This window comes from Neptunicoccus cionae (assembly GCF_002860325.1).
In the GTDB taxonomy this organism is placed as follows: Bacteria; Pseudomonadota; Alphaproteobacteria; order Rhodobacterales; family Rhodobacteraceae; genus Amylibacter; species Amylibacter lutimaris.
The window spans coordinates 111,596-226,938 of record NZ_PKOJ01000008.1 but is presented as its reverse complement, the minus strand read 5'-3'; the positions used below and the strand labels follow the sequence as shown (position 1 = coordinate 226,938).

General features: G+C 57.0%; 89 protein-coding genes (2 of these 89 running past the window's edge). 47 read left to right on the top strand and 42 right to left on the bottom strand.

Annotated elements, in window-relative coordinates:
* Both C0U40_RS17510 and C0U40_RS17505 read left to right on the top strand, forming a co-directional pair.
* Positions 1-11,620: the 3' portion of a beta strand repeat-containing protein gene (locus C0U40_RS17510; protein WP_101657094.1), read on the top strand. Its footprint begins 6,179 nt before the window's first position; the window shows 11,620 of its 17,799 coding nt (coding positions 6,180-17,799); its start codon lies off the left edge, out of view; its stop codon occupies positions 11,618-11,620.
* Positions 11,621-13,369: 1,749 nt separating this feature from the next.
* Positions 13,370-18,406: a beta strand repeat-containing protein gene (locus tag C0U40_RS17505; protein WP_101657093.1), complete on the top strand. Its 5,037-nt coding sequence runs from the start codon at positions 13,370-13,372 to the stop codon at positions 18,404-18,406.
* Between the two features lie 108 nt (positions 18,407-18,514).
* Here C0U40_RS17505 and C0U40_RS17500 read toward each other — a convergent pair whose 3' ends face one another.
* From C0U40_RS17500 to C0U40_RS17465, 8 genes are all read right to left on the bottom strand, one after another.
* Positions 18,515-19,618 carry an NAD(P)/FAD-dependent oxidoreductase gene (locus C0U40_RS17500; protein ID WP_101657092.1) on the bottom strand — a complete coding sequence of 368 codons (1,104 nt, stop codon included), beginning with the start codon at positions 19,616-19,618 and terminating at the stop codon, positions 18,515-18,517.
* Positions 19,615-20,637, bottom strand: a complete 1,023-nt coding sequence (locus C0U40_RS17495; protein ID WP_101657091.1) for a histone deacetylase family protein — start codon at positions 20,635-20,637, stop codon at positions 19,615-19,617. The genes C0U40_RS17500 and C0U40_RS17495 overlap by 4 nt, the downstream gene beginning before the upstream one ends.
* Complete coding sequence (locus C0U40_RS17490) at positions 20,634-21,125, bottom strand: GNAT family N-acetyltransferase (protein WP_101657090.1); 492 nt, start codon at positions 21,123-21,125, stop codon at positions 20,634-20,636. Before C0U40_RS17490 ends, C0U40_RS17495 begins: the two co-directional genes overlap by 4 nt.
* A gap of 45 nt (positions 21,126-21,170) precedes the next feature.
* Positions 21,171-22,499: an aminotransferase family protein gene (locus tag C0U40_RS17485; RefSeq protein WP_101657089.1), complete on the bottom strand. Its 1,329-nt coding sequence runs from the start codon at positions 22,497-22,499 to the stop codon at positions 21,171-21,173.
* A 1-nt stretch (position 22,500) separates the two neighbouring features.
* Positions 22,501-23,577 (bottom strand): ABC transporter ATP-binding protein, encoded by a 1,077-nt coding sequence (locus tag C0U40_RS17480; protein ID WP_101657088.1) that lies wholly within the window; start codon positions 23,575-23,577, stop codon positions 22,501-22,503.
* Positions 23,578-23,669: 92 nt separating this feature from the next.
* Positions 23,670-24,836: an ABC transporter substrate-binding protein gene (locus C0U40_RS17475; RefSeq protein ID WP_101657087.1), complete on the bottom strand. Its 1,167-nt coding sequence runs from the start codon at positions 24,834-24,836 to the stop codon at positions 23,670-23,672.
* 38 nt (positions 24,837-24,874) lie between these two features.
* Positions 24,875-25,666 (bottom strand): ABC transporter permease, encoded by a 792-nt coding sequence (locus tag C0U40_RS17470; protein ID WP_101657086.1) that lies wholly within the window; start codon positions 25,664-25,666, stop codon positions 24,875-24,877.
* Position 25,667: 1 nt separating this feature from the next.
* Complete coding sequence (locus C0U40_RS17465) at positions 25,668-26,540, bottom strand: ABC transporter permease (RefSeq protein ID WP_101657085.1); 873 nt, start codon at positions 26,538-26,540, stop codon at positions 25,668-25,670.
* 139 nt (positions 26,541-26,679) lie between these two features.
* Between C0U40_RS17465 and C0U40_RS17460 the strand changes: the two genes are divergently transcribed.
* The 9 genes from C0U40_RS17460 (at position 26,680) to C0U40_RS17420 (ending at position 39,908) form a co-directional block, all read left to right on the top strand.
* Positions 26,680-27,645 (top strand): LysR family transcriptional regulator, encoded by a 966-nt coding sequence (locus tag C0U40_RS17460; RefSeq protein WP_101657084.1) that lies wholly within the window; start codon positions 26,680-26,682, stop codon positions 27,643-27,645.
* 342 nt (positions 27,646-27,987) lie between these two features.
* Positions 27,988-28,935: a TAXI family TRAP transporter solute-binding subunit gene (locus tag C0U40_RS17455; protein WP_435673802.1), complete on the top strand. Its 948-nt coding sequence runs from the start codon at positions 27,988-27,990 to the stop codon at positions 28,933-28,935.
* Positions 28,936-29,062: 127 nt separating this feature from the next.
* The gene (locus tag C0U40_RS17450) at positions 29,063-31,837 is read left to right on the top strand and encodes a TRAP transporter permease (RefSeq protein WP_180957738.1); all 2,775 of its coding nucleotides are present in this window, start codon (positions 29,063-29,065) and stop codon (positions 31,835-31,837) included.
* Between the two features lie 10 nt (positions 31,838-31,847).
* Entirely contained in the window at positions 31,848-32,279 is a 432-nt protein-coding gene (locus tag C0U40_RS17445) for a universal stress protein (RefSeq protein WP_101657082.1), read from the top strand.
* Positions 32,280-32,347: 68 nt separating this feature from the next.
* Complete coding sequence (locus tag C0U40_RS17440; protein WP_101657081.1) at positions 32,348-33,322, top strand: carbon-nitrogen hydrolase family protein; 975 nt, start codon at positions 32,348-32,350, stop codon at positions 33,320-33,322.
* 60 nt (positions 33,323-33,382) lie between these two features.
* Positions 33,383-36,124: an aminotransferase class I/II-fold pyridoxal phosphate-dependent enzyme gene (locus tag C0U40_RS17435; RefSeq protein ID WP_101657080.1), complete on the top strand. Its 2,742-nt coding sequence runs from the start codon at positions 33,383-33,385 to the stop codon at positions 36,122-36,124.
* A gap of 14 nt (positions 36,125-36,138) precedes the next feature.
* Entirely contained in the window at positions 36,139-37,596 is a 1,458-nt protein-coding gene (locus tag C0U40_RS17430; protein WP_101657079.1) for a biotin carboxylase, read from the top strand.
* An 8-nt stretch (positions 37,597-37,604) separates the two neighbouring features.
* Positions 37,605-38,576 carry a C45 family autoproteolytic acyltransferase/hydolase gene (locus C0U40_RS17425; RefSeq protein WP_101657078.1) on the top strand — a complete coding sequence of 324 codons (972 nt, stop codon included), beginning with the start codon at positions 37,605-37,607 and terminating at the stop codon, positions 38,574-38,576.
* A gap of 9 nt (positions 38,577-38,585) precedes the next feature.
* Positions 38,586-39,908 carry an aspartate aminotransferase family protein gene (locus C0U40_RS17420; RefSeq protein ID WP_101657077.1) on the top strand — a complete coding sequence of 441 codons (1,323 nt, stop codon included), beginning with the start codon at positions 38,586-38,588 and terminating at the stop codon, positions 39,906-39,908.
* Positions 39,909-39,994: 86 nt separating this feature from the next.
* Here the strand turns inward: C0U40_RS17420 and C0U40_RS17415 are convergent, their stop codons facing one another.
* Complete coding sequence (locus C0U40_RS17415; protein ID WP_101657076.1) at positions 39,995-40,183, bottom strand: hypothetical protein; 189 nt, start codon at positions 40,181-40,183, stop codon at positions 39,995-39,997.
* A 160-nt stretch (positions 40,184-40,343) separates the two neighbouring features.
* On the opposite strand from C0U40_RS17415, the gene C0U40_RS17410 reads away from it, so the two are divergent.
* Both C0U40_RS17410 and C0U40_RS17405 read left to right on the top strand, forming a co-directional pair.
* Positions 40,344-41,738, top strand: coding sequence for an amidase family protein (locus C0U40_RS17410; RefSeq protein WP_101657075.1), 1,395 nt, complete (start codon positions 40,344-40,346; stop codon positions 41,736-41,738).
* Positions 41,739-41,832: 94 nt separating this feature from the next.
* Complete coding sequence (locus C0U40_RS17405; protein WP_101657074.1) at positions 41,833-42,870, top strand: NADP-dependent oxidoreductase; 1,038 nt, start codon at positions 41,833-41,835, stop codon at positions 42,868-42,870.
* Between the two features lie 79 nt (positions 42,871-42,949).
* Here C0U40_RS17405 and C0U40_RS17400 read toward each other — a convergent pair whose 3' ends face one another.
* Together C0U40_RS17400 and C0U40_RS17395 are read right to left on the bottom strand one after the other, a co-directional pair.
* Positions 42,950-43,951: an NADP-dependent oxidoreductase gene (locus C0U40_RS17400; RefSeq protein WP_101657073.1), complete on the bottom strand. Its 1,002-nt coding sequence runs from the start codon at positions 43,949-43,951 to the stop codon at positions 42,950-42,952.
* A 41-nt stretch (positions 43,952-43,992) separates the two neighbouring features.
* Complete coding sequence (locus C0U40_RS17395; protein ID WP_101657072.1) at positions 43,993-44,889, bottom strand: haloalkane dehalogenase; 897 nt, start codon at positions 44,887-44,889, stop codon at positions 43,993-43,995.
* 128 nt (positions 44,890-45,017) lie between these two features.
* Between C0U40_RS17395 and C0U40_RS17390 the strand changes: the two genes are divergently transcribed.
* A complete protein-coding gene (locus C0U40_RS17390; RefSeq protein WP_101657071.1) occupies positions 45,018-45,677 on the top strand; it encodes a histidine phosphatase family protein in 660 nt (219 codons plus the stop codon).
* A gap of 163 nt (positions 45,678-45,840) precedes the next feature.
* On the opposite strand, the gene C0U40_RS17385 is transcribed toward C0U40_RS17390, so the two are convergent.
* A complete protein-coding gene (locus C0U40_RS17385) occupies positions 45,841-46,836 on the bottom strand; it encodes an NADPH:quinone oxidoreductase family protein (protein WP_101657070.1) in 996 nt (331 codons plus the stop codon).
* A gap of 128 nt (positions 46,837-46,964) precedes the next feature.
* Between C0U40_RS17385 and C0U40_RS17380 the strand changes: the two genes are divergently transcribed.
* The 9 genes from C0U40_RS17380 to C0U40_RS17340 all read left to right on the top strand — a co-directional run bounded on the left by C0U40_RS17380 (position 46,965) and on the right by C0U40_RS17340 (position 55,399).
* The gene (locus tag C0U40_RS17380; protein WP_286135076.1) at positions 46,965-48,137 is read left to right on the top strand and encodes an acyl-CoA dehydrogenase family protein; all 1,173 of its coding nucleotides are present in this window, start codon (positions 46,965-46,967) and stop codon (positions 48,135-48,137) included.
* A 6-nt stretch (positions 48,138-48,143) separates the two neighbouring features.
* On the top strand, positions 48,144-49,271 hold the full coding sequence (locus tag C0U40_RS17375; RefSeq protein ID WP_286135075.1) for an acyl-CoA dehydrogenase family protein: 1,128 nt from the start codon (positions 48,144-48,146) through the stop codon (positions 49,269-49,271).
* 2 nt (positions 49,272-49,273) lie between these two features.
* Positions 49,274-50,197: an SDR family NAD(P)-dependent oxidoreductase gene (locus C0U40_RS17370; protein WP_101657068.1), complete on the top strand. Its 924-nt coding sequence runs from the start codon at positions 49,274-49,276 to the stop codon at positions 50,195-50,197.
* Between the two features lie 12 nt (positions 50,198-50,209).
* Positions 50,210-51,406, top strand: coding sequence for an acetyl-CoA C-acyltransferase (locus C0U40_RS17365; RefSeq protein WP_101657067.1), 1,197 nt, complete (start codon positions 50,210-50,212; stop codon positions 51,404-51,406).
* Positions 51,407-51,494: 88 nt separating this feature from the next.
* Positions 51,495-52,505: an NAD(P)H-dependent flavin oxidoreductase gene (locus tag C0U40_RS17360; RefSeq protein WP_101657066.1), complete on the top strand. Its 1,011-nt coding sequence runs from the start codon at positions 51,495-51,497 to the stop codon at positions 52,503-52,505.
* Positions 52,506-52,510: 5 nt separating this feature from the next.
* Positions 52,511-53,158, top strand: a complete 648-nt coding sequence (locus C0U40_RS17355) for a histidine phosphatase family protein (protein ID WP_101657065.1) — start codon at positions 52,511-52,513, stop codon at positions 53,156-53,158.
* A gap of 8 nt (positions 53,159-53,166) precedes the next feature.
* Entirely contained in the window at positions 53,167-54,195 is a 1,029-nt protein-coding gene (locus C0U40_RS17350) for a phosphotransferase family protein (RefSeq protein WP_101657064.1), read from the top strand.
* Positions 54,196-54,200: 5 nt separating this feature from the next.
* A complete protein-coding gene (locus C0U40_RS17345; RefSeq protein WP_101657063.1) occupies positions 54,201-54,998 on the top strand; it encodes an IclR family transcriptional regulator in 798 nt (265 codons plus the stop codon).
* Complete coding sequence (locus tag C0U40_RS17340; RefSeq protein WP_101657062.1) at positions 54,995-55,399, top strand: PaaI family thioesterase; 405 nt, start codon at positions 54,995-54,997, stop codon at positions 55,397-55,399. Before C0U40_RS17345 ends, C0U40_RS17340 begins: the two co-directional genes overlap by 4 nt.
* 2 nt (positions 55,400-55,401) lie before the next feature.
* Here C0U40_RS17340 and C0U40_RS17335 read toward each other — a convergent pair whose 3' ends face one another.
* The gene (locus C0U40_RS17335; protein ID WP_101657061.1) at positions 55,402-56,901 is read right to left on the bottom strand and encodes a class I adenylate-forming enzyme family protein; all 1,500 of its coding nucleotides are present in this window, start codon (positions 56,899-56,901) and stop codon (positions 55,402-55,404) included.
* 228 nt (positions 56,902-57,129) lie between these two features.
* On the opposite strand from C0U40_RS17335, the gene C0U40_RS17330 reads away from it, so the two are divergent.
* The 5 genes from C0U40_RS17330 (at position 57,130) to C0U40_RS17310 (ending at position 62,173) form a co-directional block, all read left to right on the top strand.
* The gene (locus C0U40_RS17330) at positions 57,130-58,374 is read left to right on the top strand and encodes a branched-chain amino acid ABC transporter substrate-binding protein (RefSeq protein WP_101657060.1); all 1,245 of its coding nucleotides are present in this window, start codon (positions 57,130-57,132) and stop codon (positions 58,372-58,374) included.
* Positions 58,375-58,457: 83 nt separating this feature from the next.
* Positions 58,458-59,414 (top strand): branched-chain amino acid ABC transporter permease, encoded by a 957-nt coding sequence (locus C0U40_RS17325; protein WP_101657059.1) that lies wholly within the window; start codon positions 58,458-58,460, stop codon positions 59,412-59,414.
* Positions 59,411-60,715: a branched-chain amino acid ABC transporter permease gene (locus tag C0U40_RS17320; protein ID WP_101657058.1), complete on the top strand. Its 1,305-nt coding sequence runs from the start codon at positions 59,411-59,413 to the stop codon at positions 60,713-60,715. Before C0U40_RS17325 ends, C0U40_RS17320 begins: the two co-directional genes overlap by 4 nt.
* Positions 60,712-61,470, top strand: coding sequence for an ABC transporter ATP-binding protein (locus C0U40_RS17315; RefSeq protein WP_101657057.1), 759 nt, complete (start codon positions 60,712-60,714; stop codon positions 61,468-61,470). The genes C0U40_RS17320 and C0U40_RS17315 overlap by 4 nt, the downstream gene beginning before the upstream one ends.
* A 1-nt stretch (position 61,471) precedes the next feature.
* Positions 61,472-62,173, top strand: a complete 702-nt coding sequence (locus C0U40_RS17310) for an ABC transporter ATP-binding protein (RefSeq protein ID WP_101657056.1) — start codon at positions 61,472-61,474, stop codon at positions 62,171-62,173.
* Positions 62,174-62,246: 73 nt separating this feature from the next.
* Here the strand turns inward: C0U40_RS17310 and C0U40_RS17305 are convergent, their stop codons facing one another.
* Positions 62,247-62,849, bottom strand: coding sequence for a 2-hydroxychromene-2-carboxylate isomerase (locus C0U40_RS17305; RefSeq protein ID WP_101657055.1), 603 nt, complete (start codon positions 62,847-62,849; stop codon positions 62,247-62,249).
* 199 nt (positions 62,850-63,048) lie between these two features.
* Here C0U40_RS17305 and C0U40_RS17300 point away from each other — a divergent pair, with 199 nt between their 5' ends.
* From C0U40_RS17300 to C0U40_RS17285, 4 genes are all read left to right on the top strand, one after another.
* Positions 63,049-64,677, top strand: coding sequence for a long-chain fatty acid--CoA ligase (locus C0U40_RS17300; protein ID WP_101657054.1), 1,629 nt, complete (start codon positions 63,049-63,051; stop codon positions 64,675-64,677).
* A 212-nt stretch (positions 64,678-64,889) separates the two neighbouring features.
* Positions 64,890-66,131, top strand: a complete 1,242-nt coding sequence (locus tag C0U40_RS17295) for a serine hydrolase domain-containing protein (protein WP_286135074.1) — start codon at positions 64,890-64,892, stop codon at positions 66,129-66,131.
* Entirely contained in the window at positions 66,128-68,098 is a 1,971-nt protein-coding gene (locus tag C0U40_RS17290) for an acetoacetate--CoA ligase (RefSeq protein WP_101657053.1), read from the top strand. Before C0U40_RS17295 ends, C0U40_RS17290 begins: the two co-directional genes overlap by 4 nt.
* Positions 68,095-68,967 (top strand): acyl-CoA thioesterase, encoded by an 873-nt coding sequence (locus C0U40_RS17285; protein ID WP_101657052.1) that lies wholly within the window; start codon positions 68,095-68,097, stop codon positions 68,965-68,967. The genes C0U40_RS17290 and C0U40_RS17285 overlap by 4 nt, the downstream gene beginning before the upstream one ends.
* 85 nt (positions 68,968-69,052) lie before the next feature.
* Here the strand turns inward: C0U40_RS17285 and C0U40_RS17280 are convergent, their stop codons facing one another.
* From C0U40_RS17280 to C0U40_RS17255, 6 genes are read right to left on the bottom strand one after another with little or no spacing between them, the layout of a single operon-like run.
* Positions 69,053-69,823 (bottom strand): SDR family oxidoreductase, encoded by a 771-nt coding sequence (locus C0U40_RS17280; protein ID WP_101657051.1) that lies wholly within the window; start codon positions 69,821-69,823, stop codon positions 69,053-69,055.
* A 9-nt stretch (positions 69,824-69,832) separates the two neighbouring features.
* Entirely contained in the window at positions 69,833-70,606 is a 774-nt protein-coding gene (locus tag C0U40_RS17275) for an SDR family NAD(P)-dependent oxidoreductase (protein WP_101657050.1), read from the bottom strand.
* Between the two features lie 2 nt (positions 70,607-70,608).
* Positions 70,609-71,910, bottom strand: a complete 1,302-nt coding sequence (locus C0U40_RS17270) for an acyl-CoA dehydrogenase family protein (protein ID WP_286135073.1) — start codon at positions 71,908-71,910, stop codon at positions 70,609-70,611.
* Between the two features lie 20 nt (positions 71,911-71,930).
* Positions 71,931-72,707, bottom strand: a complete 777-nt coding sequence (locus C0U40_RS17265) for an enoyl-CoA hydratase-related protein (protein WP_101657049.1) — start codon at positions 72,705-72,707, stop codon at positions 71,931-71,933.
* Between the two features lies 1 nt (position 72,708).
* Positions 72,709-74,007, bottom strand: coding sequence for a 3-hydroxyacyl-CoA dehydrogenase (locus C0U40_RS17260; protein WP_101657048.1), 1,299 nt, complete (start codon positions 74,005-74,007; stop codon positions 72,709-72,711).
* A 5-nt stretch (positions 74,008-74,012) separates the two neighbouring features.
* A complete protein-coding gene (locus C0U40_RS17255; protein ID WP_101657047.1) occupies positions 74,013-75,704 on the bottom strand; it encodes a class I adenylate-forming enzyme family protein in 1,692 nt (563 codons plus the stop codon).
* Positions 75,705-76,136: 432 nt separating this feature from the next.
* Here C0U40_RS17255 and C0U40_RS17250 point away from each other — a divergent pair, with 432 nt between their 5' ends.
* Genes C0U40_RS17250 through C0U40_RS17235 form a run of 4 tightly spaced genes read left to right on the top strand, consistent with a single transcriptional unit; the run spans position 76,137 to position 79,959 of the window.
* Positions 76,137-76,997 carry an FAD binding domain-containing protein gene (locus C0U40_RS17250; protein WP_101657141.1) on the top strand — a complete coding sequence of 287 codons (861 nt, stop codon included), beginning with the start codon at positions 76,137-76,139 and terminating at the stop codon, positions 76,995-76,997.
* The gene (locus tag C0U40_RS17245; RefSeq protein ID WP_101657046.1) at positions 76,994-77,467 is read left to right on the top strand and encodes a (2Fe-2S)-binding protein; all 474 of its coding nucleotides are present in this window, start codon (positions 76,994-76,996) and stop codon (positions 77,465-77,467) included. The genes C0U40_RS17250 and C0U40_RS17245 overlap by 4 nt, the downstream gene beginning before the upstream one ends.
* A 1-nt stretch (position 77,468) precedes the next feature.
* Positions 77,469-79,721 (top strand): xanthine dehydrogenase family protein molybdopterin-binding subunit, encoded by a 2,253-nt coding sequence (locus C0U40_RS17240; protein WP_101657045.1) that lies wholly within the window; start codon positions 77,469-77,471, stop codon positions 79,719-79,721.
* Positions 79,714-79,959, top strand: a complete 246-nt coding sequence (locus tag C0U40_RS17235) for a MoaD/ThiS family protein (RefSeq protein ID WP_101657044.1) — start codon at positions 79,714-79,716, stop codon at positions 79,957-79,959. The genes C0U40_RS17240 and C0U40_RS17235 overlap by 8 nt, the downstream gene beginning before the upstream one ends.
* Before the next feature lie 113 nt (positions 79,960-80,072).
* Here C0U40_RS17235 and C0U40_RS17230 read toward each other — a convergent pair whose 3' ends face one another.
* The 5 genes from C0U40_RS17230 to xylF all read right to left on the bottom strand — a co-directional run bounded on the left by C0U40_RS17230 (position 80,073) and on the right by xylF (position 85,259).
* The gene (locus C0U40_RS17230; RefSeq protein WP_286135072.1) at positions 80,073-80,969 is read right to left on the bottom strand and encodes an alpha/beta fold hydrolase; all 897 of its coding nucleotides are present in this window, start codon (positions 80,967-80,969) and stop codon (positions 80,073-80,075) included.
* A 32-nt stretch (positions 80,970-81,001) separates the two neighbouring features.
* On the bottom strand, positions 81,002-81,946 hold the full coding sequence (locus tag C0U40_RS17225; RefSeq protein ID WP_101657042.1) for a glucokinase: 945 nt from the start codon (positions 81,944-81,946) through the stop codon (positions 81,002-81,004).
* Position 81,947: 1 nt separating this feature from the next.
* Positions 81,948-82,718: an ATP-binding cassette domain-containing protein gene (locus tag C0U40_RS17220; RefSeq protein ID WP_101657041.1), complete on the bottom strand. Its 771-nt coding sequence runs from the start codon at positions 82,716-82,718 to the stop codon at positions 81,948-81,950.
* A 12-nt stretch (positions 82,719-82,730) separates the two neighbouring features.
* Positions 82,731-84,059, bottom strand: coding sequence for a sugar ABC transporter permease (locus C0U40_RS17215; protein ID WP_101657040.1), 1,329 nt, complete (start codon positions 84,057-84,059; stop codon positions 82,731-82,733).
* Between the two features lie 174 nt (positions 84,060-84,233).
* Positions 84,234-85,259, bottom strand: a complete 1,026-nt coding sequence (gene xylF / locus C0U40_RS17210; RefSeq protein ID WP_101657039.1) for a D-xylose ABC transporter substrate-binding protein — start codon at positions 85,257-85,259, stop codon at positions 84,234-84,236.
* A gap of 176 nt (positions 85,260-85,435) precedes the next feature.
* Here xylF and C0U40_RS17205 point away from each other — a divergent pair, with 176 nt between their 5' ends.
* Positions 85,436-86,644: an ROK family transcriptional regulator gene (locus tag C0U40_RS17205; RefSeq protein WP_101657038.1), complete on the top strand. Its 1,209-nt coding sequence runs from the start codon at positions 85,436-85,438 to the stop codon at positions 86,642-86,644.
* A complete protein-coding gene (locus tag C0U40_RS17200; protein WP_353616051.1) occupies positions 86,634-88,181 on the top strand; it encodes a CRTAC1 family protein in 1,548 nt (515 codons plus the stop codon). Before C0U40_RS17205 ends, C0U40_RS17200 begins: the two co-directional genes overlap by 11 nt.
* A 6-nt stretch (positions 88,182-88,187) precedes the next feature.
* Here C0U40_RS17200 and C0U40_RS17195 read toward each other — a convergent pair whose 3' ends face one another.
* From C0U40_RS17195 to xylB, 4 genes are read right to left on the bottom strand one after another with little or no spacing between them, the layout of a single operon-like run.
* A complete protein-coding gene (locus C0U40_RS17195; protein WP_101657036.1) occupies positions 88,188-89,501 on the bottom strand; it encodes a cytochrome-c peroxidase in 1,314 nt (437 codons plus the stop codon).
* A complete protein-coding gene (locus C0U40_RS17190) occupies positions 89,498-90,469 on the bottom strand; it encodes an aldose epimerase family protein (RefSeq protein WP_101657035.1) in 972 nt (323 codons plus the stop codon). Before C0U40_RS17190 ends, C0U40_RS17195 begins: the two co-directional genes overlap by 4 nt.
* 7 nt (positions 90,470-90,476) lie before the next feature.
* Complete coding sequence (gene xylA, locus C0U40_RS17185; protein ID WP_101657034.1) at positions 90,477-91,784, bottom strand: xylose isomerase; 1,308 nt, start codon at positions 91,782-91,784, stop codon at positions 90,477-90,479.
* A gap of 1 nt (position 91,785) precedes the next feature.
* Positions 91,786-93,240 carry a xylulokinase gene (gene xylB, locus C0U40_RS17180; protein ID WP_101657033.1) on the bottom strand — a complete coding sequence of 485 codons (1,455 nt, stop codon included), beginning with the start codon at positions 93,238-93,240 and terminating at the stop codon, positions 91,786-91,788.
* Positions 93,241-93,372: 132 nt separating this feature from the next.
* Here xylB and C0U40_RS17175 point away from each other — a divergent pair, with 132 nt between their 5' ends.
* On the top strand, positions 93,373-94,122 hold the full coding sequence (locus C0U40_RS17175) for a sulfite exporter TauE/SafE family protein (RefSeq protein WP_101657032.1): 750 nt from the start codon (positions 93,373-93,375) through the stop codon (positions 94,120-94,122).
* A gap of 49 nt (positions 94,123-94,171) precedes the next feature.
* On the opposite strand, the gene C0U40_RS17170 is transcribed toward C0U40_RS17175, so the two are convergent.
* Positions 94,172-95,809, bottom strand: coding sequence for a sulfatase-like hydrolase/transferase (locus C0U40_RS17170; protein WP_101657031.1), 1,638 nt, complete (start codon positions 95,807-95,809; stop codon positions 94,172-94,174).
* Positions 95,810-95,931: 122 nt separating this feature from the next.
* Here C0U40_RS17170 and C0U40_RS17165 point away from each other — a divergent pair, with 122 nt between their 5' ends.
* Entirely contained in the window at positions 95,932-97,185 is a 1,254-nt protein-coding gene (locus C0U40_RS17165; protein ID WP_219619814.1) for an FAD-dependent monooxygenase, read from the top strand.
* Between the two features lie 230 nt (positions 97,186-97,415).
* Positions 97,416-102,482: an Ig-like domain-containing protein gene (locus tag C0U40_RS17160; protein ID WP_145991955.1), complete on the top strand. Its 5,067-nt coding sequence runs from the start codon at positions 97,416-97,418 to the stop codon at positions 102,480-102,482.
* A gap of 60 nt (positions 102,483-102,542) precedes the next feature.
* Here C0U40_RS17160 and C0U40_RS17155 read toward each other — a convergent pair whose 3' ends face one another.
* Positions 102,543-103,037, bottom strand: a complete 495-nt coding sequence (locus C0U40_RS17155; RefSeq protein WP_180957737.1) for a MarR family winged helix-turn-helix transcriptional regulator — start codon at positions 103,035-103,037, stop codon at positions 102,543-102,545.
* A gap of 164 nt (positions 103,038-103,201) precedes the next feature.
* Here C0U40_RS17155 and C0U40_RS17150 point away from each other — a divergent pair, with 164 nt between their 5' ends.
* The 5 genes from C0U40_RS17150 to C0U40_RS17130 all read left to right on the top strand — a co-directional run bounded on the left by C0U40_RS17150 (position 103,202) and on the right by C0U40_RS17130 (position 107,117).
* The gene (locus C0U40_RS17150; RefSeq protein ID WP_353616050.1) at positions 103,202-103,894 is read left to right on the top strand and encodes a GntR family transcriptional regulator; all 693 of its coding nucleotides are present in this window, start codon (positions 103,202-103,204) and stop codon (positions 103,892-103,894) included.
* Between the two features lie 36 nt (positions 103,895-103,930).
* Complete coding sequence (locus tag C0U40_RS17145; protein WP_180957736.1) at positions 103,931-104,953, top strand: ABC transporter substrate-binding protein; 1,023 nt, start codon at positions 103,931-103,933, stop codon at positions 104,951-104,953.
* An 80-nt stretch (positions 104,954-105,033) separates the two neighbouring features.
* Complete coding sequence (locus C0U40_RS17140; RefSeq protein WP_101657027.1) at positions 105,034-105,801, top strand: ABC transporter ATP-binding protein; 768 nt, start codon at positions 105,034-105,036, stop codon at positions 105,799-105,801.
* Positions 105,794-106,612 carry an ABC transporter permease gene (locus tag C0U40_RS17135; RefSeq protein ID WP_101657026.1) on the top strand — a complete coding sequence of 273 codons (819 nt, stop codon included), beginning with the start codon at positions 105,794-105,796 and terminating at the stop codon, positions 106,610-106,612. The genes C0U40_RS17140 and C0U40_RS17135 overlap by 8 nt, the downstream gene beginning before the upstream one ends.
* Before the next feature lie 187 nt (positions 106,613-106,799).
* Positions 106,800-107,117 carry a hypothetical protein gene (locus C0U40_RS17130; RefSeq protein WP_101657025.1) on the top strand — a complete coding sequence of 106 codons (318 nt, stop codon included), beginning with the start codon at positions 106,800-106,802 and terminating at the stop codon, positions 107,115-107,117.
* Positions 107,118-107,183: 66 nt separating this feature from the next.
* Here the strand turns inward: C0U40_RS17130 and C0U40_RS17125 are convergent, their stop codons facing one another.
* Positions 107,184-107,393 carry a cold-shock protein gene (locus C0U40_RS17125; protein WP_101657024.1) on the bottom strand — a complete coding sequence of 70 codons (210 nt, stop codon included), beginning with the start codon at positions 107,391-107,393 and terminating at the stop codon, positions 107,184-107,186.
* A gap of 238 nt (positions 107,394-107,631) precedes the next feature.
* Between C0U40_RS17125 and C0U40_RS17120 the strand changes: the two genes are divergently transcribed.
* Positions 107,632-107,955 carry an arsenate reductase family protein gene (locus tag C0U40_RS17120; protein ID WP_101657138.1) on the top strand — a complete coding sequence of 108 codons (324 nt, stop codon included), beginning with the start codon at positions 107,632-107,634 and terminating at the stop codon, positions 107,953-107,955.
* On the opposite strand, the gene C0U40_RS17115 is transcribed toward C0U40_RS17120, so the two are convergent.
* The 10 genes from C0U40_RS17115 to cysG form a co-directional block, all read right to left on the bottom strand.
* Positions 107,912-108,505: a DoxX family protein gene (locus tag C0U40_RS17115; RefSeq protein ID WP_101657023.1), complete on the bottom strand. Its 594-nt coding sequence runs from the start codon at positions 108,503-108,505 to the stop codon at positions 107,912-107,914. The genes C0U40_RS17120 and C0U40_RS17115 overlap by 44 nt on opposite strands.
* Before the next feature lie 10 nt (positions 108,506-108,515).
* Positions 108,516-109,262: an HvfC/BufC N-terminal domain-containing protein gene (locus C0U40_RS17110; protein WP_353616049.1), complete on the bottom strand. Its 747-nt coding sequence runs from the start codon at positions 109,260-109,262 to the stop codon at positions 108,516-108,518.
* A complete protein-coding gene (bufB, locus tag C0U40_RS17105) occupies positions 109,262-110,134 on the bottom strand; it encodes an MNIO family bufferin maturase (protein WP_101657021.1) in 873 nt (290 codons plus the stop codon). Before bufB ends, C0U40_RS17110 begins: the two co-directional genes overlap by 1 nt.
* An 84-nt stretch (positions 110,135-110,218) precedes the next feature.
* On the bottom strand, positions 110,219-110,521 hold the full coding sequence (locus C0U40_RS17100; protein WP_101657020.1) for a BufA1 family periplasmic bufferin-type metallophore: 303 nt from the start codon (positions 110,519-110,521) through the stop codon (positions 110,219-110,221).
* 400 nt (positions 110,522-110,921) lie between these two features.
* On the bottom strand, positions 110,922-111,758 hold the full coding sequence (locus tag C0U40_RS17095; RefSeq protein WP_101657019.1) for a ferredoxin--NADP reductase: 837 nt from the start codon (positions 111,756-111,758) through the stop codon (positions 110,922-110,924).
* Between the two features lie 43 nt (positions 111,759-111,801).
* On the bottom strand, positions 111,802-112,239 hold the full coding sequence (locus C0U40_RS17090; RefSeq protein ID WP_101657018.1) for a DUF934 domain-containing protein: 438 nt from the start codon (positions 112,237-112,239) through the stop codon (positions 111,802-111,804).
* A gap of 3 nt (positions 112,240-112,242) precedes the next feature.
* On the bottom strand, positions 112,243-112,980 hold the full coding sequence (locus tag C0U40_RS17085; RefSeq protein ID WP_101657017.1) for a phosphoadenylyl-sulfate reductase: 738 nt from the start codon (positions 112,978-112,980) through the stop codon (positions 112,243-112,245).
* Between the two features lie 12 nt (positions 112,981-112,992).
* A complete protein-coding gene (locus C0U40_RS17080; protein ID WP_101657016.1) occupies positions 112,993-114,660 on the bottom strand; it encodes a nitrite/sulfite reductase in 1,668 nt (555 codons plus the stop codon).
* 3 nt (positions 114,661-114,663) lie between these two features.
* Positions 114,664-114,966 carry a DUF2849 domain-containing protein gene (locus C0U40_RS17075; RefSeq protein ID WP_101657015.1) on the bottom strand — a complete coding sequence of 101 codons (303 nt, stop codon included), beginning with the start codon at positions 114,964-114,966 and terminating at the stop codon, positions 114,664-114,666.
* On the bottom strand, positions 114,966-115,343 hold the final stretch of the coding sequence (gene cysG / locus C0U40_RS17070) for a siroheme synthase CysG (RefSeq protein ID WP_101657137.1). 1,026 nt of this gene lie beyond the right edge of the window; only the last 378 of its 1,404 coding nucleotides appear in the window; its start codon lies off the right edge, out of view — the gene reads right to left on this strand; the stop codon is at positions 114,966-114,968. The genes C0U40_RS17075 and cysG overlap by 1 nt, the downstream gene beginning before the upstream one ends.

Below are 115,343 nucleotides of genomic sequence, written 5' to 3'. Positions count from 1 at the left end.
GGCTCTGGAAGCTGCAGGCGTGGACGTAATCGACTCTGACACTGACGAGATCACACTGACCATCCAGCAATACCAGTCGCTTGGCGCAGTGGAACTGACACAGCTTGACAATGTAACGCTGGCAGACAGCAACGAAAACATTGCACTGCTGTCCGCTCTCGCAATCGAAGGGCTTGCTGCAGATGGCATTGATGTTCTGAAATCGACCGATCCGGTACTGTCCCTGACTGTTGCGCAGTACGAAGCATTGGGAACAGTGGAACTGGTTGACGCCGATTATGTCGAACTGGACGACACAAGCGCAAATCTCGAAGCGATGAGCGATACGCTGATTGCTGGCCTGACGGCCAAGGGCATTGACGGTATCCGGGCGGATGACGCCACTCTCAACTTCAGTGTGGCCCAGGCAACCGCTCTGAACGCGGTCTCCATTCTCGGCACCGCAGTTGTAAGTGTTGTTGACAGTGGTGCTGCCATTGGAGCGATGACAGCCACAGAAATCACTGCGCTTACCGGTGCCGGTTTTGACGCGATTGATGCTGATAACGATATTCTGACACTTGATCTCGCGCAGTTCGATGCGCTCGGTTCTGTAACCCTTACGGGTGGTGATGCGGTTACGCTGAAAGATACCAATGCCAATATTGGAGCTCTGTCCGACGGTCAGATAAACGGGCTTTCCGCAGCGGGTATCGACTTCCTTGAATCCTCGGAGGCTGATCTTACACTCAGCCTTGGCCAGTACTTCTCTCTTGGCACGGTCGAACTGGTGGCCGGGGATAACGTCATTATCGCTGACAGCTCTGCGAACCTGCAAAGTCTGAACACCACCCAGATTTCGGAACTGTCCGGTAATCTGGTGGACGAATTGCGCGCGCTTGACGGACAACTTTTCCTGCTGGTGGATCAGGTAAATGCGCTTGGTACGGTAACCATCAGCGCGGCCAGCAACGCTGTGCTGCGCGATACAGGTGCAGAGATTGGTGGCATGCTGGTTGCCGAGCTTGAAGCGCTTGAAGGTGCCGGTATTCAGACGATTGAAGTTACTGATACCAACCTGACCTTCGACGCGGCGCAAGTTGTTGCTTTGGGTACTGTAACCATCGATACGAATGCCGTCGTAACGCTGGCAGATACAGGAACTGCAATCAGCGCTTTGGATGCAACAGCTCTGGCAGGACTCGCTGCGACCGGTGTTGATACAATTGACGCAACTTCGGGCGTGATCTCGTTCACGAAAGCCCAGTTGTTCGCTCTGGGAACTGTGTCCCTGACACCCGCAGACGACGTTACACTGTTGGATACCGCTGCGAATATTGAAGCCATGACTGTTGGCGAATTCAGCGCTCTGGCGGGGCTGGGCGTCGATGACATCAGCGCCGGCGGTAATGCTGTCTCGATTTCGGTCGATCAGGTCGATGCTCTGGGCGTACCATTCAATCCGGCAGATACTGTGAGCGTTGCAGATACAGCTGCAAATATCGCTGCTATGAGCCAGTCTCTGGTCAGCAAGCTCGCTATGGTCGGTGTTGACCACGTTGAACCTACTGACGCGGTTCTGAACGTAGGTGTTGCATTCGCGACCAGTCTCGGGACTGTTACTATCGTTTCCCTGAACGATGTAATCCTTACAGATACCGTAAGCGCACTGTCTGCAATGACCGTTGCAGAGATCGGCGATCTGGCAGGGTCGGGCTTCTCGCATATCGACTCTACCAATGATGTCCTGAGCCTTGATCTGTCACAGTTTGCTGCATTGGGGACAGTTGTCCCTGTAGATGGCGATACAGTCACTATTTATGATACAAGTGCTAACCTTTCAGCGCTCTTGCCGTCCGAGATTGCTGACCTGAACACCGCAGGAGTTGATATCCTTGAGGCTTCCGAGGGTACGCTGGCGCTCAATGTGGCTCAGGCGTTGCAACTCGGTTCAATCGTCCTCGAGATGGACAACACGAATACGCTTGCCGACCTGGCTTCCAATATCCAAGCATTAACGGCCAGCCAAATCGCGGGACTTGCGGGGCATGGGTTTGACATTATCAATGCTACAGACGGCGCGCTAAATCTGAGTGTCGGCCAATACCGGGCGCTTGGAACGGTAAGCCTGACCGGTTCGAACAACGTGACTCTGGTTGATACAGAAGCGAACCTTGACGGGTTGACCCTGACCGAATTCGGGAACCTGTCCAGCAACGGTGTGGACTTCCTTGACTCCAGCAACAACTCACTTCTGCTGACAGTCGCAGAGTTCAATGCTCTTGGATCCGTTCAGTTGACAGCGGGGGACGTTGTAACCCTGCGCGATACCGGTGCAGCAATTGCAGCCATGACCAGCGGACAGATCGGAGCGCTGAAAGCGGCCAATGTGGACGTGCTTGATGCCACCGACAACGTGCTGTCGCTCAACTATGCGCAATTCAGCGCTCTTGGAGGTGTAAATCTTACCAATGCAGATGTCGTCACCCTGCGTGACACTGCAGCGAACCTGGGTTCCCTGACGCCGACACAGTTGGGCTCGCTCATCGGTGTTGATATTGTGGACAGTTCCGACGGGATCCTATCCCTGAACATTGAACAGGCGCTGTCTCTCGACGGGCTGGTTATCGCGGGCACAACTGTTGCTACCCTTGCGGATACAGCCGCAAATCTTCAGGCACTGACACCCGCGCAGCTTGCGACGTTGAACGGGATCGGAATGGACCTGATCGATACAGATGGCGACATTCTCACCTTGAGTGTGGCTCAGGCTGTGGCTCTTGATGGTATATCTGTTGTTTCTGAAGATGCTGTGACACTTTCTGACACTGCTATCAATATTCAGGGAATGACGGATGCGCAAATCGGGGCGCTGGCCGCCAGCGGGATCGATACCATCGATTCAACAGACGATACGCTGACCCTGACAGCAGCACAAGCGGCTGCTTTGGGTGCGGTTACACTGCATGCAAGCGATTTCGCGCTGCTTGAGGACACTGGCGCAAACATTGCGATGCTTGCTCCAACAACGATTGCGGCATTGAATGTGTCGGGTCTGGACCGGATCGCAGCATCCGACACCGGTCTGAACCTGACAGTAGCCCAGTTCGAGGCCCTTGGCAGTATTGCGCTTACGGATGCGAACACAGTTGTTCTGGTGGATTCCGGTGCAAACCTGGGTGCGATGACGGCAGCAGAGATTGCCGGTCTGGAAGGTCTGGCTGTTGATGCTCTTGATGCCAGCGACAACGTTCTTGTTCTGAATGTCGCGCAATATAACAGCCTCGGCGCTGTCGAACTTGCGCTGGATGATATGATCACGCTCAGAGACACCGAAGCGAACCTCGACACTTTGGGCCTTGTCGGTATTGCGGCTCTGGCTGGTGACGGCATCGATGTGATTGACTCACTTGATGATGCGCTGTCCTTGACAGTGGCAGAGTATCAGGCACTGGGGACCACATCACTGACAGTTGAAGATACAGTTACGCTCGAAGATGTGGCTGCGAATATCCAAGCCCTTCTGGCGGGTGAGATCGGCGCACTGGCGGGTAAAGGTATCGACATCATAGACGCTACGGATACGGCTCTCTCCCTGCGGGTAGATCAGTTGGAGGCGCTGGGAACAGTGGCCCTGACAGCGGCTGATACTGTAACTCTGAGTGATACCGCAGCCAATCTTCTGGCGATTGCCGACCTGAGTGCTTTGGCTGCGCTTGAAGTTGATGCGCTCTATGCAACTGACGGTAATCTGAACCTGACCTTTGCCCAGATTGAGGCTCTGGGAACGGTTACAGCGGATTCCATCGCAGAAGTCGTCCTTGCGGATGGCTCCATGACAATCCAGAATCTGTCTCTGGTACAGCTTGGTGCGCTGGCTGCGGCCGGTGTCGACCGGATTGATGCGACAGACAATCTGACCTATCTGACAAAAGCACAGGTTGATGCTCTTGGAGCCGTGGCTCTTACGGCGGATGACACCAATTTCCTTAAAGACACAGCTCTGAATATCGGAATGCTTACACCGTCCGAGATTGTCGCCCTGCAGGGCAAAGGAATCGACACCATTGCATCTGCTGACATCGGTGCAGCGTTCTCGGTTTCCATAGCGCAATATGATGCGCTTGGTACTATTACACTGAACGCTTCTGATACTGTAACCTTGGTGGATACAGGAGCCGCACTGGCCGCGTTGACTGAAACGCAGCTTTCCGGTCTGGCAGGCAATGAGATAGACGCCATTGATGCAAGCGATAACGTTCTGTCACTTACAGTGGCCAAGCTGAACGCCCTCGGAGCCGTATCCCTGACTGGCGATGACGTGGTTACATTGCTGGATACAGCTGCAAATATCGCTGCCCTGGCTGTGGGTGAGATTGCAGCTCTCGAAGGTCTTGGCGTGGACATCATTGATGTCAGCGATGGGGCGTTGGCTTTGACTTATGCGCAATTCGACGCGCTGGGTGCTGTGGCTCTTACCGATGCGGATACTGTTACGCTGGTTGATACCGGCAGCAACCTGACAGCACTTAATGCGACCCAGATCGGTGCGCTGGAGGGGGCCGGTATTGATGCACTCGATTCCACCACCGATGCGATGGCCATAACCCTCGAAGAATTCAATGCTTTGGGTGCTGTTACCCTTGAGACCACTGACGAGGTCACACTGACAGCAACCGGCAGCGCACTTGGCGGCCTTACATCTACGTTTATCGGAGGCCTTGCTGCGGCTGGTATCGATATTCTTGATGCAGAGGACGACGTTCTTACACTGGACCTGTCGCAATATAACGCCCTTGGTGGTGTGGAGCTGACCGAAGCCGACGAGGTGACACTGGCTGATACCGGTGCAGCACTTGGCGGGTTGACTGAAACGGAAATCGCGGCGCTTGGCACTAGCGGTGTCGATATCATTGATGCGACGGATAACTCCCTGACGCTTAGCGTGGCACAATATCTTGCATTGGGAACAACCGCTCTATCCGAAGATGATACCGTCACAATCTCCGATACTGCGACGAATATTCAGTCCATGACAGTGACGCAACTGGCCGGCCTGGCAGGCGCAGGAGTATCCTTCATCACGACCGGAGGTGCGCAACTTACTCTAAGTATTGCTCAAGCCGGTGCTTTGGGCACAGTCTCTGTCGCGATTGGCGATCTCGCAGTAGTCTCTGACACTTCTTCCTCGTTGTCTGCTCTTACAACAGTTGAGATTGCGGCTTTGGGTGTAAGTGGTATCGACCGCTTGGATGCAACAGACGATATGGTGTCCTTCAATGTGGCTCAGGCGGCAGCATTAATGAATGCAGGGATTTCCATTGATTACACTGATACAGCGACGCTGGTCGATCTTGGCGCGAATATCCAAGCTCTGTCTCCGACCGACTTTACCGAACTGCGGGAGACAACCGGTATTGATGTAATTGACGCTTCTGATGATATTCTTGAGCTAACCCTAGCACAGTTCAATGCGATCACTGGCGCATGGGGAATGGCACTCCCGAACGCGGAACACATCGTACTTCCGGCGCCGGAAGACATGTCTTTGACGCAGGCGGATGTCATCACGCTCAAGGACAGCAGTGTCGCGCTGGCCGGGTTGAGCGGAATACAGATCGAGGCGCTGGCAGATGCTGGTATCGATCACATCGACGTAATCGAAAATGCCTTGACCTGGACACTCGAACAGGCAAACGCGCTTGGGACAGTAACTTTTGCATCCGATGACGTTGTGACTGTTGTAGGCGCGGAGGCTGATTTCTCGGCCCTGTCGGTATCGCAGATTGCGGCGTTGGAAGCCGCGGGGGTAGATGTTTTTGACGCAAGTGATGATCTTCAAACGCTTAGTGTTGCACAGTATCGGGCTCTGGGAACAATTTCCTTTGGTACGGGTGACGTCGTTACGATCGCAGATACGGGTGCCGCACTTGCCACGCTCACTACGGGCGAAATATCGTTGCTTTCAGCAGCGGGTGTTTCCGAGCTTGACGCGACTGACGGTGCTTTGGACCTGAGTGTCTTGCAGGCCACCGCTCTTGGTAGTGTAGTTGTAGATAGTGAAGATACAGTGACCGTTGTTGACAACTCGGCAGCTCTAGGGTCATTGACCGCCGCGCAAATCGCAGGCTTGGGATCAAGTGGCATAGACACTCTTGATGCGACCGATGGAAGTGTGTCCTTCAGTGTTGATGCAGCCTTGGCTTTGGCCGAAGCAGATATAACCATCGAAGCTGCAGATACGGCAACCATTCTGGATTTGGGCGCACTTATAAGCGGTTTGCCGGTAACGCATCTGACCAATCTTGTAGCTGTGGGCTTTGACAAGCTGGATGCAATTGACAACACGCTTAGCTTGAACGTGGAGCAGTACAATTACATCACAGGTGACGGCGGCCTGACGCTTTCGCAGATGGATGAAGTGACCCTGGCGGACACAGCTGCTGCATTCGCCATGCTGGATGCAACGGCGATTGGCGGACTGGAAGCGGCAGGTATCGATAGGCTGGATGTGACAGAAAACATCCTGACGCTTGATGTGCTGAAAGCCAAATCTCTCGGAGCAGTCGTGTTTGCAGCGAACGATGTTGTCACGATATCCGATGCAGGGTACGTATTTGCAGAGCTTACCCCGACCGAAATCGCAGCCTTTGGTACAGCTGGAATTGATACATTCGATGCGAGCGACAATTCGCTCGTACTGAACGTTGCGCAATATCTCGCACTCGGGTCGTTGTCTCTTTCTTCTGATGATGATGTTACGATTTACGACGTGGCGGCCAATATCCAGAACATGACCGTCGCGCAGATTGCAGGCTTGGAAGCCGCTGGTGTTTCCACCGTCACATCGAACGGTCAGGACATCTATCTGAGCGTGGATCAAGCGACTGCACTCGGGGCTGTGACCGTTGGTGACGGGGTAACGGCAATTGTAGCGGATACCTCCGCTGCCTTGTCAGCCCTTACGACGACACAGATCGCGGGCCTTGGAACCAGTGGATTGGAACGGATTGACGCTAGCGAAAATGCCGTTTCGTTCAGCGTGGCGCAGGGGACAGCTCTCTTTGCTGCGGGGCTCGTTATTGACGGCGGGGATGTTGCAACGCTTCTCGATCTGGGTGTGAATCTGGCAGATATGTCAATTTCCGAAATCCAGGACCTGAAACAGGCCGGCTTTGACATTGTCGACGCATCGGATGACGAACTGAGCCTGAGCATCAATCAGTATCAAGCGATTACCGGATACAGTGGAGCGATGGTGTCCGCCAAATCCGACGCGATGGCCCTGCCTTCGGGAATGTCCCTGACGCAGACAGATACCGTCACTCTGGCGGATACTGGCGCGGCATTGGGAATGCTCGGTTCCATGGACATTAGTGGCCTCGAAGCTGCCGGTGTCGACATTATAGATGCCATAGATGATGTTCTGTCTCTCTCCGTTGCCCAATATCAGGCACTCGGGGCGGTTGAACTGACGGCGGATGATGTTGTCACACTGGCCGACAGCGGTTCGCAGTTGGCCGGTTTGTCCGTGACACAGATTTCGGCGCTGGGCGGGGATCATATCGATGTCCTGGACGCAACGGACGACGTGCTGGCGCTTTCGATCGAGCAGTTCAACGCTCTTGGTTCTGTCACCCTGACCGGCGGAGATACCGTAACGCTCGTTGACACCGGTGCAAATCTGGCAGCCTTGACTGTGTCGGCCATCTCGGCACTGCAAGCCGCCGGAGTTGATGCTCTGGATGCAAGCGACGATGTTCTTGTCCTGTCGCTCGATCAGTACAATGCCCTTGGTACGGTTGCCCTGACCGGAGACGATACCGTCACACTGGCAGATACCGGCGCAACGCTGGCTGCTTTGACGGCCACCGAGATCGGTGGTCTGGAAGCTGCCGGAATTGATGCTCTGGATGTCAGCGACGGTGTCATCAGTCTTACGGTCGCACAGGCAACAGCCCTTGGTGCAGTGACTGTTGCGGGTGATGATGACGTTACTGTTTCGGATACAGGTGCCGCCATCGCAGCGATGACATCTACCCAGATTGCGGCTCTTGCAGCCGCCGGCGTAGACAAGATCAATGCGACCGACGGTGCCCTTTCCCTTACAGTCGCACAATATCTGGCCTTGGGAAGCGTCGCGTTGACCGGTGCCAACACGGTCACGCTCGCAGACACCGGCGCCAACCTTGCAGCCCTCAGCGTCGCACAGATTGGTGCGCTGGAGGCTGCCGGTATTGACGGACTGGATGCGACAGATGACGTATTGAGCCTGTCGCTGGCCCAGTTCGGTGCGCTCGCAAGTGTTACCCTTGCAGCAGGCGACGATGTTTCCATCGTTGATACCGGTGCTGCACTGGCGGCCCTGACAGTGTCCGAACTAACTTCTCTTGGTGCTGCCGGTGTGGACGTTCTTGATGCTACAGATGACGAGATCAACCTTTCTGTAATTCAGGTTCTGGCACTGGATACGCTGGTTGTGGCAGACGGTGATACCGCGACGCTGGTGGATCGTGGTGAGGATATCGCTGCATTGTCCGTGGCACAGCTTGCGGCGCTGGAGACCTATAACATCGATGCAATTGACGCCGATGATGACAGCCTGTCTCTGACCGTTGCGCAACTGGAGGCACTTGGATCGGTTGTTCTTTCAGCAAGCGATACGGTTACGCTGGTCGATACAGGGAGCAATCTGGCCGCGATGAGCGTTTCCCAGATCGGAGCCCTGGCAGCATCAGGCGTGAGTGAAATTGATGCCTCAGACAATTCTCTGGCGCTATCAGTTGCACAGTTCCAGGCGCTCGGAACCGTTCAGTTGAGTGCGGGGGATCTGGTTACGCTGGAAGATACGGGCGCAAGCATCTCTGCCATGACCGTCGCAGAGGTGGCGGCACTGTCTGCCGGAAACGTGGATACGATCGATGCAACCGATGATCTGGTTGAATTGACCGCAGCACAAACGATTGCTCTGGGATCCGTATCCATTGCACCTGCAGATATGGGGGTTCTGGTAGATACGGGGGCCAACATCGGTGCAATGACGGCGGTACAAATCGGTGCCTTGTCCGGGTTCGGCATTGACAGGATTGATGCTTCGGATGACGTATTGGCGCTGTCCGTCGCGCAATTGAACTCCCTTGGACCGGTCGCTCTGACAAGTGGCGATACAGTAACATTGCAGGACACGGGAGCGGCACTGTCTGCAATGACAGCCGGTGAAATCGCGGCGCTTGCAGGACTTGGCGTAGATGTGTTGGATGCCACTGACGGCGAGTTAACGTTGACGCTGGCACAGTTCAATTCTCTCGGCGCGGTCGCACTGAGCGAAGCGGACGTCGTCACTTTGCGTGACACAGGGGCGACGCTGTCAGCGATGACTGTCAGCGAACTGGCTGCATTGGAAGGAGCGGGTGTGGATGCACTGGATGCTTCGGACGATGCACTGACGTTTACTCTGGCACAGATTGATGCCTTGGGTGCTGTTTCTCTGACTGCCGGTGATACTGTTACTATCGCGGATACTGGTGCCGGTCTTTCTGCACTGAGTGCAACAGAGATTTCCGCACTGGCTACGCTGGGTGTGGATGTGTTTGACGCAACGGATGACCAGATCACACTGAGCGCTGCACAGGCTGTAGCCTTGGGAGCAATCCTGATCGCTACGGGGGACGATGCAACAGTGTCCGATACCGCTGCGAATATTCAGGCGCTTACTGCGGCCCAGCTCGCTGCATTCGTCGGTGGTGGCATTGATGGTCTAGACGCCAGCGACGATGCGCTTGTGTTTAGCTTCGATCAATATGCCGCGACCAGCGGCATGGAGTTTGACGCCACAGACAGCCTGACGGTAGAGGGCACATCTGGCGATGACGTCTTCAGCAGCGCCAATGTTGCGGTAAGTTTCAAAGGCCTGGAGGGCAACGACGAACTGAACGGTAGCGCACTGGGAGATACTCTGAATGGTGGTGCCGGAGCAGATACGCTGAACGGTGGTGACGGTAATGATATCGCCGATTACTCCGACAGTTCTGCCGGTGTCACGGTGCGCTTGTGGAACGGAACCGGTACGGGCGGCGACGCTGAAGGGGACATTCTCAGCAGTATCGAGGGTATCACAGGGGCTGTGCATAACGATGTACTTATCGGTGCGACGAACTCAGCAGATTTTTTGGATGGTGGAGCCGGTAATGACTACATGAATGGTCTCTCCGGTAACGACACTCTCATAGGTGGAGATGGCGATGACATTCTGGTCGGCGGTGCCGGTGCGGATGTCCTCGACGGTGGTGCCGGTTTCGACATTGCAGATTACGCTGGAAGCGCGCTTGGTGTGACAGTCAAACTGTGGAACGGTACAGGAGCCGGAGGTGACGCCGAGGGTGATACACTCACCGGAATAGAGGGTGTCGTCGGTTCTTCCATGCGGGATGTTTTTGTCGGCGCCGTTGGCGTGAACAACAAGCTCGAAGGTCGGGGCGGCAATGACTTCATCAACGGGTTGTCAGGAGACGATACCCTATACGGGGGAGCCGATAACGACACACTGATCGGTGGAGCAGGTGCTGACAGTCTCGACGGTGGTGCCGGATCTGACGCGGTCGAGTATCTGGCCAGCACAAGTGGTGTCACAGTGCGCTTGTGGAACGGAACAGGCTCGGGAGGGGATGCCGAAGGCGATACCCTGACAGGCATCGAAACCGTGACAGGTTCCAACTTCAACGACTCTCTGGTCGGGGCTGCAAGTGTGGCAGACTATCTGAAAGGGGCTGCCGGCCGCGATTATCTGCTCGGCTTGTCCGGCGATGATACGCTGGATGGCGGTGACGGGGATGACGTCCTGTATGGCGGCGCCGGCGCAGACTACCTGATTGGTGGTTCAGGTATCGACCGCGCAGACTACTCGACAAGTACAGCTGGGGGAGTGACAATCCGGTTGTGGAACGGCACAGGAACCGGCGGCGACGCACAAGGAGACACCTTGGGTGGGATCGAAGACGTAACCGGGACCAGTTTCAATGACGTGATTATCGGCTCTAACAACGTTGCCAACCGGCTCGTTGGTGGTGCGGGTAATGACTACATCGATGCGCTTTCCGGTGACGATATTTTGGTCGGCGGCGCTGGTGCCGATTCACTATACGGTGGCACCGGTAACGATACGGTCGAATACATCCAAAGTACCGCGGGCGTTACAATTCGCTTGTGGAACGGCACCGGTGTTGGCGGTGATGCGCAGGGCGATGTCCTAGGCGGGATCGAGAATGTCAGAGGGTCCGCCTTTAATGACTTCCTGATCGGGTCGACGAACCAGGCGAACTTCTTGCGCGGGGAGGGCGGTAACGACTACCTGAACGGCCTCTCCGGTGCGGATCGTCTTGACGGTGGTGTCGGATCTGACACGCTCATAGGTGGCGCAGGCAATGACGTGTTTGTCTTTGGTACTGGTTATGAAGGGGATATTGTTCAGGAGTTTGAAGACGGTGCTGATACAGTAGATCTGATTGGTGGCTTGACCTATGCAGATCTGACAGTCACCTCGATCTCTGGTGGCGTAAGAGCGACCATTACAGCATCTCCGACCGATTACATCGATTTGATGGGAGTTGCGATAGGTGACATCGATAGCTTCGACTTCATCTAAGCGTGTTCGCCTGGTTGGTAAAACTGCCCGGCGCCGCTCATAAAACAGAAAAGCCCGCTCGGTTAATCCGGGCGGGCTTTTTACATCTGTGTGAAGATTTCTTCAATCTCGTTATAGGAGCAGCCAGTTTAGTAAATTGTAAGCAGCGTTTAACTTTGGTTAAAAATTTACCATCAGGTAAAAATACCGCGAAATTACACTCGAATCATCATTTTCTGTTTACAGCCGGAAAGCCGGATTTCGCGCAAATTTACGTATATATCCCAGTCTACTATTGAAGATTCTCCATAAAATGGCGGATCATTTGTGGGCTAACAATCATGATTTTTGGCCTCGCGATGCCCAAATTGTGGCGTTGTGTCGCCCCTGCCAGGTGGGTTTGCCCTAATTGGGACAGAAACTTGGCACCATTTGGCTGATAGGTTGTTAAGAGGCCAGAAACAGGCGATCTGGCAGGCCTGATCTCGAAATTCGGGCGCAGAATGTGGCAAAACTTGGACAATCAAACTCCTGCAACACCTGCAAACAGAACCGGTTCCTGTTTCGGTGCCTCCCTATCCGTTTGGGCCGATTCGAGTTCTTACGAATAGGGTGGATATGCCTATGCACGTACTGACGGGGGCCAGATTTTCTGCTATTTTTGGTAATACCCCCACGAATTGGTATGTCGTAAGTCGTTTTGCCGAGAACCGCATACTCTCCGGGCTCCTACGAAAGGGGAGGGGCGGCCCGAACACAGAGCATTTCGAATGTGGCTTTCGTAAGAATATGTTCGAATTAAGCAGATTTTTTGATCTGTAGAATTTTACAAAAACCTGCGTTGCATTTTTGCAATAAGGAGGATGTAAAATTCTATCTTAAAATTGAACGAATTTTTCTTGTCGCGCGTAAACTTTTTCGACAGTTTTTAACGCAATTGGAGTGATCGCTCATTACGGGTGCGCATGAATATCGACGTTCGGAATGGTTTTATGGAAAAAGCGTAATAAACCTAATGGGTTGGCGGGTGTCTCGATTTCTCCTTTAGGTTGCTTTTTGCTTTGGATAAGGCCCCTTTTGAGCACTTAAAATCATCCCAAAATGTCACGATAAATCTACTGTTAGTTGCATCAGTTTTTTCAGATTTGCGCCTGTGAATTGTCCTCAGTTAAGACCCAATCCCACCGGAGTAATCCTCAATTATTACCTAAACGTGCACAGTGACGGGCTGTCGTTTGGCGTGTTTATGCTAAGTTTTCATCAGACAGCAAGGCGAAAGCGATGGGTTGAGCAGTTGTCCGGAACCTGAGGGAAGAAGGTTCGCTGAAGAGCGTAGTTCTACCCTGACGTGTTTGGATGTCAGCCTTCGTGCAACAGGTTCGCGCAACTATAGCGGGTCAGTCTGCTGCAGTAGAGTTGGTAAGTTTGAAAGGGGCGAAACTGTATGTTTACGAAACCGACAATTGAAAAGATGGGGGTGGCTTCACTCGGCCATGAAACCGCAGGTCACACAGAGCTATGCGTTGTGAGCAGTCTACAATCGTTAGGCGCCGGCGTTAGCTTGTACAGGACTGGAGGTTCGGCACGGATTAACGTGCCAGCAAACACGCTGCCTAGGTCCGTGAATTAAACGGGCCCGGTCCCAGAAGGCCCTTAAGGCAATCTCGGGGGACCGATGGCAGATCAAACAGTTTCTTTAACCGGCGTGTGCTTTCAAACATTTTAAATCTCAATGTTCAAACACGCTGATCAAATTCAGATGGTGATGAAATGAATACTAAATCGACAAACAATACTTCGCTTGAAACAAATATCCTTGGGAGCGCCCCGGGGGAGAACGTCAATCTCATCGGTGACGTGCTCGACATTTTGACAGTCACTGTGAGTGACATTTTAAACTTGGGGCCGTTTGTACTGGGACTGACAGAAAGCGATTTTGTCGTGGTGTCCGACACCTCCACTGCGATCCAGAACATGACGACTGCGCAGATCGCTTCGCTCGCTGGAAACCTGGTTGACCAAATTGATGCAACGGATGACGTATTGTCGCTCAATGTTGCGCAAGTGAGCGCACTTGGCACAGTGACTCTGGCAGAGAACGATCTGGTTTCAGTGTCGGATACCAGCGCAAATATCGCAGCCCTGAACCTTGTTGAGATTGCCGCTCTGGCTAATGCAAACGTGGATATTCTGGACGCAACGGATGGCGTTCTGTCACTTACTGTTGCTCAGTTGAGCGCACTTGGTACGGTGACACTGGCGGAAGACAATCTGGTCTCGATTTCAGATACCAGCGCAAATATTTCTGCCTTGGGTCTCGTGGAGATTGCCGCGTTGGCTGACGCAAACGTGGATATTCTGGATGCAACTGATGGAAGCCTGAGTCTTAATCTTGCGCAGGCACAGGCTTTGGGGACCGTACAGCTTAAAGCTGCGAACCTGAATGTTCTCGTCGATCTTGCCGCAAACATCCAAGCTCTAAGCGCACTGGAAATTCAGGCGCTGGCAAGTTTGGGTTTCGATTCAATCTCGTCGACCGATGGCGTACTTGCTTTAACGGTCGAACAGTACAGGGCACTAGGAACGGTTCTTCTGGATGGCACAGATATTATTTCTTTAGTGGACACTGAGGCTAACCTGGATACGCTTACTCTTGCCGAGATTTCAGGTCTGGCCGGAAAGGGGGTCGATTACATCGACTCAACGGATGATACGCTTTCGCTCGGCGTAGCAGAATACAATGCCCTCTCGACAGTCCAACTGACAGACGCGGACACAATCACGCTGCTGGATACCGGAGCCAATCTGGGCGCCATGACAGCGGTTCAAATTGCAGGGCTGGCGGGTGATGGCATCGACGTGATTGATGCAACGGATGATGTGTTGGCCTTGTCTGTTGCGCAATACAACGCTTTGGGAACTGTTGCGCTGACAGAAGGGGACAGTGTTTCCCTGACTGATACTGCTGCGGCGATCGAGGCCCTGACTGCGGCTGAACTCGCTGCACTGGAAGGTGTTGATATCATCGACAGCTCGGACAGTGCGCTGACATTCTCGCCTGATCAGGCGCTAGCTTTGACGGGTATGACGATCGCTCCGGATGTTGTTGCGACAGTTGCAGGTACGGCAGTTGAAGTTGCCGCACTCAGCGCCGCTGATTATGCTGCATTGGCAACTGCAGGAATTGATTTTCTGGATAGTGACGGAACGGTGCTTTCAATCGACGTTGCCAAGGCAATTGCACTCGGCACCATGAAGATCAACGCCGATCTGGAGGTTACTCTGGTTGACACAGTTGCAAACATCGAGGCTTTGACGCCGGCACAGTTTGCAGCCCTCGCGACAGCCGGAATTGACATGCTGGACGCTACGGATGGTACGTTGAACCTGTCGGCAGAACAAGCTGCGGCGCTTGGGACGATAACCCTGGCACCTGGCAATGAAATTTCGATGCAAGACAGCGGCGCAGATATCGCTAGCCTTACACCGGAGCAGATTGCAGCCCTTGCAGCTTCGGGTGTAGCGTCCATTGACGTCTCTGACGATGTGCTTGACCTGACTGTGGCGCAATTCGAGGCTCTTGGCTCTATCGAGTTGAACACAGAGGATACCATTACTCTCGCTGACACCGGCGCGAACCTGTCCGCTTTGACCGCAGCAGAAATAGAAGCTCTTGCAGCCAAAGGTATCGATGCGATTGATGCGGAAGATGATGCTCTTGAACTGACGCTGGCGCAATACAATGCGCTGGGAACAGTTGCTCTGGCCGACGGGGACACTGTTACAATTTCAGATACTGCGGGCAATCTGTCCAGCCTCACTGCGGCTCAAATTGCGGCGTTGGCTTCCAGTGGTGTCGATATCATCGACTCTTCCGATGACAGCCTGACACTCAGCGCCGCACAGGTTGCAGCTTTGGGGGATATAACCCTCGCCGGAGGGGATGTCGCCACGCTGGCGGATACGGCTGAAAACATAGAAGCTTTGCTAGCCGGTGATCCAAGCGCGCTAAGTGGCGCCGGTATTGATGTTATTGATGCGACTGACGATACGCTTGCTTTGACCGTAGCCCAGATGACGGCGCTCGGTTCGGTTGCGCTGGCTGACGGAGATGTTGTTACGCTCGAAGACACGGGTGCCAATCTGTCCGGTCTGACGTCTGCCCAGATTACCGCCTTGGCAGTTGCCGGCATCGACCGGATTGACGCCACAGACGACGCGCTTACCCTGACGTTTGACGCATATAATGCTCTTGGCACCATTGCGCTGAGTGATGGAGATGATGTCACACTGAGCGCGACGGGCGATCAGATTGAAGCAATGACACCGGCTGCGATTACTGCTCTGGAAAGCGCCAGCGTGGATAATGTGGACCTGAGCGACGATGCCGCCACACTTTCTGTTGCGCAGGCAAAAGCGCTTGGCAATCTGACCTTTGCATCCAATGATGCGGTGACGGTCTCTGACATCGGTGCCAGCCTTTCCGCGCTGACAACTGCCGAGATACAGGCGTTTGAAACTGCGGGTATTGATGTTCTTGACGCTTCAGACGATCAGCTTACGCTTTCGGTTGAACAGGCCGAAGCCCTGGGGGCGATTGCGCTGTCTGCGGAGGACGAAGTTACTCTGGCCGATACAGGTGCAAATCTGGAGGCTCTGGACGCTACTGCGATTACAGCGCTGGCGGCTAAAGGTATCGACAGCTTTGATGCAACAGATGACCGGATCAACCTTAGTGCTGCACAGGCCGTTGGTTTGGGAACGATTTCTCTGGCCTCCGGTGATGAAGTAGCCCTTGAGGACCTTGGTAGCAATCTCGCAGCTATGACGGTGGCAGAGCTTATGGCAGCCAAAACGGCCGGTGTAGACAGCATTAACGCTACTGATGATGCGATGACCCTTGAACTGGGCCAATACGACGCGGTTTATGGTTTGGATTATGACTCCAATGACAGCCTTGCAGTTGTTGGCACACCGAACGCTGATGTTTTCCGCAAGCCGGATATTGCAGTTACGTTTAACGGGTTGGGCGGTGACGACGAACTCAACGGAAGCGACTTCAATGATACGCTGATTGGCGGTGCCGGAGCAGATATTCTGAACGGCGGAGCGGGCACAGACACAGCTGATTACTCGACAAGTTCCGCTTCGGTTACAGTGCGTCTGTGGAATGGCACAGGTGTAGGCGGGGATGCAGAAGGAGACGTGCTTACCGCTATTGAAGCGGTCGTCGGTTCTACTCTGGACGACACCCTGGTGGGGGCTACCGACAGGGCTGATATGCTGAACGGCAATGACGGTGATGACTATATTGCCGGCCTTTCAGGCAATGATACTCTGGATGGAGGTCAGGGGAATGACACTCTGGCAGGTGGAGCCGGTGAAGATGTTCTGCTGGGCGGCGCAGGCGTTGATCTCGCCGATTACTCTGCCAGTGCAGAGGCAGTGACAGTCAAGCTTTGGAACGGTTCCGGCCAAGGCGGGGATGCTGAAGGGGATAGTCTGACAGCTATCGAAAACCTGCGGGGATCGGATCTTGATGACACACTTATCGGCAGCGTCAGAGAACAAAACACGCTCTTCGGGGGAGCGGGAGATGACTATCTCGACGGTCTGTCAGGCGACGACAAACTCTACGGAGGTGCCGGGAACGACCGTCTGGATGGCAGTGAAGGTGCAGATGAAATCTACGGTGGTACAGGCCTTGACGCTGTTTACTACACCGAAAGTGATACCGGCGTGGTTGTCCGTTTGTGGAACGGTGTCGGTACCGGTGGCTCTGCAGAGGGTGACCGTTTGACCAGCATCGAAATCCTTGGCGGATCCAATTTCGGCGACACGCTCGTTGGATCGAAACGTACCGGTGAAGACCTCAGGGGGATGGATGGTAATGACTATCTGATCGGGCAGGGCGGCGATGACATCCTGCGCGGCGGCGCCGGCGATGATGTGTTCTACGGCGGCTCGGGAGAGGACATTATGCTGGGGGGGGAAGGGCTTGACAGGGTCGATTATTCCGATAACTCCGAAGCCGTTGTCGCGCGCCTGTGGAACGGGACCGCCTATGGTGGCGAGGCCGAAGGTGACATGATGGGCAGTATCGAGAACCTCACAGGTTCCATCTTTGATGACACTCTCGTCGGATCAATGGCACAAGCCAATACCATCAAAGGCGGAGACGGCTCCGATTACATCTCGGGCCTTTCGGGAGATGACGTCCTCTACGGTGGGTCTGGCGATGACCGTATCGAAGGAGGTTTCAACAGCGACCGCCTTATCGGTGGCGCCGGAGCAGATACGCTGGACGGTGGTGAAGGGTCGGATACTGTAGAATACCGGTACAGTGCCGAAGCAGTGACTATCCGTTTGTGGAATGGAAGTGGTGTTGGTGGCGATGCCGAAGGCGATATCCTGAGCAATATCGAACATGTGTTCGGTTCTGGTCATGACGACACGCTGATTGGTGCCGAAAGAGAGGGCAATGTGTTGCGGGGCGGCGAAGGGGACGACTACATCAACGGCCTCTCAGGTAACGACCGTATTGATGGGGGTGCTGGCAACGACATTCTTGTCGGAGGTGCCGGGGAAGATGTTTTTGTCTTTGGTACAGGTTATGGCGAAGATACCGTTACCGCCTTTGAGGACGGCGTAGACGTTGTGAACCTGCTAAACGATCTGACCTTTGAAGATTTGACAATTACCGCCATTACGGGTGGGGTGCGGGCGCAAATCACCGCCGATGCAAGCACCCGTATTGATCTTATGGGGGTGGATGTCAAAGACGTCGACAGTTTCGACTTCGTTTAACGGTCCCTTCAGTTACTCACTATACCGCGTAAAACATAATAAAACCGGCCCGCTTTTGTCGAAAGGCGGGCCGGTTGTTTTCAAGATTACAAGAGAATGCGGACCGCATCACCTCCGCGTGAAACGGGCGGGGGACAGCTCTGCCACTGTCGCAGCGTTTAAATCCGGTGCCTTACCGATGCACAAGGCAGCGCAAAGTGTGGCGAGTGCCGGGGCCGTTTGCACGCCGTAGCCACCTTGACCGGCCAGCCAGAAAAACCCTTCTTGCACGGGATCGAACCCCACCACCGGCGTGCGATCAGGGGTAAAGCTGCGCAGTCCGGCCCAACTGTGGGAAGGGCGTGTTACAGCGACTGTCACCGCCTGTTCATACCGGTAAAGACCTTCGGCCAGCACCATATCATCGGGCCATGCGTCATGGGGGTGGGTCGGGTCTTCATCTGCCGGTGAGACGAGCAACCGGCCTGCATCCGGTTTGGCATACCAGCTTTCGGTGACAGAGGCGAAGAGGGGCCAGTGATCTATGTTGTACCCCTGCGGCGCATCCAGCAGCACCGCAGAGCGGCGCATGGGGGTCAATCCGACGGGGGATGCACCTGCCATCTGCGCGATCTGGTCTGCCCAAGCGCCGCCTGCGTTCACGATCACAGGGGCGGAAAATTCTGTTTCTTTAGTTGTGACCCGCCACAGACCATTGTCGCGCGTCAGACCACAGACGCGGCTGTTCGGAACCGTCTTTCCGCCTCGCCCCCGCAGCAGCCGCAGATAGCCCTGCAACATCCGGTCTACATCTATGTCCTGCGCGTCCGGTTCCAGTATGGCTGCCGCAATTCGTTCCGGTCGCAGGATGGGCACCAGTTCCAACGCCTGTTCAGGGCTGAGATGTTCCAGTCCGGTGGCCTCGCGTGCATAGTTTTCCAGTTCCGTGATGTCTTCCTCGCCGGCGATCAGCAATTCCCCACGTGGCGAAAGCAGGCCACTGTCGCAAATGCCCTCTCCGCTTTGTAGCACAGGGGCCGCAGCATTGTTCAGGGCGCGCAGAACGGCGTTGCCATAGTTGCGGATGAAGATCGCGGCCGAACGGCCGGTGGAGTGATAGCCGAACTGGGGTTCGGCCTCTAGCAGCAGGACATTCGCATGTTCTGCCAGATGGGCGGCAGCACTGGTGCCGGCAATGCCGCCGCCGATCACGATGATGTCCGGCTGGGTCATGCCCCTTGAAACCCGTTCAGGACACTGGTCAGGTTTTCCCCCAGTTCATCGCAAAGATAACCGCCTTCCTGCACCAACAGGGTCGGCAGTTTCAACCCCGCTATGGCCGCCCCGATCCGCCCGAAACCTTCGGTGGTGACGGCCAGTCCCTTGAAGGGATCGTCAATAAAGGCATCAAGACCCAGAGCAATCACAACTGCATCCGCGCCAAAGGCTCTAACGCGGGCAAGGGCACTGTCGAGGGACTTGAGGAAATCCGCGTCGTTTGTTCCACGGGCCAGCGGCAGGTTGAGGTTATACCCAAGCCCTGCGCCTGCACCCCGTTCATGGGCATGGCCCCAGAAGAACGGATAAAACCGCTCCGGATCAGCGTGGTTCGAGACTGTCAGCACATCGTCGCGATTGTAAAAGATGCCCTGCGTGCCGTTACCGTGATGCACATCCACATCCAGAATGGCAGGCCGCAACCCTTTGGCCCGCAGGCGTTCGGCGGCAATGGCCGAATTGTTCAGAAAGCAGAAGCCGCCTGCCAGATCCCCGAAGGCGTGATGACCGGGGGGGCGGGACAGCACATAGGCCGATTGTCCGCCGTCAATCAGGCTGTCAGCCCCTGAAATTGCGGATTGGGCCGACCAATAGGCCGCTTCCCAAGTGCCTTCTGCGATGGGGCAGGCGGTGTCGGCCTGATGATAGCCTGCCTGCCCGACGGCAGAGCGGGGGTAGCTGTCGCTGCGGCTGGCGGGGTGGATGTTGGGGATGACCTCTGCACCGGCGCCGTCGATATACTGCCAGCGTTTGTAGATGTTCTGCAGGAAGGTTAGATATTCGGGCGAATGGATCGCGGCAATCGGGCCAAGCCCTGCATCCTGTGGCGGCTCGAAACGGCACCCTGCGGCCTCTGCACCGGAGCGCAGCATTTCGATCCGCGCGGGTTGCTCGGGGTTGGGCTGGAGCGCACCGCTCGCCATGAAATGCTTGGGGTCGTGGTTCCACTGACGATCGTCAAAAAACGCTTTCATTTGCATCCTTTCAGGGTCTTGAACCCGTTGTTGTCCAGAAACATGGTGGTCTCGCCGTTCTTTGGCACAAAACCGAGCCTGTCGTAAAACCGGCGCGACTGTACCGATTGGTCATATACCACCAGCTTGATGTAGCCTGCCCCCCATTGCGCAGAGGACCACCGTGCCGCAGCCTCCAGTAAGCGCCGCCCGAGCCCGCTGCCCCGCGTGCTTTCCGCCACCCAGAGATCGGAAACAAAGGTTCCCGTGCTGGCTATAGAGGTAGAGGTTACAGGGGAAAACATGATTGCGCCTTCCAAAGCATCCGGTCCGCTTTGGGCAATCAGCGCGTAATAGGCAGGCAGGGGGCCAAATCCCGCCTGTTCCAGAAACTCCGGAGTGGCCGGATGGGGGTCGCCCAGTTCTGTTGAAAGGGCCGCCAGCGCGGTGTTTAACAGGGGCAGGTCGGATTTTTCCACCAGCCGGATGGTTTGGGGTGTCGATAGCATTGTTCTGTCCTGTCGCGGGCAGGCCCGCTCGTTGTTAGTGCAGTGTCACAGGGTTGGGATTTCGGCCATGAATTGGGCCATGGAACGGTCCAGTATCTCCGCGATTTCATCCAGTTGCGGTTCGCTCACGCTCATCGGCGGGCAGACCAGAAAGTGGTCTCCGGACAGGCCGCCACGGGTGCGGCGGGAATAGATGATCAACCCGTTTTCATAGGCAATATCCACCAGCCGTGCATGTGCGTTCAGTTCTGTTGGCAACGGGGCCTTGGTGTTGCGGTCCGCCATTAGTTCAAAGGCCAGCAGCAGCCCCTTGCCCCGTACATCCCCGATCACAGGGTAGCGATGCATCAGCGAATGCAGCCGATCCGTCAGCGCTTGCCCCATGGTTGCGGCATTGCCCACAAGATCCTGTCGTTCGATTTCATCAAGTACGGCCAATCCGGCAGCACAGGCCAGCGGATTTCCCGCATAAGTGTAGCCGTGGATAAACCCGCCCGCGTCCAGCACCGCTTCAACCATATCATTGCGCGCAATCATCGCGCCGAGGGGGACGTATCCCGCCCCGAACCCTTTGGACAGGGCGATCAGATCGGGTGTCACCTCCCAATGTTCCGCGCCGAAGAATTTTCCGGTACGCCCGCCCCCCGTCATGACCTCGTCGTGGATCAGCAGCACACCATACCGGTCGCAAATCTCGCGGATGCGGGGCATGTATCCGGCAGGGGGCACCAGCGCACCTGTTGATGCGCCGCCCACGGGTTCAACGATAAATGTCAGCACGGTTGACGGGCCTTCTTCAAGGATTTTTTCCTCCAGCATATTGGCGTAATGCAGCCCCGTTGCCGGATCGTCCGGGTCCAGCCCGTCGAGATAGGCGCGGGGGGCGGGGATTTTCGGCATGGATTTCATCATCGGATCGAACGGGGCCGACATGGGCGCGTATCCCGTTATCGCCAGCGCACCGAGCGTTGCGCCGTGATAGCTCGGGTAGCGGGAAATCACCTTATAGCGCTGGGCCTCTCCTTGGGTCAGGGCATATTGCCGTGCCATTTTCAGCGCGGATTCCACCGCCTCCGAGCCGCCGGAGACAAAGAATACGCGGTCCAACCCTTCGGGTGTCAGCCCCGCAATCCGTGCGGCCAGTGCCTCGCTCGGTTCTGTCTGGAAATGCAGGCGGTAGCCGAAGGTGGATTTGTCCATCTGTTCGCGCATGGCCGCCAGAACATTGGGGTTGGAATGGCCGATATTGCTGACCATCGCGCCGGATGATCCGTCGATATAGCGTTTGTCAGAGGTGTCCCACATATAAATGCCCTCGGCCCGTTGCAGGTCGGGGCGGGGCAGGCGGCTTTGATAGAAGAGGTGGCTTTTCATGTCAGGTGGCTTTCACGGGCAGGGCGCTGCATTCATCCGCCGCAAGGGTCAGGTTCACGGTGCTGCCAGCAGCAAAGGGACGGCCCGAAATCATGTTGATGGCCTGTAGCTGGGTGTCGCCCACGCGCAGGAAATAACGGGCAAGCTGGCCCTGATAATCCACCGCCTCTATCACTGCTTCTGTGCTGTCTTGCGTAGCAGGGCCGTTTGACAGGAACAGCTTTTCCGCCCGCACCATCAACTGGCCGCGATCACCGTCCCCAAGGGTCGCCGCGCGGCTGGCTGGCACAACGGTTTTGCCGAACTCGGCCGTTTCCAGCACCACCCCGTCGGCATCGCGCCCGATAACACGGGCGGGCAGCAGGTTGGAGGCTCCAAGAAAGGAAGCGACAAATTCGGAGGCTGGGGTGTTATACACCTCGTCGGGGTCGCCGATCTGTTCGACCCGTCCCGCGCTCATCACCACGATGCGGTCGGACATGGCCAGCGCCTCTGACTGGTCGTGGGTTACGAATATCGTGGTGACGCCGATACGGTCCTGAATGGCCTTCAACTCTACCCGCATATCTTCGCGCAGGTTGGCATCCAGCGCCGACAAAGGTTCGTCTAGCAGCAATACATCCGGTTCGATCACAATGGCACGGGCCAGCGCGATACGTTGTTGCTGGCCGCCCGAAAGCTGTTGGGGGTAGCGATCCTCCACACCGGGAAGCCGCACAATATCAAGGGCGTCCCGTACCTTACGCGTTACATCGGATTTCGCCACGCCACGGTATTTCAACCCGAAGGCAATATTTTCGGCGATCGTTCTATGGGGAAACAGCGCATAATTCTGAAACACCAGCCCCAGATTGCGCTTGTGGATTGGGACATCGTTGACCCGCTTGCCGCCGATCAGAATGTCACCGCTGCTGGGACTGGCGAGACCGGAAATCATCCGCAGGATCGTGGTTTTGCCACAGCCCGACGGCCCGAGCAGGGTCGTAAAGGACGCATCCTCGAACACGATATTGGCGTTGCGGACGGCTTTGACCGCGCCAAAGGATTTCTGGATATCGACAAGTTCAACACGCGCCATAGGCAGGGGTTCCCGCTGTAATTCTGAGAGAGGATGCGCGGGCCGGCAATCCGTGCGGCCCGCACTGTGTCTGGTTACCGGTTAAACCGGTATCAACCGCCTTTGGAGACACGGTTCCACTGTTTGGACTGCTCTTTTTCAACTTCGTTCCAGACCACCGGATCACGGAACACCAGTTTGTCCAGCTTGCCTGTCGGATCATAGGCAGGCAGCGCCTTAATGGTGTCGGTCATCTCTACCTTGTTCGGGTCGAGCGAGGTCGGGTATTTCTGCCCTTCAGCCACGGCAATCGCGGTGGCCGGGTCCAGCATGAAGTTCAGCAGTTCCTCTGCCTCGGCCATCGGAGAACCTTTGAGCACGAACATGCTTTCCATCCAAGCCAGACCGTTTGGCGGGTCCATATAGGCGATGGGGTGACCTTGGGCCTGAAGGGCTGCAACGCGGCCCGACCATGCTTCGGTGACGTAAATTTCCTCTTTCGCCAGCAGGTCCATCAATTCCGCGCCGGAGGACCAGTATTTCAGCACCAGTTCGCGGTTTTCGCGGGCTTTGTCCCAAACCGCATCCCAGTCCTGAATATTGTTCGGGTCCTGGTTGGATTGCAGCGCACCATACCAAGCACGGTTGGCCCAGTCGCCACCCCACGCGCCGATCTTGCCCTTCAACTCCTTGTCGAGCAGCAGGTTCGCGCCCAATTCTTTGGCCTTCTCCTCGGACACGAATTTCGTGTTATAGGCGATGCCGGTCGTGCCGTAGTCATATGGAATGGCGGACAGGCTGTTCGGGGTGATCGCCCTGAAAGGCGCGATAATCGCCTCCATCACGTTTTCCACATTCGGGATGTTGGCAAGGTTCAGTTCGGAACCATAACCCGCATCAATCCAGCGTTTGTACCAGCTTACACCGGAGGAATGCAGGATGTTGTGACCATTGGTGCTGCCTGCGGCTTTGATCTTGGTCAGCACTTCGGCTTCACCACCAAAAGTGGCATCGACAACCTTGTTGCCGCTGGCTTCCTCGTAGGGGTTGAACGCATGTTTGCGCAGCGCTTCGGAGACGACACCGCCCCAGCCTTCAAAGTATAACTCTGTCCCTGCGGCGCGGGCCTGTTGCGCCATTGTCGTCATAACGCCGCCGGACACACCTGCATAGATCCCCGCTGCCCCAAGCAGGCCAAAGAAAGAGCGGCGGTCCATATCGCCATTGCCCATCCGCTCTTTCAGCATCTCGTAACGTTTTGTACTGTCTATCTTTTTCATCGGTTCTCTCCTTGTTGGTTGGTTTTTATAGGTTTGGTCTATTTCGTGTTGCGCATGTAATAGCGCGCCAGCGCCCCTGCCATCAGCGGCACACCGACGGTGATACAGATCATCACAAAGCCAAGCGCGTTGATCTCGGGGCTGACAGAATTGCGTAACATGCCGAAAATCTGGGTGGGCACTGTCTCCATCCCTGACGGACGCCAGAAAATCGTTGCGGTGATGTTGTCAAAGGAAATTGTGAAGGCAAACAGCGCCCCTGCAAAAACGGCGGGCAGCATTAGGGGGAAAGTCACGGCAAAGAAGGTTTGCAGAGGGTTGGCCCCCAGACTGCGGGCCGCTTCTTCGTAATCGCGCCGGATGCCTGTCAGCCGTGCCTGCACCACCAGCACCACAAAGGGCAGGGCGATGATGGAATGGCCCAGCAGCAGCAACCCGAAAGAGCGGGGCACATGCAGCCAGCGCATGAAAATCAGCAAGCCCACCGCCAGCACGGTTTCGGGCACCAGCACAGGGGCTATCAGAACCGTTGTGATCAGATCCTTGCCGCGGAAGGTGTAGCGTACCAGCGCCAGTGCGGCCAGAATCCCCAGCGTTGTTGCAATAACCGCCGTACAGGCCCCCAGTACGAGCGAGGTGCGCAACGCGCGAATGATTGCCTCGTTCTCGGACAGTTTGACAAACCAGCGAAAGCTGAAGCCCTCAATCGGGAAGCCGCCGAACTGGGAGGAATTGAACGCCAGCACCAGCACCACGCCGATGGGGGCAAACATGAAGATGTAAACCAGAATGGTGTAGGTTTTAAGCAGGGTCCAGATGCGCAGTTTCATGTTATTTGAACGCCTTTGACAGTTGGTTCAGCCCCATCAAGCGGCTGTAAAGCACCACGACCAGCCCCAGCAGCAGCAAGAGCGTGAAGGACAGGGTTGCGCCCATCGGCCAGTTCAGCTCTGTCACGATGGCGTCATAGATCAGGTTGCCGAACAGGAAATCGCTCGGCCCGCCAAGGATCAGCGGCGTGACGTAACTGCCCCCCGTTAATACAAAAACCAGCAGGCAACCGGCGGCCAGTCCCGGCATGGACAGGGGCAGGGTCACTTCGCGGAACGCCTGCCACGGGGTCGCCCCAAGGGTGCGGGCGGCGGGCTCCAGATTTTCATCTATGCCTTCCAGACTGACGTAGATGTTCAGGATCATGTAGGGCAGGAACACATGGATAAAGCCGACGATGACAGTAAACTCGTTATACATCAGGGACAGCGGCGCATCGGTCAGGCCAAGCAGTTGGAACAGCCCGTTCAACGCCCCCTGATTGCCGAAAATATGTATCCAGCTAAGCGTGCGGATGATGAAGCTGATCCAGAAGGGCAGGATCAGCAGCAGCAGCAAAAGCCATTTGTCGCGAAATTTGGTCATGGCGATGAAATAGGCAGGGATATACCCAAGCACGGCGGCCAACACCGTGACGATCACCGATAGCCGCAGGGTTTTCCAGATCGCAATGCGGTAATAGCCGTCCGTCATTACCTCGGACCAGTTGCCAAACTGAAACGCCACCTTATCTACGGCAAGGTCGATATTCTCGTAAAAGGAATAGACCAGAATAAAGGCCATGGGGATAACCACCAGAAGGGTGATGGCCATAAGGGAAGGGGACAGCAGCAACCAGGGCCGCTTGTCTATACTCTGTTCGCTTGATGGCATTCCGGCCCCTGTTCCCTAAAGTCCTGTTAACTATTGCATGGTGATCTTGAATTGAGCAAATTGATATAAAGCATGAATCACATTAATTAGGTTAATGTGGTCGGTGTTTAGTGGTTTAAAAACTTGTAAGGCAGGGCCGATGACGGACCGTGGTGACGAAAAATTTGTGATCGGGCTGGACTGGAACCTGCTGCGCACCTTTGTGGTGATTGTCGAGGAAGGCAGTATCACCCGCGCCGCCCATCGTTTGTTGCGCGGACAGCCTTCGGTCAGCCTTGCGCTGCAACGGCTTGAGCAGGAATTGAACTGTCAGTTGATCGAGCGGTCCAAGGGCAGCTTCCGCATGACGCGGGCGGGGCAGCGGCTTTACGATGAATGTATGGATATTTTCCGCAGCGTTTCGGGGCTGAAAGAAATCACCACGGCTTCCAGTACCGAAATATCCGGCGAGATTAGCATCCACCTTGCCAGTCATGTGATCACTCCCTTGCTTGATGATCTGTTGACTGAAACGAAAACCCTATACCCCAAAGTCAGCTTCAACATCAAAACCGCCACAAGCGCGGTTGTCACCAGCGCCGTGCTGGACCGACAGGCAAGCTTTGGTGTCTGTCTGGTCAACCGTAAGCTGCCTGATTTAAGCTATGATCTGCTATACCGCGAATATTTCAGCTTTTATTGCGGTCCCACACATCCTTTGTTCGGTCGAGAGAACCTGACAATGGAGGATTTGCGTGGTCATGACATCGTGACCTTTGACACCGACGACCTGAATGATGCGCTCCGCCCTGTGGCCTTGCTGCGCAAGCAGTGGGATATGGCGCAGCGGATCGTGGGGCGTTCCTCGCAACTGGAAGAGGTGCGCCGGATGATTCAATGCGGGCTTGGTATCGGGTCGCTGCCGATTCATGTGCTGGAGCGGGATGTGCGGGACGGCTTGCTCTGGAGGTTGCCTCCCTATGACGATCCACCGGAGGTCGATATCTACTTGCTGCGAAACCCGAGGAAGAAACTGAACCGCGCAGAACGGATATTTGTGGAACGTCTGTTGGAGCAGATTCGCACCCTGCCATTAGCACAGCGCACCTATCCGGCACCCGTATAGGTGCCCGATTTGCCGGGTGGAATTGCGCGACCGAAGCCCTGACCTTAGCGTGAAAGCGGGTGTGGTCAAGAAAGCGGTGATACTCCGGACCAGAAGTGACAACTTACTTGACAATTAAGGAAAACTCTCACTAGCCTGATATTGAATAGTGGAGTGAAAAAGACATTTAAGCCTTTGTTTTTCCTGCTGGTGCTTGTTTGCGCTTCGCTTTAAGGAGAGCGCCGCAGCTCCGAAAGACTGCTCGCACGGGAGCTGCCGCTTTGTGCCATTCGGACAATTGTCTCCTGCGTCCGCAGGGGGCGTTAACGTGAGCAAAAAAAAGAGGAGAACACTATGCGTTTCATGAAACATCTTGCTTTTGCAGGGGCGCTGCTGGCCGGTACAGCCGGTATCGCACAAGAGAAATTCATCACCATCGGGACAGGCGGTCAAACCGGCGTATACTTCGTTGTCGGTCAGTCGATCTGCCGTCTGGTGAACCGCACAACCGCTGAAACCAACCTGAAATGCACTGCGCCTTCCACCGGCGGTTCCATTGCCAACATCAACGCCATCATGGCTGGTGACATGGATATGGGTGTGGCCCAGTCCGACTGGCAGTACCACGCCTATAACGGCACATCCAAATTCGAAGGAAACCAGTTTTCCGATGAACGTGCGGTCTTTTCCGTACATGGCGAGCCGTTCAACGTGATTGCCCGCGCAGATTCCGGCATCAAGTCTTTTGCCGATCTCAAAGGCAAGCGCGTCAACATCGGCAACCCCGGCTCCGGCCAGCGGGCAACGATGGATGTTGTGATGAACGCTCTGGGTTGGACAACAGACGATTTCGCGCTGGCTTCCGAACTGAAACCGGCTGAACAAGCGGCTGCGCTGGGCGACAACAAGGTGGATGCGATTATCTACACTGTTGGCCACCCGAACGGTTCCATTCAGGAAGCGGTTTCCACAGTAGATGCGGTTCTTGTGCCGGTTGAAGGCCCTGAAATCGACAAGCTGATCGCGGAAAACCCCTTCTACGCTGCCGCGACCATTCCGGGCGGCATGTACAAAGGTACGGACTCTGATGTGAACACATTCGGCGTTAAGGCGACTTTTGTCACCTCTGCGAAAGTGGACGAAGAAGTGGTTTATCAGGTTGTAAAAGCTGTTTTTGACAACTTTGACCGGTTCAAGCGTCTGCACCCTGCTTTCGAGAACCTGAAAGAAGAAGACATGATCAGCGCCGGTCTGTCCGCGCCTCTGCACCCCGGTGCCGAGAAATACTACAAAGAAAAAGGCTGGATGTAATCCGGCGGTCGTTCTCGACCTTTGTGTAAACTGAAAACGGTTGCGGCGGCCTGCGCTGCCGCAACTGACCCGGATTGAAAAATAAAAGCCCGAAGTGACGGGCCATAGCGGGGAACAGGGGACATCCATGACCAATGATCCAAACCAACAGCAGGCTGCTGCGGTAGAGAATGCTGCAACGGGTGATCGGGGGGGGCTGACGCAAGCCGAACTCGACGAACTGGTGGCATCTTCTGACACAGGCGGACGCGGGGCAATCGGTCCTGTCGGCATTTTCCTGACCTGTGTGGCGCTGGCTTGGTCGCTGTTCCAGCTCTGGATCGCCTCGCCGATCCCCTTCATGGTGGGCTGGGGGGTGTTTAACGATACCGAAGCCCGCTCCATCCATCTGGCATTTGCAATGTTTCTGGCCTTTGCGGCCTTTCCGGCCACCCGATCCGGTTTCCAGATCGGCCTTGGCATCGTAGTGCCGCTGGTTCTTGCCGGTTTGTTTATGATGGGCGCCAAGGACGGTGCTGTGACGTGGTGGATACCGATCGTAGCGCTGGCAGTTGTTGTGGCTGTTGTGCTTGGCTCTCCGAAAGACCGGATTCCGGTGTGGGAACGGGCGCTGGCACTGGTCGGCGCGCTGGCTGCGCTCTATCTGTTTGTCTATTACCGTGAAATTTCAGGGCGCGTCGGTGCGCCTGTGCTTCAGGATTTTGTCGTCGCCGTGATCGGCTTGATGCTGCTTCTTGAGGCCACGCGCCGCGCCCTTGGTCCCGCACTGATGATCGTGGCGTCGGTCTTTCTGGTCTACACCGTGCTTGGGCCTTATATGCCAAGTATCATTTCCCACAAAGGCAACAGCCTGTCCGAGATCGTGAACCACCAGTGGATCACCACGGAAGGCGTCTTTGGTATCGCGCTTGGCGTGTCTACCAGTTTTGTATTCCTATTCGTGCTTTTTGGTTCGCTGCTGGATCGTGCAGGAGCGGGCAACTATTTCATTCAGGTCGCTTTCAGCTTGATGGGGCACATGAAAGGCGGGCCGGCGAAGGCAGCGGTTGTTTCTTCGGCCATGACCGGACTGATCTCCGGTTCCTCCATCGCCAATGTTGTGACCACCGGCACTTTTACCATCCCGCTGATGAAGAAAGTCGGCTTCAGTTCGGAAAAAGCAGGCGCTGTCGAAGTAGCGTCCTCCGTGAATGGCCAGATCATGCCCCCCGTGATGGGTGCTGCGGCTTTCCTTATGGTGGAGTACGTTGGTATTCCTTATTTCGACGTGGTGAAACACGCATTCCTGCCTGCGGTGATTTCCTATATCGCACTGGTTTACATCGTCCATCTTGAGGCGCTGAAAGCCGGAATGGAGGGGCTGCCCCGCGCCTATACCCCCAAACCGATTGTGCAACGTCTGATTGGCATGGCCTTCACCGTCGCTGCGATCTGTGCGCTGTCCTTTATCGTTTATTACGGCATGGGCTGGATCAGACCGGCTTTCCCGCAAACGGCGGGCTATATCATCTTTGCCTTCCTGACCGCGGTCTATGTGGGGCTGCTTTATATCGCCTCCAAGGAAAAGCCGCTGGAGCTGGATGATCCGAACGAGCCGGTAACAAGACTGCCGCTGCCCGGTCCGACAATTCGTTCCGGCCTGCACTTTATCCTGCCGGTTGTGGTGCTGGTCTGGGCGCTGATGGTGGACCGGCTGTCGCCGGGTCTCTCCGCGTTTTGGGCGACCGCCTATATGATCTTTATCCTGCTGACCCAGCGCCCGCTGACCGCAATCATGCGGGGCGATACCGCCTTTGGCGCAGCCATCCGCAATGGTGTGGCAGACCTGATTGACGGGCTGGAAACCGGCGCGCGTAACATGATCGGGATCGGCATTGCCACGGCCACGGCGGGTATCATCGTCGGCGCGGTCAGCCAGACGGGTGTCGGCTCTGCCCTTGCGGATGTGGTCGAGGTGCTTTCGGGCGGCAATATCCTTGCCATCCTGTTCCTGACCGCAATCCTGTCACTGATCCTTGGTATGGGTTTGCCGACTACCGCGAACTATATCGTGGTTTCGGCGCTGCTGGCCCCTGTCATTGTGACTCTGGGCCAGCAAAACGGCCTGATCGTGCCGCTGATTGCAGTGCATCTGTTCGTGTTCTACTTCGGCATCATGGCCGATGTGACACCGCCAGTGGGCCTTGCCAGCTTTGCGGCGGCGGCTGTGTCGGGTGGTGATCCGATCCGCACCGGTCTTGTTGCCTTCTTCTATTCCCTGCGCACGGCAGCCTTGCCGTTCCTGTTCATCTTCAACACCGAACTGCTGTTGATAGAGGTCACATGGGTGCAGGGTATATTTGTCTTTGTGGTAGCAACGATTGCCATGCTGTTGTTTGCAGCGGCGACTCAAGGCTGGTTCCTTGCGCGCAACCGGTTCTATGAAACCATCGCGCTGCTGCTGGTGGCCTTCACCCTGTTCCGTCCGGGTTTCTGGATGGATATGGTTGCACCGCCCTACACAGAGGAAGCGCCGACCGAACTGGCCGCTGCTGCATTGGCGACCCCGACAAACGAGGACCTGCGCCTGCGGGTGGCCGGTGTCAACGATCTGGGCGATCCGATCGAATTCGTCGCCATCCTGCCCATCGGTGAGGGAGCAACAGGGGAGGAACGGCTTGAAAGTTCCGGTCTGATCCTGCGCGAAGCGGATGGCAAGATGATGGTTGATGACGTGCTTTATGACAGTGCAGCTTCCAAAGCGGGGCTTGATTGGGACCAGACGGTGTTGCGGGTGCTGCGCCCTGTGGATCAACCGAGTAAATATCTGATGTTCATCCCGGCCTTGCTGCTGCTGGGGCTGATCGTCTTCCTGCAGCGGGGCCGCAACAGCCGCGCCCTGCGCAAACCGGCTACAGCCTGAGGAGAAAGAGATGTTTAATACGGTTCTTCTGACGATAGATTTGACGGATAAGGATTCTTGGGTCAAAGCCCTGCCACAGGCGATCGAGCTGGTCAGCAACTCGGGCGGCGTGCTGCATATCATCTCGGTGGTGCCCGATATGGGAAGCCCGCTGGTGGAAGGATTCTTTCCGGAAAACTTTGAAGAGAAGGCCGTGGCAGCCGCAAGCAATGCGCTTGACCGGCTGGTACGCACAGAAATACCAAATGACATAAAGGTGAAGCAGCACCTTGCTTTTGGTAAGATTCATCGTAAGGTTCTTAAGACCATCGAAAAAATCAATTGTGATCTGGTGGTTATGGCATCCCATAAACCGGACCGCCTTCGGGAGTTTCTAGTGGGCTCCAATGCGGACAGGATCGTAAGCAGATCTCCTGTTTCCGTTCTGGTGGTGAGGGCTTAAGAGGAGTGCAAAGCGGTGATCGACTCAATCCAACAGAGCCGGCAGCGCAAGCACGGAGAGTATCCTCAATGACCCCATTCGCAATTGCTGGCGTGCAGATGCACGTCAATGCCCTTCAGTCCAATGTCGACGGTATGCTGCAACGGCTCGACATTCTTATGGCGCGGTTCCCGTGGACCCAGATGGTTCTCTTTAGCGAACTATCGCCTTTTGGCCCGCTTGAGCGCTACAAACTGCCCCCCGAAAATGAAACCATCGACCGCTTCTGCGAAGCTGCACGGCGGCACAAGGTCTGGCTTATTCCGGGGTCCATGTTCCTGACGTCCCCCCACGACGGGCAGGTGTATAACACGTCTTTGGTGATTGATCCCGACGGCAACGTGGTGCGCCGCTATGCCAAGATGTTCCCTTTCCTGCCATATGAAGCCGGAGTCGCTGCGGGCACCGATTTCTGCGTGTTCGATGTGCCGGATGTGGGCCGTTTCGGTCTGTCGATCTGCTATGATATGTGGTTCCCCGAAACCACCCGCCAGCTAACCAGTCAGGGGGTTGAGGTGCTGCTGCATCCGGTCCTGACCGGCACGACCGACCGCGACGCCGAGCTGGCCATTGCAAGGGCTACTGCTGCGCAATTCCAATGCTACGTCTTTGATGTAAACGGACTTGGAGCAGGGGGCGTTGGCAAGTCCTGTGTGGTCGATCCGACTTCGCTGGTGTTGCATCAGTCTGCAGGGCAGGAAGACATGTTCCCGATCGAAGTGGATCTGTCGATGGTCCGCCGTCAGCGCGAAACCGGTATGAAGGGGCTTGGTCAGGTCCTTAAAAGCTTCCGCGACCGCTCTGTTGATTTTTCCGTCTATGACCGCACCAGCGGGACAGACGCATTTCTGAATACACTTGGTCCGCTGGAGGTGCCCCAGCAGGGCTCTCGTGCGGGTCTCCATGTGGATGTTCCGGCAGATGCCGAAGCAGAAATACAAGGCCAGAAACTCGCTACCGATGTAGGGCATGTGCCCTTTGTGGGTGGCAAACCAAGCGGCTGATACCGGTCTAGCATCGCTACAAGTGCTATCGGTTGAAGCCTTTAAGAAGGAGAGCAACCGATGGATTCTGTCAGCGAGTATTATTCGGCAACGCAATTGCGGTCTGACAGGTGGGCCGCATTGCGCGCCGCAGTTTCCGCGATTTGCAGGGAAACCTCCCAAGCCAAAATCAAGAACTATTCCGACGAGGTTCAGGAACTGTTCAAAGCGCTGTCGCGTATCGAACCCTATTGGGCCTTTCCGGGTATGCCGGCCTTTGTCCACATGCGCCGCCAGTTCGATAACGGGCATTTTGAGGACGTAGCCTTTTCCGTCACCCGTGTGACCCGTGCCCTGACGACCGGGTCTTACAGGCGGCGTTCCATCCCGCTGGAACGGGACAGTATGGATGAAGAGGAAAACAACGACGAGGCGCTGCTCTCACCCGAGGCGCGGGCCATGACGCGGCCCTATTTCGAAGTTCTCATCGTCGATAATGTGAACGACCAGCAGGAACGCTGGATCAAGAGCAATATGGAGCGGATGCGCCGGATCGAGGACCCGTTCCATTATGAAGCAGTGGTGGTTCCCAGTCTGGAAGACGCGTTGATTGCGGTGCTGTTCAACCACAATATTCAGGCCATCGTCGCCCGTCCGGGCCTGACACTGAAATCCAGAAACGAAAACGAACTTCTGAAGAAATACCTGTCCCATCTGGGCAGTGGTGAGGATCTGGACAATCTGCTGCCGGAAAACTACGGCGCTGAATTGTGCCGCCTGATACAGCAGGTCCGACCCGAACTGGATGCCTATCTTGTCACCGAACGTTCGGTGGAAGAAATTGCAGGTCTGGATTTGGGGATCTGCCGGCGGGTTTTCTACAATCAGGAAGATTTCATGGAATTGCACCTCAACATCCTGCGCGGGGTTGGGGCACGAAACAAATCGCCGTTTTTCACGGCGCTGGTCGAATATTCAAAACAGCCCACCGGCGTTTTCCACGCCATGCCAATCAGCCGTGGTAAATCCATCAGCCGGTCCCACTGGATTCAGGATATGGGGGCGTTTTACGGACCGAACATCTTTCTGGCGGAAACTTCTGCCACATCCGGCGGGCTCGACAGCCTGCTGGAACCAAGCGGGCCGATCAAAAAAGCACAGGAACTGGCCAGCCGTGCCTTTGGATCAAAGCAGACATTTTTTGCCACCAACGGCACATCGACCTGTAACAAGATTGTCGTGCAGGCGCTGGTGCGTCCCGGAGATATCGTTCTGGTAGATAGGGATTGTCATAAATCCCACCACTACGGGATGGTGCTGGCAGGTGCAGAGGTGCTCTATCTCGACAGCTATCCGCTCAATGAATATTCCATGTATGGCGCGGTGCCCTTGCGCGAGATCAAGCACCAGCTTCTGGCCTTGAAAGCTGCTGGCAAACTGGATCGCGTCCGCATGTTGTTACTCACCAACTGCACATTTGACGGGGTTGTTTACAACGTGCAGCGGGTAATGGAGGAGTGTCTGGCAATCAAGCCGGACCTTGTTTTCCTGTGGGACGAAGCATGGTTTGCATTTGCCCGCTTTAGCCCCACTTACCGGCAGCGCACTGCGATGCGCTCGGCCAATAATCTGCGCAAGCGGTTACGCTCGGACCAGCACGTTGCAGCTTTTGAAGCGCAGCAAAAACAGCTCGAAGGTGCCAGTGACGAAGACCTTTTGAACACGCGGCTGATCCCGCCGCCCACAGCGCGGGTCAGGGCCTATGCCACGCAATCCACCCATAAAACCCTGACATCCCTGCGGCAGGGATCAATGATCCACGTCAACGATCAGGACTTCAAAGGCGAGGTGGAGCAGAACTTCCACGAAGCCTACATGACCCATACCTCAACCTCGCCCAACTACCAGATTATTGCCTCGCTTGATGTGGGACGGCGGCAGGTGGAACTGGAAGGTTTCGAGTTCGTCCAGCGCCAGATAGAGGCCGCTATGGCGCTGCGCCGCGCGATCAGCAGCCATCCGTTGTTGCAGAAATACTTCAAGGTTCTGACGGCCGGGGATATGATCCCAGACTGTTACCGCCAGAGCGGGGTCAGCAGTTATTTTGATACGGAACAGGGCTGGACCGACCTGTGGGAGTGTTGGGAACGGGATGATTTCGTGCTGGACGCAACCCGCGTTACGCTTGCTGTGGGCGGCACCGGATGGGACGGTGACACGTTCAAAAATCAGGTGCTGATGGACAAATACGGCATCCAGATCAATAAAACCTCGCGCAATACCGTCCTGTTCATGACAAATATCGGCACAACGCGCTCTTCGGTGGCTTACCTGATCGAAGTGCTTGTGGAAATTGCGAACGAGCTGGACGACCTTCTGGACGATGCGTCAAATATGGAGCGTCTGGCCTTTGACCGGCGGGTGGCAAACCTGACGGAAAACTATCCGCCGCTGCCAGATTTCAGCCGTTTCCATGACGGGTTCCGACCCGATAACCTGACCCCCGAAGGGGATATCCGCAAAGCCTACTACCTCAGCTACGATGAGAAAAATTGCGATTATCTCGAACTGAACGGATCGCTAAAGGCGGCGATGGAAGAAGGAAAGGAACTGGTTTCCGCCAGCTTTATTATCCCCTATCCGCCCGGCTTTCCGATCCTTGTTCCCGGACAGGTTATCAGCCGCGAAATCCTTGATTTCATGCGGGCGCTTGATGTGAACGAAATCCATGGCTACCGCGCGGATCTGGGCCTGCGCGTGTTCACTCAGGACGCCCTCGCAAACCTTGTCTCAGATAAAACCATTCAAACCGCAGCCGAATAATAAAGGACAATACTATGGCGACAGTTCTCAAAAACATCTCTGAAATCCGGCGCTTCTTCCACCGCAACGAAGATCCGATCTATTTTATTTCGGCTACCAATTTCAATCTGCTCGGTCTGGATGAATGGGTCAAAAACTTCAAATATATCTGCTACATAGACTGTTATGGCGGTAAGCATCCGAATGTCTTCTGCCCGTCCGAACAGCCCCACGCGGAATTCCAGAGCATCGAGGACATCAACAACTACCTGCTGCAACACAAAGAGGTCATCGATTTCATCAAGCGGCGCGGTGGCAAGCCGAAATTCGTCTTTCTGATGTTTGACGAGGAAACCGAACGCCTGTCCAAAGAACTGGGCGCGGATGTGTGGTTCCCCAAAGCCAAACTGCGCACCAAGATGGACAACAAGATCGAAACCGTGCGGATTGGCAATAAGGCGGGCGTGCCGTCAGTTCCGAACGTTCTGGCCGAGGTGAAAGATTACGACGACCTGCGCAAAACCTGCGAGAAGGCCAAGCTTGGCCATGATCTTGTGCTGCAATCGGCCTTTGGCGACAGCGGCCACACGACATTCTTTATCAAGAACGAGGCCGATTTCCGCCGCCATGAGCACGAAATTGTCGGAGAGGGCGAGATCAAGATCATGAAGCGTATCGATTGCCGTGGCTCTGCGATTGAGGGCTGCGCCACCAAGGAAGGCACGATCGTTGGGCCGCTGATGACCGAACTGGTTGGCTTTAGCGAACTGACACCTTATCGCGGTGGCTGGTGCGGCAATGAAATCCTGTCCACCGCCTTTCCGCCGAAAGTGCGCGAAAAGGCGCGGGAACTGACCTTCAAATTCGGGGAGCAGCTGCGCAAGGAAGGTTATCGCGGGTATTTCGAACTGGATTTCCTGATCGACAAAAAGACCGGCGATTTGTGGCTCGGGGAACTGAATCCGCGGATCACAGGGGCGTCGTCGATGACCAACCACGCGGCCTTTGCTCACGCGGATGCGCCGCTTTTCCTGTTCCACCTGCTGGAGTTTTCCCGCAAGAAGTTCGATCTCGACACGGAAGAGCTGAACAACCGCTGGGCCGATCCCGATATGATCGACAGCTGGTCGCAGATGGTGATCAAACATACTGACGACAGCGTGGATATCTGTACCGAAGCACCGGAAACGGGGATTTACAAGATGCTGGAAGACGGCCGCGTTGTGTTCGACCGGTTTGATTATCACCGCCGCGCAGTCGAAAGCGAGAACGAGGCGTTTTTCCTGCGTATCCTGCAACCGGGCGACTATCGCTATGAAGGTGCGGACATCGGTATTCTGGTGACGCGGGGCCGCTCTATGACCAAAGGCTTCCAGCTGAACGAGCGGGCGAAAAAGTGGATTCATGGCATCAAGCAATCCGTGAACGGCAAGGCGCTGCCTGTGGCTGACGCAGGGCCTGCGGTAGCCGATCCAGCCTTCAAGATCTTGTAAGGGCAGCCATGTACTGGCGTGCAATCAGCGAAGAACAGCCCGGTTCCAAGTGGTCCGGGCTGTTTGACGAATACTGGCCCCTTTACAGGCGCTGGTGGACGCGGGAAGGGGACAGTGCGCGACCGAGCTATCTGGAAAGCCGCCGTGCGCTGGAAACCCACATGCCCGAGATTGTGCCGCTTTACGACACACTGTGCGAACTGGCGGGCGGCGGCGATCAGGCGGCGCGGTTTCTCAGCTTTTATTGCCCTCCGCCTTATCTGGCAGGGTGTTCGCAGGCAATCTGGACCGGCAAGGAGCCGGTTCTTGTGCGCAACTACGATTACAATCCCAATGCTTTTGACAGTCTGATACTTCACACCGGCTGGCAGGGGCGTCGGGTGATGGGCCTCTCTGACGGCTTGTGGGGAATGGTGGATGGCTGCAATGATGCGGGGCTGGCCATTTCGTTGACTTTCGGAGGGCGGCGCATTGTCGGGACGGGTTTCGGTGTGCCATTGATCCTGCGCTATGTATTGCAGACTTGCGAAACCGCGGAACAGGCGGGCAGGGTCCTTGCCCGTGTGCCAACGCACATGAGCTATAACGTCACCGTGCTGGATGCAAAACGCCAGTATCTGACGGCTATGATGGCACCGGACCGACCTGCCGTGATCACCCGCGCGGCGGTTGCGACCAACCATCAGGAGAACGTGGAATGGGTCAGCCACGCGCGGTTTACCGCCACGGTCGAACGGGAGCGTTTTTTGTTACAGCGTATGGCGCTACACCGTGATCCGGAGGATAAATTTATAGGTGCGTTTCTCAAGCCGCCGCTGTATTCCACTGCTTTCGACGCGGGATTCGGTACGCTTTACACCGCCGTTTACCGCCCGAGATTGCAAGAAATGGAAGTGCGCTGGCCGGGCACGATCTGGTCCTTTTCCATGGATAAATTCAACGAAGGGAGCCGGAGGGTCAGAATCCCCGGTGCTGCTTAGGAGCCTGTAATGTCCCATATCTTCCCCCGCCACACGAAACAGTCCCCACCCGTCGCGGTGCGCGGTGACGGCTGCTACCTTTATGATGCGGATGGTAAGCAGTATCTTGATGCTTCCGGCGGGGCGGCTGTGTCCTGTCTGGGTCACAATGACCGCACGGTTATAGAGGCGGTCAAGGCGCAACTGGACAGTCTTGCCTATGCCCATACGGGGTTTCTGACCTCCGAACCGGCTGAGACACTTGCGGATATGCTGATCGCGCAGGCGCCCGGTGATCTGGACCGTGTTTACCTTGTCTCCGGCGGCTCCGAAGCGGTTGAAGCGGCGTTGAAACTGGCACGGCAGTATTTTGTCGAAAAAGGAGAGCCGCAGCGGGGCCGATTGATCGCCCGCAAGCAAAGCTACCACGGCAATACGATGGGGGCGCTTTCGGCAGGGGGCAATGCGTGGCGGCGTGCCCAGTTCGGCCCGCTGCTGATCGACATGAGCCATATCGACCCGTGTTACGCCTATCGTTTGCAGCAGGACAGCGAGAGCGAGGAAGCCTATGGCATCCGTGCCGCCAACCTGTTGGAAGAAGAACTGCTGCGGGTCGGGCCGGAAACCGTTATGGCCTTTATTGCGGAGCCGGTAGTGGGGGCCACTGCCGGGGCGGTGCCTGCCGTGAAGGGCTATTTCAAGCGTATCCGCGAGATTTGCGATCAATACGGTATCCTGCTGATACTGGACGAAGTCATGTGTGGTATGGGGCGCACCGGCAGTTTGTTTGCCTGTGAACAGGACGGGGTGGCACCGGATATTCTGTGTATCGCCAAAGGCTTGGGTGCGGGATACCAGCCGATTGGTGCGATGTTGTGCAGCAAGGAAATTTACCGGACTATCGAAGAGGGCAGCGGCTTTTTCCAGCACGGGCATACGTATATCGGGCATCCCTGTGCCGCAGCAGCCGGTGTTGCTGTGCTGAAATCCTTGCATGAGCGGGATCTGGTCACAGCGGCGGAGCGTCAGGGCCAAAGATTGAGGGCTGCCCTGTCAGCCGAGTTTAATGCGCACCCCAATATTGGAGACATCCGCGGGCGCGGGCTGTTTGTGGGGGTGGAACTGGTGGCAGACCGGCAGAGCAAGACACCGCTTGATCCGCAACGCAAGACGGCGGCACGGATAAAGGCAGCGGCGTTTGAGGCTGGTATGATCTGCTATCCGATGGGCGGCACCATCGACGGGCAAAGTGGCGATCATGTGCTGCTGGCCCCACCGTTCATTATCAGCGATGCCCAGATAGACGAGCTCGTCAGTAAGCTGGCACGGGCCGTTACTGCAGGACTGTCCTGACGACAGGCAAATAAGACGCAAAAAGCCCGCCTGCATTCGGGAGGAATGTGCAGGCGGGCCATGGGGCGGTTAGGATGGGAGAAGTCCTAGCTGCCGTTTTCGGGAGTTGCGGTTTGCGACACAGGCGCGGTTGCATCATCTACGTCCAGATCGTCTGACAGATAGGTAAGCGTCAGCATCACAAGGATGGCAGCGGCACCGATTGCGACCATGCCAAGTAGCGGGCCGTAGTGGCGTTTCTTCTGTTTTTCAACGTTGGTTTCAGGGGCGGACATGCGTTCGACCTTTCCGTTTGAAATATGGGTTTCACCTACACAACACGCGCGCGCGGGAAAGGTTCCAAAGACTCTGTCTGCCCTGACGGAAAGAATCCCGTTGCACTTCGGTTGCGGGTGGTGCCACGATGCTAAAAAAATAGATTAGGAGTTACCGAAAATGTCCGAACTCTGGGGCCTCACCGCTGCCGAAATTGCCGCGAAAATCCGTAGCAAAGACCTTTCCGCCACCGAAGTTACCAAAGCCCATCTGGACCGGATCGATGCCGTAAACCCCGATCTGAACGCAGTAGTGCAACACATGCCGGAGGAAGCACTGGCAGCAGCCGCCGCCATAGATGCGGATATTGCGGCGGGGCGGGATGTCGGACCGATGGCCGGTGTGCCGGTGACGATCAAGGTTAACGTGGATCAGGTCGGCCATGCGACCACGAATGGCTTGAAATTGCTTGAAAACCTTGTTGCAGAACAGGACAGTCCCGTTGTCGCCAATATGCGCAAGGCCGGGGCGGTGATCGTCGGGCGCACAAACACTCCTGCTTTTTCCCTGCGCTGGTTTACCAAGAACAACCTGCATGGCCAGACGCTCAATCCCCACGGGAAGAATATTACGCCGGGCGGGTCTTCCGGCGGGGCGGGGTCTTCGGTGGCCAGCGGGATGGCTGCTATCGGGCATGGCACGGATATTGGCGGGTCGATCCGCTACCCTGCTTATGCCTGCGGTATCCACGGGCTGCGGCCCACGCTCGGGCGGTTGCCGGCCTATAATCCTTCGGGGGCGGACCGGCATATCGGCGGGCAGTTGATGGCTGTGGGCGGACCGCTGGCACGAAGTATGGACGATATTGATCTTAGCCTGCGGGCGATGGCTGCCGAGGATTTGCGCGACCCGTGGTATGTGCCTGCGCCTATTGACCAGGGCGATTTCCCGCGCCGTGCGGCCGTTTGCCTGCGCCCCGACGGGATGGAGATAACACCGGAAATCGAAGCGGCTTTGCTCGGGGCGGCAAAGGATCTGGCGGATGCTGGCTGGGAGGTGGAGGAAGTCGACTGCCCGCCAATGCAACCCGCCGCTGACATCAATGCCAAACTCTGGCTGGCAGAGATGCGGCAAGGCGTGGATCGTATGGTAGAGCAGGAGGGCGAACCGGACAGCCAGCATGTGTTTGCGGTGATGCAGTCCCTATCCGCGCCGGTGGATGCAGGGGGATTGCTTGACGCGCTGCGGGATCGTGTCACCCACCTGCGCGAGTGGCAGTTGTTTCTGGCGCAATATTCCGTGTTGATCTGCCCCGTCTCGGGGATGTTGCCCTTTGACCAGCAGGCGGATGTTCAGTCCGAAGAAGGGTTCAAGGCGATCATGCGGGCGCAACTGACCCAGCTTGCCGTTCCCGCTCTTGGTTTGCCGGGCTTGGCGGTTGCGACAGAACCGGCAGCGGGGAAGCCGATGGGCGTGCAACTGCTGGCACGGCGCTATCGCGAGGATATCCTGATTGCAGCAGGTCGCGATATTGAAGCCGCACACCCTGCAATCCGCCCCGTTGATCCCCAATAAATCGTGATGCGACGTAACGGCATTGTTTCATGCCCTTGGCGGTTGTGGCGGGAGAGGATTACTCTCCCGTCAAATCTGAATTCAGGAGTATATCATGACAACCTACCAACACGTCGCTCTGGCATCCCGTCCAAAGGGCTGGCCGACGCTTGAAAACTTCCGCTTTGAGGACAAGGAACTGCCCGAAATGGGTGCCGGACAGGTCACTCTGCGTACGATCTGGCTGTCTCTTGATCCCTACATGCGCGGCCGGATGAATGACGCGAAATCCTATGCCGATCCGGTGCCAATCGGGGGTACGATGGAGGGTGGCGCGATCTGTGAAGTCATCGCCTCCAACAACGAAAAATTCGCGGTCGGAGACATTGTCGTCGGGCGCACCGGCTGGGCTACGCACGGCATTTCCGATGGAAGCGATATTCGTAAGGTCGATCCGACCGCTGCCCCGCTTTCGGCCTATCTTGGTGTGCTCGGGATGCCGGGCATGACAGCCTGGATCGGGTTGAACGAAATCGGCAAGATGAAAGAGGGCGAAACCGTCCTGATTTCCGCTGCAACAGGGGCAGTTGGCGGGCTTGCCGGTCAACTGGCCAAGGCCAAAGGCTGTAAGGTAATCGGCGTTGCCGGTGGTGCAGAAAAATGTGCTTTTGCAGTAGAAGAACTGGGCTTTGACGCATGTCTTGACCATAAAGCGGCCAAAGACGGAAAAGAACTGGCCGCAAAAATCAAGGAAGCCGCGCCGCAGGGTGTCGATGTTTACTTTGAAAACGTGGGCGGCAAAACGCTGGAAGCGGTTCTTCCGAATATGAACATGTTCGGCCGCATTGCAATCTGCGGCATGATCGCGTGGTACAACGGGGATAACATAGCCGATGCAGCGCCGCTGCCAGCGGTCTGGTCTACGATCCTGACCAACCGTCTGACCGTGCAGGGCTTTCTCTTCCCCGACCACCAAGACAGCGCGGGCGCATTCTTCAAGGAAGTCGCGCCGATGATGGCGGCAGGTAAGATCAAATTCCGTGAAAGCGTAGCCGAGGGGCTGGAAAATGCGCCGGCAGCGTTTCTGGAGCTGTTAAACGGCGACAATTTCGGCAAGCAGCTTGTGCGGGTTGGTGAAGACCCGAAGGCGTAATGCAACAGCGCGATTGTTAAACAAAGGGGGGCTTGCTGGCCCCCCTTTTTCATTGAGTATTTTTGGAACATTGAAGTTGTTAACTGTCGGGCCCGACCCGTACCATACGTTTCCCGCGGTTTTCACCGGCGAGCAGACCAATCAGGGCGGCGGGGGCGTTTTCAAGCCCGTCCACGATGTCCTCGGGGACTTTGATCGCGCCGGATTCGACCCAGTTCTGCAAGGCGCGCAGGGCGGTTGCGTCCTCATGGGCGTAATCCATCACAATGAATCCTTCCATGCGCAGCCGTTTGACAACCACCATGCCCGGCAGGTTGCGCGGGCCGCTCGGGCTGGACGCGTCATACTGGCTGATCGCGCCGCAGCAGACGACGCGGCCCCGTTCGTTCATGCGGAACAAGACGGTTTCAAGGGTAGAACCACCCACATTATCAAAGTATATGTCGATACCCTCCGGGCAGGCGGCCTTCAGCGCCTTCGACCAGGCCGGATCGCGGTAATCTACGCAAGCGTCAAAGCCGAGTTCGTCCACCACCCATTTGCCCTTCTCCGCACCACCCGCAATGCCGACCACGCGACAGCCGATGGCTTTGGCGATTTGTCCCACATAAACGCCGACCGATCCGGCGGCGGCAGAAACAACGACAGTTTCGCCGGGTAGCGGACGGCCAACGGACATCAGGCCGTGAAAAGCGGTTTTGCCGGCGATGCCATAGACGGACATCAGATGCGACAGTTTCCCGACTTTTGGCAGCTTCAGCGCACCACGGGCCGGAACCACTGCGTGATCGGCCCAAACGGTTTCAACGGCAACAATATCCCCTGTTGTGAACCTGTCCGATCTGCTCTTTGTGACTTCCGCCAGAGCGTAGGTGTGCATGGCATCCCCCGCAAGGATCGGCTGGCGGTAGGTGGCGCCCTGCATCCATGCGCGGTTGGCCGCGTCAATGGACATCAGGATTGTGCGCACCTGTAGCTCACCATCCTGCGGCACGGGAAGTTCGGTTTCTTGCAGTTCAAAATGATCTTGCGTCAAAGCGCCTTTGGGCAGTTCCTTGACGATAACCTGACGGGTTTTCATAGAGTGTTCCTTGCGTTTGAAGTATCAGTTCGGGCGTCGTGTCAGTTGTCGCCCCAATGGGACAATGCGGCCCGGGCGATTGGTGCACCCCATTCCTGCAGGAAGTGGCCGCCCTCTGGTACATCCAGTGCAGGCGGGCAATTGCGGATTACGCTATGCAGCCATTTCATTGCAGGCGGACCGAGCACCGGATCCTGATGCCCTATGGCCATGAAGCTTTCGCCTTCCCAGTTGTGTGTCAGAAAATCCAGTGCCGCCCGCGCGTGATCGACGCCCTCCATCTCGGGGCTGGTCATCACCATATCGGGAAAGCGGCGTACACCGGCTTTGTAGCTCACGTCAGGATAGGGGGCGGCATAGGCCTGTGCTTCTGCATCACTTAGGATCGGCGTGGCCCGTTTCATCAGGGCGGCAATGTCAAGATCCGGATTGGCAGCGTTATAGGCGCGCCAGTCCTCAAACCCTTTGCCGGGCGACTGGCCCACAGCAATGGAGGTGTTCATCACCAACAGTCGGGTGATCCGGTCCGGCATGGCATGCGGCAGGGTCAGTCCGAGCAGCCCGCCCCAATCCTGCACCACCAGCGTGATGTTGCGCAGATCCAGCGCCATTATGAAGGCAATGATCATGTTGCGGTGGAAGTTGAAACTGTAGGTGGAGTCCTCAACCGGTTTGTCAGAGCGTCCGAAGCCGAGCCAGTCCGGCGCAATCACCCGGGCGCCGCTATCCGCAAAAACGGGGATCATCTTGCGGTACAGATAGGACCATGTGGGCTGCCCGTGCAGGCACAGGAAGACCCTGTCAGCATCCTTTGGTCCCTCATCGACGTAGTGCACCCGCAGATCTTTGTAGCCTTCCAGAGTGTCGATGTAATTCGGGGCATAGGCCCAGTCCGGTAAATCGGAGAAGCGGGAGTCCGGTGTGCGTTTGCTGTCCAAGGCAAGCTCCTGTTTGACGGGGGATGCGGTTTGTGAAAAGCCTATGGTCAAGTTTCAAAACCTGTCAATCAATGGGCGCTGCGACGTGGCGGCATACCTGAAATACCTTGAATAGAAGAAAGACGCCAATGACGAAAGAATACCCCCAACACCGGTTTGTCGTGCCCGAAAACGCGGTGGATGTGCTGTTTATCCGTCACGGAGAAACCATTCCGGCCCGCCCCGGCGTGTCTTTCCCAATGAAGGACGGTCACGGAAATCCGCCGCTGCATCCGCGCGGGGAAGCACAGGCCCAAGCCGTGGGCGAACGCCTGCGGAACGAGCACTTTGATGCGCTTTATGTGACCTCTCTCCAGCGGACCCACCAGACCATGGCGCCACTTGCACAACATTTGGGGATGACGCCGATAGAGGAACCGGACCTGCGGGAAATCCGGCTCGGAGAGTGGGACGGCGGTCTTTACCGGATCAAATCAGCCGAAGGGGCGCCGGAATTCATGCGCGCCAAAGCCGAGCATGAATGGGGGCATATTCCGGGCGCGGAAACCACAGCAGAATTGCATGAGCGGGTTGAGCGGGGCCTGTGGCGCCTGCTTGACAATCACGCCGGAGAGCGGATCGCTTTTTGTGTCCACGGTGGCGTTGTGGGGGCGATCATGTCGATTGCTACGGGTTGCAAACCCTTTGCGATGATCGGGGCTTCCAACGGTTCGATCAGCCGGGTTGTGTTAACAAAAGACCGGTTTTTTGTGCGCAGTTACAACGACTGCAACCACCTCGGGGAGTAAGGACGTTCGGGGAGTTGGGCAGACTGCCGGAAACGGATGATCCGGAAGTCCAGTCTGCCGGAATTACCGTGGCGCGGCCTGATCGCTGGTGCGGGTAGATGTTAAGGAAATGAAAAAGGGCAAAGCCGCAGCTTTGCCCTTTAAACTTAATTGCAGCGTGGTCTTAATCGACGTTCAGGACGACTTTCCCCAGCACCTTGCGGTTTTCCAGCAAGCGCAATGCGTCAGCCGCTTGTTCGAGCGGGAAAGACGCTGAAATCTGCGGTTTGATCTGGCCCTTCGACCACATGCCGAACAGCTCTTTCAGGTTGGCCTGATGTACATCGGGTTCCATTTGTGTGAAGGCGCCCCAGAACACGCCAACCACCTGACAGTTCTTCAGCAAGGTCAGGTTCAGCGGGAGTTTCGGAATGCCGGCAGGGAAGCCAACCACCAGAAAACGCCCTTCCCAGCCAAGTGAGCGCACAGCCGGTTCGGCATAGTTGCCCCCCACAGCGTCATACACCACCTGCACGCCTTTTGGTCCGGCCAGTTCCTTGATCGCGCCGGAAAATTCCTTTTGTGCATCGCGGTCCATCTCGCGGGGATAGATCAGTGTTTCATCCGCGCCCAGTTCCTTGCAGAAGGCTGCTTTTTCCTCGGAGGACACAGCCGCAATCACCCGCGCGCCCATCGCCTTGCCAAGTTCGATGGCCGCCGCGCCGACACCGCCTGCCGCCCCGAGGATCAGCAGGGTCTCGCCTTCCTTCAGATTGGCCCGCTGTTTCAGCGCATAATGGGACGTGCCGTAGGTCAGGATAAAGCAGGCCGCCTGATCGAACGGCATGTCGTCGGGGATTGGCACCAGTGTGGATTTATGGGCGACGACATGGGTGGAAAACCCGTTATATCCGGGCACAGCCAGCACGCGGTCGCCCACAGAGACAGTGTCCACGCCTTCGCCAAGGCTCTCGATCTCGCCGGAAATCTCACCGCCCGGCGCAAAAGGGCGCTGGGGCTTTATCTGGTACAAGTCCTTGATAATCAAAGTATCGGGGAAGTTCACACCGGCCGCCCGTACACGGATTACGACCTCTCCCTTGCCCGGTTTGGGGGTTTCTGTTTCGGTCAGTTCCAGTGTCTCCGGACCACCGGCTTCTTTACTCATCATCGCGCGCATTGCGTGTCTCCCAGATCAAAATGACGTTACATCACGCACACGTTCAGGGGCTGGAACAATCTTGTCAACGAACAAGTGAAATGCAATTCTGCCTAGCGGAACATGACGCAGCGTTTGGGAGGAAAGCCGTGCCGTTTGACACCACAAATCCAGAGAAATTCCGCGCGGAAATACGCGCCTGGCTGGCAGAAAACTGCCCTGCCGAGATGCAGGACGGGGACACCACAGCAGATTCGATCTGCTGGGGAGGCCGCAACTGGACCTTCCAGTCTGATGCGCAAAAACAGTGGTTAAACGTCTGTGCCGAGAACGGCCTGACCTGCCCGACATGGCCGCAGGAATACGGCGGGGCAGGGTTTGACCGCGATCAGGAAAAGGTCTGGCTTTCCGAACTCGACCGCATCAACGCGCGTCTGCCGCTGCAATCCTTCGGTATCTGGATGCTTGGCCCGGCATTGCTGCATTTCGGGAGCCATGAACAGAAACTGCATTACCTTCCACCCATAACCCGTGGCGAAATCCGCTGGTGTCAGGGCTATTCCGAACCGGGGGCCGGTTCCGATCTTGCGAGTGTTCAATCCAAGGGCGAAGATAAAGGCGATCACTGGCTGGTAAACGGCCAGAAGGTCTGGACCTCTTATGCGGATAAGGCTGACTGGATTTTCGCCCTTATCCGGACTGACAAGGACGCACCGAAACACAAGGGTATTTCCTTCCTGTTGTTTGACATGCAGTCGGGAGGGGTTTCGACCCGCCCGATCAAGCTGATCTCTGGCGCTTCCCCTTTTTGCGAGACATTCTTTGATGATGTGAAGGTTCCGAAAGACCAGATTGTCGGCACGGAAAACCGCGGCTGGGATGTGGCGAAATATCTGCTGACCCATGAGCGTGAAATGATTTCTGGTGGCGGCTCGGGACGTGGCGCAGGGCGTTCGTTGGCCAAGGTGCTGGCAGATGCGGGACACGACCTGTCCGAAGCGTCCCTTCGCACAGAAGCAATAGCCTGTGACATAGAGGAAATGTCTGTGGCCCTGACGATCGAGCGTTACAAGGATCAGGCTGCTGGCGGTAAAGGTGTGGGCGATGCCTCTGCCATGCTGAAATATGCCGGGACCGAGCTGAACAAACGCAAGCACGAGTTGTTCATGTCGGCGGGCGGATCGGAGGCGCTGCAATGGGACGGTGCGACGGGCAGTTTGCCTGCGGACTGGCTGCGGACCAAAGCAAACTCGATTGAAGGGGGAACATCAGAAGTGATGCTTTCCATCATTTCAAAGCGTGTTTTAGGGCTTCCGGGGTAATTTACTATGACAAATCTGACATTAAACGAAGATGAAACAATGCTGGTGGACAGCGCCCGCGGCTTTCTGGACGAAGCCTCTCCGGTGGAGAAGTTCCGCGAACTGCGCGATGCTGGCAAAGCCTATAACCCCGAACTGTGGAAGCAGATGGCCGATCTTGGCTGGACTGGCGTTCTGGTCCCTGAAGATCAGGGCGGTATTGATATGGGGCACGCAGCGGCCAACCTGCTGGCGCAGGAGATGGGAAAAACGCTGGTATCCTCACCGTTTATCTCCACGGCTGTCATGGCAGCAACGGCGCTGCGGCAGGTGGCGGACAATCCCCGCGCTGCCGAGGCGCTGGCCAAAATCGCGAGCGGTGATCTGACCTATGCACTGGCGCTGGACGAGGGTGTCAAACACGCCCCGAGCAAGACACAGATGCAGGCGGAACGGGTCGGGAACGGCTTTTCGCTGAGCGGGGAGAAAACCTTTGTGGTGGACGGCGGATCGGCCGACCGGTTGTTGGTTCTGGCCCGTACGGGGGATGCGGACGATGCACTGACCCTGTTTGACATTCCGGCAGACCGCGACGGGATCACCCGTACAGCGCAGAATATGATTGATGCCCGAGACAGTGCGCAGATCAGCTTTGACGGTGTGGAGGCCACAGGTGAAGACGTGGTTGGCACCGTTGATCAGGCCATGAGCGTTCTTAATCCTGCACTGCGTGCCGGTCAGGCCGCACTTGCAGCGGAAATGACGGGGCTGAGTTCCGGCGCGTTCGGAATGACAGTCAGTTACTTGCAGGAGCGTAAACAGTTTGGTGTGCTGATCGGCCAGTTTCAGGCGCTGCAACACCGTGCGGCGCATCTGTGGTCCGATATTGAAGTCACCACATCCACAATAGCAAATGCGGGCCGGATGATGGACGAAGATCCCGAGAATGCTGCACTGGCCGTGTCGCTGGCCAAGGCGAGAGCCTGCCAGACCGCAAAGCTGGCGGTGATGGAAGGGGTGCAGATGCACGGCGGGATCGGTATGACCGATGCGTTCGACATGGGCTTCTTCATGAAACGCGCCCGCGTGGCGCAGGAATGGTTGGGCGATTACGGCTACCACGCCGAACAGATCGCGAAAATAAAAGGATATTAAGCATGACAATCCGTTTTGATGGAAAAGTTGCCATCGTAACAGGAGCAGGCATCGGACTGGGGCGCAGCCATGCGCTGGGACTGGCCGCGCGCGGCGCCAAGGTCGTTGTAAACGATCTCGGGGTTGCAGCGGACGGGCAGGGGCGGTCTTCTGCCGAGGCAGAGGCCGTCGTCGCTGAAATCATCGAAGCGGGCGGCGAAGCGATGGCCCACGGTGCAGATGTCTCGAACGAGGCAGAGGTCAAGGACATGGTGCAACAAGCCATGGACAAATGGGGCCGCATCGACATCCTGATCAACAATGCCGGTATCCTGCGGGACAAAACGTTCTCCAAAATGACGCTGGACGACTTTAAAAAAGTTGTTGATGTGCATCTGATCGGCACCGCCACCGTAACACACACCGTCTGGCCCATTATGCGCGAGCAGGGCTATGGGCGGATCGTTCTGACCGCCTCTTCCTCGGGGCTGTACGGCAACTTCGGCCAGTCCAACTATGGCGCGGCCAAGGCAGCGATGATGGGTCTGATGAACGTGTTGCACATGGAAGGCGCGCGGGACGATATTCGCGTCAACACGCTGGCACCAACCGCGACAACCCGCATGACGGAAGAGCTGTTCACGCCGGAAGTAGGTGAGTTGCTGCGCCCTGAAACCATTACACCGGGCGTGCTCTACCTTGTTTCAGAAGACGCACCTTCCCGCGTGATCATGGGCGCCGGTGGCGGCTCTTTTGCGCAAACCCGCGTGTACGAAACCAAGGGCATTACCCTTGGGGGTGATGACATCACACCTGAAAATGTCGCTGCCCAATGGGATAAGGTAACAGACCCGACGGATCAGGAAATCCTGACCCAAGCTTTTGAACAAACCGGAAAATACGCCAAGAACGCCGCCGATCTGGCTGGCATCAAACTGGAAAAATAAGGAACTAGCATAATGCGCGACGCAGTTATTGTATCTACCGCCCGTACACCGATCGGCAAAGCCTATCGCGGTGCTTTCAACGCAACGCTTGGTCAGGAACTGGCCGGCCACGCGATCAAACACGCAGTGCAGCGCGCCGGTGTCGAAGGCGTTGAAGTGGATGATGTTGTGATGGGCGCTGCCCTGCAACAAGGCTCCACCAGCACCAACATTGCCCGTCAGGCGGCCATTCGCGCAGGGCTCGGCATCACAGCGCCGGGTATGTCACTGGACCGTCAGTGTGCTTCTGGCATGATGGCGATTGCGACAGCGGCAAAGCAGGTCATCACTGATGGTATGGATGTTGTTGTGGGGGGCGGTGTTGAATCCGTGTCCACCGTGCAAACACCGAATATGTTCCTGACACCTGACCCGTGGTTCAAAGAGCATCAGCCCGATATGTATATGTCCATGCTGGAAACCGCCGAGACCGTTGCGGCCCGCTACAACGTGTCCCGCGAGGCGCAAGATGCCTATGCTGCACAGTCCCAAGCCCGCACCCACGCAGCCCAGCAGGCTGGCAAGTTTGATGACGAAATCGTGCCTTTGACCTCCACCATGAAGGTGATGAACAAGGAAACGAAGGAAGTCACCGAGCACGAAGTGACGCTGGACAAGGACGAAGGCAACCGCCCGAGCACGACTGAAGAGTCGCTTGCCGGTTTGCAGCCTGTGTTCAAGGACGGTCTGGTCATCAAGGAAGGCAAGTTCATTACCGCCGGTAACGCCTCGCAACTGTCTGATGGCGCGTCTGCTGCGGTTGTGATGGAAGCCAAACTTGCCGAGCAGAAAGGCCTGCAACCGCTGGGTCGTTATATTGGTGTGATGGCTGCCGGTCTGGCACCGGACGAGATGGGCATCGGTCCGATCTATGCGGTTCCAAAACTGCTGAAAGCGCATGGTTTGAAGATGGACGACATCGGTCTGTGGGAACTGAACGAGGCTTTTGCCGTCCAGGTGATCCATTCCCGTGATGTTTTGGGTATTCCGGACGAGTTGCTGAACGTGAACGGCGGCGCGATTTCTATCGGCCACCCTTACGGTATGTCGGGCGCGCGGATGGTTGGCCATGCGCTGATCGAAGGCAAGCGTCGGGGCGCGAAATACGTTGTCTGCACCATGTGTGTTGGTGGCGGTATGGGCGCTGCGGGTCTGTTCGAAGTTCTCTAAAACACCGTAACCCATCAGAAATAATGAAACGCGCCGGAGGTTCCGGCGTGTTTTCAGTCAACTGTATAACCTGTTAAGGATCGCCTTCATGTCCCGTCCCTGGAACGCAACCCACGCCGAGTCCCACCTGCCCAAAGCCCTGCAGGGGCTGCGCATCCCCGCCGTTGCCTCCCCGATGTTCATCATTTCTGTGCCTGCTCTGGTCATTGCCCAGTGTAAGGCGGGGATCATCGGTTCCTTTCCAGCACTCAACGCCCGTGAAGCAGACGGAGAGCATCCGCTGCTCGACACATGGCTGACCCAGATCAAGGAAGAACTGGACCGCCACAATCAGGCCAACCCGGACACACCTGCTGCGCCCTATGCGGTGAACCAGATTGTGCACCGCTCTAATGGTCGTCTGGATCGGGACATAGAAATCTGCGTCAAACATGAAGTTCCGGTCTGGATTACCTCGCTTGGGGCACGGGTAGAAGTGAACGAAGCTGCTCATTCCTGTGGTGGCATCACGCTGCACGACATCATCAACAATAAATTCGCCAAAAAGGCGATTGAAAAAGGCGCTGACGGCCTGATCGCGGTTGCCGCGGGTGCCGGTGGCCATGCCGGTCCGCAATCGCCGTTTGCGCTTATTCAGGAAATTCGCAGCTGGTTTGACGGTCCGCTGCTGCTGTCCGGTTCCATCTCCACAGGCAGTGCGATTGCTGCTGCGCGGGCAATGGGGGCAGATCTCGGCTATATCGGGTCGCCGTTTATCGCAACCGAAGAAGCAAATGCCGTACAGGGTTACAAGGATGCTATCGTCAACGGCTCTGCCGCCGATATCGTGACTTCCAGCCTGTTTACCGGCGTTTCCGGCAACTACCTGCGTCCGTCGATTGAGGCAGCAGGCATGGATCCCGACAACCTGCCGTCAGCCGATGCTTCATCAATGAACTTCGGGTCCGGATCTTCCAAACCAAAGGCGTGGAAGGAAATCTGGGGTGCAGGGCAGGGGATCGGTGCGATTAACGCCGTGCAGCCTGCAGCGCAACTGGTGGATCGGATTGCCAGCGAATACCACGCAACTATGGCGCGTCTTTCCGGCGAAGCCGGTTAACCGGAATGGCGGAACTGATCGTTATCCGGCACGGGCAGGCGTCTTTCGGGGCAGACAATTATGACCGTCTGTCCCCCGCAGGCCACGAACAGTCCCGCCTTGCGGGTGCCCTGCTGCGTGCGCGGGGGTGGGTGCCGGACCGCATCGTGGTCGGCTCTCTCGTGCGCCAGTTGGAAACCCTGAATTCGATGGGTTACGACAACCCCGAGATACACGCAGGCTTTAACGAATACGACTTCCACAACTTGCTGCACACGCGCTACAACGGGGAAGTGCCTGATCTGGTTATGGGGGATCGCAAGACCCATTTCCGCACCCTGCGCGAGACCATCTTTGAATGGCAGGACGGCGGCCTTGCGGGCGCTTCCGAAAGCTGGCTCGATTTTACCACACGGACCGAAGATGCGCTGGCAACTGCAACCCGTGAAGGCGCAGAGCGGGTTCTGGTCGTCAGTTCCGGCGGCGTAATCGGACAGACTGTAGCCTCTGTTGTAGGGGCGGCGCCCAAAATGATGATGACCCTGAACCTGCAAGTCAAAAACACCTCGATGACCAAGATTATCTTCTCTGGCAAGAAACGGTTCTTGCATGAATTCAACGCCACACCGCATCTGGATTCTCCGGAATTCGCAGAGATGCTGACCTACAGTTAGGGGATGCCATGAGTGATACACAAACGCTGGATGCCGCCGTCGTCGCGGACTATCTTTCGGATAAGATCGACGGGTTTGAAGGCCCGCTGGAGGTTGAAAAATTTCAGGTCGGCCAGTCCAATCCGACTTTCCTGCTGAGAACGCCCACCCGCAATTTCGTGCTGCGGCGCAAGCCACCCGGAATGTTGCTGAAATCGGCCCATGCGGTGGACCGTGAATTCCGTGTGCAGTCCGCGCTGGCAAATACGGATGTACCGGTGGCCAGAATGCACCACCTTTGCGAGGATGACAGCGTAATCGGGTCTATGTTCTACGTGATGGACCATGTGGACGGGCGCAATCATACGCTGCCCACCATGCCGGATCAGGACAACGCCATGCGCAGCGGCGTGATTGACGATATGAACCGCGTGCTGGCCGCCCTGCACGATGTGGATATTGATGCCGTGGGCCTGTCGGATTTCGGCCCGCCCGGTAATTATTACGAACGCCAGATTGGCCGCTGGTCCAAACAATACCGTGCATCGGAAACCGAAACGGTTGCCGATATGGATCGTCTGATGGAGCTTCTGGTTGAGCAGACACCGGCGGATGACGGCCAGCGCACATTGGTTCACGGGGATTACCGGATTGACAATATGATGTTCGAGAAAGACGGGCCGCTGTGTCTGGCCGTGCTTGACTGGGAACTTTCCACCATCGGCCATCCCTATGCGGATCTGGCGGCGGTGATCATGCAATGGCAGATGCCTGCGACAACGGAAGGCCGCGGTCTTGCCGGCGTGGACCGCGCCGCTCTTGGTTTGCCGACAGACGCCGAATTTATCGCCCGTTACTGCGAACGTCGCGGCATCGGTCCGATTGACAATTTCGGCTTTTATCTGGCATTCAATTTCTTCCGGATGGCGGCGATTATTCAGGGAGTTCTGAAACGTGCGCTGGACGGGAATGCGTCTAATCCGGAGCGCGGCAAACAGATGGGGCAATATGTGCCGGTCTTTGCCAACGCCGGTCTGAAGGCGCTTGAGCAGGGATAAAGTAAATGGCCGAGATTCATGTCATTCCGGACCTCGACGAGGATAAGGACCGCAATTTCATCACCGCGCTGGCCCGCGGGCTGGATGTGTTGCGCTGTTTCCGGCCAAATGAATCGGTCCTGACCAATACAGACATCGCCAAACGCACGGGGTTGCCAAAACCCACCGTGTCCCGCCTGATCTATACCCTGTGCCGTCTTGATTACCTGTCGCTGGATGAAAAATCGGGGGGCTACCGGTTAGGAGCAGGGGTGCTGTCGCTTGGCTTTGGCGTTTTGTCCGGCATGGAAATTGCCGAGCGTGCGAAGGAAGAGATGCTGCGCCTGCGGGACGGGCCGAACAGCTATATCACCTGTGCGCTGGCGGAACGTCATTTGACCGACGCGATCTACATCGCGGTGGAGCGGTCTTGCGAAGATGTGTCCTTGCGGCTTTCGATCGGATCACGGCTGCCACTGTTCTTTTCGGCCATCGGGCGGGCTATCCTGGTCGGGCTGGACGAAGCCGGACTCGAAGCTGCTTTTGCCTGCGGTGCCGAGTTTCTGCCCGATCTAGTAGCGGAGCAAAAAGCGAGCTACGCGGAGGCGAAAAACCAGTACGAAAAAGTCGGTTTCTGTTCCGGTTTCGGTGACTGGCGTCCTGATGTGAATGGCGTGGCTGTGCCCGTGCGCGGGCTGGACGGACGTGTGTTCGGATTGAATGTCGGCGGACCGTCCTTTCATGTCAAACCCGATGAACTGGAGACGGTCTACGGGCCGATGCTAGTCAAATCGGCAGAGCTTTTAGGGATGAACCGGCGATGAATGACGGATCCGATCTTTTTGAAGAACCTTATGAATATCAAAAGCTTCTCGGTTATAGTGTAACCGCTTGGGCCGAGGGTGAAGCTACGATAGAAATGCCGCTCGAAACCAAGCACGGCAATCGCTACGGGCTGCCTCATGGCGGGGTACACGCCAGTCTGCTCGATACCGCTATGGGGTTTGCCGGAAGCTACACTGGCGATCCCGATGCGCCACAACTGGTGATGACCCTGTCGATGACGGTGCAATATCTGTCGCGCCCGAAAGGCAAGCTGCTGATCGCCAAAGGCTGGCGCACGGGGGGCGGACGAAAAACCTATTTTGCTGATGCAGAACTCAGCGATGAAACCGGAGAGCTGATCGCCAAGGCCACAGGCACCTTCCGTTATCGCAGCCGATAGGGCTACGCTTTTGCAGCGTCCTTCTCTGCAATCCTGTCTGCGAAATGCGTTAACAATTTGTGTTTGAATATCTTTCCGGTCGCGGCGGCAGGATAATCATCAACAATGAAGATATGGCTCGGAACCTTGTAGGCCACCAGCCGTTCCCGCAGCCAGCGTTTCAAGGTTTCTTCGTCCAGCCTGTCCGTGCCTTTCACGAAGGCAAGAATTTCCTCGTCGCCCTGTACCATGCGTCCTACAACAGCGGCCTGAAACACATCGGGATGTCTGGACAGCATCGCCTCTATTTCCGGGGGGTGGACGTTGAAGCCGGAGCGGATGATCAGTTCCTTCAGACGGCCCACGATATGCAGCCCGCCGCCTTCGTCAAACCGGCCCAGATCGCCGGTGCGGAAAAAACCGTCGTCGGTCATCGCTTCGGCCGTGCGCTCGGGATCGCGATAGTAGCCTTTCATCACGTTTTCGCCCCGCACTTGTATTTCACCGATGCCATCTTCGTTTTTGTCCCACAGCCGCACATCGATCCAGTCGTAAGGCTTTCCGACACCCACATCGTCTCGGGGGCTGTCGTTGTGAGTGGCCGCGATGGAAGGCGAGGTCTCTGTCATGCCGTAACCGTTGTTAAGCGGTATGCCAAAGACCTTTTCCGCCCGCGCTTTCAATCCGGGATCAAGGGGGGCGCCGCCGGTCATCATGCTGATCAGGGCAGGGGCATTCAGTTCTTCACCGGCTTCGTGCAAATGCTGCATGATCGCCGCCATCATCTGGGGCACCGCAGGGAAACGGGTGGCCCCGTCCCGCAGCAGCGCAAGTACAGCCAGCGTGTCAAATCGCGCGAACAGATGGAGCGTGGCCCCGGCGATCATGGCGGGCAGAAAAACCGAGGCCAGCGCGTAAATATGAGTTCCGGGGAGAACACCAACCACGCAGTCGTCCGGTGTCAAACCGTGAAAGCGGGCAGAGTTCCCTGCGCTGAACAGCAGGTTGTTATGGGTTAGCATAACGCCTTTGGGCGCACTGGTCGTGCCGGTAGTGTACAAGAGAACCGCAACCTGATCGCTTCCCGCACTGACCGGCTCCGTTTCGGTTTCCTTAACCTTTGTGGCATAAACCGGACCGCAGGCGAGCGCACCGATCTTATCCGCCTCCATCCGCTTTGCATGGGCGCGGGCCGGTTCAGAGGCACTGTGGGTGAAAACCACACAACGCGGGGAGGCATGGGATGCTATCGCGGCAATTTCTTCGGCGGATTGTCTGGCGTTTACTAACACCAGCCACGCATTCAACCGGCTGGCCGCAAACACCATAGCCGCGTAGAGAACTGAGTTCTCGGCAACCAGTACAACTCGGTCTCCACCGCGCACCCCGTGGTTCTGCAAAATTTGTGCCAGCGCTGCGGATTCCATCTGCAATTCGCCACACGAAAACGCAGTGCCGTCAAAATCCACAAGCGCTTTTGCACTGGCGGGTTTCCCCTCCAGAACCTGATGTAACCGATCCATTGCATTCCTCCCAGATGCCGCGCTCCCACACGCTCGAGTGAGTGAAACAGAAACACGTCCGTCGAAAAAGTATTAAATGTAATGACGTTGCAGTTCGGCGAAAGACCCAATGTGACCCAACGTTACGAGCTGGTGAAATACTTGACTTATCACCAGAGTGTGTAAGTCTTTCAGGTATATCAGCCGCGCCTTGAGCGCAGGACGATATTCATTCTGGGAGGAATAATAATGATCAAGAAAACCAAATTAGGCATGGCCACGGCACTGGCCGTCAGCTTGGGCGCGTCTGTAGCTTTTGCGGATACCGTAAAGATTGCTTTCGTTGATCCGCTGTCCGGACCGTTCTCGCCAACAGGGACCAACGGGTATGCCGAATTTCAATATGCTGCTGAAAAGCTGGTAAATGAACAGGGCGGTGTTCTGGGCGGAGACATGTTCGAGATTGTCGGCTTCGACAATAAGATGAGCCCGAAAGAATCTCTTATTCAGGTGCAGGTCGCGATCGACCAGGGCATCCGTTATATTGCGCAGGGGAACTCTTCGGGGATTGCGCACGCGATCACTGACGCTGTGAACAAGCACAACCGCCGCAACCCCGACGACCGTGTGCTGTTTCTGAACTATGCCGCTGTCGATCCGGCGCTGACCAACGATGCCTGTAACTTCTGGCACTTCCGGTTTGATGCCAACGCAGACATCAAGATGGATGCGCTTACAGATGTTATGGCAAAGGACGAAAACCTCAAGAAGGTCTACGTGATCGGCCAAGACTATTCCTTCGGTAAATCCGTGGCTGCGGCTGCTGTCAGCAACCTTGAAGCAAAACGTCCCGACGTAGAGATCGTCGGAAACGAATTGCACCCGATTGGTAAGGTGAAAGACTTCACACCTTATGCTCGCAAGATCGTTTCTTCCGGTGCCGACGCCGTGATTACAGGCAACTGGGGTGCGGATATGGTTGGTCTGGGTAAGGCAATCATCGACGCCGGTTTCGACGGCCCGATCTACACTTACTATGCGGCCTCCAACGGCATTACCCGCACCTTTGGCGAACAGGGTACAGGCCACATCTATCTGGTGAGTGAGGGCGCTGTGAACCCGCCTGCTTCGGACCGGACTGCGGCTTATGTGGAAGGGTTTGAAGCCAAATACCCTGACCACGATATCACCCAGCCCCGTATCGCGAATACGATTGAGATGCTTGCGAAAGCGATCAATGAAGCCGGTACCGCAACTGATGTTGTTAAAGTGGCCCAGGCTCTGGAAGGGATGGAACATGACAGCATCTGGGGTGGCAAACTCTACATGCGCCCTGACGACCACCAGATCATTCAGAACGTCGACATCCAAGAGCATACCAGCGAAGGTATCCAATTCTTCATGGACGCCTCCGACTGGGGTATGAAACTGGTAAGCGAAGTCGAGATGGCTGGCATGGACAGCCCGACGACCTGCAAAATGAAGCGCCCGTAAAGGCTGTGCTTTGCGGCCCGCTTCGGTTTCCTGAAGCGGGCCTTTTTTGTCAAAAATTCAAAAATCGTTAGGGTTGGGACACGATGGAACTTGTTCTCGTTATCCTGATTGACGGTCTCGTGTATGGATTGCTTCTGTTTATGCTTTCCAGCGGGTTGACGTTGATCTTTTCAATGATGGGTGTGCTGAACTTCGCCCATGCCAGTTTTTATATGCTGGGCGCTTACTTCGCTTATCAAATCAGCCGCTACATGGGCTTCTGGCCGGGGCTGATCCTTGCGCCGATCATCGTCGGTGTCGCGGGAGCCGCGATCGAGAGGTTCGGGCTGCGTAAGGTACACCAGTACGGCCATGTGCCAGAACTGATCTTTACATTCGGTCTCGCCCTGCTGATCGAGGAAATCGTCCAGTTCTTCTGGGGTAAGAACCAGGTTCCCTATGATGCGCCCGAAGTCCTGCAATTCGCGCTGTTCTCCATCGGAACAAACGAAATTCAGGCCTATAAGGTCTTTATGATCGCAATTTCCGTGCTGATCTTCCTGTGTCTGCTCTACGTGCTGACGAAAACGCGGGTTGGTATGATTATTCAGGCCGCTCTGAGCTATCCGCGCACGGTTGAGGCTCTGGGCCACAATGTTCCGTTTATCTTTATGGGGGTATTCGGTGTGGGGACTGCACTGGCCGGTCTGGCCGGCGTGATCGCTGGACCGCAACTCGGGACATTCCCGGGGATGGCCTTCCTGCTCGGCTCTATCGTGTTTGTGACCATTGTTATTGGCGGTCTCGGCTCGCTCTGGGGAGCGCTCGTCGCGTCCCTGCTGATCGGCTGGATGACCACATTTGCCGCCTCTTACAACGTTGCGATGGCGGATATCCTGATGGCTGTCGGCTTTGAAATGCCCGAAGAGATGTCGGAACACGCCTTGCGGGACATCTGGACACTGACCCTGCCGCAAATCGGTCCGATCCTGCCTTATCTGCTGATGGTCGTGATCTTGGTATTCCGCCCCTATGGCCTGTTCGGAAAGCGTGACGCATGACAGATACAAGCTCTATAATGGCAAAGAAAAGGTCCTACGGCGGGTTAAGCACGGGTACGGTAGCCCCTTGGGTCATCTGCACGGCAATTCTGCTGGTCCTGCCCTATGTGTTCCAGTCGAACTCTGCTCTGACGATTATGAACCAGATGGCGATCACTATCGTTTTTGCGCTGGCCTATAATATGCTGCTCGGGCAGGGGGGCATGCTGTCCTTCGGCCATGCGGTATACATGGGTATGGGCGGTTTCATGTGTATGCACGTGATGAACTGGGTGGAATATGAAAATATTCCGCTGCCCCTGCCACTGTTGCCGGTTATTGGCGGCTTGTTCGGCATGGGCATGGCGACGATCATCGGATCGTTTTCAACCCGAACCGCCGGTACTGTTTTTGCCATGATCTCTTTGGGTATTGGCGAACTGATCGCGGCCAGCTCTGTTATCGTTGTCGCCTTCTTTGGCGGCGAGGAAGGGGTAAGCGGTGACCGGACCTATGGCCTGCCGGTCTTCGGCTACGAGTTCCTGACCAAGATCGAGGTTTACTACCTGACCGCCGGTTGGCTCGTCCTGTCGGCGTTGCTTATGTACCTGTTTTCCAGAACCCCTGTGGGGCGGATGGCGAATGCGGTGCGCGACAACCCGGAACGGGCGCAGTTCCTTGGCTATTCGGCCCGTTGGGTGCGGTTCTATTCTTTCTGCGCCTCGGGCTTCTTTGCCGGTGTTGCAGGTGGTCTTTTCGCGATCAACTTTGAAATCCTGACGGAAGAGAACCTCAACCTCGTCACCTCCGGTTCGATCCTGTTGATCACCTTTCTGGGCGGCGTCGGGTTCTTCTTTGGTCCGATCATCGGTGCCATCGTATTTACCCTGCTGCAATCGGTTCTGTCGCTGCAAACCGAACTCTGGCAGCTTTATGTAGGTGCCCTGTTCGTTCTGACGGTGATGTATTTCCCCGGCGGACTGGCAGGCGTTCTTATGATGCATGTGGTTCCTTACAAGCTCGGGAAGCTTGGCACGCTGGTTGTGCCTTACATCAAGACGCTGATCCCAGCGGCCATCGGCATTCTGGGGCTGGCAAGTTTCTGTGAGCTTATGTTCCACTTCAAACATGCCGCGGTCGGAGAGCACGACATGAGCCTGTTCGGTATCGAGTTTTCGACCCACAGTCCGATCCCTTGGATTGTGATTATCGGTTTAACTGTCATCGGGTTCTGGCTCGCGAAACGCAGCTCTGCGGAACTGCGTGAAACATGGGGCAACGCAAATGTAATGACCTCGTCCAAAGAAGGAGGCGCGCAATGACGGCTGCACTTGAACTTGAAGGCTTGCGCAAATCCTTTGGCAAGACCGAGATCATTCGCGGGGTGGACCTGTCTATCGGCAAGGGCGAACGCCATGCCATCATTGGTCCGAACGGGGCGGGGAAATCCACCCTGTTCAACCTGATCACCGGACGGTTTCCGCAGACCTCCGGCCATGTGCGGTTGCACGGGCATGATCTGGCGGGAAAGGCCCCGTTTGAAATCAACCGGATGGGACTGTCCCGCAGTTTCCAGATCACCAACATCTTTCCGCGCATGACGGTGTTTGAAAACGTGAGATGCTCTTTGCTGTGGTCGATGGGCTACAAATACAGCTTCTGGAACATGGTCAGCAAATCCCGTGCATTGAACGAAGGGGCGGAAGAGATCCTTGAACAGATCAATCTTTCCAGTCGCCGTGACTTGCCTGCGGGCGTTCTCAGCTATGCAGAGCAACGGGCGCTGGAGATCGGCATCACCATTGCGGGCGGGGCGGATGTGATCATGCTGGACGAACCGACAGCGGGGATGTCCAACACGGAAACCGACTATATCGTCGGGCTGATCGAAAAAGTCACAGAAGGTAAAACCCTCATCATGGTGGAACATGACATGGGTGTTGTCTTTGGTCTGTGTGACCGGATCAGCGTGCTGGTTTACGGCGAAATCGTAGCGACCGGCGAACCCGAAGCGGTGCGCGCGGATCAAGCGGTGCAGGAAGCCTATCTTGGCGCAGCATTGGAGGCAGAGCACTGATATGTTGGACGTAAAAGACCTACACGCCTACTATGGCAAATCCCACATCCTGCAAGGGGTGAACCTGAATGTTCAGGAGGGCGAGATTGTTGCCCTTCTGGGGCGCAACGGGGTCGGGCGCTCGACCACATGCAAAGCCATCATGGGAGAGGTGGAACCCCACGGTTCCGTCACCTTCAAGGGGCAGGAAATTGCTGGTAAGAAAGCCTTTGAAATCGCCAACCTCGGGATCGGTTACGTGCCCGAAAACCGCGATATCTTTCCGGGGCTGACCACACGTCAGAACCTGATCCTCGGCCTGAAGCCGGGGCAAAAGGATGAAGACGGGCGCTGGTCGATGGAGAACATGTTCGAAATGTTTTCCAACCTGCGGGAACGGGCCGATGTGGAGGCATCGGTCATGTCGGGCGGGGAACAGCAGATGTTGACCATGTGCCGCACATTGATGGGTGATCCTGACTTTGTCATGATCGACGAACCTACCGAAGGCCTGTCTCCACAGATGACCCAGCGTGTGGCCGAACTGCTGAACCAGATCGCCGCACGCGGCGTGGCGACGTTGCTGGTGGAACAAAAGCTGTCCATCGCAATGGATATTGCCCATCGGGTTTATGTGATGGGGCACGGGCAGGTGGTGTTTGAGGGCACGCCGGCAGAGCTGAAATCACGGGACGATGTGCGCAAGGAATGGCTGGAGGTCTAACGACCGAAGGCTTTTGTCCCGAAGTAACAGGACCGGCGGATCGTCTTCCGCCGGTCCTATCCGTTCAGACTTGTCAGTTCTCTTTGCCCAGCCAGTATTCCAGATCGGGCAGACTGTCCTTTCCAAAGAAGGGTTCGTCCCCGACAAACATGGTAGGTGCCCCGAAGGCGCCACGCTCTGCTGCCTGATCCGTCAGTTCGAACAGACGGTCTTTGACCGGCTGGCTTTGCGCTCCTTCAATAATCTCGGCCGCGGGCAGCCCGTTCGCTGTCAGTGTTTCTGCTATCACCGCAGGGTCATCCATTTTCAACCCGTCCTTCCAGACCGCATCAAATACAACGTCGATGTAGCGAGGGCCGTAATCCTGCGACTGTGCGTAAATTGCACCGCGCATCACGGCAGTGGTCATAACCGGAAAGTGGGGGTTGAATTTGAAGGGTATCCCGTACCGCTCGATAAAGCGGTGCATTTCACGGCGTTCGTATTCCAGCTTGTTGGTGACTCCGCCAAAGGCCTGAACCGGCGGTGTGTTGTTGGTGATCCTGAACAGTCCCCCCAGCAGGATCGGAATATAGTTTGCCTTGGCTCCGGTGCGGGCTTCGATCTGGTCCATGATTTTGTGGACAAGATAGACATTCGGGCTGGCAAAATCATATAGAAAGTCGAAATTCTTCATTGTGTTCCTCCACACGGGTTATGCTTTGATACTGTCAGAGACGGTATTTCCGGACAAGGTAGCAGAAAGAGGCTGACCTATTGGATTAACTCGGGAAAACGGTCGCAACGTCACCCGTTTCGTCGCGCAATAATGTTAAAAAAAATCGGACAATCCCGTCAGAATTTGTAAAGTGGCCCAAACTGAGGAGAGGACGACCATGCAAGGTTTGATGATGAACCGCCCCATGCGGGTAAACGATATTCTGACATTCGCGGCAGAGGTCCACGGCGACAGTGAGGTTGTCTCTGTCACCGTAGAGGGAGGCACCCACCGCACCAACTACCGCGCCATAGAAGGGCGCACCCGTCAGGTGGCCAAAGCGTTAATGAAGCTGGGCGTGAAACAGGGGGACCGTGTGGCGACTCTGGCCTGGAACGGGTACCGCCATTTCGAACTGTATTACGGTATCGCGGGTATTGGTGCGGTCTGTCACACCATCAACCCGCGCTTGTCAGCGGAACAGATGATCTACATCGTCAACCACGCCGAGGACAAAGCGATTTTCGTTGACCTGACTTTCGTGCCGATCCTGAATGCCCTGAAAGAACATCTCCCCAAAGACCTGATCTATGTGGCCATGACAGATCGTGCCCATATGCCAGAAACCGACCTGCCCAACCTTCTGTGCTATGAAGAACTGGTGGAGGCGGAAGACGCGGATTACGAATGGCCCGATTTCCCCGAAGATACTGCCTGTGCGCTGTGTTACACTTCGGGCACCACGGGCAACCCGAAGGGTGCGCTTTACAGCCACCGTTCCACCGTGTTGCACGCAATGATGGCGGGCGTTTCCCTGCAAACCAGCCTCAGCCCGGGCCAGCGCATCTTGCCTGTTGTGCCTCTGTTCCACGTCAACGCTTGGGGTCTGCCCTATGCCGCACCGCTGACAGGTGCCTCCCTTGTGTTCCCGGGTGCCGCGCTGGACGGACCAAGTGTTTACAAGCTGATGCAAGAGGAAGAAGTCTACTCCGCTTGGGGGGTTCCAACCGTATGGTTGGGACTTCTGGGCGAGATCAAAGCGCAGGGCGGCAAGCCTTCGGCCTTTGGGGAAGTGATTATCGGCGGTTCTGCCGCGCCGCGTTCCATGATTGAAGCCTTTGAAGGTATGGATGTTTCGGTTTGCCACGCTTGGGGTATGACAGAGATGAGCCCGATCGGGACCGTTGGTCTGCTGAACAAGACGCAGGATAAACTGCCGCAAGGCGAACGCATTGATCTCAAGGCGAAACAGGGGCGTCGCGTCTTTGGTGTGGACCTTAAAATCGTGGATGAAGACGGCAACCGCTTGCCCCACGACGGCGAAGCGCAGGGCGAACTGTATGTGCGGGGCAACACCATCGTTTCCGGCTATTACAACAACGAAGAGGCGACCAAAGGCGCGCTGGATGCGGACGGTTGGTTCGGCACCGGCGATGTGGCCAAAATCACCAGCAGCGGCATGTTGACCATCACCGACCGTGCCAAAGACCTGATCAAATCGGGTGGTGAATGGATCAGCTCCATCGATGTGGAAAACATGGCGATGTCCCACCCCGAAGTGGCCAATTGCGCCGTGATCGCTGTGCCCCATCCGAAATGGGACGAGCGCCCGTTGCTGGTGGTTGTCCCGACAGCGGACTCTTCCAAAGACGTGGCGAGCATTCAGTCTCACCTGTCGGAAAACCTAGCCAAATGGCAGGTGCCGGACGAGGTGATCTTTGTAGAAGACCTGCCCATGACGGCCACAGGCAAAGTGTCCAAATTAACCCTGCGCCAGCGTTATGCGGATGGCACACTGGCGGGATAATCCGTCTTAATGAACACCAGCTGATCGGGGCGGGCCTGTGCCGCGCTCCGGTCAACTCCTTCAGGGCAGTCCGGTGAAACGGCTTCCTGTTTGCGGAAAACCTGCGGTCACGTCACGTCTTTCCGAACCACCCTTTATATAGCCATTGAACTGCATGTTCCGCCGTTGCAAGCTTTGCACAATTAAATGCAAAGCAGTTGGAAGGAATGCCCATGCAAACCGCGTCACCTCAGTCCGCAGGATTTGATCCGGACCGGATGGGCCGTATCGGCACATGGATGGACCGCTACGTTTCAGAGCGCAAATATGCCGGATCTTCCCTGCTGATCGCGCGGGGCGGCAAAGAGGTTTATTTCAACGCGGCCGGAGCGCGGGATATTGAGGCAGGCCTGCCGTTTGAGCGGGACACGCTGGCGCGAATCTATTCCATGACAAAACCGGTCACATCCGTGGCGATCATGATGCTGGCCGAACAGGGGCTGTTTCATCTGGATGCGCCATTGTCCGATTTCATTCCGGCCTTTTCGGATTGTACCGCGCTGGTGGACGGGGCGACCAACCTTGATCAGGTGACGCCGTGCCAGACGCCCACGCTGCACCAACTGCTGACCCATACCAGCGGCTTCAGCTATCCGTTCAATCCGGGCGTCCTGCCCGCTGCGATGGAAGAGAAAGGGCTGATTTTCCGCGCCGATCAAGGCCCGCTTGAAGGAGTTGTGGATCAGCTCGCCGAACTGCCGCTGGCCTTCCAGCCGGGCAGCAGATGGGAATATTCCGTGTCCATTGACGTGCTCGGGCGTGTAGTTGAGGTGGTCTCGGGGCAGAGCCTTAGCGCGTTTTTTGCCGAAAAGATTTTTGCGCCCCTTGGTATGACGGAAACTGCATTCAGCGTTCCGGAAGGTACCCAATCCCGCTTTGCTTCGCTCTACACACCGTTGGCGGGGGATGCGATGGCGCTCAATGCAGCAAAGGAGGGCGGCAATCCACTGCGCCTGATCGACCACGCCGACACAAGCGCCTATCGCAAGGCCGAGACGTATTCTGGCGGCGGCGGTCTGGTGGGGACAATCGACGATTACATGAAATTCTGCGAGATGATCCGCTGCAAGGGATCAGGCAACGGGAACCGTTTGCTGTCCCCGAAAACAGTAGATTTCATGACCCGAAATCATCTGCCGGGCGATATCGCCTCTATGGGACCGAGCAGCTTTGCCGAACAACCGATGGAAGGTATGGGCTTTGGTCTGGGCGGTGCTGTCGTACTTGATCCGGCCCGCGCCCGCGCACCGGGAAGTGTGGGGGATTTCAGTTGGGGCGGTATGGCCTCTACTTTTTTCTGGGTTGATCCGGTGCTGGATCTTTCGGTGGTGTTTTTCACCCAACTCTCCCCGAGCAGTTCCTATCCGGCCCGCCCGCAACTCAAATCTTTGGTGCATGGAGCCTTAATGCAATGAATACCCCGGTGAAAGAACGCCCGATCCTGTGGACCCCGTCAAAAGAGCGGGCGGAAAGCTCCCGTCTGGCGGAATACATACGCTGGCTAGAGCAAAACCGCGGGCTGACATTTGCGGATTACCCCGCGCTGTGGGAATGGAGCGTGACAGAGCTGGAGGATTTCTGGGAAACCATCTGGCAGTTCTTCGATCTGCAGTCCTCTGCCCATTATACCAGCGTTCTGGACAAACGGGTGATGCCGGGGGCGAAGTGGTTTGAAGGCGCACGGCTGAACTTTGTGGAACAGATCCTGCGCCATGTTCCACAGCGGGGCGACGCGCTGGCGATTTCTGCCCGATCCGAAACCTTTGGTACAGAGCAACTGACTTGGGCAGAACTGCATGGGCAGGTGTCCAGTCTGGCGGCGCACCTGCAGGATATGGGCGTTGAAAAGGGCGATCGTGTGGTCGCCATTCTGCCCAATGGTCCCGCCTCTGTCGTGGCATTTCTGGCGACGGCAAGCCTCGGGGCGATCTGGTCGCTGTGCGCGCCGGATATGGGGGATGTGGCCATCGTGGACCGCTTCGCCCAGATCAAGCCCAAAGTGTTGATTGCGCAGGACGGATATGTTCATGCGGGTAAAACCGTGGACCGCCGTGGCATCCTTGCGACCGTAACGGAAAGCCTGCCAACGCTGGAGCATCGCATCGTGCTGCCGTTCGCAGGGGAGCTGCCAAACGGGGCCCGCAACTGGGCCGATCTGTTGGACCGCAAAGCCGGTTTTGCGCCGGAACAGGTGCCTTTCGATCATCCGCTTTGGGTGGTTTATTCCTCCGGCACTACGGGCAATCCGAAACCGATTGTACACGGTCACGGCGGGGCGCTGGTTGAAGGGGCCAAACAATCGCTCCATCAGGATCTGAAAGCAGGAGAGCGGTTCTGCTGGCTGACTTCCTCTGGCTGGATCATGTGGAACTCGCAGCTGCTCTCACTGGCACAGGGGATGACGCTGTCCATTTTTGACGGCGCGGTGAACTATCCCGATCTGAATGTTTTGTGGCAGTTCGTTGCCGAAGAAGAGCTGAACTATTTCGGTGCGGGGGCGGCCTATTTCGGAACCTGTGCCAAGGCAGGTGTCACACCTGCCAAGGATTTTGACCTGTCAAACCTGCACTCGCTCGGTTCTACCGGCTCGCCCTTGTCCGAAGACGCCTACGCGTGGATTTACAGGGAAGCGAAAGAGGACATCTGGCTTGCACCGATTTCCGGTGGCACCGATCTGATGGGCGCATTTGTCTGTGGCAATCCGATGGATGTGGTGCGGGCCGGAGAGATGCAGGCCCGCGCCCTTGGCAATGCGGTGCGTGCCTTTGACGGGGCCGGAAACGAGGTGATCGGTGAGGTGGGCGAGCTGGTTTGCACCGAACCGCTGCCTTCCATGCCGCTGTATTTCTGGGGCGACGAGGACGGATCCCGCCTGCACGAGAGTTACTTTGATACCTATCCCGGAGTCTGGCGCCACGGTGACTGGATTGAAATCACGCCGCAAGGCGGGTCGGTGATTTACGGACGCTCTGATGCCACCATAAACCGCAAGGGCCTGCGCATGGGATCGTCCGAGATCTATCAGGCGGTAGAAGGGCTGGACGAGGTGATGGACAGCCTTGTCGTCGATCTGGAGTTTCTGGGCCGCGAGAGCTTTATGCCGCTGTTTGTAGTGCTGCGGGACGGTCTGACGCTGGATGACAGCATTAAGACAAAGATCAACACAGCGATTAAAAACGGAGTCTCGGCGCGGTTTCAACCCAATGAAATCATTCAGATCGCAGAGGTTCCGCGTACAATTTCGGGAAAAAAGCTGGAAGTTCCTGTCAAAAAGCTGCTTTTAGGCGGAAATCCGGAAACTGTGGTGAATCGCGACAGCATGGCCAATCCGGAGAGCTTTGACCGATTTATTGCCTATGCGGCAGAAAGAGAGACCGGATGACCGACATTGTGGCAGAGTTGCTGAACCTGCTGGAAATCGAGCAGTTGGAAGTGGACCTGTTTCGCGGCATCGGTTCGGGCGGCGAGACGACCATGCGGATTTTCGGCGGGCAGGTGATCGCACAGGCGCTGGCGGCGGCTTATAAAACTGTAGACGGGCGGTTGTGCCACTCGCTTCATGCCTATTTCATCCGTCCGGGTGATCCGTCTATTCCAGTCATCTACTCTGTGGACCGCGCAAGGGACGGGGGCAGTTTCACCACGCGTCGGGTGATTGCGATCCAGCATGGCAAGCAGATCCTGAACATGTCCGCCTCTTTCCATGTGGAAGAGGAAGGTCTGCATCACCAGCATGAAATGCCAAAAGTGCCAGAGCCGGACACACTGGAATCCCGTGCGAAATGGCGCGAGGAAAACAAAGACAAAGTCCCCGAAAAGCACCGCAAGGAATTTCTTCGGGCGCGTCCCATCGAAATTCGCGAAGTGGCACCACAGGACTGGTTTGCCCCCAAAGTCGTGGAGGACCGCAACCATCTGTGGTTCCGTATGCCGGGTGCGCGGGACGCAAATCCGCAGATGCAGCACTGCCTGATGGCCTATGCCTCGGATATGAACCTGCTCGGCTCCAGCCTGCGCCCCCACGGCCAGACGTGGTTTACAGGGCAGGTGATGACCGCCAGTCTGGACCATGCCATGTGGTTTCACGCGCCGGTGAATTTTGCCGACTGGCATCTTTATACGATGGACAGCCCGTTCACGGGCGGGGCGCGCGGATTTAACCGTGGCACCATCTTTACCCATGATGGCAAACTGGTGGCCAGTGTCGCGCAGGAAGGTCTGATGCGGCAGATCAAGAAGAAGCCGGAATAGACCCTTCATATGAAAATGCGGGACAGTTGCCTGTCCCGCATGGCCTCCGGCGGGGATATTTGCCCCAAAAAGAGCCGCTTGCCGTTCAGATTGCACCGCCGTAGATGCGGTTCAATTTGCGCATCCCGCCGATCCATTTGTCGTAATTGTCGGTTTTGTTGCGCATGTAATCCAGCACTTCGGGATGGGGCAGCACGAGGAAGGTTTCATCGTTAATGGTCTTCACGCAGGCCTCGGCCACGGCTTCGGGTTCGAGCATCCCGTTGAGCGAGGCAACGCCGTCCTCATGACCTTTGGTCATGGCGGAACGGACCGCCTGCGGGCAGAGAACCGACACTTTGATGCCCTGATCATTGTAAGTCAGCGCCAACCATTCTGCGAGCCCAACTGCGGCGTGTTTGGTCACACCGTAAGGGGCGGCACCGACTTGGTTGAGAAGTCCGGCGGCTGAGGCGGTGTTCAGCAGATAGCCGCCGCCCCGTTTGCTCATCAGCGGGACAAGGTGGCGCGCGGCCCAGACATGAGACATCACGTTGATATCCCAGATCTTCTGCCAGTCGTCATTGGGCACTTCGACGCCGCCGCCCACAAGGATGCCGGCGTTGGAGCAGAACAGGTCAATGGGGCCTTGCTCGGCCTCGGTCGTGTCAATGAGGGCTTTGATTTCCTCTTCATTGCCAACATTGACCTGAAACGACACACCGCCGATTTCCTTGGCGGTGGCTTCTGCGCCGTCGCCGTCCAGATCGGCGCAGACTACGCATTTTGCACCTTCTGCGGCGAAGCGAATGGCAAGCGCCTTGCCGATACCGCCGGCGGCACCTGTGACGACGATGATTTTATCTTTGAGTTCCATAGTCTTCCCTTATGTCCACATGACCGAACCGCCATCGACGGTGAAGGCCTGTCCGGTGATATACTGGCTGGCTTTGGAGCCAAGGAAGACCGCGATGCCTGCAAAATCTTCCGGTTCGCCAAAACGCCCGAGCGGAATTTCTTTGGTGGCCCGTTCCGCAGCCTTTGGATTGTCCCACAGCTCTCGGGCGAATTCCGTGCGCACTACACCGGGACACAGCGCATTGACGCGGATGCCCTTGGCGCCGAATTCGGCAGCTAGGTTACGGACAAGGCCGATCACTGCCAGTTTTGACATGGCGTAAGTGCCCAGCATGACCGAAGGCTTGAACGCACCGATGGATGATGTGAAGACCATCGATCCGCCGCCGTTCTTTTCCATATCGGGTGCTACCAGTTGCGCCAGCCACAGGTTGGACTGGACGTTGACCTGCATGGTCTTTTCATAGGCTTTGTCGGAAATGCCCGATGTCGGGCCGTAGTAGGGGTTTACCCCTGCGTTGCCGAACAGGATGTCGATAGTGCCGGCCAGTTCGTGGGTTTTTTCCACCAGCGCTTCGAGCTGGTCCTTGTGGCCCGCATTGCAGGCTACGCCAAAGGCGCGGCTTTTGCCGCATTCCTTGTTGATTTCGGCAGCGGCCTTATCCAGATCTTCCTGTGTACGGGCAGAAATGACCACCTTGGCGCCGTGCAGCGCCATAGCTTTGGCCATCTCGAACCCCATGCCTTTGGACGCGCCGGTGAGCAGCGCGACCTTTCCTGTCATATCAAACAGTTGTGTCATGTTTATGGTCCTTCAAACTTGCGACCGGCGGCAATGATCGGGGCGCGGTCGTTGGACGCTTTGAAAGTCTGGACCTCGGCGCGGGCCACGACGTGGTGGTGTACCTCGTCCGGACCATCAGCAAAGCGCAGGGTGCGCTGACCGGCGTACATGTCAGACAGCGGGAACCACTGGGACAGACCGGCGGCACCGTGGACCTGCATGGACTGGTCAATGATGTCGCAGACTTTCTCTGGTACCATCGCCTTGACCGCAGACACCCAGATGCGGGCTTCTTTGTTGCCAAGCACGTCCATCGCGCGGGCGGCTTTCAGCACCATCAGGCGCATGGCTTCCAGTTCGATCCGTGCGCGGGAAATGGTTTCCATATTCTTGCCCAGATCGATGATCTTCTTGCCAAAGGCTTCACGGCTGAGCGAGCGTTCCAGCATCATTTCCAGAGCGCGTTCGCCCTGACCGATAGAGCGCATGCAGTGGTGGATCCGCCCTGGCCCAAGACGAAGCTGGCTGATTTCAAAGCCGCGACCTTCACCCAGCAGCATGTTTTCTTCCGGTACCCGGACATTGGTAAAGCGGATGTGCATGTGACCGTGAGGCGCATCATCATGGCCGAAGACGTGCATCGGGCCGAGGATCTCTACACCCGGTGTGTCGATAGGCACGAGGATCTGGCTTTGCTGTTTGAACGGTTCCGCATCGGGAGATGTTTTCACCATTGTAATCATGATCTTGCATCGTGGATCGCCTGCGCCGGAGATGTAGAATTTCTCGCCGTTGATGACCCATTCGCCGTTTTCCAGAACCGCAGAAGTGGAGATGTTCTTGGCATCTGAAGAGGCTACATCCGGTTCGGTCATGGCAAAGGCGGAACGGATTTCACCGGCCAGCAGGGGCTTGAGCCATTTTTCCTTTTGCGCAGGCGTGCCGATCCGTTCCAGCACTTCCATGTTGCCCGTATCGGGCGCTGAACAGTTCAGCGTTTCAGAGGCCAGAGGGTTTTTGCCCAGTTCCGCTGCGATATAGGCATAATCGAGGTTGGACAGGCCCTCGCCGGTTTCCGCATTGGGCAGGAAGAAGTTCCACAGCCCGTTTTCCCGCGCCTTTACCTTGGCGGTTTCCAACAGCTCCAACTGGCCCGGCGCGTAAGACCAACGGTCGGCGCGGCCTTCGCCCAGTTTGTAAAATTCCTCGGTGATCGGGTCGACGTTATCGCGGATATGCGCGATCACAGCGTCCAGCAGCGGTTGTGCCTTTTCAGACATGGCAAGCTGGTTCAGCTTTGCGTTGTGTATTCCGAGTGACATGGTTCTATAGTCCTTTCCGCTTAGCGGTTTACCCAATTCGGTTTTCGTTTTTCCACGAAGGCATTGACGCCTTCTTTGAAGTCTTCGGTTTTCATGAGGTCCTGAATGACCTCGCGGCTGTATTCGTTGCTTTCGGGCAGGCCTTCGGCAACATTCATGGAGTTCAGCACACGTTTCGTGGCCTTGACGGAGGAGGGAGAGACGGAGGCGATTTCCTGTGCCTTCTCCATTGCAGCATCCAGCAGTTCGCCGTGAGGGACGACTGCGTTCACACAGCCCAAAGCCAGCGCTTCGGTAGCGTCGATCTTGCGGCCTGTGAACATCAGTTCCTGCGCGGCCAGCCGCCCGATGTAGCGGGACAGGCGCTGCACACCGGAAGCGGCGGCAAAGAAGCCGACCTTCACTTCGGGCAGGGCGAATGTGGCCTGATCGGAGGCGATGATGATGTCGCAGGACAGCGCCGTTTCAAAACCCCCGCCCATGGCAAAGCCGTTCACCGCAGCGATAATCGGTTTTTCCAGATCAAAGCGCGAGGACAGACCGGCAAAACCGTTGGTGCTGACCGGTCCCTTGCCACCCTGCGCGGTGTGCTTGAGGTCATTACCGGCGGTAAATGCCTTGTCGCCAGCCCCTGTCAGCACCGCCACCCAGAGATCGGGATCGGCGGCGAAATCATCCCAGCACTGTGACATTTCATCGTGCATCGGGCCGTGAATGGCGTTGTAGACCTCGGGCCGGTTCATGGTGACCAGCAGCACGTTGCCGCGTTTTTCGGTGGTTATAAACTCGTAAGCCATATCAGGCGCCTCCCTTTGTTTTCAGTCCGCCGGTGTTGATGTCGGTGAATTTGCCATCTTCGGCGGCCAGCTCGCGCAACAGGGCGGCAGGTTCGCAGGATGGATCTTCGTTGGCGAGTTCTTCCATCTTGGCCAGAACCGCCTTTGCACCGACCATGTCGCCATAGAACATCGGGCCGCCTTTGTCGGCGGGCCAGCCGTAGCCGTTGATCCAGACCACATCAATATCCGACGGCCGTTGAGCCTTGTTTTCTTCAAGGATTTTAACGGCTTCGTTGATCATCGGATAGATACAGGCTTCGATAATCTCGCTTTCGGGCATGGTGATCGGTTCGGCTTTGGTGATGTCTTTGATGATCTTTGCAGTTACATCAGAGGGCGTGGGGTTGCGGTTCTCGTCGTAGTCATAAAAACCCGCTTGGGTTTTCTGGCCGCGACGGTCCATTTCGCACAGGGCATCGCGGATCGGGTTGTCCGTCTTTGCACCTTTGGACCAGCCGATATCCAGTCCGGCCAGATCGGACATCTGGAACGGCCCCATCCGAAAGCCAAATGCGTTCAGCGCTGCGTCCACGTCCCAAGGCAGCACACCTTTGGCCACAAGACGGTTTGCCTGATCCTGACGGGCAAACAGGATGCGGTTGCCCACAAAGCCGGGGCAAACCCCCACCAGCGTTGCCACTTTGCCGATCTTTTTGGCCAGATCCATACAGGTGGCCACAACATCGTTGGCAGTATGATCCGCACGCACGATTTCCAGCAGTTTCATCACATTGGCAGGAGAGAAGAAATGCAGGCCGATCACGTCCTCGGGCCGTTTGGTCACGGCAGCGATTTCGTCAATATCCAGCGCCGAAGTGTTGGTGGCAAGGATCGCGCCCTGTTTCATCACAGCGTCAAGTTTGGTGAAAATATCGCGTTTGAGGTCCATATCTTCAAACACCGCTTCGATCACCAGATCACAGTCGGCCAGATCGTCGATAGACAGGCAGCCCTCAAAGCGGGACATGCGCTCGTCCACTTCTTCCATCGGGAAACGCCCCCGTTTGGCGGAGCGTTCGTAGTTCGCACGTACAACGCCGAGGCCGCGGTCCAGCGCCTCCTGTTTGGTTTCCACGATTTTCACGTTCAGACCGGCGTTGACAAAATTCATCGAAATGCCGCCGCCCATCGTGCCAGCGCCGATAACGCCAACCGTCTTGATAGGGCGCAATGGTGTCAGATGGGGCAGGTTTGGCACTTCCCAAGCCAGCGTTCCGGCGGTTTCGAGATAGTCGGCGACGTCCGTGTGCGTGTCCATGAGATCTACTCCTTTGATAAACAGGCGCTGCGCAGGGCGCGACGGTCGAGCTTGTCGGTCGCACCGCGTGGCAGCGGGGTGGTTTGGAACCAGTAGCGGTCCGGTATCTTGAAATGGGCTATGTGAGCGGAAAGGAAACTGTTCAAGTCCTCAGCCGTGACGGTTTGCCCCTGTTGCAGCGTGATCCCCGCGCCTACGATTTCTCCCAGTCTTTCGTCGGGCACCGAGAAGGCACACGCCTCCCGCACGGCGGGATGCTTGTGCAACGCGCCTTCTACATCCAGACAGGCGATGTTTTCGCCGCCGCGGATGATGATGTCCTTCTTGCGATCTACAATCGTAACATAGCCGTCGGCGTCCAGTGTCGCCATATCACCCGTGCGCAGCCAACCGTCCTGAAATACTTCGGCGGTGGCATCGGGTTTGTTCAGGTAGCAGCGCATGTTTGCAGGGCTTTTCACGGTCAGTTCGCCCACTTCGCCAAGGGGAAGCGGCTGGCCGTTGTCGCCAAGGATCACAAGGTCCTGAACCGGGGGGAGCAAGCGGCCCGCAGAGCCGGGTTTATCGGCGTAATCGGGGCCGGTGATGCCAAGCCCGACAGCGTTGGTTTCGGTCATTCCCCAGCCCGAGGCCACGTTGGCCTGTGGAAAGGTCTCTCCTAGTTGGGCTACCTGCGCAGCAGGGCGTTTTGCACCACCAGCACCCACATATTGCAGACAGGGCAGGCTTGTGCCCATGCGTTTGGCCGCGGCCATCAGATCGGCGGACTGGGTGGGCACGCCAAGGAAGCGGGTAATCTTTTCCGCCTCGATTACGCGCACGGCCTCTTCCGCGTCCCATTTGTGCAGTAGCACCAGTTTCGCGCCCATTGGCAGGGACAGCAGGAACATCGGATGGGTGGCAGTGACGTGAAACAAGGGCGTTACGATCAGGATCGCCTGCGGTCCGGGATCAGGGGCAGGGGGTGCATCGGCAGGCGCCATCAGGGGCGGCAATACCAGAGACATCAGCCAGGTGAACACAGCAGACATCGCGCCGCGATGGGTTTGTACCACGCCTTTCGGGCGGCCGGTTGTGCCGGAAGAATACATCACCGCCATATCGTCGTCTGTGGCGATTTCCACATCGGGCCAGCCCGCAGGTCCGGCACTCTCCAGCAGGTCTTCGTAGCGCCGTGCGTCTTTCGGGGCGTCCCGCAGGGCGATCATGTCCGGCGCGGCATCCCCGAGCGCGGCTATGCGTTCAAACCGTGGTCCGTCAGCAAAGACCAGAATGGCACCGCTGTCTTTCAGCGCATATTCCAGTTCGTCTGTTGTCCACCAGGCGTTCATAAAGACCACCACCGCTCCGATGCTGGTGATCGCCATCATCAGGATCGGAAGTTCGGGATAGTTCCGCATTGCCAGCGCAACGCGGTCGCCCTGTTTGATGCCCAGTTCGTTTCTGAGCACCTTTGCCATTCTGCAAACATCCGTGCAAAAGGCGTCATAGCTCCACCGTTCGTCGCGGTAGACCAGATACTCGTCTGCGCCATTGCCGTGGGCCGCAGCGCTAGCCTGCAACAAGGCCCGTAGATGGAGCGGGGCGTTTTTGAACACGCGGTAATCCACGCCGCGGATTCTGGCCTGTTCAATTGCAAAACGCGGGTCCGTTGAAGTGATATGTGCGGCTGCCTGTTCCAGTGTCATTCCGCTCATGAGATTGGCCTGTTGTCAGGCGCGCATCGGCCAAAGGCCAGCATCGCGTGTAAGTTCATGTTGATCCGTCCTCCCAAACGGGTGGTGAGCCCGCTGACAGGCTACACACCAGCACAGCTACAGGTCATAACATCGGCCCTGACTTGGCAAGTGGCTTGCGAAAATTCCCTAGCGTAACGGAAATTTGACCCTAGGTCGTTTGTTGCCGGGCTTTGAAGATTTTCAATGGCCTAAGCCACAGATTAGCTTTTTCTTACTTGCGCCTGTGGCGTGGCACAGGCACGGTCTGCCCATATGTCGATTCTGGGTGTGCCGCCTGTCCAAAGGCGCTACCCTGTAGGCAAATCGGGAGAAGGGCGTTTGAAACGTCCTGTCCGGACAGGAACAAAGACGATAAAACGGGTGGCTTCCACCTATATACCAGGAGAAAACATGCAGTATCATACGCCAAGCAGTTTTGATGATGCAGTGGCACTCGCCAAAGACGCACAAGGCGTCACCCGCTTCCTTGCGGGTGGGACGGATGTGCTGGTGCAGTTGCGCGCAGACATTGTTACGCCAGATGTACTGATCGACATCAAGAAAATCGCAGGGGTTTCGGATATCACCCGCGAAGGCGACGGCTGGCGCATCGGCGTAGCGGTCACCGGTGCCGAGATGAGCGAACACGACACTCTGGGCAAGGAATGGCCGGGTCTGGTTGAGGCTATGGATCTGATCGGTTCAACACAGGTGCAGGGGCGCGCAACGCTGACCGGCAACCTGTGCAACGGCTCTCCGGCGGCGGACAGTGTGCCTGCAATGGTTGCGGCGGGTGTAACCGTGACAGTCACAGGGCCGAACGGCGAGCGTAAAGTCGCGGTTGAAGATATTCCCACGGCTCCGGGTAAAACCAGTCTGGAAGCGGGTGAACTGGTCACGGCCGTTCACGTTCCGGCACGGGGCAAATCCGGCGGCGACGCCTACCTGCGCTTTATTCCGCGCACCGAAATGGACATTGCGGTTGTGGGATGCGGTATCAACCTGCGCCTTGATGGCAAAAAGATCGTCGAAGCCCGTGTCGCACTGGGTGCGGTTGCCCCGACTGTGCTGCTGGTGGAAGAGGCTGCAAACGCGATCATCGGCACCGAACTGGATGACGCTGCACTTGAAGCGCTGGCAGAGGCCGCAAGTGCCGCGTGTAATCCCATCAACGACAAACGCGGAACCATCAAGTTCCGCACCCATGTTGCCGGCGTGTTGGCAAAACGCGCAGCAAAAATTGCATACCAACGGGCGGAGGCCGCATCATGATCCACGTAAATACCAAAGTTAACGGCGACGACGTTGAATTTCTCTGTGATCCGCGCGAAACCCTGCTGGACGCGCTGCGCGACAAGCTGGGCCTGACAGGCGCAAAAGAAGGCTGCGGCACCGGCGATTGCGGTGCCTGTTCGGTGACCATGGACGGGCGGCTTGTCTGCTCCTGTCTGGTGCTTGGCGCCGAGGCAGAGGGTAAGGAAATCGCCACGGTCGAAGGTATGGCCGAAGGGGAAAACCTGCACATCCTGCAAGAGAAGTTCATCGAACATGCAGCGCTGCAATGCGGAATCTGTACTCCGGGTATTCTGGTCGCAACCAAAAACCTGCTGGAAAAACACCCCGAGCCGACCGAGACGCAAGTGCGCTACTGGCTTGCAGGCAACCTGTGCCGCTGCACAGGCTATGACAAAATCATTCGCGCGGTTATGGAAACCGCTGCCGATCTGAGAAAGGCTTCCTGATATGGCGTTCGACGAGACAAAAACAGAAGATTTCAAAGTTGTCGGCCAACGGGTAAAACGCCCCGACGGTGTGGACAAAGTGACCGGTAAAGCCAAATTCGGCGCGGATGCCGTGGCGCCGGGCATGCTGTTTGCAGCGATTGTCCGCTCGCCGCATGCCCATGCGCGGATCGTGAAGATCGACACCTCCAAGGCCGAAGCACTGAGTGGTGTCAAAGGCATCGTCACCCGCGCGGATTTCGCGACCGGCCTGACGGGCGGCGATCTAGACGTCCTTGAAAACGTTATGGCGGGCGAAAAAGCGCTCTATGACGGTCACGCGGTTGCAGCCGTAGCGGCAACATCGCAGTTGGTCGCACGGGATGCAGCCAAACTGGTTGAAGTGGAATACGAAGTTCTGCCGCACGTGACGGATGTAGACAAGGCGATGGCATCGGATGCGCCGGTCATTCGCGAAGGGGCGGCAGACCAATCCGTTCCCGAAGGAATGCACCCGAATGTTGTACGCTATCACGAAAGCGGCCACGGCGATATCGAAGCCGGTTTCGCAGAGGCCGATCTGGTGGTTGAAGACAGCTTCAAAACCGAAGCGACCCATCAGGGCTATATTGAACCCCACGCCTGTCTTGCCCAGCTTGGCGGCGACAATAAGGGCGAACTCTGGTGCTGCACGCAAGGTCACTGGAACGTGCAAAAGCTCTGTGCGGCGATGCTGGGTCTGGAAACTTCGCAACTGCGGGTGACAGCCTCTGAAATCGGGGGTGGTTTCGGTGGTAAAACTGCCGTCTTCATCGAACCCGTAGCACTGGCGCTGTCACGCAAAACCAACCGTCCGGTGAAACTGGTGATGAGCCGCTCTGAAGTCTTCCGCGCTACAGGCCCGACGGCGTCTACTTCTATGGACATCAAGATCGGGATGAAAAAGGACGGCACCATCACCGCCGGTCAGGGGACTTTCCGTCTGCAAGGCGGGGCTTTCCCCGGTGCGCCGATGGAATTTACCGCCATGTGTGCGTTTGCGCCCTATAACCTGCAAAACGTAAAACAGGTCGGCTATGACGTAATGGCCAACCGCCCGAAACAGGCAGCCTACCGCGCGCCCGGCTCGCCAATGGCAGCTTTTGCGGTGGAAAGCGTGATTGACGAGCTGTGCAAGAAACTCGGCCTCGACCCCATCGAAGTGCGCCTGAAAAACGCCTCCAAGCAAGGCACCAAAGCCAGCTTTGGCCCAACGTGGGATCGTATCGGTCTGGTGGAAACACTGGAAGCCGCGCAATCCCACCCGCATTATTCGGCACCGCTGAAAGAGGGGCAGGGCCGTGGCATTTCCTGCGGTTTCTGGTTCAACCACGGTGGCGAAACCTCTGTGACGCTGGCCCTGTCCGAAGACGGGACAGCGCAGCTTTCGGTAGGGACACCGGACATCGGCGGCTCTCGTGCGTCTATGGCGCAAATGGCGGCTGAGGAACTGGGCATTCCTTATGAAAACATCCGCACCACAATCGCGGATACGGCAACGCTCGGCTATAACGAGGTGTCTCATGGCTCTCGTGTGACCTATGCCTCCGGTCTGGCCACCATCAAGGCAGCCCGCGCAGCGGTGAAAATCCTCTGCGCCCGTGCGGCTGCAAAATGGGGCATCGACGAGGACGCAGTAGTCTGGGAAAACGGCTGTGCCAAACCATCCGGCCCGAATGCGGGAGAGTTCGACCCGCTGCCCATCGAAAAGCTCACCCGCAGCATGGGGCGCACTGGCGGTCCTATCGTGGGCCACTTCGAAGCAACTCCCGAAGGCGCTGGCGTGTCCTTTGCCACCCATATCGTCGATGCGGAAGTGGACAAGGAAACCGGCCAGACCAAAGTCGTGCGCTACACCGTAGTGCAGGACGCAGGCAAGGCGATCAATCCGGCCTATGTGGAAGGCCAGTTCCAAGGCGGTGCAGCCCAAGGCATCGGCTGGGCGCTGAATGAGGAATACATCTACGGCGAGGACGGGCGTTTGCAGAACTCTGTTTTCCTTGACTACCGTATTCCTGTGGCCTCCGACCTGCCGATGATTGACACTGTGATTGTCGAAGTCCCGAACCCCGGCCACCCTTACGGTGTTCGCGGTGTGGGCGAGACATCCATCTGTCCGCCACTGGCTGCCATTGCCAACGCTGTGTCCAATGCGGCGGGCGTGCGTCTGAAGGAACTGCCAATGTCGCCACCGCGCATTCTGGCGGCGCTTGAAGATCAGGCGAACAATGGTTGAGGTAAACCTCTGGTCCGGCCTGCGTGCCTTTGCTGATGGCAAGGATTGCGTAGAGGTGGATGCAAAAAACGTCGGCGAGGTCCTTTCGGGCCTCGTCGAGAAATACCCCGGGCTTGAGCATGTCATCGAAGCGGGCGTATCGGTTGCCGTGGACGGCAAGGTCATCGCCAGCGGCCTGACTGAACCCGTCAAACCGGATAGCGAAGTTTACCTGATGCAGCAGCTTAAGGGCGGCTGACGGGCTAGCCTTCCATCGCTCTTTTTGGGATAAATATCCAAGTTCTGCCGTTGCTCCGGCAGGTGAATTTACAGTTAACACAACCGGTTAGAGTCACCGGTTAATGTGCCGGACTAACTTGTCCGGTGCAGGAAGATGTTGATCTGGTCGGCCACCCAATCGGGTTGCTGGTGCAAAATCCAGTGATCCGCCGTGTCGTGTTCCGCCACAGTCAGATCATCGCAGTATTGTGCCAGACCGTCCCGTGTTTCAGGTCGCAGCGCTGTGTCCTTCATACCCCAAAGCAGCAAATGCGGCATGGTGATGCGCAAATCGGAAGGGGTCCATTTTGGCAGCTTCTCAGGGGCTATCGGCTTGCCCGGTTCCGCCACCAGCAGCGGCGTGGCGCGGTACCAGTTGATCATGGCGCGCACTCCGGCTTCATCCCGCCACGCGCGGTGGTATTCGGCGCGCAGCTCATCGGTCAGCCAGCTCATGTCCATCTTATCAGAGAACAGGGCAAACATCCGCTCGAAATTGTTTTCCGCCAGCTTCTTTTCAGAGCCGGGGGCGCGCAACCATTCGATATACTGGCTTGCTTCGGACTGGTCCCCTCCTGCGGCCAGTTCTGTCTGAAAAGGAGCAGGGTGGACCCCATTGGCGATGATCAGACGTTCAATCATACCGTCGGGCGCACGCATGGCGCAGGCATAGGCGATGGAAGCGCCCCAGTCGTGGCCGATCAATGCTGCACATTTGCCTTTGCCAAAACGCTCGATCATGGCCAGCACATCGGCTGCCAGATGTTTGGCTGCATAATCGGGGACATCGCCTTCACGCCAAGACCCGCCATAACCGCGCTGGTCCGGTGCGACGCAATAATACCCTTCCGCAAACTCTGGCATGACCTTGGCCCATGCGCCGCAGTATTCGGGGAAACCGTGCAAAAACAACAGCAGAGGTTTTCCGGGTGTACCTGCTGTCAGGGCGTGAAATCTCTTGCCGTTCAGATCGAAATGGATGTTTTGCACGATGCTCTCCGCTGTCCTCTTTCGATACAAGTCTAGGCAGGGTCCTTCGCTGTTTCCAGACATCCTGACAGTGCCGCAGCGTCATCCACGATGAGACCTAGCGGAATATCCCGCAAGACATGTTCCATCGGTCCGCTTCGGTCCAGCGGCGCTGTCAGTTCGTTTGCACAACCACCCCCGAGCAAGCTGCGCGCTACACTTCCGGCAAGGTATATACCGTCCTTTGGCATGAAATGCAGCGCAAGCGACGGCAGATAAAGTGCGACCAGTTTGCGATAGAGATCACGGGCTTGCGCGGCTTGTGGATCGGTTCCGGCTTCTGCGTGGCTGGCGATGGCTTCACCTGAACAGGTCTTGCCTGACAACTGCTGGAAAAGGCGTTCAAAACCTCGGCCGGACAGAATGTCCTCGACAGTGGTGCTGGCTTCGGGCGCCGTGCCAAGCGTTCTTGCCAGCAAATCAGCCATATCGCGGGGCAGGGGTGTGTGACCGATTTCGGCTGCGACAACCCCGTCGCGCCCGGCCATAGTAATCCGCGTGGCACAATTCACGCCGGTGCCCAAACCGAGCACCACGGTCTGCCCGTTGCCGCGCGTCTTGTTGCCTTGGCGGATCTGTGTAACCTGATCGGGCGCCAGACAGGCCGTTGATCGCGCCAGTGCAGAGAGATCATTGATCAATCGCAACCCCGGCGCGCCGGTCGCGCGGGCCGCAGCTTGGGCATCAATCACCCAATTGCGGTTTGTCAGTTCTGCCACGTCTCCGGCCACTGGACCTGCCACGGCGATACAGCCCCCGTTTACGCCTCGGGGCGGGGGGCATTCGGTCAGGTAGGTTTGCAGCACATCGCCAAATTGCGCGAAATCCTTGTTGGGGAAACTGCGCTGCGTGCCTGCCAACAGCCCCGCATCATCGCCATAGGCAAAGCGGGCGTTGGTGCCGCCGATATCGGCCAGAAGATAACAGGCGCTGCTCACGTTAGTGTGCCGCCGCCGTTTCGGGCTTTTTGCCCATGATAATCATCGACAGAATGTCGTCTTCTGTTACATCTTCCACGCGCTCTGTTCCCACAAGCTGGCCGTTTTTCATCACCGAAACACGGTCGCAGAGTTCCATCATTTCGCGGGTATCGTGGCTGATCAGGAAAATGCCAAGCCCCTGTTTCTTCAATTCCTGGATCAGGTCGGCCACCATTTGGGTCTCGTGTACGCCAAGCGCGGCTGTCGGTTCGTCCATGATCAGGATGCGGGCATTGAAATAGACCGCGCGGGCAATGGCAACAGACTGGCGCTGCCCGCCTGACAGGGCTGAAACCGGCTCTTTCAGCTTTTTGAAATTGGGGTTCAGCCGTGCCATGATCTTGCGGGTTTCGGATTCCATTCGCGCATCATCGACAAACCCGATGCTGTTGGTCAGCTCGCGCCCGAGAAACAGGTTTGACGGGGCGTCCAGATTATCCGCCAGCGCCAGCGTCTGGTAGATGGTCTCGATGTTATAATCCCGTGCATCGCGGGGGCTGGAAATTTCGGCTTTTTTACCGTCGATCCAGATCTCGCCTCCGTCCCGTTGATAAGCACCGGACAGGATTTTGATCAATGTGGATTTACCTGCCCCGTTATGGCCGAGCAGCCCGACGACTTCGCCCGGATAAAGGTCAAGGCTGACGTGATCCACGGCGCGGATGCCGCCGAAAGAGATCGAGATGTCACGCAGTTCCACAAGCGGTTTTTGGGTGTGTGTCTGTGTCATGTTCCGGTACCCTTACTTGGAGTTGCGGCGGTAAAGAATGTCGAGAAAGACTGCGAAGACCAAAACGGAGCCGACAACAACTTGCTGAATGGCGGCATCAAAGCCGATCAAAACCATGCCGGTTTGCAGCGATTGCATCACGAATGCGCCCAGCACCGCGCCGTAGATGGTGCCCACGCCTCCGGCCAGTGACGTCCCGCCGATCACAGCGGCTGCGATCACGTAAAGTTCGTCCAGTGTTCCAAGAGAGTTGGTTGCAGAGCCGAGCCGTGCCGAAGCCACCACGGCGGAAAGGCCGGTCAGGAACCCCATCAGGGCAAAGATTTTCACGGTCATCCAGCGGGTGTTGATGCCTGCCAGCTCTGCCGCTTCAGGGTTGCCTCCAATGGCATAGACATAGCGGCCAAATCGGGTGCGCGACATCAGGATGGTCATCAGTATTGCTACGGCCACAAGGATCAGCACCGGAATGGCAAAGCCGTGAGAGATGAACAATCCGCCTTCAGGCACCGTAATTCCTGTTTCTGCCACATGGCGTCTGACGATGCCTTTAGGCCAGTAATAGGCGTTCACCAGCAATACCGCGCCGATCACCGCACCGCAGCCTGCGATTGCAAGAAAGGTTTCCGCCCAGACAGGGCGCATCGGAAAGCCGAACCCCCGCCGGCGTTTCCGCCCGAGCCACATCATGCCAAGCACCGCTGCACAGCCGATTGCGCCGATAATCCAGCTTCCGGTCGCGCCGATGGCGCCATATGGGCCGCCGCCCAGCAGGGCAAAGGTAGGATCAACCGGAGAGATTGTTTCGCCCCGTGCCACCAGAAACGCAGCCCCGCGCCAGACAAGCAGCCCGCCCAGTGTGACGATAAACGCCGGAATCTTGCCGTAGGCGATCAGAAATCCGTGGAGCGCGCCGACCATTGTACCCACCAGCAGGCCGGAACAAATCGCCAGTATCCAGAGCAGCGGATGCCCGAGCCCGATAAGTTGGGGCAAGATATAGACCTGTGTAACCCCCATAATCATGGCACAGAAGCCCAGAACCGAACCGACCGAAAGATCGATATGGCGGGTCACAATGACCAGCACCATACCTGTTGCCATGATCCCGATAGAAGCGGTCTGCACTGACAGGTTCCACAGGTTGCGCGGTGTCAGAAAGGCACCAAAGCCGTGGGCAAGCTGGCCATACAGGTGAAAACCGACCCAGATCAGCGCCAGCGCACCGATCATCCCCAAAAGTCGGGTGTCCAGTTCTGTTGCCTGAATAAAGCGGGCAAAGAGGCCGGTCGGCCTGTGTGGGGCGGTAGCAGCCGGAGTGTTGGCGGTGTTATCGGTCATAAGCGGTGTCCCGAACCAGTGTCTGTAAGAGTCAGCTAAGCGTACCGTATCCCTAGACCTCGTAGCGTAGTCAGAAGCCTGTAGATCCGGCCGACAAGAGCCTTAGAAATTGGAGTGAAGGAATTAGGGGCAGGGCACAGCCGGACTGGTCCGGCAATGCCCTTGTTGATTGGATCAGCAGCCTGTAACGCCGTCCATTGCGCCTTCACAGACCTTGTCTTTGGCGATATGGCCTGCGTCGATCACAACATTGATGTTGTCTTTGGTGATTGGTGTCGGTTCCAGAAAGATGGCGTTCATTTCTACGCCTTTGGAACCGCCGGACCATTTAACAGCACCCTCAACAGCATCAAGTGCTGTGCCACCGGCCAGAGCAACGGCGATTTCAGCGGCAGCCGTGCCAAGCTGGCGGGAGTCTTTCCAGACGGAAACGGTCTGGGTGCCCCGTGCCACACGGTTGAGTGCCGCGTGGTCACCATCCTGTCCGCCGACCGGTACTTCCATACCTTGCGCTGCCAGTGCAGCAATTACGCCGCCAGCCATACCGTCGTTTTCCGCCAGAACCGCATCAACATTGTTGTTGTTGGCGGTCAGGATCTGCTCCATGTTTTTTTGGGCATTGTCCGGTTTCCACCCGTCCGAGAAAGCCTCTCCGACGATTTTGATCTTTCCGGCGTCTACATCATCACCGATCACTTCCATCATACCTTCCAGCAGGAAGGCCGCATTCGGATCGCCTTTGTCGCCTTTGATGATGGCAAAATTGCCTTCAGGTTGTACGGCAGTCACGGTTTCCGCGATGATCCGGCCCACGCCTTTGTTGTCAAATGTCAGATAAAAGGTACGGTCGTCTTCGATCAGACGGTCATAGCCGACGACCGGAATTCCCTCGTCATCCGCTTTATCAACTGCCGGTCCGATGGCATCCTTGTCCATCGCCAGAATAATCAGCGCATCGGCACCTTGTGCGATCAATGCTTCTACATCGGTAAGCTGTTTCGCGGCAGAGGCCTGTGCATCAGCGGAAATGTATTTTGCACCCGCAGCTTCCAGCGCCTTTTTGATGGCTGCTTCGTCGGTTTTCCAGCGTTCCTCCTGAAAATTCGACCAGCTTACGCCCACAGTCAGATCGGCGGCCAGCGACATGGTTGTCATGGCAGCTGTGGCCACAGCCGCAAGCGCGACAGTAAATTTTTTCATGGTTCCCTCCCAAGGATAATGCGACCCGCACATGTCCGCGTTTTGGACTGCGGGTGTAGAAAAGTGATAGCAGTTTTAATTTGAAAATCAAATTAAATCAGGGCAAACTGGTTTAAGTGGGATTTTACGTAATAATCCCCTAGATTTAGACCCACAGTATTCTGGGAGCGGCACCAATGATCGGACAGCAACGCAGTTTTGGCAGGCGGGTTCTACTGGCAGCGATTCGCCAGAACAGCCCGATTGCGCGTATCGATCTGTCTGAACAGACAGGCATCAGCCGCGCCACAGTGACAACAGTAACCGCCGAACTGATCCGCGCAGGACTGGTTGAGGAAGTGGCAGCACAGGGTACGGAAATGGCGCGTGGACGCCCGCGCGTGGATCTGAAAATCCGCGGTGCGGCCCATCTGGTGGCAGGCATAAAAATCGCCAACAGCTCGCTTTCACTGGTGCTGATGGATTTTGAAGGCAACCAACTGGCCGAGCACAGCCATGTTCTTTCCAAAACGACACTCGGCACAGAGGCTTTGGTGGAGGAACTTGCCGGTGCGCTTGGCGATATGTTGACGCCGCTGGGCAAGTCTGTGTCGGATCTGTCGGGGGTCGGTGTCGGGATTGCGGGGATTGTCGATGTGCAACAGGGGCTTGTCCACTGGTCGCCCTCCTTGTCTGATCGCAACATAAACCTGCGCAGTGCAATTGATACGGCGCTGGGTGTTCCCGCCTTTGTGGACAATGATGCAAACCTTGTGGCCATGGCCGAGAAAAGCTTTGGTCTGGGGCGTGAAGCAACGGATTTTATCGTTGTCACCATCGAAAGCGGTGTTGGTATGGGGATTGTCATCAATAATGAAATCTACCGTGGGACGCGCGGATGCGGTGCGGAATTCGGCCATACCAAAGTCCATCTGGACGGAGCACTCTGCCGCTGCGGCCAGCGGGGGTGTCTGGAGGCTTACGTCGCCGATTATGCGCTGCTGCGCGAGGCCAGCGTAACCCACGCAGGTGCAGGCGCGTTGACAGGGGAAACGGACGAGCAACGGATCGAGGCCTTGTTGCAGCGGGCCCATGACGGCGATCCGGTCGCAGGTAACATCGTTCTGCGGGCGGGGCGGATGTTTGCGATGGGGCTGGCCAATATCGTCAATATTTTCGATCCACAGCTGATCGTACTGGCAGGGGAACGGATGCAATCCAACCATCTTTACGCCGAGGAAGTGATTGCAGGGATCAAAGACTCCATCGTTCAGGTGGACCAGTCCCCGCCGGAAGTGGTGATCCATCGCTGGGGCGATCTGATGTGGGCCAAGGGGGCTGCGGCCTATGCGCTGGAAGGTGTTGAGGAGATGGCCGTTGAAGCCTTGCGTGCAGGTGAAATTTAAACCGCTGGCCCTGCTGGCTGCGGTTATTGCTGCTCCGGTTGTAGCGGAACCGGCGTTCCGCCCCGTGACCGTGCCCGAACACATTTACACCGGCGGTTGGGAGCATTTTGTAGGCGGCGGTGTTGCCGTGCTGGATTGCGATCAGGACGGGTATCCGGATCTTTATGTGGCAGGTGGCGAAACCCCTGCGCTGCTGTTGCGCAATGCTACGGCTGAAGCGGGGGAACTGGCGTTTTCCGCCGTGCCCGCCAATGCAGCGGCTGTAACGGGCGTGACCGGTGCCTATCCGCTGGATATAGACAGTGACGGTTTTGCTGATCTGGCGGTGCTTCGGGTCGGGGAGAACCTGCTGTTGCAGGGCGGTCCGGAATGTCGTTTTACCCCGTTTGATAATTTGGGCTTTCAGGATGTATCGGCTTGGACAACTGCCTTTTCCGCCACATGGGAGGGCGGAGCGAAGCTGCCCACGCTTGCCTTTGGCAATTACGTCAATCGGGATGATCCGGACGGCCCGTTCGAGGCCTGTGATGTGAATTACCTCTATCGCCCCGAAGGCGAAGTTTACGGCGCGCCAATCCCGCTGTCTCCGGGGCTTTGCCCGCTGTCTATGTTGTTCAGCGACTGGTCCCGTAGCGGGCGGGCTGATCTGCGGTTCAGCAATGACCGGCATTATTACGTGACCGGCGGGCAGGAACAGCTTTTGAAAATGGCAGAAAGCCCGCGTTTCTACACCGCAGACGAAGGCTGGCGCGAACACAAGCTCTGGGGAATGGGGATCGCCAGCCGTGACCTGACAGGGGACGGATTGCCAGACGTCATGATGACCTCGATGGGGGACCAGCGGTTGCAGTTTCAGGATGGCAGTGGACAAAAACCCGCATTCTCGGATGCGCCTTACGATCTTGGCGCCACGGCGCAGCGGCCCTTTACAGGGGGCGACGGGCGGCCCTCTACCGGCTGGCACGTGCAATTCGGCGATGTGCAAAACGACGGGCTGGACGACATCTTTATTGCCAAAGGCAATGTCGAACAGATGCCGGGTCTGGCGATGAAAGACCCAAACAATCTGCTGGTACAGGACGCGGACGGGAGTTTCACCGAAACGGCAGAGGCGGCGGGCGTGGCCAGCCTGCACCGCGGACGCGGCGGCGCTTTGGTGGATCTGGACCGTGACGGGCTGCTTGATCTGGTGGTGGTGAACCGCCGTGCGCCACTGGAGGTTTACCGGAACGTAACACCGGACGCGGGGCGCTGGACAAGTCTGCGGCTTGCGCAAACAGGTGTGAACAAAAACGCCGTGGGTGCGTGGTTAGAGGTAACGGCGGATGACCGACACTACAGCCGCGAGATCACGGTGGGCGGGGGACACGCGGGCGGGCAGCTTGGGCCGGAGCATTTCGGGCTTGGGGAGGCATCGGCGTTTTTGGTTCGGGTGATCTGGCCGGACGGAGTCACAAGTGACTGGACTACGCTGGCCAGCGATACCGCTTATGTGATCCGCGCGGATGGCACCCGACTGGCGGTTGCGCCGGAATGAAGCGGGTCATTCGACGGGCAAACCGCTTGGCACTGTCTCGGGCACGCCCAGCCGCCCCTTCAGGCTGACCGGATCGCTCAGGCTTGCAAGAAAGGCAAGGATTGCGTCGATTTCAGGCTCGCTCAGCTGAACCGGAGCCAGTTCAATGGCAGCTGCGATCCGGTCAGTTTCGCCCTTGTCGGTAAGATTGGTAAAATCCTCGGCCCCCACCAGTTCGGGGAGCAGGGATTGCGCCTTCGTATAGCGCCGCAAAGACGCCTCTGGTGAGAGGTGATGTAACACCATCTCCCGCAGATCGGCAAAAGCACCGTTGTGCCCGTAGGGCGCGGTTTGCGCCACGTTGCGCAGGGACGGGGTGCGAAACCGGTAGGCGTCCTCTGCCGCGCCTGTGACGCGCATCCGGCCTTCGTCTTTCTTGTGCCGCTCGAACCGTGCCGCTTTTCCCGGTCCGATCTGGGGTAGGCCGATGGCGTGAAACCCGTGATCAGTCTGGAATTGTCCCGCGTGGCACGCATCACAGCCTGCCTTGCCGTAAAACAGCTCCATTCCCAGCGCCGCTGCGGGGGCAAGCGGGATGCCGTCCCGCAGGAATTGGTCAAACGGGCTGTCGTCTGCGCGCCATTCAAACGCCATGAAGGCGGCAATCGCATTGGAAATGTCAGAGAAATGCAGCGGGGATTTGGTGCCTTCAAGCGCTGCAAACCCGCGCGCGTACTCCGGTATGGCCGCAACCCGTGCAGACAGGATCGCCCAGGCGCCGTTTGGTCCGGTAAAGAAGCCCTGCCGCACGGCCTGGGCCACATCGTTTTCGGAATAATGCCCTGCCATTTCGTCGGGCGAGAGCACCGGAAACATGGTCTGGGCTGAAAGAACCCCGTTAAACCCCTGTTCCATATCCGCACCAAGCGGGGTGCGAAACCCCATCGGGTCGGTATCGTCCGCCTCAAGCCGACCATCGTGAAACAGGGTCTGGAACTGGGTTGCGCCGAGATTGAACAGGGCAGGTGCATTGCGCGGGATGCGCTGTTCGGGGAGGTTGTCCGGATCGCTGCGCCGCGCTGGTCCAAGCCCGATGCCCCCATCCCCCAGCCCGAGAGATACCCCGTCAGATGTCGCAAGCCGCGGGTGGTGGCAGGTGGCGCAGGACACGGTTTTATTGCCGCTCAGGATCGGGTCATAGAACAGCAGTTGCCCCAGACGCACCTGCGCCATATCGGGCTTTGAAAACTGCGCATTCGCTTGCGGCAGCGGACCGGATGCAGCCGGAAAAGCCAAGGCAATCAGGGCGCTGGCCAGCAGGATCGGGCGGAGCGGGGTCATGGTGTCTCCGGCATCAGGGATACGGTCACAGTCGCAGCGTAGGGGTGATCCGGTGTGACCACAATACTCGGGTAGTCCGGCCTGTTGATCGCATCGGGATAGCCTTGGGGTTCCAGACATATCGCACCAAAGGCGCGGTGCGTTTGCCCCTGCAGCGGCGCGGCACGTTCCGACAGATGCTGCGCGGTATAGACCTGCAGTCCGGGCTGGTCCGTAGCCAGCGTCAGCGCAAGGCCGCTGTGGGACAGATGCACTTGCGGGGAAGCCGCGTTCAGGCAGTAGTTCAGATCAATGCCTGCCCTGTGCGGGTCGGCGGTACGGATGGATTTCCCGTCGCGAAAATCAAGCGGCTGCCCCGCAAGCGACAGGGCAGAGCCAAGGGGGATACCATTGGCATCTGTGGGCAGCAGCGCATCGGCGTCGATCCGCAGGCGGTGATCCCTAATCGTGCCGTGCCCCGCAAGATTGTAATAGGAATGCTGTGCCAGATTGATCGGGGTCGGGCGGTCTACCGTCGCGCGCATCCTGTAGCTCAGGCTGTTGCCCTCCAGCGTGATAAGAACCTCAAAATCTACCGCAGCCGGAAATCCCTGATCGCCGTGAGGGGAATGCAGCGTCAGCCGCAGGGCGCTGGTGCCATCCGCTTCCGCCTGCCACAGACGTTTGTGCAACCCGTCCGCCCCGCCGTGCAGAACGTGTGGACCTTCGTTCGGGGGCAGGTGATAGGTTTCCCCGTCCAGTTCAAACCGCCCGTGGGCGATCCGGTTCGCCACCCGCCCGACAATACCCCCCAGAAACTGCGGATTGTCCAGATAGGCGGCAGGTTCCCGATAGCCGAGCACGATGCTGCGGGACGGCCCGCCAAGATCGGTGCGCCAGCTTTGCGTGACCGCACCAAGATTCAGCAGCGTCACCGCAGACTCTGCGCCCGTCAGAGTAAAAGCGCGAATGTCTGCGGGGACGGGCATCGCGGGATCAGACGAAACGGTTCACGATGTTTTCCAGCCGTTCCTGTTTACCACTGCGGGGCTCTGGCGCGATGTCGCCTGAAACGACCTTTTCAAAGATGCTGTCGAAATCGCTGTCGAGCATCGCCTTGGCCGTAGGGTCATCCCAGCCACTGTAACGCTCTTGCAGGGCGCTCTCCAGCCCGCCGTCCTCGATCATCGCGGCGGCGGCTTTCAGCCCGCGGGCGCAGATGTCCATCGCCCCTGTGTGTGCGGCGATCAGATCGGAAGCATCCAGTGACTGGCGCCGCAGTTTGGCGTCAAAGTTGGTACCACCGGTGGTAAACCCGCCCGCTTTCAGGATGTGATAATAGGCCAGCGCAACTTCGGGAACGTTGTTGGGAAATTGGTCTGTGTCCCATCCCGACTGGTAATCGTTCCGGTTCATGTCAATCGAACCGAACACCCCAAGGGCTGCAGCCGTCGCGATTTCATGTTCAAAACTGTGACCCGCAAGGATCGCATGACCCTGTTCGAGGTTCAGCTTCACCTCGTTTTCCAACCCGTATTTTTGCAGGAAACCATAACAGGTGGCCGCGTCATAATCGTACTGGTGTTTAGAAGGTTCCTGCGGTTTGGGTTCCACAAGGATCGTCCCCTTGAAACCGATCTTGTGCTTGTACTCCACCACCATATTCAGGAAGCGGCCCATGTGATCCAGCTCTCGCCCCATATCGGTGTTAAGCAGGGTCTCGTAGCCTTCACGCCCACCCCAGAGCACGTAATTCTCGCCGCCCAGTTTCTGCGTCGCGTCCATGCAAGTTTTCACTGTTGCGGCGGAATAGGCGAACACATCGGGATCGGGGTTTGTCGATGCGCCGGACATCCAGCGACGGTGGCTGAACATATTGGCTGTGCCCCACAACAGCTTGATGTTGCGGGATGACATTTTTTCACCGAAATAATCGATGATTTCCTCAAAATTCCGCAGGCTTTGTGCAAATGTGTCGCCTTCGGGCCGGATGTCTGCATCGTGCCAGCAGTAATAGGGCTGGCCGATGATGTCGAACATCTCAAAGGCCACGTCGGCTTTCAGCTTGGCACGGGATTGGTTGTCCTGCGGGTGCCACGGACGTTCAAATGTGGCGCCGCCGAAGGGGTCGCCGCCCTCCCACGCAAAGGAATGCCAATAGGCGATGGCGAAGCGTAGGTGGTCCTCCATCCGCTTGCCCATCACCATTTCGTCGGGGTTGTAATGGCGGTAGTCGAATTCCGTGCCTTCTCCGTCGCCGACGAATTTTGCTGGGGAAATGCCGTCAAAGAAACCTGTTGTCATATCATAATGCCTTTATTGCTGGATAAACGGCGCGGTAGGCTTGGTAAGCCTCTGCATACGCCTTCGTTAAATCGGAGTTCGGGTTGATCCGGCGGGAAATCGCGGGTTGCGTCATGACCTCTTCCGGTGCTGCACCGCTCGCCCCGCAGATAGCGAGACGGGCCGCCCCCATGGCCGCACCGTTTTCGCCGTCTTCGGGCAGATCAAGGGGCAGGTCCAGAACGGTGGCGATCAGTTCAAGCCAGTAGTGTGAGCGTGATCCGCCGCCAATCGCCATAAGAGAGGTCAGTTCGGTGCCGGTCGAGCGCAAGGCATCGAGGTTCTCGCGCAGGGCAAAAGCAACACCTTCAAACACCGCCTGCACCAACTCGCGATCACCCGTGGCATGATCCAGCCCGAGAAGCGCGCCGCGAATGGTGCTGTCGTTGTGGGGGGTACGCTCCCCTGACAGATAGGGCAGGAAGGTGACGGTTCCCGGCGCAGCCAGAGGCCCGTCCAACAGCCCCGCCAGTTCACCCGCAGGGGTTTTCAGAGTGCGCGACAGCCAGTTGAGGCTATCGGTGGCCGACAGGATCACGCCCATCTGATACCAGCGGTTCGGAACCGCATGACAAAACGTATGCACAGCAGAGGCGGGCAGGGGCGCATAGCCGGATTTTCCGGCCAGCAGCACACCCGAGGTGCCAAGGGACACAAACCCCTGTCCTTCATCCAGTGCACCGATGCCACAGGCCGCGGCCGCATTGTCGCCGGCGCCACCGACCACAACGACATTTTCGGGCAGGCCAAGTTCGGCGCAACGTTTGGCGCTGACAGGAGCGGCGACCTCTGATCCTTCTACAAGGCGGGGCATCTGGGTACGGGACATGCCGGATTGCTTCAGAAGTGTCTCCGACCAGCCCCTTGCCCCCACATCCAGCCAACTGGTTCCTGCGCTGTCCGACATATCGGAAACGCGTTCTCCGGTTAGCCAGTAGGACAGATAATCCTTGGGCAGCAATACCGTGGCAACGCGGGCGAAAACCTCCGGTTCGTTGTTTTTCACCCACGCCAGCTTGGGTGCGGTGAAGCCCGGAAAAACGATGTTACCGGACAGTGCGTGAAAGTCGGGCATTGTGTCCAGTTCGGCGGCTTCTGCATGGGCACGAGTGTCGTTCCACAGGATACAGGGGCGCAAAACCGCACCCGCTTCATCCAGCAGGGTCGCGCCGTGCATCTGTCCTGCCGTGCCAATCGCTGCCAGCCGCGCCATAAAATCGGGGTGGGTTTGGTGAAGTTCACCAATCGCTGTCTTACAGGCTTTGATCCAGTCGGCGGGGTCCTGTTCCGACCAGCCTGAATGGGGGTTGGCCACCGAATAGGCGGATTGCGCCGCGCCGATTACGGTTCCGTTTTCCTCCACAAGCAAGGCCCGCAGCCCCGATGTCCCGAGGTCGATTCCCAGATAGGTCTTCATGCTCTCTCCCTTTGGGGTAGTTATTCACATATTTAATTTTTCTGTCAAATTAAAAAATTTCAGAACCTGCAAAAGCATAAGGGCAGGCGGTTTCGCTCTCGCTTTGGGGGTCGGCCACCGCTAAGAGGGGCCATGGATATAACAAGTGTAACCGTTGTTGCCTCCCTTGCATTCCTGTTTGCAGGCTGCGTTAAAGGCATTGCAGGCATTGGTCTGCCCACTGCTGCTATTGCGGGGATGACGCTGGCGATAGAGCCGCGTGTTGCGATTTCGCTGATCCTGTTCCCGATGTTGGGGATCAATGGCTGGCAGTGGTTGCGTGGCGGTCATGTGTTGCGCACGATCCTGCGCTACAAGGTATTTGCAACGGTGCTGTGTATCGGTGTCGTCGTGACAAGCGTACTGGCGCGGGATGTGGATGACCGCTGGCTCGCTGGTGCGCTGGGCGTGGCCATCCTGATCTTTGTAGCTGTCAGCTGGCGCGGCTGGCTGCCTCCTGTCAGGGCCGAACATGATACGCTGGCGCAGTTTGGTTTTGCCACACTGGCAGGCGGGATCGGCGGCCTGACTGCGGCATGGGCAGCACCCTTGGGCATGTATCTGTCCGTGCGGCAGGTGGAAAAGGACGAATTCATCCGCGCCACCGGATTTCTGGTGGCGGTGGGCAGTATCCCGCTGGCGGTGTCTTACGCGCAATTGGGGTTTCTGGGCGGTCCGCTTGCACTGACCTCTGCGCTGATGATCGTGCCTGCACTGGCAGGTTACGCAATCGGTGAGAAAGTTCGCAACCGTCTCTCGCCTGCTTACTTTCGCAACACAATCCTGCTGGTGTTCCTGATTCTCGGCCTGAACCTGATCCGGCGGGCTTATTTCGGGGCTTGAGCGAACCGCACCTTTCGGGGGTGCGGTTCGTGTGCCGGCATAACGGGGCTCAGTCCGTGTATTTCGCAGGTGAGGGGCCGCGATAGAACTGGATCAGTTCTTCGGGAACTTCGGTTCCGTCATAAAGGAACGGCAGGATACCCCTGCGCCCCGACCTGCCACGGCTGTTACGGATATCGTCGTCAGAACGCGTAACCCGCTGGCTCATCCGCAGGCCCCATTCGTGCAGATGCGCGTAAAGCTTGTCGCGTACCTCGCCATGATCCGCACTTTCGCCCAGATCGTAAAACTCCTCGGGGTCGGTCTTCAGATCGAACAACATGGGGCGGTAGCCCGCCGCTGAATGGATCAGCTTATACCGCCCGTCAAAAACCATAAACAGCCGCGCATCGCGCGGCTCCAAGCCCAGTGCAACCGCTTGTGGTGTCACCGAAAAATCATATTCCGAAATCGCATAGTCGCGCCACTTTGGCGTGTCTCCGTGCAGCCACGGCATCAGGGAGCGGCCTTCGATGATGTGATCCGGAACCTGCCCCCCGGCAGCCTCTACAAAAGTGGCGGCGAGGTCGATGCTCTCCACCAATGCGTCACAAACAGTGCCCCGTGTGCTGTCCGCTTCGGGGCGGGGATCAAAGACGATCATCGGCACTTTGACGGATTGTTCGTGGAACATGTCCTTTTCGCCCAGCCAGTGATCCCCGAGGTAATCCCCGTGATCCGATGTCAGCGCGATCATCGTGTCGTCCATCTTTCCGGTGGCTTCGAGATGGTCCAGCAGCCGGCCCAACTGGTCATCGCACTGTTTGATCAGCCCCATATAGGCGGGGATGACCTTTTCGCGGACTTCGTCCCGCTGGAAGGCGCTGGCGATCTTGTTGCCCATATAGGCGCCATAAACCGGATGCGGGTTTTCCCGTTCCACTTCATGGCGCAGCGGGGCGGGCACATGGTTCGGCCCGTACATGTCGTGATATGGCGCCGGCACAATATAGGGCCAGTGCGGCTTGATGAAAGACACATGGGCCAGCCACGGGCCTTCTGTCTGATCCACAAAACGGATGGTTTCAGACGTCAGCCACGGCGTTTCGGAGTCTTCTTCGCGGATGTTGGCGGGTTTATCGGCATTGCGGAACATCCAGCCGCTGGCGATCTGGTCGTCGGTGATGCCGGCATTGGCAAAATCCGCCCAGGGGTTCTCGCTCGGGTAGCCTTTGGACTTCAGGTATTCGTTGTAAGGTGATCTTTTTTCGTCATAAAACCCGTCCGGACCTTGCCCCCAAAGCCCGTCATCGCGGCACCAGTTGTCAAAGCCGCACTCTGCCTGACGCGCGCCGATTTCACTGTCGGCGGCCAGCCCCAGACGCGCCATACCTTCGGCGTCGGCCTTCATATGGGTCTTGCCGATAATCCAGCTGTTCATCCCGAGTTTGCGCAGATGATCGCCAAGCGTCACTTCCCCCACACGCAGGGGAAAGCCGTTCCATTGCGCCCCGTGCGAGGACGGATACCGCCCCGTGTAATAGGACATCCGCGACGATCCGCAGACAGGTGACTGGACATAAGCATTGCTGAAGCGGACCCCTTGTGCAGCAACGCGGTCGAAATTGGGGGTATGTAGGTGGGGATGTCCGGCGCAGCTAAGGTAATCAAAGCGCAATTGGTCATACATGATAAAGAGAATATTCATGGGGCCTCCTTGGTGTTGGCATTGTTTACTGAAGCTGTGGAAATCCCGCAACCTGTTAATATGTTAACGATCAAGTCTCGCTGCGGCTTGCGCAAAATCCGTGTTGGATCGGGAAGAGGAACTTGCTAGTCAGGCCCCATGAAAAAATCCATTACAGTGCAGGCGCTTCCATTGGTGCTGCGAAAGCTTTGCAGGTGATCCGCCGCGCGAATATCGCCGGTGCAGGGATCGGCGGTTTGACAGCAGCTCTGGCGCTGGCGCGGCAGGGCGTTGAGGTTTGCGTTTTTGAACAGGCGCCCGCTTTAGGCGAGGTCGGGGCAGGTTTGCAGTTGAGCCCGAATGCCATGAAGGTGCTGACGAATCTGGGGCTGCAAGAGGCGGTGAACGAGGTGGCTTTCGCCCCGCAATACGCCCGTATCCGGGATGGGAAATCGGGGCGTGATCTGGCCGTCTTGCCCCTGAAAGATCAGTGCGAGAAAGTCTACGGCGCGCCCTATCTCCATGTTCACCGGGCTGATCTGCACAAAATTCTGGAAGAAGCGGCAGGCCAACAGGGCGTCCGCGTTAAAACCGGTTCGACTGTAACGGGGTACACTGACGTTGGCCTTCTGGCGAACGGGGTGGAGCAAGTAGCCGATCTGAATATTGGCGCGGATGGTATTCGTTCTGCGATCACCGCGCAGATGCATCCGCAATTCGGCCCTCGCTTCACAGGACAGCTTGCATGGCGCGGCACAGTGCCCACAGCGGATTTACCCGATGGGTTGATCCCGCCGGATGCTACAGTCTGGGTCGGGCGGGGTAGTCACGTGGTGACCTACTACCTTCGCGGTGGGAAGCTTGTTAATTTTGTTGCAGTTGAAGAAAGGGACGACTGGCAAAACCCTGACTGGAGAGTCCAGGGCGATCCCGCTGATCTTCTGGCCCGGTTTTCCGGCTGGCACGGAGACATTCACACCCTGCTTGGCGCTGCTCGGAGTACCCACCTTTGGGCGTTGTTTGACCGCCCCGAACTGCCGGACTGGTCTGACGGGAGCACCGGATTGCTCGGCGATGCCTGCCACCCGACACTGCCGTTTATGGCGCAGGGCGCGGCAATGGCGATCGAGGACGCCTGCGTTCTGACAAGATGTCTTACCCAAGGATCACCGAGTGCGGCTGGTGCGCTACAACATTACACCCGTATTCGTAAGCCCCGCACAGCCCGATTGCAAAGTCGTGCTCGCAACAATGCGGCCCTGTTTCATCTAGATGGACCGTTTCACGGCGTCGTCGCGCGGGCTAAATTGAAGGTTGCCGGATCCTTGCCGGACAGGCTCGGTCTGCGCCCATTCGACAGTATCTACGGCTACGACGCCACAACTGTCGCGCTTTAAACATTCGCTCCGGTTGGACGGGCAGGGTTATCAATCGGGCAAGGCGGTGCAGGAAAGTGGCAAATTCTGCCTGCATTCTGATGTTTAAGTTGAATTAACGTGTAAGTTAACGCAATCTGTAGGCAAGATCATTTGGCCGTGGGTATTTTGCACCCGTCGGGAACACCGTCCAAGTGGCATTTTTATTGATAAGCAATACTATGGCTGCCCAGCCTAGGAGGATTAGAGATATGGCTTCTACCGAAAATGACGATCTGATTGATGAGCGCACAGCACTCGGCTCGGTACTGGTTGACGGGCTTGGCGGGGACGACAGCATTCTTGGCAGCACGTTTGACGACAGCCTCTCGGGGTCTGACGGATACGACACTATTTTCGGCGGCAATGGAAACGACGAAATCAGCGGTGGTGAACAACGCGACAATCTCTATGGCGGCGCGGGGGAGGATATCCTGTCCGGTGATGCTGGCAACGACCGAGTGTACGGGAAGTTGGATGCGGATACGATTTTTGGCGGCGAAGGCAAAGATATCCTGCGCGGTAACGGTGGCGATGATGTGGTCTTTGGTGGCGTCGGTAATGATACGATAAAAGGCCAGAACGGAGCCGATATTCTCGATGGCGATGATGACGATGATTACATCCACGCTGGCAACGGGGACGATATTGTACGGGGGGGCTCCGGCAACGACGAATTACGCGGTGGCCACGGCGATGACCGTGTCACCGGAGGAGATGGCGACGACGAAATTCACGGCGGCACCGGCAAGGACCGGATATATGGTGGCGACGGAGATGACGATATTTACGGCGGTTACGGCAAAGACCGGATTCAGGGGGGAGACGGTGACGACATAATTGCCGGCGGTTACGGTGGAGATGATATTCTGGGCGGTGACGGCGCAGACTCCATCCGCGGCGGGCGCGGGCGCGACACCATCAAGGGCGGCGACGGGGACGACATTATCGCAGGCGGTGCCCACGATGATACGCTCTTTGGTGGAGACGGATACGACGTGGCCGTCTATGGCGGGTCTATCTATGATTATTCCTGGACCACGTCCGGCAACAAGGTCACGGTTGTCGACAATAGCACCCGCAACGGGGACTCCGGCACCGATGTGTTGCAACAGATTGAAGTTTTGCGCTTCAATGACGGGGAAGTTCTGCTCGGTAAGACAAACAATGCACCTGTTGTGACGGCGGAGAATGTGTCTGTCAGCGAAGGTGGTACCGTCGGTTTTACCGTCACCGGAGTGGATTTCGATAAAGATACTATGTCGGTTTTCGATGTGGTCTATACGGGGAGTGGCGACTACTCGATCACGGGCTTTACGAATACGTTAAACAGCAATCACTCGGAGTTCGTCGCGAGTGTCAGCTTTGCCACGTCCGGCGGGTTCGAGGCGTTGGCCTTTGGCGAATCCACAGTCGAACAGATTGTCTTTACTCTAACGGACGGAAATGGTGGCTTTACCAGCAAGACGGTGGAAATCACAATCACTGGCGAAAATGATGATCCGGTTGCGCAGGCTGGAACCGTTTCGGGTGACGAAGACACGGTGATTTCCGGCAGTGTTGCGGCCACTGATGTGGACGGCGACACGCTGACCTTTGCTCTGGCAACGGACGGGTCAAACGGCTCGGTCATTTTGGCAGCAGATGGCAGCTACACTTACACTCCTGCTGCGGACTTTAACGGCACGGACAGCTTCACCTACACGGTGAGTGACGGCAACGGTGGCACGGATACACAGACGGTCAATATCACCGTGAACGCGGTAAATGATGCGCCGGTTGCGCAGGCTGCTATGGCTTCGGGGGACGAAGACACGGTGATCTCCGGCACCGTTGCGGCCACTGATGTGGATGGCGACACGTTGACCTTTGCTTTGGCAACGGACGGGACCAACGGCTCGGTCGTTATGGCAGCGGATGGCAGCTATGCCTACACACCGGATGCGGATTTCAACGGCACTGACAGCTTCACCTACACTGTAAGTGACGGCAACGGCGGGACGGATACCCAGACGGTGAACATCAGGGTTGATGCGGTGAACGATGCGCCTGTTGCACAGGCCGGAACCGCCTCGGGGGATGAGGACACGGTGATTTCCGGCATGCTCCTTGCCAGTGATGTTGACGGAGACACCCTGAGGTACGCAGTTGAGACACAAGCCACGCATGGCACGGTCGCGATCAGACCGGACGGATCCTACGCCTATACACCCGGTGCGGACTTTAACGGCACGGACAGCTTCACCTACACGGTGAGTGACGGCAACGGCGGGACGGATACGCAGACGGTAAACATCACCGTGAATGCGGTAAATGATGCGCCGGTTGCGCAGGCTGGAATGGCTTCGGGGGACGAAGACACAGTGATTTCCGGTACTGTGGCGGCTTCTGATGTGGATGGCGACACGCTGACTTTTGCTTTGGCAACGGACGGTTCCAACGGCTCGGTCGTAATGGCAGCGGATGGCAGCTATGCCTACACGCCGGATGCGGATTTCAACGGCACCGACAGCTTCACCTATACGGTAAGCGACGGAAACGGCGGGACGGATACCCAGACGGTCAACATCAGGGTTGATGCGGTGAACGATGCGCCAGTCGCACAGGCCGGAACCGCCTCGGGGGATGAGGATACGGTGATTTCCGGCACGCTCCTTGCCAGTGATGTTGACGGAGACACCCTGAGGTTCGCAGTTGAGACACAGGCCACGCATGGCACGGTCGCGATCAGACCGGACGGGTCATACGCCTATACGCCCGGTGCGGACTTTAATGGCAGCGACAGCTTCACTTATACGGTGAGCGACGGCAACGGTGGCACGGATACGCAGACAATCAACATCACCGTGAACGCGGTGAATGATGCGCCGGAGGGGTTAACCGCCGAACTGGCAGTAGATGAAGACGGTACGATAACAGGAATGCTTGTTGCGCAGGATATAGACGGGGACAGTCTTACCTTTGCCCTTGATACTGCCGCGAGCAATGGTGTTGTGACGGTCTCTGCTGATGGCAGTTTCAGCTACACGCCGACAGCGGACTATTTTGGCACGGACAGCTTTGCCTATAGCGTTGATGACGGTAATGGCGGTGTTGTGTCAAAAACAGTCCTGATCGATGTGGCCTCGGTCAACGATGCACCGGTTCAGACCGCGCCGGTGCCGGATCAGCTTGTGACCGAAAATGGCGGAACGGCTTCGGTGGACCTGAGCAGCTTTGTCTCTGATCTTGAAACAGCGAATCTGTCCTTTTCGACCGTTAGCCTTGTAGACAGTTCCACAGGTCGTTCAGTGGCCATCGGGACCTCTTTCACCGGTGGTGTTCTGAGTTTCAATCCAAGTGAACTTGATCTTGCTCTGGGCGACACATTTGATGGTGTCTTTACCATCAGGGTGGATGACGGCAGCGGGGCTGCAAACAGCACGACACAGATATCTTTCAATTTGACCGTGAACGGTTCGAATGACCCAACTCCGATAAATACCAACAACGCTCCGGTTGCAGCGGATCTGGTTCTGCGCAAGGGAGATATAGATCCAATTGTCATTGACCTGAAGGAACTGGCAACGGATGCGGACGGCGGAGATGTATTGTCCTTCGGGAATATTGTCATTTCCGGTAGCGGGCGTGAGGGTTCTGTCACGTATTCCCTGTCAGACGGCGTTCTGATCATTGATCCGGCCCAGTTTAATATTGAGCCGGATGAGACGACAGGCGTTGCGCCTGAAGTCGAACTGGAAATTTCGTTTGATGTGAACGACGGGGCTGGCAAGGCCAATAGCGTTGACACAGGGACCATCCTGCTGACAATCGAAGACGGTGCCGGACCTGTAGAAGAACCGGACACGCCGAACAATCAGCCGGTGTTTACGAATACAATCGTAAATGAGGCTGCAACCGACCGGAACATCGTGATTGATCTTTCGGAATATGCATCGGATGCGGATCTGGACGACCTTTCGTTCACCGTTTCCATAACCGGCGGTACGGATCTGGATTACGAGTTGCGCGGGACCACGTTGCATATCGCTTACACGGATACGGACATCACCGGTCTCGGGGCTGGGGACAGTATCTCGACCGAATTTACCGTCACTGTGGATGATAATACCGGTAGTGCAAATGCAACCAATACAGGCACTGTGACCGTGAATATCGACGGTCCTTTCACCCCGAGCCCAGCCGAAAATAGGGCGCCGGTAATCTCCGGTCCGATTTATGGTCTGGAAGTTGTAACCGACGGCTACGATCTTGTGACCTACAGGGAATCCGGCTCGGACCTGGTTGAAATCGGACGGACGCATGTCGTCGGTACAATCGTAACCTTTGATCTGGACGATTTCGCAAGTGATGCTGATGCTGACGCGATCAGCTTTTCGGACGTGTCGGTAACGATTGGAGGTGCTGAAGCAGGCGGTTCGCCAAATACCATCTCCAGCAGCTTTGATCCGGCCACAAACGTATTGACGTTTGATATTGCGGATTTGGGTCTTTCAGACGGGGAAGAGCTCCCTGTTTCAATGAACTTCACCGTGACGGATGATTCCGGAGCCGAGAACGCGTCGACAACAGGTTCCATAACAGTTGCTGCATCTGATCCTGCGGACGCCGCCGCAGCCACTACAACGTTCGATTTTGAAGAGTATTCTTCGGAAAGCGGGAGCACTATTTCGATTGGCGGCGTGGACGGATTTGTCTTTAGCGGTTCAACCAGTGTGTTTGAAACGGACGAGCCTTCGCTTGATCCGGAACGTCCCAACCCAGTCGGGCTGGCGAACGGACAAGTCTCCTTTGAAGGGGATAATGTGCTCGTGGCGAACGTGGATGGAACCGGAGAAAACTTTGCCGTTTACGCAGATGACGCCACGCAACGGATCGGCAATGAGCCTTTGTTTTTAAACAGTTTCCCTCCCGGTTTCGCTCATATTTTCGATCCGGACAGCTACGGTTTTGGCGGCGAGTTCAACCTTGAAAACGTTTCTATCAATCCCGTTTCTTCTGACAATGTGACGATCCGGATTGTTTCTTACCGTGCCGAAATCGTGGAAGTACCAAACGGCTCCAACTCCGATTATTACGCTGACTATGTCGAGGTAGACTCGTTTGACTTCATCGTCGACGCTTCGACTGTTGCCACCTCGATCGACTTCAGTAACACGCTGTTTGACGATCCTTCCGTCGATTACGACAGCAAATTCGACGGTATCAATGCGGTTGAAATCTATGCGCTGGACGGATCGAGCGTTGTCATCGACGATCTCTCACTGACACCTGTTTAATCCGCAAACGGAAAAATCCGTATCCGCAGATGGGCCGATGGTCTGTCTGTGGATCCGGTATTATTCAGCGAATTCAGTGAGTTCAGTCAAGGTGTCGAGCGTGTCAAAAGCCTCGAACAGAACACGGCGCTGGTCAGCCGAGAGGGACTCTGTCAGAACATCATGCCGTTTTTGCATGAGTGGAAGCGTTTTATCGAGCAGGTCCCGTGCCAGAGGCGTCAGCTTGAGGTAGGACTTGCGATGATCGTCAAGGTCGTGCTCGGTTTCCAGATATCCGTCCCGGATCAACGATTTGACAGCCCGGCTGATCTGCCCTTTGTCGATTTTCGAAATCATCGATATTTTGGTATGTGTCACATCATCGGCGGAATTGACGACCGTTAGGATACGCCACTGGGCAAGAGAGATGTTGCTGACAGTCTGGAGAATCCGGGTCGATTGCGCGTTGAACCGCGTGTGAAGCTGGGCAACGCGGTAGGTAATGATTTCAGAGTATCGCAATTTGCGATTCCCGTGCCCGACCAGAGGTAGTCGCTCTTCCATCTTGGGTTGCATTCTCTTGTTCGTAAAATCCCGCACATTGATCGCGTTTTTAGTTGATGTGTCAACCGCAAAGCGACAGCGGCTTAAAAGGGATTCACAGGTGAGGTACGACGTGTCGCCGAAATCCATTGACGTTGCAGTGGATAAAAGGCAAAAAATATCCAACATTTCTTGAAATGCTGGATATCATGATCTTCAAGCGCACCATTGGTGAGGACGACTCTATCGTTGCAATGCTGGCCTCTGCCCTGCGGCGCGATATTGCGTTCGGAGCATTGTTGCCGGATCAGAAGCTCAAGATCGAACAACTGCGCCAGCGTTATGGCGGGTCGAACCATTCCATGCGGGAAACACTGCGGCTGCTGTCTGCCGAAGGGCTGGTAGAGGCAACAACCCAACGGGGTTTTCGCGTGACCAGTGCAACGGAAGAGGACCTGCGTGATATCATCATGGTGCGCGGCCAGATTGAAAGCGCTGCGCTGGAGCTGGCCATACAGCACGGTACTGTCCAGTGGGAGGGCAGGGTGATGGCGGCCCATCACGGTTTGCGCAAGGCTGAAACCGCTGTGGCGGCAACACCGGATGATCTGACCGCACTTGAATGGGACGAAGCCTGCAAGGCTTTCACCGCGACACTGATCGAAAGCTGCGGTTCGCCGCGGTTGATTGACTTGCAGGAGAAATTTTTCAATCAATCCCGCCGCTTTCGGCTGGCGTTATTGCGCGAAGGCCGTTTGGATTTCGCCCGCCGCAAATCACGCCAACAGGCGCTGCTGAATGCAGTGCTGGAGCGGGATGTAAAAGCTGCGCTTGAGGTGCTGGCCGAGGATATTGAAGCGGAACTGCGGTCAGAACCGCGGCAGAATTAGCAAATTATACTGAAACCAAATCACTGGGAGGAAACCATGATGACATTGAACCGCCGGAAGGCACTGATCCTGATGGGGGGCGCGGCTGCTGCCTCGACACTGGCGGCACCTGCGCTGGCCAGCAACAAAAAGATTACTGTGGGCGCGCTGCGCTTCACATCCCACGCAGGCAGCTTTGTGGCCTTCGAGCGCGAGTATTTCGCGCAAGCCGGACTGGATGTTGAGTTCAAGTTCTTTCAGGCGGCCCAGCCTATGGCCGTGGCGATTGCCTCGGGCGATGTGGATTATGCAGTAACAGCTGTGTCCGGTGGCCTGATTTCGCTTGCACAAAAAGGCGCGATCAAGGTGATCGGCGGCGCACTGTCTGAAGAAAAAGGCATCGACGGGCAGAAAATCCTTGCTTCCGACGCGGCGTTCAAGGCCGGCCTGACCTCACCTGCGGGGCTGGACGGCAAGACCTTCGGGATTTCCACTGCCGGTTCCTCTTTCCATTACATGGGGTCCAAGATTGCGGCGGCAGAAGGCGCGGATGTCAGCTTCAAACCGCTGCAAAAGGTTGGTGCGATCATTGGCGCACTGAAATCCGGCCAGATTGATGCATGGTCCATCGTGCCCCATATCGCAAAACCTCTGGCAGGCTCCGGCGCGGTGCACATCATCGGTGACGTGGCGGATTATATCCCGAACTATCAGGTCACAACGGTCTTTACCTCTGCCAAGAACGCAGCGGACGAACGTGGCATGACCGAAGGCTTCCTGAACGGATATTCCAAAGGGGTGGCGGATTATAACGCAGCCATGATCGCCAAATCAGGCGGTGAGGATGGCGTGAACGAGATGGTCGATCTGATCCACAAATACGTCTACACCGACCGTCCGCGCGACAAGGCAGCACCGTCGATCATCAACGGTACCATGCGCTTGAACGAGAATGCAGCGTTAAATTCGGCGTCGATCGAAGATCAGTTGAACTGGTTCCAGTCCGAAGGTCTGGTGGATGCGGATATCACGCTCGACACGCTGGTGGACGCATCTTACGTGGAAACCATCAAGGCCTGATCCGGCCTTTTCCCTTTTGAATCACTGAAAGCGGGGCGGCATTAGCGCGCCCCGCAACGCTTTACCGGAGCCTATGCCAAATGGACATCCGTCTGGAAAATGTCAGCCACTCTTACGATACGTTCGAGGTGATGCGCGACATCTCTCTTGAAATTCCCCACGGCAGGATTGTCTGCATCGTGGGGCCGTCAGGCTGTGGGAAATCCACGCTTTTGCGCTTTATCGGCGGGCTGGAGCGCCCCAAACAGGGCCGCGTCCTGCAAGTGGGCACCCCGCCTTCGGATTGCCTCAACCCCCTAACATACATCTTTCAGGACTTTGCCCTGTTGCCCTGGCGCAGTGTAGCGGGGAACATTTCACTGGTGCTGGAAGACCACGGCATCAAAGGTGCAGCGGCGAAAGAGATTATCGACGATGTACTGGCGCGGACCAAGCTGACGGATTTCGCCAAGGCACTGCCGAAGCAGCTGTCGGGCGGCATGAAACAGCGGGTCGCGATTGCCCGGGCTTTGGCCGTGAATCCGGCTGTGATGCTGATGGACGAGCCGTTGTCCGCGCTCGACAGTCAGACACGGGAGCTGTTGATGGACGATCTCGTGTCCCTGTGGACCCGCACGCCGTTCACTGCCGTCTATGTCACCCATAATCTGGCAGAGGCCGTGCGTCTGGGGCATTCCATCGTTGTTCTGTCTCGCAGGCCCGGCCAGATCCGCGAGATCGTGCATCTAGACACCCCACTGGCCGAGCGCCAGTTCGGTGATCCGGAATTGGACCGCCAGCAAAGACACCTCTGGCAATTGATGCGGGATGAAGCCCGTGCAGCAGATGCGGAGTTGCTTGATGTCTGATACAGCTATGTCCCATACCCCCGCAGAGGCCCGCACCGTCAGCTTTCGGGGCGGTGGGTTCGCACCTGAACGCAAACGCTGGGTTGGTGGTGTCGTCTTTGTCCTGCTGATCGCCATTGCCGAATGGGGCACTCGTTCCGGCTGGATTTCCGCTTTGACCTTGCCCAAGCCTTCTGACGTTCTGCAAACACTGATAGAGCTGCATCAATCCGGTCTGCTTTACAAACACCTGTCGCCGTCGCTGTCCCGTCTGGTGGTCGGGGCCGCACTTGGGGCAAGCTTCGGGATCGGCGTCGGGGTTCTGATAGGTTTGTTTTCCTATATCCGCGCAGGATTGGTGCCATTGGTGGCAGCGATTTTCCCGATCCCCAAAATTGCGCTGCTACCATTGTTCGTGATCTGGTTTGGCATTGATGAAGGCTCCAAATATGCGTTGATCGCCTTTGGAACCTTTACCCCGACTGTTGTCGCAACCTACGGCGCGGTGGACAATGTGGATCGCAGCCTGATCCGTATGGGGCAAAGCTTTGGCCTGTCGTGGTTGTCCATCGTGCGCAAGATTGTGCTGCCCGGGGCAATGCCGGGTATCCTGTCGGGTTTGCGGATCAGTCTTGCGATTGCCATCATCCTGCTTGTCGCGGCTGAAATGCTGGGGGCGGAATACGGGATCGGGGCCTATATTCTTGAAGCTGGCGCGCTTTACGATCTGGAACGCTTATTTGCGGGTGTGTTGATCCTGTCGGTTCTGGGTGTTGTCGTCAGCACGTCAATCGGATTGATCGAACGCCATCTTCTGGGCTGGCGCAGTTAAGATACGGCGCTGCGGTTCACTCCGCAGCGCGGTTTGCCGACACTTTCCTGTGACACCCCTTGCAAGGCAGGCTGTTCAAGCCGATATTAATAACATGACCCACCCCGAAAGGGGCCTGCGGCACTCCGCGTATCAGGTCAAAACTCTCTGACCTCTGCTCCTTTCGTCACTTGCGAAGGAGTACATCATGTTCAAACGTCTCACATCCTCTGCTCTGGTATTCGGAATGGCTGCGTTGGCACCCCCCGTTGGCGCGGCCCCCTGTGGACCGCGGGAGGAACTCGTCACCCATCTGGCGGAAAAATATCAGGAGGTCCGGCGCGGCGCGGGCCTGAGCAGCGCCACCCGTGTGGTCGAACTGTGGAGCTCGACACAGACAGGCAGCTTTTCGGTCCTGCTCAGCTATCCCAACGGCATGGCCTGTGTTCTGGCCACGGGTAGCAACTGGAGCGAAGCAAGCCCGTCCGAAACGGTTATCGTTCCCGACAGCGATACCGCCACCTGACGCCGGACAAAAAAAAGGCCCCGCGCGGCGAGCGTCGGGGCCTTTCGGAATGCTGTATAATTTGGATTAGTCTGTCAGTTTCAGATCAGTCGCGGCTTCGCGACCGTTCCGGCCTGTTTCAACTTCAAAAGAGATTTTCTGGTTGTCGTTCAGGCCGTTCAGACCTGCACGCTCAACAGCGGAAACGTGTACGAATACATCGGATCCACCGGCGTCCGGCTGGATGAAGCCGTAGCCTTTAGTCGAGTTGAACCATTTTACTGTTCCGGTTGCCATAACGTGGCGCTCCTATCGTTTTTTCGCCGCCCGCACTGTGCTGCGACTGGTGGTGTAGCTCAGTGTCTTAGGTCGGGTCTGCTACATCGAAGAAGGAGCGGATCGTATAAAGATGAACCTCACGGGGGAATCTATGACTCACGCTTTTGAATATTGCAAGTGAAGCTTTAATGACCTCCACAGGTTGCGAAATTGCGCCGAACAGGTAGAAAACGACGCAGTACATGGGAAATTGATGATGAAACTATACGGTTTGAAAACCTGTGATACCTGCCGCAAGGCGCTCAAGGCGCTACGGGATGCAGGGCAGGAAGTGGCTTTTGTGGACGTGCGGGCCGACGGGATCAGTGACGCGGACCTCTCGCGGTTTTACGCGACCTTCGGGGATGATCTGGTGAACACACGCTCTACCACCTGGCGGGGTCTGGAAAGCACCGAACGTGCGCGAGATCCTCTGGCACTTTTGAAGGAGCACCCGACCCTGATGAAACGTCCGGTGGTTGAGGCGGGCGAAGAGCTTACGCTTGGCTGGACGAAGGCAGTTCAGGAGAAATACCTTTAGTTTTCGTTACTTGTGTCAAAATCCGGTCCACTGAAAATGGACCGGCCCCTTTGACAAACAGCACTGCGAACAGGACCATCCACATCAGCCGCTGGTCAAGGATCAAGCTGTCGGATGGACCGTCAAACCAGGCGCCCAGCGTATTGCCGGAGATACCGTGGCCATAGACATCCACGATCGTCTGCACTGCAACAAACCCGATCATACCAAGGGCTGCCAGACGGGTGAACAGCCCGATCAGGATCAGGAACGGCAGCAGGATTTCGGCAGAGGTCCCTGCCACCGCAACCAGCCATTCAAAGGTGCCCATCTGTGTGATGTCATATCCCGCAGCTTCAAACGATTTGGGGAAAATCTGGATGTAGGCGTTTTCTGTGGGGGACAGAAATCCGAAGAAACCTGCGCCTGTTTTGGTAAAGGCGGACTGCCAGAAATACCACAAGAGAACCGCCGCAAAGGCAAAACGGGCAAAACTTGGCAAAAGCCAGCCTTCCACAGCACGCAAAACAGAGTCCATGATAGAGTTGTAGAGAGAAAGTGCAGCAGTCATGGAGTTTCCTTTACAGGTGTATTTCAACGATCAGGTCGGATTGCAGTAAAAGCACAATTCCGGCGGTAAGATCGAAGGCGCTGTCTTGGGCGCTTGCGGTGTCAAAAGCGGTGTCGAGTGGCTCACCCTGATGGAGGGCACCAAGAAAGGCAGCCATTGCGGGTGAAACGAGCTGCATCTGCAAATCGAGCGCAGGTCGGGTGATGAGCGCGGTCTGTGCCTCGGCTGGCGGCTGCGGCGCATCCGGCGTCATGTTATACTCCCAAATTCCGACAACGGGATAGCGGCTCGGGATGATCTGCATGGCAGGTGCAAGCGTCAGACGCAATTGCATCAGCCGGTCGGGTGCAATCTGTGACAGGGCGTCGGCAGGCACGGGCGTTGCATCGGTGGCATGATAGGATTTGCGTCTTGCCAGTTCCAACCGCGCCACATCCGGCAGGTAGGGTACATGGGCCAGCGGCGCGAAATTGTCCAGAAAATCGGGAAAATCAGTGCCATAGAACATCAGCAAAGGCGTCGTTGGCGGGTGCTGGCGTACATAAAGTCCAGCCAGATTGCGGAAGTTTTCAGCCCCGATCAATTTGCGGATTACCGGAAAGGCTGTCTCCATCGCATCCATCAGGCTGACCACTACATTGTTGCGATAGACGTTAAACCGCTTCCCCGCAGGGCGGCCGAGCGGATCAATCAGCCCGTCCGGTACGGGGTGCGCCGGATCAAGCAGCGCCTGTGCAAATCGGGATTGCACGGCCATCAGTTCGCCCTTGCTGCCGGTGCGGCAGAGAGCAACCGGTCTGCGCGCGCGGCCTCATTCGCCAGAACGTCCCATTCGGGAATATCATTATCCCATTCGATAAGGGTCGGGCGGGGACCGGCTTTGGCGAGTGTATATTCGTAAAGTGCCCAGACCGGATCCACCACGGGACGGGAATGGCTGTCGATCAGGAGGGTCGCGCCAAAATCATCAGCATCCTGCTCGTGGCCGCCAAGGTGCAATTCTCCCACCAGATGGGTCGGGAAGGCGTCAATGTACCCCTCGGGGGAATAGTTCTGGTTGGTTGCGGATACAAAGACGTTGTTCACGTCAAGTAACAGGCCGCAGCCGGACCGCTGCGCCACTTCTTGCAGGAAGTCGATCTCGGAGCGGTCGCTCTCTTCGAATGCGACGTAGGTGGAGGGATTTTCGAGCAACATTTGTCGCCCGACCGTGTCCTGAACCTGATCTATGTGCGCGACCACGCGGTCCACGGTGGCCTGCGTATAGGGCACAGGCAGAAGATCATTCAGGAAATGGCTGTCGTGGGTAGACCATGCGAGATGTTCGGAAAAAAGCCCGGGCTGCAGCCAGTCTACCAGCTTTTTCAAGCGGTTGAGGTGATCCACATCAAGCGGCCCTTCCGCCCCGATAGACAGGCCGACACCGTGGCAGGACACTGGAAAACGCTCTCTCAGGTGGCGGAGTTGTGCGATCGGGCGGCCCCCGTCACCCATATAGTTCTCGGCGTGGATTTCAATCCAGCCGATGCTTTCGGGGTTTTGCAGAATGCCGTCCAGATGTTGTGCCTTGAAGCCGACTCCGGCGCGGTTTGGCACCTGATCCGGTCTGTTTGACTGTGTGTCCAGCATTTTGGAAATCCCCTGTGTTTGCGGGTGTTCGATAGAAGGGTGTCGGCCGTATTTGCGGCCAACACCCTGTTTTGTGGGGGCTGATCAGCTTGGCAGATCACGTTCCAGAGCTTCGGTAGAACCGGTGCGGGCTGTGCCGTCTGCCATTTCGGGCAATTTGATTTCGGTGCATGTGCCAGCATCCACCAGCGACCATGCGTTGCCTTGGTAATCTACAGTGGATGTACCGGCGCAGGATGTACCCGGACCAGCGGCGCAGCCGTTCTGACCGGCAAGGGAAACACCGTAGCATTTTTCTTTGGATTGCGCAGAGGCAGTGTTGGCATGGGACACAACTGCGGCTGCAACTGCAGAAGCAACGGCGAGTGTTTTAACTGTATTTGACATGTAAGGTTCCTCTCTGTCGTAAACTTTAAGCCGCACCGTCGAAGACCTCCAAGATGCGGTAGAATGAGCGTAGCCAAGCAGGGTCATCAATAGCTACTCACATGGATGTGTATAACACGTAGTTCAGCGATTGTAACATTCCCATAGGGGAAGGTTTGGCCTGGGAGAGGTGGGTTGAGAGGGGGGTAAGGGTCTGAAGTATATAGAGTTTTAGAAATTCACGATTGGGGGGAACTAACGGCAAATGCCCGTTGGCCCGTCGTCCGGACACAAGCGGGGTAGCGGTAATGTAACAGATATTGCAACGAAATTCCGGGCTGTTCTGTAGAAACTTTTTGCCCCGAAATGCAAAAAGCCCCCGCGAAGGGGGCTTTCTTCCTGTCTGTCGGCACGCGTTGAGTTAGCCGACGAAGGCTTTCTCGACCACAAATTCGGCTGGCTGGCTGTTGGAACCTTCGGTCATGCCAGCGGCCTCGCAGATGGCTTTGATGTCCACGTTCAACCCCATAGAACCACAGACCATCAAACGGTCTGTTTCCGGGTTGAGAGGCGGCAGGCCGAATTCCTTGGCCACTTCACCATCTTTCAACAGATGGGTGATCCGACCCATACGTGCGCTTGGCTCTTGTGTGGTGGTCGGGAAGTACTTCAGCTTGTCGCCAACAACTTCACCGATCAGGGGATCATCAGAAAGGGAGGCTACCAGATCCGCGCCGTATTTCAGCTCTGCGGTTTCACGACAGGTGTGGCAGAGGATCACTTCGTCATAGCGCTCATACAGGTCGGGATCGCGGATCAGCGAAGCAAATGGCGCGATGCCGGTGCCTGTGGCGATGAAATACATCCGTTTGGCAGGTAGCAGCGCATCCAGAACCAGCGTTCCCACGGGTTTGGGGCGCACAATCACTTCGTCGCCAACCTGAATGTTTTGCAGCTTGGATGTCAGTGGACCATCCTGCACCTTGATGGAATAGAACTCCAGTTCGTCGTCCCAGCTTGGGGAAGCGATGGAATAAGCCCGCAGCAGGGGTTTCTGCTTGCCGGTTTTCGGATCGGGATCGCCCATGAGCCCGATCATTACAAACTCGCCCGAGCGGAAGCGCAGGCTGGCCGGACGGGTCACGCGAAACGAGAACAGCCGGTCGGTGTAATGGGTAACTTTAGTGACGGTCTGGGCGTCGGGAAGAACTGGCACAGGCTTGGCCTCGGTCGTGGTAATAGGATTCTGATCCGTCATTGTCGTATTCCTGTCGAAAGGTCAATTGTTAGTGTAATAACAATTATGCTGATTTTTGCAACCTGTTTAGGTAGCGGTGTTCGGTCCAGTTGGCGCGGGCGAGCCACTGGTCTTCGGGCTGGCGGTTGGCGATGCTCTGTTCGATTTCCACCTCATCAAAGCCCACACGCCGCGCCATGGCGTATTGATCTGCAATCACATGGCCATAGGCGCGCAAGCGTCCCTTATAGCCGAGCAGACGGGCGGTGCGGGCAATGGTGAAGCCGCGCCCGTCATGGGCGTTTGGAAAGAAAATGCGGATCATGCCCACGGTATCGAAATAGGGCTGCAACTGCTGGGCGGTCACGGTGTTTGGTACATCCAACCCGTAACCGCGCTTGGGTTCAGCGCCGCCCTGTGTCGCCACATCCCAGTCGAGAAGCGGGCCTGTCCAGTCGTCCTGAACAAAGCCGCTGTCCTGAATAAGTACTGTATGCGTCATGCCTCAGGCTCCTCTGACGATCTTGCCATCTGCGCCGAAGTGGATGCCACATTCGACCTTGTCCTGCCCGCGCCAACGGCCCGAGCGGGGATCTTCATTGCGGCCGACCGGCGTGGTGCAGGGGGCACAGCCGATCGACGGATAGCCTTTGGCCACCAGCGGATGGCGGGGCAGGGCGTTATTTTCCATATAGGCGATCAGATCCTGCTGGCGCCAGTGGGCCAGCGGGTTGATCTTGATGCGGATGTCGTCTTCGCTCTCGAACAGGTCCAATACCGCACGCTGGCCGCTTTGGAACCGTTTGCGTCCCGTAATCCATGCGTCATAATCGCCCAGTGCCTTTTGCAGGGGTTCGGTCTTGCGCAGCGAACAGCAGGCATCCGGCGCTGTCTGGTGAAGGGTTCCATCAGGATCCGCCGCAGCCACAGCCGCAGCATCCGCCCGCACAATGCGCATGTTTTTCAGGCCCAGCTTTTCGGCCACTTCGGCCTGATAGTCGAGCGTTTCGGGAAACAGCATTTCGGTGTCGATCATCACCACCGGCGTTTCCGGTTTGATGGTGGCAACCATATGCAACAGAACAACCGATTCAGCCCCGAAAGAGGACACCAGCGCCACGTTCCCCAGAAGGGGATCGTTCAGCGCCTCGGTCAGCACGGGAATTGCAGCATGGTGGCGATAGCTGGAGTTCAGCATCTCTACACGTTCGGGAACAGTCAGATAAGCGGCTTCTAATGGCATGGCGTGCGTCTCCTATTCGGCTGCGATTTGTTCGGCGGGATAAAGCACAGCCTTGAACGGTGCGGCCCCCAAACGGCGGTAGGTTTCGATAAAGGTCTCATCGGCGCTGCTGCGCAGGTCGAGATACCCGTGGATCAGGCGCTCGATTGCAGGAACAATCTCGTCATAGGCGAACCCCGGTCCGGCACGTTCACCGATTGCAGCGGTTTCCGTATGATCCCCGCCAAGCGTGATCTGGTAGTTTTCAACACCGGCCCGATCCAGACCCAGAATGCCGATGTGACCCACGTGGTGGTGGCCACAGGCATTGATGCAGCCTGAAATCTTGATCTTCAGCGCACCGATGTCATGCTCCAGCTTCAGCTCGTCAAAGCGTGTGGCGATCTGTTGTGCCACAGGAATTGAGCGCGCAGTTGCCAAAGCACAGTAGTCCATGCCGGGGCAGGCGATAATATCGGAAATCAGTCCGATATTGGCCGTGGCCAGACCGGCTTCGCGCAGACGGGCGTAGATTTCGGGCAGGTGCGATTTGTGGACATGGGGCAGGATCACGTTCTGCTCGTGGCTGATACGCAACTCGTCATGGCCGTATGTTTCGGCCAGATCCGCCATCACGCGCATCTGATCCGCTGTCGCATCGCCCGGTGTCTTGCCGTGTGCCTTGGTCGAAATGGTCACGATGGCGTAATCGGGGTTCTTGTGCTCCGCCAGATTGGTATCCACAAAAGAGCGGAAGGACGCATCGGCATTCTGTGCGGCGTAAAAAGCATCCAGTGGCGCGTCAATAAAGGCAGGCGGCGCGAAGGCTTCCTTGATCGAAGCGTACAGCTCCTGATCATAGCCCCCAAAAGCCTGCCGTTGCAGAACAAAGGCTTTTTCCACCTCGTCGCGGATCACATCGAGCCCGTTTTCATGCACGGTGATCTTGATCCGCGCCTTATATTTGTTATCGCGCCGTCCCAGACGGTTATAAACCTGAAGGATGCTTTCCACATAAGGCAGCAGGTCTTCGGCTGGCAGGAAGTCACGGATGACCTTGCCCACCATGGGTGTGCGGCCCAGACCACCACCAACGATCACTTCGTAACCGGCTTCGCCATCCGCACCGCGCACCATGCGCAAGCCGATGTCATGGGCTTTGGTCACAGCGCGGTCGGTTTCGGAGCCGACCACGGCAATCTTGAACTTGCGCCCCAGAAAAGCGAATTCAGGGTGGTCGGTGGACCACTGGCGCAGCAGTTCGGCGGTGGGGCGGGGGTCTTCGATCTCATCCGCAGCGGCACCGGCAAAATGGTCCGAGGTCACGTTGCGCACGCAGTTGCCGGAGGTCTGGATGGCGTGCATCTCTACCTCTGCCAGCGCGTCGAGGATATCAGGCACATCCCGCAGCTTGGGCCAGTTGAACTGGATATTCTGGCGCGTGGTAAAATGCCCGTAGCCCTTGTCGAATTTCTCGGCAATCATGGCCAACTGGCGCATCTGGGAAGACCGGAGTGTGCCATAAGGAATGGCCACCCGCAGCATATAGGCGTGCAGTTGCAGATACAGACCGTTCATCAGCCGCAGTGGCTTGAATTCGGTTTCTGTCAGGGAACCGTCGATACGCCGTTCCACCTGTGCGCGGAACTGTTTGTTGCGCTCGGCGATGAAATCTTTGTCAAACTGGCTGTAGGAATACATGGTTTATGCCTCCGCTTGCTTGCCGTGGTGGTAATTGCTAGGTCCGGTCATGCGAAATGTTTCGCGGAAATGGGCCGGCATCGGTTTGTCGTCAGGGCCAAGGGCCGCATCCGCGAGGTAAGGGCCGACGATCACATCCTGCTGCTTCTCCGCAAGGGTCAGCACGTGGTTCGCCAGTTTTTCAGTGTCGAGATAAAGCGCGTCTTCAAAGGCACCCACCCAATCGCCTTTTTCGTCCCAGTAGATCACATCACCGGACAGAAGGTGGTTTGCGGTCAGAACCTTCGGGGTAAATTTCTTGGCCATCAGGCTTGCTCCATTTCGTCAATATCAAGGTCAAGCGCCACTTGCGCTGCCGCCCGCGGTGCCAGACCCAGCAGCATGACTGCGGGACCGGACACATCCGAGGCGTTGAGGATTTCTGGCAGGGTCAACAGGGTTGCCTGCAAAATGCGCTGGTTCGCGCGGGAGGCGTTTTCGACAACCGTCACAGGTGTTTCGCCGTTTGCGCCGTGCATCATCAGACGCCCGCGCAGGAAGCTCGCCGCTTTCTTGCCCATATAGACTGCGGCCACCGCATCCGGTTTGGCCAGATCGCGCCAGTCCTGATCCGCAAAGCCGTTCACATCATGGGCAGTCAGGAACTTCAGCGCAGAATTGCGCCCCCTTTGCGTCAGGGACAG

Excerpts from the sequence above, each read along its gene's own strand:
- C0U40_RS17375 (WP_286135075.1), top strand. The coding sequence starts at position 48,144 with ATGACAAATCTGACATTAAACGAAGATGAAACAATGCTGGTGGACAGC.
- C0U40_RS17290 (WP_101657053.1), top strand. The coding sequence starts at position 66,128 with ATGAATACCCCGGTGAAAGAACGCCCGATCCTGTGGACCCCGTCAAAA.
- C0U40_RS17485 (WP_101657089.1), bottom strand. The coding sequence starts at position 22,499 with ATGAAAAGCCACCTCTTCTATCAAAGCCGCCTGCCCCGCCCCGACCTG.
- C0U40_RS17110 (WP_353616049.1), bottom strand. The coding sequence starts at position 109,262 with ATGGCCGTGCAATCCCGATTTGCACAGGCGCTGCTTGATCCGGCGCAC.
- C0U40_RS17120 (WP_101657138.1), top strand. The coding sequence starts at position 107,632 with ATGAAACTATACGGTTTGAAAACCTGTGATACCTGCCGCAAGGCGCTC.
- C0U40_RS17440 (WP_101657081.1), top strand. The coding sequence starts at position 32,348 with ATGACCCCATTCGCAATTGCTGGCGTGCAGATGCACGTCAATGCCCTT.
- C0U40_RS17415 (WP_101657076.1), bottom strand. The coding sequence starts at position 40,183 with ATGTCCGCCCCTGAAACCAACGTTGAAAAACAGAAGAAACGCCACTAC.
- C0U40_RS17360 (WP_101657066.1), top strand. The coding sequence starts at position 51,495 with ATGTCCCGTCCCTGGAACGCAACCCACGCCGAGTCCCACCTGCCCAAA.
- C0U40_RS17190 (WP_101657035.1), bottom strand. The coding sequence starts at position 90,469 with ATGCCCGTCCCCGCAGACATTCGCGCTTTTACTCTGACGGGCGCAGAG.
- C0U40_RS17450 (WP_180957738.1), top strand. The coding sequence starts at position 29,063 with ATGACCAATGATCCAAACCAACAGCAGGCTGCTGCGGTAGAGAATGCT.
- xylB (WP_101657033.1), bottom strand. The coding sequence starts at position 93,240 with ATGAAGACCTATCTGGGAATCGACCTCGGGACATCGGGGCTGCGGGCC.
- C0U40_RS17500 (WP_101657092.1), bottom strand. The coding sequence starts at position 19,618 with ATGACCCAGCCGGACATCATCGTGATCGGCGGCGGCATTGCCGGCACC.
- C0U40_RS17410 (WP_101657075.1), top strand. The coding sequence starts at position 40,344 with ATGTCCGAACTCTGGGGCCTCACCGCTGCCGAAATTGCCGCGAAAATC.
- C0U40_RS17325 (WP_101657059.1), top strand. The coding sequence starts at position 58,458 with ATGGAACTTGTTCTCGTTATCCTGATTGACGGTCTCGTGTATGGATTG.
- C0U40_RS17160 (WP_145991955.1), top strand. The coding sequence starts at position 97,416 with ATGGCTTCTACCGAAAATGACGATCTGATTGATGAGCGCACAGCACTC.
- C0U40_RS17130 (WP_101657025.1), top strand. The coding sequence starts at position 106,800 with ATGTTCAAACGTCTCACATCCTCTGCTCTGGTATTCGGAATGGCTGCG.
- C0U40_RS17480 (WP_101657088.1), bottom strand. The coding sequence starts at position 23,577 with ATGGCGCGTGTTGAACTTGTCGATATCCAGAAATCCTTTGGCGCGGTC.
- C0U40_RS17310 (WP_101657056.1), top strand. The coding sequence starts at position 61,472 with ATGTTGGACGTAAAAGACCTACACGCCTACTATGGCAAATCCCACATC.
- C0U40_RS17260 (WP_101657048.1), bottom strand. The coding sequence starts at position 74,007 with ATGGACACGCACACGGACGTCGCCGACTATCTCGAAACCGCCGGAACG.
- C0U40_RS17470 (WP_101657086.1), bottom strand. The coding sequence starts at position 25,666 with ATGAAACTGCGCATCTGGACCCTGCTTAAAACCTACACCATTCTGGTT.
- C0U40_RS17285 (WP_101657052.1), top strand. The coding sequence starts at position 68,095 with ATGACCGACATTGTGGCAGAGTTGCTGAACCTGCTGGAAATCGAGCAG.
- C0U40_RS17505 (WP_101657093.1), top strand. The coding sequence starts at position 13,370 with ATGAATACTAAATCGACAAACAATACTTCGCTTGAAACAAATATCCTT.
- C0U40_RS17275 (WP_101657050.1), bottom strand. The coding sequence starts at position 70,606 with ATGACACAACTGTTTGATATGACAGGAAAGGTCGCGCTGCTCACCGGC.
- C0U40_RS17235 (WP_101657044.1), top strand. The coding sequence starts at position 79,714 with ATGGTTGAGGTAAACCTCTGGTCCGGCCTGCGTGCCTTTGCTGATGGC.
- xylA (WP_101657034.1), bottom strand. The coding sequence starts at position 91,784 with ATGACAACAGGTTTCTTTGACGGCATTTCCCCAGCAAAATTCGTCGGC.
- C0U40_RS17300 (WP_101657054.1), top strand. The coding sequence starts at position 63,049 with ATGCAAGGTTTGATGATGAACCGCCCCATGCGGGTAAACGATATTCTG.
- C0U40_RS17435 (WP_101657080.1), top strand. The coding sequence starts at position 33,383 with ATGGATTCTGTCAGCGAGTATTATTCGGCAACGCAATTGCGGTCTGAC.
- C0U40_RS17385 (WP_101657070.1), bottom strand. The coding sequence starts at position 46,836 with ATGCGCGCGATGATGAGTAAAGAAGCCGGTGGTCCGGAGACACTGGAA.
- C0U40_RS17350 (WP_101657064.1), top strand. The coding sequence starts at position 53,167 with ATGAGTGATACACAAACGCTGGATGCCGCCGTCGTCGCGGACTATCTT.
- C0U40_RS17405 (WP_101657074.1), top strand. The coding sequence starts at position 41,833 with ATGACAACCTACCAACACGTCGCTCTGGCATCCCGTCCAAAGGGCTGG.
- C0U40_RS17195 (WP_101657036.1), bottom strand. The coding sequence starts at position 89,501 with ATGACCCCGCTCCGCCCGATCCTGCTGGCCAGCGCCCTGATTGCCTTG.
- C0U40_RS17135 (WP_101657026.1), top strand. The coding sequence starts at position 105,794 with ATGTCTGATACAGCTATGTCCCATACCCCCGCAGAGGCCCGCACCGTC.
- C0U40_RS17205 (WP_101657038.1), top strand. The coding sequence starts at position 85,436 with ATGATCGGACAGCAACGCAGTTTTGGCAGGCGGGTTCTACTGGCAGCG.
- C0U40_RS17295 (WP_286135074.1), top strand. The coding sequence starts at position 64,890 with ATGCAAACCGCGTCACCTCAGTCCGCAGGATTTGATCCGGACCGGATG.
- C0U40_RS17155 (WP_180957737.1), bottom strand. The coding sequence starts at position 103,037 with ATGCAACCCAAGATGGAAGAGCGACTACCTCTGGTCGGGCACGGGAAT.
- C0U40_RS17365 (WP_101657067.1), top strand. The coding sequence starts at position 50,210 with ATGCGCGACGCAGTTATTGTATCTACCGCCCGTACACCGATCGGCAAA.
- C0U40_RS17090 (WP_101657018.1), bottom strand. The coding sequence starts at position 112,239 with ATGACGCATACAGTACTTATTCAGGACAGCGGCTTTGTTCAGGACGAC.
- bufB (WP_101657021.1), bottom strand. The coding sequence starts at position 110,134 with ATGCTGGACACACAGTCAAACAGACCGGATCAGGTGCCAAACCGCGCC.
- C0U40_RS17475 (WP_101657087.1), bottom strand. The coding sequence starts at position 24,836 with ATGAAAAAGATAGACAGTACAAAACGTTACGAGATGCTGAAAGAGCGG.
- C0U40_RS17085 (WP_101657017.1), bottom strand. The coding sequence starts at position 112,980 with ATGCCATTAGAAGCCGCTTATCTGACTGTTCCCGAACGTGTAGAGATG.
- C0U40_RS17315 (WP_101657057.1), top strand. The coding sequence starts at position 60,712 with ATGACGGCTGCACTTGAACTTGAAGGCTTGCGCAAATCCTTTGGCAAG.
- C0U40_RS17430 (WP_101657079.1), top strand. The coding sequence starts at position 36,139 with ATGGCGACAGTTCTCAAAAACATCTCTGAAATCCGGCGCTTCTTCCAC.
- C0U40_RS17340 (WP_101657062.1), top strand. The coding sequence starts at position 54,995 with ATGAATGACGGATCCGATCTTTTTGAAGAACCTTATGAATATCAAAAG.
- C0U40_RS17490 (WP_101657090.1), bottom strand. The coding sequence starts at position 21,125 with ATGCTATCGACACCCCAAACCATCCGGCTGGTGGAAAAATCCGACCTG.
- C0U40_RS17330 (WP_101657060.1), top strand. The coding sequence starts at position 57,130 with ATGATCAAGAAAACCAAATTAGGCATGGCCACGGCACTGGCCGTCAGC.
- C0U40_RS17465 (WP_101657085.1), bottom strand. The coding sequence starts at position 26,540 with ATGCCATCAAGCGAACAGAGTATAGACAAGCGGCCCTGGTTGCTGCTG.
- C0U40_RS17305 (WP_101657055.1), bottom strand. The coding sequence starts at position 62,849 with ATGAAGAATTTCGACTTTCTATATGATTTTGCCAGCCCGAATGTCTAT.
- C0U40_RS17390 (WP_101657071.1), top strand. The coding sequence starts at position 45,018 with ATGACGAAAGAATACCCCCAACACCGGTTTGTCGTGCCCGAAAACGCG.
- C0U40_RS17345 (WP_101657063.1), top strand. The coding sequence starts at position 54,201 with ATGGCCGAGATTCATGTCATTCCGGACCTCGACGAGGATAAGGACCGC.
- C0U40_RS17140 (WP_101657027.1), top strand. The coding sequence starts at position 105,034 with ATGGACATCCGTCTGGAAAATGTCAGCCACTCTTACGATACGTTCGAG.
- C0U40_RS17220 (WP_101657041.1), bottom strand. The coding sequence starts at position 82,718 with ATGACACAGACACACACCCAAAAACCGCTTGTGGAACTGCGTGACATC.
- C0U40_RS17420 (WP_101657077.1), top strand. The coding sequence starts at position 38,586 with ATGTCCCATATCTTCCCCCGCCACACGAAACAGTCCCCACCCGTCGCG.
- C0U40_RS17280 (WP_101657051.1), bottom strand. The coding sequence starts at position 69,823 with ATGGAACTCAAAGATAAAATCATCGTCGTCACAGGTGCCGCCGGCGGT.
- C0U40_RS17115 (WP_101657023.1), bottom strand. The coding sequence starts at position 108,505 with ATGACTGCTGCACTTTCTCTCTACAACTCTATCATGGACTCTGTTTTG.
- C0U40_RS17455 (WP_435673802.1), top strand. The coding sequence starts at position 27,988 with ATGAAACATCTTGCTTTTGCAGGGGCGCTGCTGGCCGGTACAGCCGGT.
- C0U40_RS17265 (WP_101657049.1), bottom strand. The coding sequence starts at position 72,707 with ATGGCTTACGAGTTTATAACCACCGAAAAACGCGGCAACGTGCTGCTG.
- C0U40_RS17460 (WP_101657084.1), top strand. The coding sequence starts at position 26,680 with ATGACGGACCGTGGTGACGAAAAATTTGTGATCGGGCTGGACTGGAAC.
- C0U40_RS17080 (WP_101657016.1), bottom strand. The coding sequence starts at position 114,660 with ATGTATTCCTACAGCCAGTTTGACAAAGATTTCATCGCCGAGCGCAAC.
- C0U40_RS17400 (WP_101657073.1), bottom strand. The coding sequence starts at position 43,951 with ATGAAAACCCGTCAGGTTATCGTCAAGGAACTGCCCAAAGGCGCTTTG.
- C0U40_RS17425 (WP_101657078.1), top strand. The coding sequence starts at position 37,605 with ATGTACTGGCGTGCAATCAGCGAAGAACAGCCCGGTTCCAAGTGGTCC.
- C0U40_RS17245 (WP_101657046.1), top strand. The coding sequence starts at position 76,994 with ATGATCCACGTAAATACCAAAGTTAACGGCGACGACGTTGAATTTCTC.
- xylF (WP_101657039.1), bottom strand. The coding sequence starts at position 85,259 with ATGAAAAAATTTACTGTCGCGCTTGCGGCTGTGGCCACAGCTGCCATG.
- C0U40_RS17320 (WP_101657058.1), top strand. The coding sequence starts at position 59,411 with ATGACAGATACAAGCTCTATAATGGCAAAGAAAAGGTCCTACGGCGGG.
- C0U40_RS17495 (WP_101657091.1), bottom strand. The coding sequence starts at position 20,637 with ATGAAAGCGTTTTTTGACGATCGTCAGTGGAACCACGACCCCAAGCAT.
- C0U40_RS17075 (WP_101657015.1), bottom strand. The coding sequence starts at position 114,966 with ATGGCCAAGAAATTTACCCCGAAGGTTCTGACCGCAAACCACCTTCTG.
- C0U40_RS17240 (WP_101657045.1), top strand. The coding sequence starts at position 77,469 with ATGGCGTTCGACGAGACAAAAACAGAAGATTTCAAAGTTGTCGGCCAA.
- C0U40_RS17335 (WP_101657061.1), bottom strand. The coding sequence starts at position 56,901 with ATGGATCGGTTACATCAGGTTCTGGAGGGGAAACCCGCCAGTGCAAAA.
- C0U40_RS17125 (WP_101657024.1), bottom strand. The coding sequence starts at position 107,393 with ATGGCAACCGGAACAGTAAAATGGTTCAACTCGACTAAAGGCTACGGC.
- C0U40_RS17150 (WP_353616050.1), top strand. The coding sequence starts at position 103,202 with ATGCTGGATATCATGATCTTCAAGCGCACCATTGGTGAGGACGACTCT.
- C0U40_RS17215 (WP_101657040.1), bottom strand. The coding sequence starts at position 84,059 with ATGACCGATAACACCGCCAACACTCCGGCTGCTACCGCCCCACACAGG.
- C0U40_RS17175 (WP_101657032.1), top strand. The coding sequence starts at position 93,373 with ATGGATATAACAAGTGTAACCGTTGTTGCCTCCCTTGCATTCCTGTTT.
- C0U40_RS17255 (WP_101657047.1), bottom strand. The coding sequence starts at position 75,704 with ATGAGCGGAATGACACTGGAACAGGCAGCCGCACATATCACTTCAACG.
- C0U40_RS17445 (WP_101657082.1), top strand. The coding sequence starts at position 31,848 with ATGTTTAATACGGTTCTTCTGACGATAGATTTGACGGATAAGGATTCT.
- C0U40_RS17095 (WP_101657019.1), bottom strand. The coding sequence starts at position 111,758 with ATGACGGATCAGAATCCTATTACCACGACCGAGGCCAAGCCTGTGCCA.
- C0U40_RS17145 (WP_180957736.1), top strand. The coding sequence starts at position 103,931 with ATGATGACATTGAACCGCCGGAAGGCACTGATCCTGATGGGGGGCGCG.
- C0U40_RS17370 (WP_101657068.1), top strand. The coding sequence starts at position 49,274 with ATGACAATCCGTTTTGATGGAAAAGTTGCCATCGTAACAGGAGCAGGC.
- C0U40_RS17270 (WP_286135073.1), bottom strand. The coding sequence starts at position 71,910 with ATGTCACTCGGAATACACAACGCAAAGCTGAACCAGCTTGCCATGTCT.
- C0U40_RS17170 (WP_101657031.1), bottom strand. The coding sequence starts at position 95,809 with ATGAATATTCTCTTTATCATGTATGACCAATTGCGCTTTGATTACCTT.
- C0U40_RS17355 (WP_101657065.1), top strand. The coding sequence starts at position 52,511 with ATGGCGGAACTGATCGTTATCCGGCACGGGCAGGCGTCTTTCGGGGCA.
- C0U40_RS17250 (WP_101657141.1), top strand. The coding sequence starts at position 76,137 with ATGCAGTATCATACGCCAAGCAGTTTTGATGATGCAGTGGCACTCGCC.
- C0U40_RS17100 (WP_101657020.1), bottom strand. The coding sequence starts at position 110,521 with ATGTCAAATACAGTTAAAACACTCGCCGTTGCTTCTGCAGTTGCAGCC.